General features: G+C 65.0%; 113 protein-coding genes, 2 tRNA genes and 3 pseudogenes (1 of these 118 running past the window's edge). 54 read left to right on the plus strand and 64 right to left on the minus strand.

Going from position 1 to position 109079, the window contains the following annotated elements; all coding sequences use genetic code 11:
• Window positions 1-184 precede the first annotated feature (184 nt).
• The 4 genes from JQ572_RS30370 to mgtE all read right to left on the minus strand — a co-directional run bounded on the left by JQ572_RS30370 (window position 185) and on the right by mgtE (window position 4051).
• Window positions 185-1108, minus strand: coding sequence for a hypothetical protein (locus JQ572_RS30370; RefSeq protein WP_211386511.1), 924 nt, complete (start codon window positions 1106-1108; stop codon window positions 185-187).
• A 49-nt stretch (window positions 1109-1157) separates the two neighbouring features.
• Window positions 1158-1976: an aldo/keto reductase gene (locus tag JQ572_RS30375; protein ID WP_211386512.1), complete on the minus strand. Its 819-nt coding sequence runs from the start codon at window positions 1974-1976 to the stop codon at window positions 1158-1160.
• Between the two features lie 133 nt (window positions 1977-2109).
• Window positions 2110-2442 carry a helix-turn-helix domain-containing protein gene (locus JQ572_RS30380; RefSeq protein WP_211386513.1) on the minus strand — a complete coding sequence of 111 codons (333 nt, stop codon included), beginning with the start codon at window positions 2440-2442 and terminating at the stop codon, window positions 2110-2112.
• A 187-nt stretch (window positions 2443-2629) separates the two neighbouring features.
• Window positions 2630-4051 (minus strand): magnesium transporter, encoded by a 1422-nt coding sequence (gene mgtE / locus JQ572_RS30385; RefSeq protein WP_211386514.1) that lies wholly within the window; start codon window positions 4049-4051, stop codon window positions 2630-2632.
• A gap of 82 nt (window positions 4052-4133) precedes the next feature.
• Between mgtE and JQ572_RS30390 the strand changes: the two genes are divergently transcribed.
• Window positions 4134-4940: a polysaccharide deacetylase family protein gene (locus JQ572_RS30390; protein WP_433996208.1), complete on the plus strand. Its 807-nt coding sequence runs from the start codon at window positions 4134-4136 to the stop codon at window positions 4938-4940.
• A 192-nt stretch (window positions 4941-5132) separates the two neighbouring features.
• Complete coding sequence (locus JQ572_RS30395) at window positions 5133-6458, plus strand: polysaccharide deacetylase family protein (protein ID WP_211386515.1); 1326 nt, start codon at window positions 5133-5135, stop codon at window positions 6456-6458.
• Between the two features lie 7 nt (window positions 6459-6465).
• Here the strand turns inward: JQ572_RS30395 and JQ572_RS30400 are convergent, their stop codons facing one another.
• On the minus strand, window positions 6466-6840 hold the full coding sequence (locus tag JQ572_RS30400) for a hypothetical protein (RefSeq protein WP_151649753.1): 375 nt from the start codon (window positions 6838-6840) through the stop codon (window positions 6466-6468).
• Between the two features lie 282 nt (window positions 6841-7122).
• Between JQ572_RS30400 and JQ572_RS30405 the strand changes: the two genes are divergently transcribed.
• Entirely contained in the window at window positions 7123-7380 is a 258-nt protein-coding gene (locus tag JQ572_RS30405) for a hypothetical protein (RefSeq protein ID WP_211386516.1), read from the plus strand.
• A 241-nt stretch (window positions 7381-7621) separates the two neighbouring features.
• Here the strand turns inward: JQ572_RS30405 and JQ572_RS30410 are convergent, their stop codons facing one another.
• Complete coding sequence (locus JQ572_RS30410; RefSeq protein WP_211386517.1) at window positions 7622-8368, minus strand: Crp/Fnr family transcriptional regulator; 747 nt, start codon at window positions 8366-8368, stop codon at window positions 7622-7624.
• A gap of 207 nt (window positions 8369-8575) precedes the next feature.
• Between JQ572_RS30410 and JQ572_RS35170 the strand changes: the two are divergent.
• Window positions 8576-8753 (plus strand): annotated as a pseudogene (locus tag JQ572_RS35170) (formate dehydrogenase accessory sulfurtransferase FdhD); the annotation flags it as partial.
• A gap of 159 nt (window positions 8754-8912) precedes the next feature.
• On the opposite strand, the gene JQ572_RS30420 reads toward JQ572_RS35170, so the two are convergent.
• Window positions 8913-8997, minus strand: a tRNA-Leu gene (locus tag JQ572_RS30420).
• 176 nt (window positions 8998-9173) lie between these two features.
• Window positions 9174-9416, minus strand: a complete 243-nt coding sequence (locus tag JQ572_RS30425; protein WP_011088012.1) for a FliM/FliN family flagellar motor switch protein — start codon at window positions 9414-9416, stop codon at window positions 9174-9176.
• 74 nt (window positions 9417-9490) lie between these two features.
• Here JQ572_RS30425 and lipB point away from each other — a divergent pair, with 74 nt between their 5' ends.
• Both lipB and JQ572_RS30435 read left to right on the plus strand, forming a co-directional pair.
• On the plus strand, window positions 9491-10228 hold the full coding sequence (lipB, locus tag JQ572_RS30430; RefSeq protein WP_211386519.1) for a lipoyl(octanoyl) transferase LipB: 738 nt from the start codon (window positions 9491-9493) through the stop codon (window positions 10226-10228).
• Between the two features lie 198 nt (window positions 10229-10426).
• Window positions 10427-11140: a DNA helicase gene (locus tag JQ572_RS30435; RefSeq protein ID WP_211386520.1), complete on the plus strand. Its 714-nt coding sequence runs from the start codon at window positions 10427-10429 to the stop codon at window positions 11138-11140.
• Between the two features lie 41 nt (window positions 11141-11181).
• On the opposite strand, the gene JQ572_RS30440 is transcribed toward JQ572_RS30435, so the two are convergent.
• Window positions 11182-11604 carry a tautomerase family protein gene (locus JQ572_RS30440; protein ID WP_211386521.1) on the minus strand — a complete coding sequence of 141 codons (423 nt, stop codon included), beginning with the start codon at window positions 11602-11604 and terminating at the stop codon, window positions 11182-11184.
• 113 nt (window positions 11605-11717) lie between these two features.
• On the opposite strand from JQ572_RS30440, the gene JQ572_RS30445 reads away from it, so the two are divergent.
• Both JQ572_RS30445 and JQ572_RS30450 read left to right on the plus strand, forming a co-directional pair.
• Complete coding sequence (locus tag JQ572_RS30445) at window positions 11718-12569, plus strand: LysR family transcriptional regulator (protein WP_211386522.1); 852 nt, start codon at window positions 11718-11720, stop codon at window positions 12567-12569.
• Between the two features lie 126 nt (window positions 12570-12695).
• Window positions 12696-14216: a PAS domain-containing sensor histidine kinase gene (locus JQ572_RS30450; RefSeq protein ID WP_211386523.1), complete on the plus strand. Its 1521-nt coding sequence runs from the start codon at window positions 12696-12698 to the stop codon at window positions 14214-14216.
• A 39-nt stretch (window positions 14217-14255) separates the two neighbouring features.
• On the opposite strand, the gene JQ572_RS30455 is transcribed toward JQ572_RS30450, so the two are convergent.
• The 4 genes from JQ572_RS30455 to JQ572_RS30470 all read right to left on the minus strand — a co-directional run bounded on the left by JQ572_RS30455 (window position 14256) and on the right by JQ572_RS30470 (window position 18861).
• A complete protein-coding gene (locus JQ572_RS30455) occupies window positions 14256-14555 on the minus strand; it encodes an acylphosphatase (RefSeq protein ID WP_211386524.1) in 300 nt (99 codons plus the stop codon).
• Window positions 14552-15418 (minus strand): isocitrate lyase/PEP mutase family protein, encoded by an 867-nt coding sequence (locus tag JQ572_RS30460; RefSeq protein WP_211386525.1) that lies wholly within the window; start codon window positions 15416-15418, stop codon window positions 14552-14554. Before JQ572_RS30460 ends, JQ572_RS30455 begins: the two co-directional genes overlap by 4 nt.
• Window positions 15419-15583: 165 nt before the next feature.
• Window positions 15584-17599, minus strand: coding sequence for an acetyl-CoA carboxylase biotin carboxylase subunit (locus JQ572_RS30465; RefSeq protein WP_211386526.1), 2016 nt, complete (start codon window positions 17597-17599; stop codon window positions 15584-15586).
• 191 nt (window positions 17600-17790) lie between these two features.
• Window positions 17791-18861, minus strand: a complete 1071-nt coding sequence (locus JQ572_RS30470; RefSeq protein ID WP_211386527.1) for a zinc-binding metallopeptidase family protein — start codon at window positions 18859-18861, stop codon at window positions 17791-17793.
• 214 nt (window positions 18862-19075) lie between these two features.
• On the opposite strand from JQ572_RS30470, the gene JQ572_RS30475 reads away from it, so the two are divergent.
• The 5 genes from JQ572_RS30475 (at window position 19076) to JQ572_RS30495 (ending at window position 24966) form a co-directional block, all read left to right on the plus strand.
• Window positions 19076-21553, plus strand: coding sequence for a PAS domain-containing hybrid sensor histidine kinase/response regulator (locus JQ572_RS30475; protein WP_211386528.1), 2478 nt, complete (start codon window positions 19076-19078; stop codon window positions 21551-21553).
• 11 nt (window positions 21554-21564) lie between these two features.
• Complete coding sequence (locus tag JQ572_RS30480; protein WP_211386529.1) at window positions 21565-22005, plus strand: EamA family transporter; 441 nt, start codon at window positions 21565-21567, stop codon at window positions 22003-22005.
• 64 nt (window positions 22006-22069) lie between these two features.
• A complete protein-coding gene (locus JQ572_RS30485) occupies window positions 22070-23356 on the plus strand; it encodes an MFS transporter (RefSeq protein ID WP_211386530.1) in 1287 nt (428 codons plus the stop codon).
• 24 nt (window positions 23357-23380) lie between these two features.
• On the plus strand, window positions 23381-24631 hold the full coding sequence (locus JQ572_RS30490; protein WP_211386531.1) for an arsenic transporter: 1251 nt from the start codon (window positions 23381-23383) through the stop codon (window positions 24629-24631).
• Window positions 24632-24729: 98 nt separating this feature from the next.
• Window positions 24730-24966 carry a hypothetical protein gene (locus JQ572_RS30495; RefSeq protein WP_211386532.1) on the plus strand — a complete coding sequence of 79 codons (237 nt, stop codon included), beginning with the start codon at window positions 24730-24732 and terminating at the stop codon, window positions 24964-24966.
• Window positions 24967-25034: 68 nt separating this feature from the next.
• Here the strand turns inward: JQ572_RS30495 and JQ572_RS30500 are convergent, their stop codons facing one another.
• Together JQ572_RS30500 and JQ572_RS30505 are read right to left on the minus strand one after the other, a co-directional pair.
• Window positions 25035-26399, minus strand: a complete 1365-nt coding sequence (locus tag JQ572_RS30500) for an MFS transporter (RefSeq protein ID WP_211386533.1) — start codon at window positions 26397-26399, stop codon at window positions 25035-25037.
• Between the two features lie 25 nt (window positions 26400-26424).
• A complete protein-coding gene (locus JQ572_RS30505; RefSeq protein ID WP_211386534.1) occupies window positions 26425-27189 on the minus strand; it encodes a GntR family transcriptional regulator in 765 nt (254 codons plus the stop codon).
• 177 nt (window positions 27190-27366) lie between these two features.
• Between JQ572_RS30505 and JQ572_RS30510 the strand changes: the two genes are divergently transcribed.
• The 3 genes from JQ572_RS30510 to JQ572_RS30520 are packed head-to-tail and all read left to right on the plus strand — an operon-like array spanning window position 27367 to window position 30405.
• A complete protein-coding gene (locus tag JQ572_RS30510) occupies window positions 27367-28566 on the plus strand; it encodes a mandelate racemase/muconate lactonizing enzyme family protein (RefSeq protein WP_211386535.1) in 1200 nt (399 codons plus the stop codon).
• Window positions 28567-28579: 13 nt separating this feature from the next.
• The gene (locus tag JQ572_RS30515) at window positions 28580-29347 is read left to right on the plus strand and encodes an SDR family oxidoreductase (RefSeq protein WP_211386536.1); all 768 of its coding nucleotides are present in this window, start codon (window positions 28580-28582) and stop codon (window positions 29345-29347) included.
• Between the two features lie 26 nt (window positions 29348-29373).
• Window positions 29374-30405, plus strand: a complete 1032-nt coding sequence (locus JQ572_RS30520; RefSeq protein ID WP_211386537.1) for an L-idonate 5-dehydrogenase — start codon at window positions 29374-29376, stop codon at window positions 30403-30405.
• A gap of 2 nt (window positions 30406-30407) precedes the next feature.
• Here the strand turns inward: JQ572_RS30520 and JQ572_RS30525 are convergent, their stop codons facing one another.
• Entirely contained in the window at window positions 30408-31274 is an 867-nt protein-coding gene (locus JQ572_RS30525; RefSeq protein ID WP_211386538.1) for a DUF3280 domain-containing protein, read from the minus strand.
• 190 nt (window positions 31275-31464) lie between these two features.
• On the opposite strand from JQ572_RS30525, the gene JQ572_RS30530 reads away from it, so the two are divergent.
• Complete coding sequence (locus JQ572_RS30530) at window positions 31465-32850, plus strand: sensor histidine kinase (RefSeq protein ID WP_211386539.1); 1386 nt, start codon at window positions 31465-31467, stop codon at window positions 32848-32850.
• Window positions 32847-33509: a response regulator gene (locus JQ572_RS30535; protein ID WP_211386540.1), complete on the plus strand. Its 663-nt coding sequence runs from the start codon at window positions 32847-32849 to the stop codon at window positions 33507-33509. Before JQ572_RS30530 ends, JQ572_RS30535 begins: the two co-directional genes overlap by 4 nt.
• A 32-nt stretch (window positions 33510-33541) precedes the next feature.
• Here the strand turns inward: JQ572_RS30535 and JQ572_RS30540 are convergent, their stop codons facing one another.
• Window positions 33542-34525 carry a VOC family protein gene (locus JQ572_RS30540; RefSeq protein ID WP_211386541.1) on the minus strand — a complete coding sequence of 328 codons (984 nt, stop codon included), beginning with the start codon at window positions 34523-34525 and terminating at the stop codon, window positions 33542-33544.
• 146 nt (window positions 34526-34671) lie between these two features.
• On the opposite strand from JQ572_RS30540, the gene JQ572_RS30545 reads away from it, so the two are divergent.
• The 4 genes from JQ572_RS30545 (at window position 34672) to JQ572_RS30560 (ending at window position 39179) form a co-directional block, all read left to right on the plus strand.
• Window positions 34672-35463 (plus strand): DNA-binding transcriptional regulator, encoded by a 792-nt coding sequence (locus tag JQ572_RS30545; RefSeq protein ID WP_211386542.1) that lies wholly within the window; start codon window positions 34672-34674, stop codon window positions 35461-35463.
• A 74-nt stretch (window positions 35464-35537) separates the two neighbouring features.
• Window positions 35538-37046, plus strand: a complete 1509-nt coding sequence (gene mhpA / locus JQ572_RS30550) for a bifunctional 3-(3-hydroxy-phenyl)propionate/3-hydroxycinnamic acid hydroxylase MhpA (RefSeq protein ID WP_211386543.1) — start codon at window positions 35538-35540, stop codon at window positions 37044-37046.
• Between the two features lie 23 nt (window positions 37047-37069).
• Window positions 37070-37921 carry a fumarylacetoacetate hydrolase family protein gene (locus JQ572_RS30555; RefSeq protein WP_211386544.1) on the plus strand — a complete coding sequence of 284 codons (852 nt, stop codon included), beginning with the start codon at window positions 37070-37072 and terminating at the stop codon, window positions 37919-37921.
• 46 nt (window positions 37922-37967) lie between these two features.
• Window positions 37968-39179: an ABC transporter substrate-binding protein gene (locus tag JQ572_RS30560; protein ID WP_211386545.1), complete on the plus strand. Its 1212-nt coding sequence runs from the start codon at window positions 37968-37970 to the stop codon at window positions 39177-39179.
• A gap of 4 nt (window positions 39180-39183) precedes the next feature.
• On the opposite strand, the gene JQ572_RS30565 is transcribed toward JQ572_RS30560, so the two are convergent.
• Window positions 39184-40026, minus strand: a complete 843-nt coding sequence (locus tag JQ572_RS30565) for a hypothetical protein (RefSeq protein ID WP_211386546.1) — start codon at window positions 40024-40026, stop codon at window positions 39184-39186.
• A gap of 212 nt (window positions 40027-40238) precedes the next feature.
• Between JQ572_RS30565 and JQ572_RS30570 the strand changes: the two genes are divergently transcribed.
• The 3 genes from JQ572_RS30570 to JQ572_RS30580 are packed head-to-tail and all read left to right on the plus strand — an operon-like array spanning window position 40239 to window position 43373.
• Window positions 40239-41123, plus strand: a complete 885-nt coding sequence (locus tag JQ572_RS30570) for an IclR family transcriptional regulator (protein WP_211386547.1) — start codon at window positions 40239-40241, stop codon at window positions 41121-41123.
• A 36-nt stretch (window positions 41124-41159) separates the two neighbouring features.
• A complete protein-coding gene (locus tag JQ572_RS30575; RefSeq protein WP_211386548.1) occupies window positions 41160-42134 on the plus strand; it encodes a Bug family tripartite tricarboxylate transporter substrate binding protein in 975 nt (324 codons plus the stop codon).
• 18 nt (window positions 42135-42152) lie between these two features.
• Window positions 42153-43373, plus strand: a complete 1221-nt coding sequence (locus tag JQ572_RS30580) for an ABC transporter substrate-binding protein (protein ID WP_211386549.1) — start codon at window positions 42153-42155, stop codon at window positions 43371-43373.
• Window positions 43374-43475: 102 nt separating this feature from the next.
• On the opposite strand, the gene JQ572_RS30585 is transcribed toward JQ572_RS30580, so the two are convergent.
• The 4 genes from JQ572_RS30585 to JQ572_RS30600 form a co-directional block, all read right to left on the minus strand.
• On the minus strand, window positions 43476-43967 hold the full coding sequence (locus JQ572_RS30585; RefSeq protein WP_211386550.1) for an SRPBCC family protein: 492 nt from the start codon (window positions 43965-43967) through the stop codon (window positions 43476-43478).
• 2 nt (window positions 43968-43969) lie between these two features.
• A complete protein-coding gene (locus tag JQ572_RS30590; RefSeq protein ID WP_211386714.1) occupies window positions 43970-44356 on the minus strand; it encodes an ArsR/SmtB family transcription factor in 387 nt (128 codons plus the stop codon).
• 361 nt (window positions 44357-44717) lie between these two features.
• A complete protein-coding gene (locus JQ572_RS30595; RefSeq protein ID WP_211386551.1) occupies window positions 44718-45551 on the minus strand; it encodes an outer membrane protein in 834 nt (277 codons plus the stop codon).
• Window positions 45552-45823: 272 nt separating this feature from the next.
• Window positions 45824-46528 carry an SDR family oxidoreductase gene (locus tag JQ572_RS30600; protein WP_211386552.1) on the minus strand — a complete coding sequence of 235 codons (705 nt, stop codon included), beginning with the start codon at window positions 46526-46528 and terminating at the stop codon, window positions 45824-45826.
• Window positions 46529-46635: 107 nt separating this feature from the next.
• On the opposite strand from JQ572_RS30600, the gene JQ572_RS30605 reads away from it, so the two are divergent.
• On the plus strand, window positions 46636-47478 hold the full coding sequence (locus tag JQ572_RS30605; protein ID WP_211386553.1) for a GNAT family N-acetyltransferase: 843 nt from the start codon (window positions 46636-46638) through the stop codon (window positions 47476-47478).
• A gap of 6 nt (window positions 47479-47484) precedes the next feature.
• On the opposite strand, the gene JQ572_RS30610 is transcribed toward JQ572_RS30605, so the two are convergent.
• The 7 genes from JQ572_RS30610 to JQ572_RS30640 all read right to left on the minus strand — a co-directional run bounded on the left by JQ572_RS30610 (window position 47485) and on the right by JQ572_RS30640 (window position 51275).
• Window positions 47485-47946, minus strand: coding sequence for a hypothetical protein (locus tag JQ572_RS30610; RefSeq protein WP_211386554.1), 462 nt, complete (start codon window positions 47944-47946; stop codon window positions 47485-47487).
• A 343-nt stretch (window positions 47947-48289) separates the two neighbouring features.
• Window positions 48290-48580, minus strand: coding sequence for a hypothetical protein (locus JQ572_RS30615; RefSeq protein ID WP_211386555.1), 291 nt, complete (start codon window positions 48578-48580; stop codon window positions 48290-48292).
• A 20-nt stretch (window positions 48581-48600) separates the two neighbouring features.
• Window positions 48601-49023, minus strand: coding sequence for a curlin (locus JQ572_RS30620; RefSeq protein WP_262048930.1), 423 nt, complete (start codon window positions 49021-49023; stop codon window positions 48601-48603).
• Between the two features lie 72 nt (window positions 49024-49095).
• On the minus strand, window positions 49096-49506 hold the full coding sequence (locus tag JQ572_RS30625; protein WP_211386715.1) for a curlin: 411 nt from the start codon (window positions 49504-49506) through the stop codon (window positions 49096-49098).
• A 32-nt stretch (window positions 49507-49538) separates the two neighbouring features.
• On the minus strand, window positions 49539-49931 hold the full coding sequence (locus JQ572_RS30630) for a curlin (protein ID WP_211386557.1): 393 nt from the start codon (window positions 49929-49931) through the stop codon (window positions 49539-49541).
• Between the two features lie 122 nt (window positions 49932-50053).
• Window positions 50054-50455: a curlin subunit CsgB gene (locus JQ572_RS30635; RefSeq protein ID WP_211386559.1), complete on the minus strand. Its 402-nt coding sequence runs from the start codon at window positions 50453-50455 to the stop codon at window positions 50054-50056.
• Window positions 50456-50621: 166 nt separating this feature from the next.
• The gene (locus JQ572_RS30640) at window positions 50622-51275 is read right to left on the minus strand and encodes a response regulator transcription factor (protein WP_211386560.1); all 654 of its coding nucleotides are present in this window, start codon (window positions 51273-51275) and stop codon (window positions 50622-50624) included.
• A gap of 600 nt (window positions 51276-51875) precedes the next feature.
• Between JQ572_RS30640 and JQ572_RS30645 the strand changes: the two genes are divergently transcribed.
• The 5 genes from JQ572_RS30645 (at window position 51876) to JQ572_RS30665 (ending at window position 57623) form a co-directional block, all read left to right on the plus strand.
• Window positions 51876-53306 carry an efflux RND transporter periplasmic adaptor subunit gene (locus JQ572_RS30645; RefSeq protein WP_211386561.1) on the plus strand — a complete coding sequence of 477 codons (1431 nt, stop codon included), beginning with the start codon at window positions 51876-51878 and terminating at the stop codon, window positions 53304-53306.
• Window positions 53303-54028: an ABC transporter ATP-binding protein gene (locus JQ572_RS30650; RefSeq protein ID WP_211386562.1), complete on the plus strand. Its 726-nt coding sequence runs from the start codon at window positions 53303-53305 to the stop codon at window positions 54026-54028. Before JQ572_RS30645 ends, JQ572_RS30650 begins: the two co-directional genes overlap by 4 nt.
• On the plus strand, window positions 54025-55248 hold the full coding sequence (locus tag JQ572_RS30655) for an ABC transporter permease (RefSeq protein WP_211386563.1): 1224 nt from the start codon (window positions 54025-54027) through the stop codon (window positions 55246-55248). The genes JQ572_RS30650 and JQ572_RS30655 overlap by 4 nt, the downstream gene beginning before the upstream one ends.
• 50 nt (window positions 55249-55298) lie before the next feature.
• Window positions 55299-55616, plus strand: coding sequence for a response regulator transcription factor (locus JQ572_RS30660; protein WP_211386571.1), 318 nt, complete (start codon window positions 55299-55301; stop codon window positions 55614-55616).
• A 141-nt stretch (window positions 55617-55757) separates the two neighbouring features.
• Window positions 55758-57623, plus strand: a complete 1866-nt coding sequence (locus JQ572_RS30665; protein WP_211386573.1) for an alkaline phosphatase family protein — start codon at window positions 55758-55760, stop codon at window positions 57621-57623.
• Window positions 57624-57663: 40 nt separating this feature from the next.
• Here the strand turns inward: JQ572_RS30665 and JQ572_RS30670 are convergent, their stop codons facing one another.
• On the minus strand, window positions 57664-58230 hold the full coding sequence (locus tag JQ572_RS30670) for a hypothetical protein (RefSeq protein ID WP_211386575.1): 567 nt from the start codon (window positions 58228-58230) through the stop codon (window positions 57664-57666).
• 379 nt (window positions 58231-58609) lie between these two features.
• Between JQ572_RS30670 and JQ572_RS30675 the strand changes: the two genes are divergently transcribed.
• Entirely contained in the window at window positions 58610-59269 is a 660-nt protein-coding gene (locus tag JQ572_RS30675) for a peroxiredoxin (RefSeq protein ID WP_194482323.1), read from the plus strand.
• 45 nt (window positions 59270-59314) lie between these two features.
• On the opposite strand, the gene JQ572_RS30680 is transcribed toward JQ572_RS30675, so the two are convergent.
• Complete coding sequence (locus JQ572_RS30680; RefSeq protein ID WP_211386576.1) at window positions 59315-61045, minus strand: methyl-accepting chemotaxis protein; 1731 nt, start codon at window positions 61043-61045, stop codon at window positions 59315-59317.
• Between the two features lie 169 nt (window positions 61046-61214).
• Between JQ572_RS30680 and JQ572_RS30685 the strand changes: the two genes are divergently transcribed.
• Entirely contained in the window at window positions 61215-62606 is a 1392-nt protein-coding gene (locus JQ572_RS30685) for a cryptochrome/photolyase family protein (protein ID WP_249129565.1), read from the plus strand.
• A 66-nt stretch (window positions 62607-62672) separates the two neighbouring features.
• Window positions 62673-62975 carry a histone gene (locus JQ572_RS30690; RefSeq protein ID WP_211386583.1) on the plus strand — a complete coding sequence of 101 codons (303 nt, stop codon included), beginning with the start codon at window positions 62673-62675 and terminating at the stop codon, window positions 62973-62975.
• A 226-nt stretch (window positions 62976-63201) separates the two neighbouring features.
• On the opposite strand, the gene JQ572_RS30695 is transcribed toward JQ572_RS30690, so the two are convergent.
• Together JQ572_RS30695 and JQ572_RS30700 are read right to left on the minus strand one after the other, a co-directional pair.
• The gene (locus tag JQ572_RS30695) at window positions 63202-64074 is read right to left on the minus strand and encodes a DMT family transporter (protein WP_211386585.1); all 873 of its coding nucleotides are present in this window, start codon (window positions 64072-64074) and stop codon (window positions 63202-63204) included.
• A gap of 103 nt (window positions 64075-64177) precedes the next feature.
• Window positions 64178-64624 carry a hypothetical protein gene (locus JQ572_RS30700; RefSeq protein ID WP_211386587.1) on the minus strand — a complete coding sequence of 149 codons (447 nt, stop codon included), beginning with the start codon at window positions 64622-64624 and terminating at the stop codon, window positions 64178-64180.
• A gap of 292 nt (window positions 64625-64916) precedes the next feature.
• Between JQ572_RS30700 and JQ572_RS30705 the strand changes: the two genes are divergently transcribed.
• Window positions 64917-65180 (plus strand): hypothetical protein, encoded by a 264-nt coding sequence (locus JQ572_RS30705; protein ID WP_211386589.1) that lies wholly within the window; start codon window positions 64917-64919, stop codon window positions 65178-65180.
• 30 nt (window positions 65181-65210) lie between these two features.
• On the opposite strand, the gene JQ572_RS30710 is transcribed toward JQ572_RS30705, so the two are convergent.
• Complete coding sequence (locus JQ572_RS30710) at window positions 65211-65672, minus strand: host attachment protein (RefSeq protein WP_211386591.1); 462 nt, start codon at window positions 65670-65672, stop codon at window positions 65211-65213.
• A gap of 295 nt (window positions 65673-65967) precedes the next feature.
• Here JQ572_RS30710 and JQ572_RS30715 point away from each other — a divergent pair, with 295 nt between their 5' ends.
• The 3 genes from JQ572_RS30715 to JQ572_RS30720 all read left to right on the plus strand — a co-directional run bounded on the left by JQ572_RS30715 (window position 65968) and on the right by JQ572_RS30720 (window position 67666).
• On the plus strand, window positions 65968-66255 hold the full coding sequence (locus tag JQ572_RS30715; protein ID WP_211386593.1) for a hypothetical protein: 288 nt from the start codon (window positions 65968-65970) through the stop codon (window positions 66253-66255).
• A gap of 168 nt (window positions 66256-66423) precedes the next feature.
• Window positions 66424-66558 carry a hypothetical protein gene (locus JQ572_RS35360; protein ID WP_256808406.1) on the plus strand — a complete coding sequence of 45 codons (135 nt, stop codon included), beginning with the start codon at window positions 66424-66426 and terminating at the stop codon, window positions 66556-66558.
• A 145-nt stretch (window positions 66559-66703) separates the two neighbouring features.
• Window positions 66704-67666, plus strand: coding sequence for an AraC family transcriptional regulator (locus tag JQ572_RS30720; protein ID WP_211386599.1), 963 nt, complete (start codon window positions 66704-66706; stop codon window positions 67664-67666).
• 60 nt (window positions 67667-67726) lie between these two features.
• Here the strand turns inward: JQ572_RS30720 and JQ572_RS30725 are convergent.
• The 3 genes from JQ572_RS30725 to JQ572_RS30735 all read right to left on the minus strand — a co-directional run bounded on the left by JQ572_RS30725 (window position 67727) and on the right by JQ572_RS30735 (window position 69229).
• Window positions 67727-67803: transfer RNA gene (locus JQ572_RS30725), tRNA-Arg, on the minus strand.
• Window positions 67804-67952: 149 nt separating this feature from the next.
• Window positions 67953-68486: a hypothetical protein gene (locus JQ572_RS30730; RefSeq protein WP_211386600.1), complete on the minus strand. Its 534-nt coding sequence runs from the start codon at window positions 68484-68486 to the stop codon at window positions 67953-67955.
• A gap of 170 nt (window positions 68487-68656) precedes the next feature.
• Window positions 68657-69229: a hypothetical protein gene (locus tag JQ572_RS30735; RefSeq protein WP_211386601.1), complete on the minus strand. Its 573-nt coding sequence runs from the start codon at window positions 69227-69229 to the stop codon at window positions 68657-68659.
• 180 nt (window positions 69230-69409) lie between these two features.
• Between JQ572_RS30735 and JQ572_RS30740 the strand changes: the two genes are divergently transcribed.
• Complete coding sequence (locus JQ572_RS30740; protein WP_211386602.1) at window positions 69410-69793, plus strand: VOC family protein; 384 nt, start codon at window positions 69410-69412, stop codon at window positions 69791-69793.
• A gap of 52 nt (window positions 69794-69845) precedes the next feature.
• Here the strand turns inward: JQ572_RS30740 and JQ572_RS30745 are convergent, their stop codons facing one another.
• Entirely contained in the window at window positions 69846-70343 is a 498-nt protein-coding gene (locus JQ572_RS30745; protein ID WP_211386603.1) for a hypothetical protein, read from the minus strand.
• Window positions 70344-70601: 258 nt separating this feature from the next.
• Here JQ572_RS30745 and JQ572_RS30750 point away from each other — a divergent pair, with 258 nt between their 5' ends.
• Complete coding sequence (locus JQ572_RS30750; protein ID WP_211386604.1) at window positions 70602-70955, plus strand: GrlR family regulatory protein; 354 nt, start codon at window positions 70602-70604, stop codon at window positions 70953-70955.
• Window positions 70956-70966: 11 nt separating this feature from the next.
• On the opposite strand, the gene JQ572_RS30755 is transcribed toward JQ572_RS30750, so the two are convergent.
• The 10 genes from JQ572_RS30755 to JQ572_RS30800 all read right to left on the minus strand — a co-directional run bounded on the left by JQ572_RS30755 (window position 70967) and on the right by JQ572_RS30800 (window position 84174).
• Complete coding sequence (locus tag JQ572_RS30755) at window positions 70967-73654, minus strand: PAS domain S-box protein (RefSeq protein WP_211386605.1); 2688 nt, start codon at window positions 73652-73654, stop codon at window positions 70967-70969.
• A 117-nt stretch (window positions 73655-73771) separates the two neighbouring features.
• The gene (locus JQ572_RS30760; RefSeq protein ID WP_211386606.1) at window positions 73772-74686 is read right to left on the minus strand and encodes a DMT family transporter; all 915 of its coding nucleotides are present in this window, start codon (window positions 74684-74686) and stop codon (window positions 73772-73774) included.
• Between the two features lie 78 nt (window positions 74687-74764).
• Window positions 74765-75559, minus strand: coding sequence for an NUDIX hydrolase (locus JQ572_RS30765; protein WP_211386607.1), 795 nt, complete (start codon window positions 75557-75559; stop codon window positions 74765-74767).
• A gap of 4 nt (window positions 75560-75563) precedes the next feature.
• Window positions 75564-76517: a dihydrodipicolinate synthase family protein gene (locus tag JQ572_RS30770; protein WP_211386608.1), complete on the minus strand. Its 954-nt coding sequence runs from the start codon at window positions 76515-76517 to the stop codon at window positions 75564-75566.
• Window positions 76518-76647: 130 nt separating this feature from the next.
• Window positions 76648-77526 carry an SDR family oxidoreductase gene (locus tag JQ572_RS30775; RefSeq protein ID WP_211386609.1) on the minus strand — a complete coding sequence of 293 codons (879 nt, stop codon included), beginning with the start codon at window positions 77524-77526 and terminating at the stop codon, window positions 76648-76650.
• 85 nt (window positions 77527-77611) lie between these two features.
• Entirely contained in the window at window positions 77612-78472 is an 861-nt protein-coding gene (locus tag JQ572_RS30780; protein WP_211386610.1) for a MaoC family dehydratase, read from the minus strand.
• Between the two features lie 199 nt (window positions 78473-78671).
• Window positions 78672-79061, minus strand: a complete 390-nt coding sequence (locus tag JQ572_RS30785) for a Zn-ribbon domain-containing OB-fold protein (RefSeq protein ID WP_211386611.1) — start codon at window positions 79059-79061, stop codon at window positions 78672-78674.
• A complete protein-coding gene (locus tag JQ572_RS30790) occupies window positions 79061-80218 on the minus strand; it encodes a thiolase domain-containing protein (RefSeq protein WP_211386612.1) in 1158 nt (385 codons plus the stop codon). Before JQ572_RS30790 ends, JQ572_RS30785 begins: the two co-directional genes overlap by 1 nt.
• 150 nt (window positions 80219-80368) lie before the next feature.
• On the minus strand, window positions 80369-80668 hold the full coding sequence (locus JQ572_RS30795; RefSeq protein WP_211386613.1) for a hypothetical protein: 300 nt from the start codon (window positions 80666-80668) through the stop codon (window positions 80369-80371).
• Window positions 80669-80682: 14 nt separating this feature from the next.
• Window positions 80683-84174 (minus strand): indolepyruvate ferredoxin oxidoreductase family protein, encoded by a 3492-nt coding sequence (locus JQ572_RS30800; RefSeq protein ID WP_211386614.1) that lies wholly within the window; start codon window positions 84172-84174, stop codon window positions 80683-80685.
• Between the two features lie 280 nt (window positions 84175-84454).
• Between JQ572_RS30800 and JQ572_RS30805 the strand changes: the two genes are divergently transcribed.
• Window positions 84455-85666 (plus strand): c-type cytochrome, encoded by a 1212-nt coding sequence (locus JQ572_RS30805; RefSeq protein ID WP_211386615.1) that lies wholly within the window; start codon window positions 84455-84457, stop codon window positions 85664-85666.
• Here JQ572_RS30805 and JQ572_RS30810 read toward each other — a convergent pair whose 3' ends face one another.
• A complete protein-coding gene (locus JQ572_RS30810; protein WP_211386616.1) occupies window positions 85667-86317 on the minus strand; it encodes a trimeric intracellular cation channel family protein in 651 nt (216 codons plus the stop codon).
• A 165-nt stretch (window positions 86318-86482) separates the two neighbouring features.
• On the opposite strand from JQ572_RS30810, the gene JQ572_RS30815 reads away from it, so the two are divergent.
• Window positions 86483-86875, plus strand: a complete 393-nt coding sequence (locus tag JQ572_RS30815) for a hypothetical protein (protein WP_211386617.1) — start codon at window positions 86483-86485, stop codon at window positions 86873-86875.
• 127 nt (window positions 86876-87002) lie between these two features.
• On the opposite strand, the gene JQ572_RS30820 is transcribed toward JQ572_RS30815, so the two are convergent.
• From JQ572_RS30820 to JQ572_RS30830, 3 genes are read right to left on the minus strand one after another with little or no spacing between them, the layout of a single operon-like run.
• Window positions 87003-87812 carry an isocitrate lyase/PEP mutase family protein gene (locus JQ572_RS30820; protein WP_211386618.1) on the minus strand — a complete coding sequence of 270 codons (810 nt, stop codon included), beginning with the start codon at window positions 87810-87812 and terminating at the stop codon, window positions 87003-87005.
• Window positions 87813-87863: 51 nt separating this feature from the next.
• Window positions 87864-88214 carry an antibiotic biosynthesis monooxygenase family protein gene (locus JQ572_RS30825; protein WP_211386619.1) on the minus strand — a complete coding sequence of 117 codons (351 nt, stop codon included), beginning with the start codon at window positions 88212-88214 and terminating at the stop codon, window positions 87864-87866.
• 36 nt (window positions 88215-88250) lie between these two features.
• A complete protein-coding gene (locus JQ572_RS30830) occupies window positions 88251-88559 on the minus strand; it encodes an NIPSNAP family protein (RefSeq protein ID WP_211386620.1) in 309 nt (102 codons plus the stop codon).
• A gap of 149 nt (window positions 88560-88708) precedes the next feature.
• Here JQ572_RS30830 and JQ572_RS30835 point away from each other — a divergent pair, with 149 nt between their 5' ends.
• From JQ572_RS30835 to JQ572_RS30845, 3 genes and pseudogenes are all read left to right on the plus strand, one after another.
• Window positions 88709-89407 (plus strand): winged helix-turn-helix domain-containing protein, encoded by a 699-nt coding sequence (locus JQ572_RS30835; RefSeq protein WP_211386621.1) that lies wholly within the window; start codon window positions 88709-88711, stop codon window positions 89405-89407.
• A 22-nt stretch (window positions 89408-89429) separates the two neighbouring features.
• Window positions 89430-89820: pseudogene (locus JQ572_RS30840) on the plus strand (alpha/beta fold hydrolase); the annotation flags it as partial.
• Window positions 89821-90024: 204 nt separating this feature from the next.
• The gene (locus JQ572_RS30845) at window positions 90025-90267 is read left to right on the plus strand and encodes a GCG_CRPN prefix-to-repeats domain-containing protein (protein WP_211386622.1); all 243 of its coding nucleotides are present in this window, start codon (window positions 90025-90027) and stop codon (window positions 90265-90267) included.
• Between the two features lie 146 nt (window positions 90268-90413).
• Here JQ572_RS30845 and JQ572_RS30850 read toward each other — a convergent pair whose 3' ends face one another.
• Complete coding sequence (locus JQ572_RS30850; RefSeq protein WP_211386623.1) at window positions 90414-90692, minus strand: twin-arginine translocation signal domain-containing protein; 279 nt, start codon at window positions 90690-90692, stop codon at window positions 90414-90416.
• Window positions 90693-90807: 115 nt separating this feature from the next.
• The gene (locus JQ572_RS30855; protein WP_211386624.1) at window positions 90808-91122 is read right to left on the minus strand and encodes a hypothetical protein; all 315 of its coding nucleotides are present in this window, start codon (window positions 91120-91122) and stop codon (window positions 90808-90810) included.
• A 107-nt stretch (window positions 91123-91229) separates the two neighbouring features.
• Here JQ572_RS30855 and JQ572_RS30860 point away from each other — a divergent pair, with 107 nt between their 5' ends.
• The 3 genes from JQ572_RS30860 to JQ572_RS30870 all read left to right on the plus strand — a co-directional run bounded on the left by JQ572_RS30860 (window position 91230) and on the right by JQ572_RS30870 (window position 94188).
• Window positions 91230-93188 (plus strand): alpha/beta hydrolase domain-containing protein, encoded by a 1959-nt coding sequence (locus tag JQ572_RS30860; protein WP_211386625.1) that lies wholly within the window; start codon window positions 91230-91232, stop codon window positions 93186-93188.
• Between the two features lie 103 nt (window positions 93189-93291).
• Window positions 93292-93939: a glutathione S-transferase family protein gene (locus JQ572_RS30865; protein ID WP_211386626.1), complete on the plus strand. Its 648-nt coding sequence runs from the start codon at window positions 93292-93294 to the stop codon at window positions 93937-93939.
• A 96-nt stretch (window positions 93940-94035) separates the two neighbouring features.
• Complete coding sequence (locus JQ572_RS30870) at window positions 94036-94188, plus strand: hypothetical protein (RefSeq protein ID WP_211386627.1); 153 nt, start codon at window positions 94036-94038, stop codon at window positions 94186-94188.
• A gap of 24 nt (window positions 94189-94212) precedes the next feature.
• Here JQ572_RS30870 and JQ572_RS30875 read toward each other — a convergent pair whose 3' ends face one another.
• The gene (locus tag JQ572_RS30875) at window positions 94213-94560 is read right to left on the minus strand and encodes a hypothetical protein (protein WP_211386628.1); all 348 of its coding nucleotides are present in this window, start codon (window positions 94558-94560) and stop codon (window positions 94213-94215) included.
• Window positions 94561-94684: 124 nt separating this feature from the next.
• The gene (locus JQ572_RS30880) at window positions 94685-96217 is read right to left on the minus strand and encodes an acyl-CoA carboxylase subunit beta (RefSeq protein WP_211386629.1); all 1533 of its coding nucleotides are present in this window, start codon (window positions 96215-96217) and stop codon (window positions 94685-94687) included.
• Between the two features lie 149 nt (window positions 96218-96366).
• Between JQ572_RS30880 and JQ572_RS30885 the strand changes: the two genes are divergently transcribed.
• The 3 genes and pseudogenes from JQ572_RS30885 to JQ572_RS30895 all read left to right on the plus strand — a co-directional run.
• Window positions 96367-96771 carry a DUF4260 domain-containing protein gene (locus JQ572_RS30885; RefSeq protein WP_211386630.1) on the plus strand — a complete coding sequence of 135 codons (405 nt, stop codon included), beginning with the start codon at window positions 96367-96369 and terminating at the stop codon, window positions 96769-96771.
• A gap of 141 nt (window positions 96772-96912) precedes the next feature.
• On the plus strand, window positions 96913-97506 hold the full coding sequence (locus tag JQ572_RS30890; protein WP_211386631.1) for a hypothetical protein: 594 nt from the start codon (window positions 96913-96915) through the stop codon (window positions 97504-97506).
• 14 nt (window positions 97507-97520) lie between these two features.
• Window positions 97521-97673, plus strand: a pseudogene (locus JQ572_RS30895) (dienelactone hydrolase family protein); the annotation flags it as partial.
• A gap of 276 nt (window positions 97674-97949) precedes the next feature.
• Here JQ572_RS30895 and JQ572_RS30900 read toward each other — a convergent pair.
• From JQ572_RS30900 to JQ572_RS30915, 4 genes are all read right to left on the minus strand, one after another.
• Entirely contained in the window at window positions 97950-98768 is an 819-nt protein-coding gene (locus tag JQ572_RS30900; RefSeq protein ID WP_211386632.1) for a class D beta-lactamase, read from the minus strand.
• 147 nt (window positions 98769-98915) lie between these two features.
• Window positions 98916-99179, minus strand: a complete 264-nt coding sequence (locus tag JQ572_RS30905) for an EscU/YscU/HrcU family type III secretion system export apparatus switch protein (RefSeq protein ID WP_028151179.1) — start codon at window positions 99177-99179, stop codon at window positions 98916-98918.
• Complete coding sequence (gene fliK, locus JQ572_RS30910; protein ID WP_211386633.1) at window positions 99176-100789, minus strand: flagellar hook-length control protein FliK; 1614 nt, start codon at window positions 100787-100789, stop codon at window positions 99176-99178. Before fliK ends, JQ572_RS30905 begins: the two co-directional genes overlap by 4 nt.
• A 53-nt stretch (window positions 100790-100842) precedes the next feature.
• Complete coding sequence (locus JQ572_RS30915) at window positions 100843-101637, minus strand: ATP12 family chaperone protein (protein WP_211386717.1); 795 nt, start codon at window positions 101635-101637, stop codon at window positions 100843-100845.
• 76 nt (window positions 101638-101713) lie between these two features.
• Here JQ572_RS30915 and JQ572_RS30920 point away from each other — a divergent pair, with 76 nt between their 5' ends.
• A complete protein-coding gene (locus tag JQ572_RS30920) occupies window positions 101714-102160 on the plus strand; it encodes a hypothetical protein (RefSeq protein ID WP_211386634.1) in 447 nt (148 codons plus the stop codon).
• 115 nt (window positions 102161-102275) lie between these two features.
• Here the strand turns inward: JQ572_RS30920 and JQ572_RS30925 are convergent, their stop codons facing one another.
• Genes JQ572_RS30925 through JQ572_RS30935 form a run of 3 tightly spaced genes read right to left on the minus strand, consistent with a single transcriptional unit; the run spans window position 102276 to window position 106280 of the window.
• A complete protein-coding gene (locus JQ572_RS30925) occupies window positions 102276-103490 on the minus strand; it encodes an RluA family pseudouridine synthase (RefSeq protein ID WP_211386635.1) in 1215 nt (404 codons plus the stop codon).
• A gap of 49 nt (window positions 103491-103539) precedes the next feature.
• Window positions 103540-104877, minus strand: a complete 1338-nt coding sequence (locus JQ572_RS30930) for a replication-associated recombination protein A (RefSeq protein ID WP_211386636.1) — start codon at window positions 104875-104877, stop codon at window positions 103540-103542.
• Window positions 104874-106280 carry a DegQ family serine endoprotease gene (locus JQ572_RS30935; RefSeq protein WP_211386637.1) on the minus strand — a complete coding sequence of 469 codons (1407 nt, stop codon included), beginning with the start codon at window positions 106278-106280 and terminating at the stop codon, window positions 104874-104876. The genes JQ572_RS30930 and JQ572_RS30935 overlap by 4 nt, the downstream gene beginning before the upstream one ends.
• A gap of 312 nt (window positions 106281-106592) precedes the next feature.
• Here JQ572_RS30935 and JQ572_RS30940 point away from each other — a divergent pair, with 312 nt between their 5' ends.
• Window positions 106593-108206 carry an OprO/OprP family phosphate-selective porin gene (locus tag JQ572_RS30940; RefSeq protein ID WP_211386638.1) on the plus strand — a complete coding sequence of 538 codons (1614 nt, stop codon included), beginning with the start codon at window positions 106593-106595 and terminating at the stop codon, window positions 108204-108206.
• 41 nt (window positions 108207-108247) lie between these two features.
• Here the strand turns inward: JQ572_RS30940 and JQ572_RS30945 are convergent, their stop codons facing one another.
• Entirely contained in the window at window positions 108248-108625 is a 378-nt protein-coding gene (locus JQ572_RS30945) for a winged helix-turn-helix transcriptional regulator (protein ID WP_211386639.1), read from the minus strand.
• A 134-nt stretch (window positions 108626-108759) separates the two neighbouring features.
• Here JQ572_RS30945 and JQ572_RS30950 point away from each other — a divergent pair, with 134 nt between their 5' ends.
• On the plus strand, window positions 108760-109079 hold the beginning of the coding sequence (locus tag JQ572_RS30950; RefSeq protein WP_211386640.1) for a zinc-binding alcohol dehydrogenase family protein. 694 nt of this gene lie beyond the right edge of the window; the window shows 320 of its 1014 coding nt (coding positions 1-320); the start codon lies at window positions 108760-108762; its stop codon lies off the right edge, out of view.

The following is a 109079-nucleotide window of genomic DNA, read 5'->3' on the forward strand; positions in this document are numbered from 1 at the left end:
CCGACGCTGCCGCGTCCACCGCAAGCCCGGCTCGCGAACATGACGACCACAAGATCGCCCCTCAAGGATGAGCCGGGATGGGCAACACATACGCCAAAACCGAATTTCGGCAAAGCGGCATATTTTGGTGCGGGCGGATTGACAGACGTGCGACACAGCAAGGGTCCCCTAGCCGACGCGAGAGTTAGCCGCCGAAATCCCGCGGGCTGAACGGCAGGTCTATCACCTTCCATTCCTCGTACATGTCGGCCGGCAGCATCTTGTAAGGCTGGCAAGACTCGAGCGCGCTCGTTGCGGACTTCACCAGGGCCACGCCCTTTGCGGACGGCGGGGCTTCGATCAGGATCGGGGGGCGCGTCAGCGTGCCGTCGGTGGCGAGCACCGCGCGCAGCTTGATGCGCACGCTGTCGGTCGACGACACCCCGGCCGGAAGTTTTGCGCAACTCCTCAAGTGCCGGCGCAACTCGGCGATGACCTCGGTCGGCAGTTTGGATGCAACCGAATCCTTGGCGTCGCCGCCATCGTCCTTGGGAGCGTCTTTCGGCAGCTCCGTCGGCAACCCCGGCGGCAGGCCCAGCACGACCCCGTATTTGATGGTGACGTCAGGCTCCGGAGCCCGATAGGCCGGCGACGGCGCGGCCTGTGGCTGCGGCTGTGGCTGTGTCTGTTGAGGCTGCGGTTGTTGAGGTTGCGTCTGCGCGTTTGCCTCGCGCTGCTGCGGCGTCTGCGAAGGCTGTGGCTGCGGCTGTTTCTGCTGCGGTGGTTCCGGCGATGCCTGCTGCTTCGAGGACGGTGCAGCGCCCTGCTGCTTCGCCTCGGGCTTCGGCGCTTCTGCCGCCTTGTCCTTGTCGGTGAAATCCAGCTTCGGCAGCTTCAGGTCGGGCAGCGGCTCCGGCGGCTTCTCCTTCGCTTCCTCCCTGGCCTTCTCCTCGGCTTTGGCCTCTTCCTGCTTCACCTGCTCCGGCGTGACGATGTCGACCGTGACGGTCTCGGGCGCGGCCGCGTGAAACGGATGGACCTCGCTGATCACGATGATCAGCGCCACCAGCGTCAGATGCGCGACCGCCGACGCTGCAATGTCCGTCCGTATAATCTTCCGCTGTTCCATCGACCGATCTTGGGTTGCCACGCAGGTCGTAGCATACCCGAACGGCCCCTCAATCCCATTTTGGCGCGAAGCCGAAATCGGTCAGGCGGCCCCTGGGATTGGCCAGCGCGGCGATTGCCGCCATCTCGTCGTCCGAAAGCTCGAAATCGAAGATCTCGATGTTCTCCGACAGACGTTCGACGCGCGAGGTGCGCGGGATCGCAGCGACATTCTGCTGCACCAGCCAGCGCAGGCAGACCTGCGCAGGCGTCTTGCGATGGGCGCGCCCTATCTCCGCAAGCGTCTGGTCGGTCTTGATACGTCCCTTGGCGATCGGGCTGTAGGCGACGAGTGCAAGGCCATGCTGGTCGCAGGCCGCCCTCACCTTCGCCTGGTCCAGATAAGGGTGATATTCGACCTGGTTGCAGACGAGCGGCTCGCTCGACAACGCCACCGCCTGCTCGATCAGCGCCACCGTGAAATTGGAAACGCCGATGTGGCGGGTCAGGCCCATGCGCTTGGCATGCGACAGCGCCCCCAACGTCTCCTCCAGCGGCACATGCGAATTGGGCCAGTGCAGGAGCAGGAGATCGACGGACGGGAGCCGCATCCGCGCCAGGCTCTCCTTGACCGAGCGTTCGAGATCGTGGGGCGCGAAATGGTTGGTCCAGACCTTTGTCGTGAGAAAGATGTCGTCGCGGCGCACGCCGGAGGCCCGCATGCCTTCGCCGACCTCGCGCTCATTGTCGTAGACCTGCGCGGTATCGATGTGGCGATAGCCGAGCCGCAGCGCCTGCTCGACCACGCGCGCAGCGAGCCGCCCGCTCAGCTCCCAGGTCCCGAGCCCGATCGCCGGTATCCTTGCGCCACTGGCCTCGACGAACAGCATGAGGAATCCTCTCTGTGCGGCAGCCCCTGACGGCAGTATGGACCTCGCTGGTCATCGTGCCAACGGAAGCCGCCGGCAGCCGGGCCGGATATTCAGCGCAATGCTAACGGGAGGTTCGCGCGGGGCCTTGAGGTCAGGCTTTGGCGAGCGCCTGGAACACCGTGTCCGGCGCATGCGCGATCACGGCGAGCAGTGCGCGGGCGGGTCCCCGGGGGGCGCGCTTGCCCTGCTCCCAGTTGCGGATGGTCTCGACGGGAACGCCGAGTTTTGCGGCGAACTCCATCTGGGTCAGGCAGGCGCGGCGGCGCAAATCACGCACGGCGAGCGAGCTGGCGTCGGCCTGCGCGGCATTGGCCGCAGGCTGGACCGGAAACGGCTGGACAGGGAACGGCTGGACAGGAAACTCTTGCCCGTCCCGCAACTCAACGACTCGCCCGTCCGCCTTCAGCCGCAACCGCATGTCCATTCCCCCAAGCGGAGCAATGATGTGGCAGGTCGCTTAAGTTCGGATTAAAGTGATGGTGCGTGTAGGGTCTCGTGCCCCGGACACGGCGCTGCGCTTCTTCAGCGATGCGCTGCAGAGCCGGGGTCCCGGTTCTGCGCAGCAACGCTAACGGCGTTGCAGCGCGCCCGGGGCACTAGAGTGCGCAGCCCTACCTCAACCCGAACCACAAGGTCGCGATGCCGAGGAAGGAGAAGAAGCCGACGACGTCGGTGACCGTTGTCACGAACGTGCCGGAGGCAACGGCAGGATCGGCCCTGACCCGTTCGAGCGCCATCGGGATCAGGATGCCGCCGAGCGCCCCGGCGACCAGGTTGCAGATGATCGCAAGCCCGATGACGATGCCGAGGCCTGGGATCCTGAACCAGGCCACGGCGGCAATGCCCGTGATCACGGCGAAGGCGAGGCCGTTGACGAGACCGACCAGGCCTTCGCGCATCACCACGCGCCAGGCGTTGGAGGAGCCGAGCTCGCGCGTCGCCAGCGCCCGCACCGCGACCGTCATGGTCTGGGTCGCTGCATTGCCGCCCTGGCTCGCCACGATCGGCGCCAGCACGGCGAGCGCTACCATCTTCTCGAGCTGGCCCTCGAACAGGCCGAGCACGGACGATGCGAGAAAGGCGGTCGCGAGATTGACCAGCAGCCAGTTGAACCGCGCCCGTGCAATGGTGAACACGGTGTCGGAGAGCTCTTCGTCGCTGTTGACGCCGCCGAGCGCCTTGAGGTCCTCGTCCGCCTCCTCCTCGATCACGTCGACGACGTCGTCGACCGTGATGACGCCGACGAGGCGATCCTGGGTGTCGAGCACCGGGGCCGCGACGAGATTGTACTTGCCGAACATGCGCGCCACCGCCTCCTGGTCCTCCAGGACGGAAACGCGGCGGCGATCCTCGTCGGTCAGCTCGGCAAGCGCCACCGGGCGGCGCGCGCGCAGCAGCACGTCGAGCGAGACCGCGCCCTGCCAGTGCTGATCTTTATCGACGACGTAGATCTCGTAGAAGCGGTCGGGCAGGTCCGGCGTCTCGCGCATGTAGTCGATCGCCTGGCCCACGGTGAAATCCTGGGGCACCGCGATGAACTCGGTCTGCATCCGCCGGCCGGCGGAATTTTCCGGATACAGCAGGCTGCGCTCGAGCGCGACGCGCTCCTGCAAAGGCAGCTTCTCGAGGATCTCCTCCTGCTCTTCCTGGTCGAGGGTTTCCAGCAGCTCGACCGCGTCGTCGGATTCGAGCTCGCGGACGCCCTCCGCGACCGTCTCCGGCGGCAGCTCCTCGAGGATCTCCTCGCGCACGCCCTCGTCGAGTTCGTTGAGTGCCGAGAAGTCGAAGTCGCGCCCGGTCAACTCGACCAGGCGGACGCGGTCGTCGGGCTCGAGAGCTCCGATCAGATCGCCGAGATCGGCCTCGTGGAGCTCGGCGACGCAGGCCCGCAGCGCGGCGCTGTCGCCGGCCTCGATCGCATGGGCAATTTCCGCGACGAATTCGTGACGAATTTCGCCGTCTTCATTGCGCATCGGCACGTGGTCGAGTACCGAATCCGCGGCGGATCGGGCAACGTCCATATGTTCATCCATGGGCGCCTCGCCGTTTGACAGGTTGGATCGGGTGGTCTGAGCTGACGGCTCAGGCAATACCCACAAGGCAATCGCGAGCGCAATGACAAAGATGCTTCGACTGAGGTGGACCTCGATGTCGGCAGGCGCGGCGCTGGCCGCTCTCACCGGCATCGCCTCGACCGAAGCCGCCGAATGCCCGCGCAAGGACGCGCTCGGCACCTCGCGCCTTCTGAGCGTCGATGCCAGGACCACGCCGCGCGTCGGCTTGAAGAGCTTTCCGCAGACGCTCCCCCTCGCCGATCACGAGGTCGTGCTGACCTTCGACGACGGCCCGAACCCGCCGACGACTTCGAAAGTTCTGGCGGCGCTGGCGCAGGAATGCGTGCGCGCGACCTTCTTCCTGATCGGCCTGCACGCCTCCCGATATCCCGACATGGTCAAGCGCATTGCCCGCGAGGGCCACACCATCGGCCACCACACCTTCTCGCATCCGTTCATGGCGCGGATCCCGCTCGACAAGGCAAAGGGCGAGATCGACCGCGGCATCACCGCCGACGAGATGGCGCTGCACGGCACCTCAACGACGACGCCTTCGACGCCGTTCTTCCGCTTCCCCTATTTCGAGGCCACGCAAGCCGAGCTCGACCTGCTCCAGTCCCGCGGCATCGTCGTGTTCGGGGCGGACCTGTGGGCCAGCGACTGGAACGAAATGACGCCGGAGCAGGAATTGAAGCTCGTCACCGAGCGCCTGGCCGCCGCCGGCAAGGGCATCGTCCTCTTCCACGATCCCAAGGCGCGCACCGCCGCGATCATGCCGGCTTTCCTGCGGTATCTGAGGGAGAACGGCTATCGGGTGGTTCACGTCGTGCCGGCGGGCCCATCACAGAAGAACGCCGACGCGCGTTGATGCCGGAATGTCACGCCGGCGCAAAATGGGGTGATCTGGGCGCTATTAACAGTCTGTTCATGCTAGGCCATGCAAGTATTGAGGGGATTTGCCAAGGGGATTTGCAGCGGGAAGGGTTTCTTGCGCCTGAACCGTTTCCCGATGTCTCCGACCTACTATGGCGGCAACCGCATATGAGGGCAGACGGGGTTCATGATCGGAAGTAGCGTTGTTGTCCGGACGCGATCGTGGATCGTCCTCTGCCTTGGCGGATTCCTCGGATTTCTGTCCGTCGGATCGCCGGCGGCGCTTGCGGCGGACTGCCCCGGCCATCCGGATGCGCTGGGGACATCCCGCACCCTCGTGGTCGATCCGCGCGAGCATCCGCGCATCGGCACCATGCAGTACCGCGAGACGCTGCCGCTGAAGGACCATGAAGTCGTCCTGACCTTCGACGACGGTCCGCTGCCGAAATATTCCAACCAGGTGCTCCAGATCCTCGCCGACGAGTGCATCAAGGCGACCTTCTTCATCATCGGTCAGCAGGCCAAGGCGAACCCCGAAGGCGTGCGCAAGCTGGTCGCAGCGGGCCACACCGTCGGCACGCACAGCATGAGCCATCCGCTGACGTTCAACCGGATGCCGATCGAAAAATTCGCGCCCGAGATCAACGGCGGCATCGAGTGGACCTCGGCCGCGATGACCGACCCGTCCAAGCTGGCGCCGTTTTTCCGCATTCCCGGCCTGATGCGCGCCGAAGGCGTCGAGAATTACCTGATCTCGCGCGGCATCCAGGTCTGGAGCGCCGACTTTCCCGCCGACGACTGGCGGCATGTCTCGTCAGACCGCGTCTATCAGCTCGCGATCCAGCGGCTGGAGGCCAAGGGCAAGGGCATCCTTCTGCTGCACGACATCCAGGCCCGCACGGTGGCGGCGCTGCCGAAGATCATCCGCGATCTGAAGGCGCGCGGCTATCGCATCGTGCACGTGGTGCCCGCAACCGCCGATCAGCCGGCGACACCGACCACGCCGGTGGAGTGGCTGCTGCATCCGCCGACCGAGACGACGCCGATCGCGCATTGGCCGCCGGTGCCGAATTTCGTTTTCGCGCAGACCAGGACCCTTCCTGCGCCCGCGCTCGCCGATCTCAATGCCCAGACCGGACATCCGTCGCTGCTGCCGCGCCCGACCAAGGCGCAGGTGGATGTCGCATCCACCCTGCCCGTACCCGGCCGCGGCCTGTTTGCGATCCCCGAGGGCTCGGTCGAGGTGCTGCTGTCGACGACCTTGTCGCGGCGCGCCGCGACCCGGCTCGCCATGGCGGCCGAGACGCCTCATGCGGCCAAAGCCAAGGCCGGCAAGGCGCGCGGACATCGGACCGCACACTCCGCCACGCCATCCGCACCGAAGCATGCCTCGCAGACCGATGGCACTGCGCCCAAGAGCGCAGCATCCAAGAGCACTGCAGCCAGGAGCACTGCATCCAGGAGCTCTGCGCCGCGCCCAACCCGCGTCGCCAGCCTGAAGAAGCGCGCGTAGTAGAGCCCTATTGCCGCATGATGTTGGCGACGCAGAGCAGCACGATCAGCGCCAGGAAGAACAGGTCCATATAGGACTTGAGCTCGCCGTCGCGCCGCAGCCGCGCGACGTCGGCCACGACCTGCTTGCGCGCGTTCGTTCCGCCCGAACCGTCATTGATCGGGCCCTGCAGCCGCTTGGTCTCGGCTTCCAGCTTCTCGATCTTCTGGAAGAAGTAGAACGCGCGCAGCGTCGAGGCCGCGCGCATGCCGGCATAGACCAGCACCAGAATCGCGATGATCGCCCGGTTCTGGTATTTCTCCATGAAGTTCAGGCTGAAATAGACCATCGCCATGAAGGCGAAGTTGGTCACGAAGCGATAGACGAAGCTTAGAAAGACCATGCGGGCTTGAGCCTTGCGGGAGAGCAACCGGACGCGTGTTGCGAATTCGGGATCAGGAAACCCAGACCGGAACAGCCGGCCGGGACGCGGCGCAGGCCCGTCTACGCCAACTTCGTTTCAGGAAAGATACGATCCCCACGCAATTGCCGCCTTTTAGCCACGCGAAGCCACAATGCAAGCGCGCATACGCTAGCAGCTTGTTCCGTACCCGGTCGCCGCGGCGCGATGGCGATTCCGCGGAAGCTACGGTAGACTGCTGGCCGCCACTGGTGGGGTCTGCCGATGCCGAAGAAGGGAATCACGGGCCACGACGACTGGGTTCTGACCGAGGCGCTGGCGACTGCGCTGGTCGCCCTGGAGCAGCTCGAGCCGAAGCACCAGCCCAACGCGCATATGGACGACATCCGCAAGATGCTGTCGAGCGGCAAGGAGCCGGCGGCGGTGAGCCTGCACCTCGCCCAGGCCAAATGCCGCCTGTTTCCCGACCTCGACCCGCTGGAGATCTACCGGGAATACGGCATCGGCGAGGAATATGGCTGAGGACGCCGTGACCGGGCGACGTTAGGTCCGACGGTGACCGATCCAGCGATCATCATGACCAGCGCGGCAAGGTCGATCTTGCCGATGACGGTCAGCTCTTCCGAGCCTTTCGCATCCTTCGCGCCCTGGACCTTGAGCGATTGCGGCCGGTCGGCGGCCTGTCGTGGACCAGCACGAGCGAGGCGCTTCGCGCTGTTCGAACGGCGGCTCACGTGAATCGGGTTGATCTTCAGTTCGCTCGTCAGCCGCGCCGATAGATCTCCAGATAGCTCGGCGAATACAGCGCGGCGCTCTTGAGCGCGTCGAGGTCCGGGATCGTCAGGGTTCGCTCGCGGAGCACGATCAGCCCGGATGCCCGCAATTCCTGGATGGTGCGATTGAGATGGACCACCGAGAGGCCGGTCGCGTCCGCGAGGTCCATCTGGGTGACCGGCGGCGCGCAGGAATTTCCGTCGACCAGGCCAACGGGGCGAAGCCGCTCGTGGATCTCGCAGAACAGATGAGCCACGCGCTCCAGCGCGACGCGGCGTCCAAGATTGATCACCCATTCGCGCTGGATCGCGTTGTTCAGCAGGGTCTCGCACATGAAAGCTTCCGCCAGCGTCCGGTCGCTCGCGAGCAGTTTTTCGAAGGGCGCCCGCCTGATCTCGGCGTAGACGACCGACGTCACGGCCGAGATCGTATGATCCAGGGCGGACAGCAGATAGACATGCGCGTCGCAGGTCTCGCCGGGGAAAATGAAATTGACGATCTGCCGCCTTCCGTCCTCGAGCGTCTTGTGGCGGAACGCCCAGCCCGACAGCACAATCCGGACGCTGTCGAGAGGTTCGCCCTCGGCGATCAGGTCCTCGCCCGGCCCCGCTCGCAACAAGCCTTCCAGTACGGCCTGTTCGAGCGCGGCGACGGCTTCCACGGACAATTGCCGCAAGGCGCTGAGGCGCCGAACGACCGTTTGCGCATGATCTCCATAGATGCCCAGCGAGCGCATCAGCCCTCCATCGAAGGCGTGTGAAACGCGCGCTTGCTCAGAGGAATGGCGAGGACGCAGGTCAGCCCGGCCGGGTTGAAGGACCATTCGAACAGGAGTTGCGAAGGCTGCTCGGCTTCGTCGATGCGCCAGGAAATTCCAGATCGAGGCTGCCATCCGGATCGCGCGCGACCAGGGCCCGGGTCCGCGCGAAGGCATTGAGCCGGCCGTCGATCGGTGGAGATGGTGCAAAAGACCGCCGCCATCGGCGCCAGTGTCGCCGTTGCCATGTCCGCACCGACCGCGCCGAACGGCCGAAGCCAGCGGGATCACGCTTGTCGGCATCGCGCGCGGCAGCGCATTCGAGATCTTCAGCCATCCGGCGCAGGTGTCCATGCCGGAAGCAATTCAGATCGAGCTTCCGAGTTTCCCAAGCCGAGGCGAATCGAGGTCCACCCAGCGTCAGGGGAAGGAATCAGCGCGCCGCCGACATGGCGCGAGACCAGCGGGCAGCACGCGATCTCGCATCAAAAAACTGAAGGATTTCAATGCCAACGTGGCTAGATGGTGCGCTCGGAGGGACTCGAACCCCCACGATTTTACTCACTGCCACCTCAAGGCAGCGCGTCTACCAATTCCGCCACGAGCGCTTTGGGGATGCCGGCTTGAGGCCTGAAGGCCAGCCGGATCAACGGCGCCGATCTAACAAATCCGTCAGAGGGGTACAAGCCTCCAAAGGCCCTGAATTCCACAAGCTTGTCAGGAAAGTTCCGGCTCGTTGCGCCGGGATCGGCCTATCCCCGGCTGCTATCGCGTGCCCGGGCCGCTACCGCGTGCCGGGGGTGCGCGGCAGCATCTGCTTGACCTCGACCGCGATCCGGTTGCGGTCGACCAGCACCACGCCGGAGGCCACCGGCAAATTATTGGCCAAAACCTTGACCTCGTCGGCCTCGGTTGCGTCCAGCTCGATGATGGCGCCGCGGGAAAGACGTAATACTTGATGAATCGGCATGGTGGTCGTCCCGAGGACGACCATGAGATCCACGGTGACTTTGTCGAGTGTAGGCACGTCAGCACCACCGCAACTTGGGACTAAGGACTTGGCATTTGCCCCTGCGATCATCACCCGGTTATGGTTAGCCAATGGTTAATTCGCCTCAAAACCCTCGCCAAGACCTCGATTTGACGTCGTTTTCCGCCTCCCGCGGCACGCCCGTGGAATGGCAAATCTCCGACGTGCCGGTGCCCTATCCGGACGCGGTTGCCGCCATGGAGGCGCGTGTTGCGGCGATCGCGGCGGGCGAGGCGCCGGAGCTGGTCTGGCTGCTCGAACACCCCCCGCTCTACACGTCCGGCACCTCGGGCAAGGAATCCGACCTGCTAGATGCCCGATTCCCGACCTTTGCCACCGGGCGCGGCGGCCAGCTCACCTATCACGGGCCCGGCCAGCGCGTGGCCTATATCATGCTCGACCTCAAGCGACGCCGGCCGGACGTCCGGGCCTATGTCGCGAGCCTGGAGGAGCTGATTCTGCGCACCCTCGCCGCCTTCAACGTCCGCGGCGAGCGGCGCGAGGACCGGGTCGGCGTCTGGGTGAAGCGGCCCGACAAGGGACCCGAGCACGAGGACAAGATCGCGGCGATCGGCGTCCGGCTGAAGCGTTGGGTCTCGTTCCACGGCATCGCAATCAATGTCGAGCCGGAGCTGTCTCATTTCGCCGGCATCGTGCCCTGCGGCGTCGCCGATCCCCGCTACGGCGTCACCTCGCTCATCGACCTCGGCCAGCTCGTGACCATGGCCGATGTCGACGTCGCACTTCGGCAGGCGTTTGAGGAGCTGTTCGGGCCGACGCGGGCGCTGCTGCCAGAGGCGGCCGTCTAACATTTTTCTGTTTGAGCCGACCGCGCCTGTTCTCCGCCCATCGCGGAATCGGTTACGCTTGGGTCCGGTGCCGCCCACGCCTCCCCCCTCCGCCGGGAAAGCAGAATTCATGTCGGGCGACTAAACCATCGGACCGACTGTTCGAGCGCCAGGCATAAGGAGGGATTGCGCTTCTGCTCGCAATAGGAGGTTTTGACGATGAAGTTGTCTGCACCAATCCATCATCTTAAACGCAAAGCGAAGCGCCTGTCGCGCGAGCAAGGCATTCCGCTGCACGCCGCGCTCGATCGCATCGCCGCGACGGAAGGCTTTTCCGCCTGGAGCATGCTCGCGGCGAAAGCCGCAGCACTGACGCCGGCGAGCAGGCTGTTTCCGCAATTCAAGCCCGGCGATTTGGTGCTGGTCGGGGCACGCCCTGGCCAGGGCAAGACGCTGATGAGCCTCGAACTCGCCGTGGAGGCCATGCGCTCGGGCCATCGCGCCGCGTTCTTCTCGCTCGAATACACCGAGAGAAATGTGCTCGATCGCTTCAGGGCGATCGGCGCCGACCCCGCGCAGTTCGAAGAACTGTTCGAGGTCGATTGCTCCGACGCGATCAGCGCCGACTACGTCGTCAAGCAGATGGCCACCGCGCCCCGCGGCACGGTCGTGGTGATCGACTATCTGCAACTGCTCGACCAGCGGCGGGAAAATCCCGACCTGACCGTCCAGGTGCGCGCGCTGAAATCGTTCGCGCGCGACAAGGGGCTGATCGTCGTCTTCATCTCGCAGATCGACCGGTCCTATGATCCCGCGATCAAGCCCTGCCCAGACCTTGGCGATGTCAGGCTGCCGAACCCGCTGGACCTGAAGCTGTTCGACAAGACGTGCTTCCTGAACAAGGACGAAGTTCAGTTCCGCGCCGCGAGCTGACGACCAGGCCGCGGGTGAGTTGGCTCGCCCGCGGCTTTGCTTCACGCCGCAGCCAGCGGCACCTCGAGCTTGCCGGCGATGTAGCGGCGCTCCTGGGTCAGGCCACCAAAGCCGTAGGCATCGCCCTTGACCTCGTCGACATGCAGATAGGTTTCGGGATGCAGCGGTCCCAAAATCTCGGCCATGCGCTTGAACATGGCGGCGAGGTAGGCCGCCTTCTCGTCCTTGGTGTTGGTGCCCTCGCTGACGTGGATGTCGATCCAGTAGCTGGCAAGCTTCTGCTCGGCCAGCGACTTGCCGCCGGCGAACCAGTCGCTCGCGTCCACAGGCTTCACGATGATGGCGGTGACCTTGGGATCCTTGTGGAGGATTTTTGCGGTGAGCTCGGACACCGCGCTGGCGATGTCGGCCTTCAGCGACGGCGACTGGCGGGAGCTGGTGTAGGACACGGTGATCAGGGGCATGGTCGTTCTCCTCAAATTGCCGCGCTGGTGTTGTGCGGCGTTGATGAGAAGCTAGACCCTCGTCCATCATTTTGGTATCTTATCTCTTTTGATACCAGTGATAACGATTCATAATGATAGCAACGCTCGACATCACCACCGTCCAGGCCTTCCTGCTGGTCGCCGACCTCCAGAGCTTTACCCGTGCCGCCGAAGCGCTTGGCACCACGCAGGCGGCGGTCAGCTTAAAACTGCAACGACTGGAGACACTGCTCGGCAAGCGCCTCGTCGAGCGCTCGCCGCGCGCGGTCCGGCTCACCGCCGATGGCGCGGCGTTCCTCGACCGCGCCCGCGTGCTTATGCAGGCGCATGACCGCGCGCTGTCGGGCGAGACCTCGGCCGCACAGTCGCTGTCACTCGGCATCTCCGACCATGCCGCGGGGCCGGAGCTGGTGCCGCTCCTCGAACGCCTGCACGCGATGTCTTCAAACCTCACCCTCGCCGTCACCATCGGCTTCTCCCGCGAGATGCAGGATTCCTATGACGCGGGCGAGCTGGACGCGGTGATCGTCCGGCAGGAAGGCAGCCGCCGCGGCGGCGAAAAACTGGCCGAGGACGAATTCAGCTGGTTCGCCTCACGCCGCTTTGCCCTGCCCAAGGGTGAGCCGCTGCCGCTCGCCACGCTCGCCCCGCCGTGCGGCGTCCGCGCCATTGCCGTGCGCGCACTCGATAAGGCCGGCGTCGCCTGGCGCGAACGCTTTGTCGGCGGCGGCGTCACCGCGGTGGTCGCTGCGGCCCTCGCCGGACTTGCGATCGCGCCGCTGGCGCGGCGGATCGCGCCGGCCGGGCTCGTCGACATCGGGCCGGCACACAAGCTGCCAAAACTCGGCAGCTCGAAGGTGATGCTGCATTCGAAGGTCAGCGATCCCGCAAAGCTTGCGGCGCTGCGGGTGGTCGCTGCGACGTTCAAGAGCGCCGCGGCTTGACGCCGCAAACGCTCACCAGATCGCCTCGGGACTGCATACCCATCGCCGAATTTGCCTAAAAACTTCCCAGAGAGGGGGAACCAAACCGCCCCTTGAGCGTTTGCCCCCGTTGAGGTGGGGTCCGGAATGACTAAAAAGTCCAGTCAGCAGAGAGACTTGTTCGAAAGCGAACGCAGTTTCCGGCTGTTGGTGGAGGGAGTTGCAGATTACGCGCTCTACATGCTCGATCCCAGCGGGATCATCACGAGCTGGAACATCGGCGGCGAGCGCATCAAGGGCTACCTGCCCCAAGAGATCCTCGGCCAGCATTTCTCCCGCTTCTACACCGAGACCGACCGTGCCAACGGCAAGCCCGCTCGCGCGCTCGCCACCGCGCGCGACCAGGGCCGCTACGAGGAGGAAGGCTGGCGTGTCCGCAAGGACGGCACCTTCTTCTGGGCGAGCGTCATCATCGATCCCATCTACGAGGACGCGACCCTCGTCGGCTTTGCCAAGATCACCCGTGACATCACCGAGCGGCGCAATGCGCAGCTCAAGCTCGAGGCGATGCAGACACAGCTCGCCGAGTCGCAGAAATTCGATGCGCTGGGGCAGCTCACCGGCGGCGTCGCGCACGACTTCAACAACCTCCTGATGATCATCAGCGGCAGCCTTCACATCCTGAAGAGGGGCGATGTCGACGACGCCAAGCTTCAGCGCGCGGTCTCTGCGATCGAGGCCGCAACCAAGCGCGGGGCCGCGCTGACCAGCCAGCTCCTGACCTTTGCCCGGCGGCAGAGCGTCAATCCGCAGGCGATCGAGCTTGCGGCGCGCATCGCGGCAATCCGAGAGGTTCTCGAAGCAGGCGTCGGCAGCTCCGTGCGTCTCGCCTTCGACGTCGAGCGCAACGTATGGCCGGTCAAGGCCGATGTCTCCGAGTTCGAGACGGGGTTGCTCAATCTCGTCATCAACGCCCGCGACGCCATGCCCGACGGCGGCACGGTGACGATCGGCGCACACAACGTCGTCCTTGACGATCCGCTCCACAGCGGCGAATTCGTCGCCATCACCGTGGCCGATACCGGGCTTGGCATTCCCTCCGACGTCGTCGACAAGATCTTCGAGCCGTTCTTCACGACCAAGCCGGTCGGCAAAGGCACCGGTCTTGGCCTGTCGCAGGTTCACGGCTTTGCACATCAGGCGGGCGGCACCATCAAGGTCGCAAGCGAGCTCGGCAAGGGCACCACCTTCACCATCTTGCTGCCGCGGGAAACCGCGACCATACCGAGCGAGCCGCCTGAAACAGCTCCGGTCCTCGGCACCGGCACCGTGCTGCTGGTCGAGGACAATCCCGACGTTGCCCTCGTCAGCATCGGTCTTCTCGAGCAGCTCGGTTACCAGGTGTGCCGGGTCCCCGATGCCGAAGCCGCACTGCTTGAGATCGAGAAGAATGGCGTCGACTTCGTATTCTCCGATATCGTCATGCCCGGCAAGATGGACGGGCTCAGCCTCGCCCATCATCTGCGCCAGACCCGCCCCGACCTGCCGGTCCTGCTCGCCACCGGCTACAGCGACGTCGCGGCCGGCGTGCGCGGTGATTTTCCGATCCTGCGCAAGCCCTACGAGATCCACGAATTGAGCGAGGCGATCGCCAAGCTGCCGCGATGATGCTTCACCGCGCGCCGCTTGCGCCGAGAGGCTTGGCTCTCAGATCGTCGGCAACACCGAAAACGCCTCCCCTGCCCGGCGCAGGTTCAGTTCATCGGCACCGGCGGTCTCGCTGGTGACGCTGTCCACGCGCGAGGACGGTGGGCCGTGGCGGCACAGGGCGACCATGTCGGCGACATGGTTCGGCGCACCCGCGAACAGCGCTTCCACGCTGCCGTCGCGACGGTTGCGAACCCAGCCTTCCAGCCCGCAGGCAACCGCCTGGGACTCGAGCCAGGCCCGGTAGCCGACGCCCTGCACGCGGCCGCGGATCACGACCTGGAGGATCGCCCGGCTCATGTCTTCAACCCCAGGACATCGGCAATGCGCGCCTTCGTCTCGGCCTCGCGCATGACGCGGGCGGTCAGGTCCGATGATGCGAGGCCTTTCAGATTTTTCGGCGCGGTACCCTCGCGGAGCGACTTGAGCGTATCGTACACGGCCTGCGTCGCAGCTGCGATCGGGGCATGCCCCTGGAGCGCGATGCGCACGCGCTGGGCGGCGAGATAGTCCGGCGCGCTCAGCTCCTCCGGCGCGCCGCCAAGCACGATCGGCAGGCGAGTGGCAGATGCGATGGCCTCGAGCTCGGTGCGCGACTTGATGCCGGTGAAGAACAGCGCATCGACACCGGCAGCTTCATAGGCTTTGGCGCGGCGGATCGCATCCTCGATCGAGGTGATCGAGGCAGCCCCAGTACGGCCCATAACGACGAGCGAGGGATCGCTGCGGCCGCCAAGCGCAGCTTTCATCTTGCCGACGCCCTCCTCCAGCGAGATCAGCTGCGTCTTTGCTTCGCCAAAGGCGGCCGGCAGCAGCGTGTCCTCGATGGTGAGGCCGGCGGCGCCCGCCGTCTCCAGCTCCTGCACCGTGCGGCGCACGTTGAGCGCGTTGCCGTAGCCGTGATCGGCATCGACCAGCACGGCAAGCGTCGCCGCGCGCGACATCCGTCGCATCTGCTCGGCAAGCTCGGTCAGCGTGATCAGCGTGACATCGGGGTCGCCGAGCACCGCGAGCGAAGCCACCGAGCCTCCGAACATGCCGAGCGGAAAACCGAAATCCTCGGCGATACGGATCGAGATGGCGTCGTAGACCGAGCCGGGATGAACACAGGCCGAGCCCGACAGGATCGATCGCAGTTTTTCGCGGCGGGAACGAAAGGCCATGGTGCTGTCTCGGTTAGGTCACGGAGGCCGCAGCATACTCCGTCATTGCGAGCGAAGCGAAGCAATCCAGAAATGCTCTGCGGAGACAGACTGGATTGCTTCGTCGCCAGGCTCCTCGCAATGACGGTGCTCAGGGGGAGACAGACCGCCCTCCCCACTCACACCTTACGCAAACTCCAAAATCAGCGCGTCCACCGCGAGCGTCGCACCGGCGCTGGCGTGGACCTTCTTGACAGTGCCGTCCTGCTCTGCGCGCAGCACGTTCTGCATCTTCATGGCTTCGACCACCGCGAGCGTCTCGCCGGCCTTGACCTCCTGCCCTTCGGTCACCGCGATCGAGACCACGAGACCCGGCATCGGGCAGAGCAGCTTCTTGCCGGTGTCGGACGCCGTCGTCACCGGCATCAGCCGCGCGGAAGCGGCTTCCGCTTCGGTCCAGACATAGACCGGCACCTCGACGCCCTGATGCGCAAGGCGGATGCCGTTGGCGATCGGACGCGTCTGCACCGCGACGAGGTGGCCGTCGATGGTGCCCTGCCAGACCGGATCGCCGGGCTTCCACGGCGACTGCAACAGATGCGCATTGCCGGTCTTGCCCTCGGCGTCGACGAATCGAATTGCGATCGCCTCGCCCTCGCGCGCGACCTCGAGCGATATTTCCTGGCGGTCGAGCCAGACCGCGCGGCGCCGCTCGCGCTGCACGATGCGGCCGCCCATCTGGCCGGAGATCTGCCGCTTGCGCTCACCCAGCACGTGATCGATGGCGGCGCCGACCGCGGCGATCCGCCGTGCGACCTCGCCTTCCGGCATGCGGACCGCAAATCCTTTGGGGAATTCCTCGGCGATGAAGCCGGTCGAGAGCCGGCCCTCGCGCCAGCGCGGATGATGCATCAGCGCCGACAGGAACGGGATATTGTGCCTGATGCCGTCGACATAGAACGAATCCAGCGCCGTGGCCTGTGCCTCGATCGCGGCCGCGCGCGAGGGCGCATGGGTGACGAGCTTGGCGATCATCGGATCGTAATGGATAGAGATCTCGCCGCCCTCCTGCACGCCGGTGTCGTTGCGGATCGTGATGCCGTCCTGGCTCGCTTCAGCCGGCGGGCGGTATTTCACCAGACGTCCGATCGACGGCAGGAAGTTGCGGAACGGGTCTTCGGCGTAGAGACGGGACTCCACCGCCCAGCCGGTGAGCGTGACGTCCTTCTGGCTGATCGCGAGCTTCTCGCCGGCGGCGACGCGGAGCATCTGCTCGACGAGGTCGACACCGGTGACGAGCTCGGTGACGGGATGCTCGACCTGGAGGCGCGTGTTCATCTCCAGGAAGTAGAAGCTCTTGTCCTGCCCCGCGACGAATTCGACGGTGCCGGCGGAATCGTAGTTCACGGCCTTGGCCAGCGCGACCGCCTGCTCACCCATCTTGCGGCGGGTGGCCTCGTCGAGCAGCGGCGACGGCGCCTCCTCGATGACCTTCTGGTTACGGCGCTGGATCGAGCACTCGCGCTCGCCGAGATAGATCACGTTGCCATGCTTGTCGCCCAGCACCTGGATTTCGATGTGGCGGGGATCGACGATGAACTTCTCGACGAAGACGCGGTCGTCGCCGAACGAAGCTTTCGCCTCGGCCTTGGCGAGGTTGAAGCCCTCGGCGACCTCGGCGGTCGAATGGGCGATGCGCATGCCCTTGCCGCCGCCACCGGCCGAGGCCTTGATCATCACGGGATAGCCGATCTCGTCAGCGATCTTGACCGCGTGTTTGGCGTCCTCGATCACGCCGAGATAGCCGGGCACGGTCGAGACCTTGGCCTTTGCGGCGGCCTTCTTGGATTCGATCTTGTCGCCCATCGCCGCGATCGCGCCCGGGTTGGGGCCGATGAAGACGATGCCGGCCGCTTCCAGCGCCCGCGGAAATGCCTCGCGCTCGGAGAGGAAGCCGTAGCCGGGATGTACGGCCTCGGCGCCCGTCTTGCGGCAGGCCTCCACGATCTTCTCGATCACCAGATAGCTCTCGGCCGCGGCGGGCGGGCCTATCAGCACGGCCTCGTCAGCCATCTCGACATGAAGGGCATCGCGATCGGCCTCGGAATAGACCGCGACCGTCTGAATTCCCATGCGGCGAGCGGTCTTGATGACCCGGCAGGCGATTTCGCCGCGATTGGCGATCAGAATGCGTTTGAACATGCTTTTCTTGAGTCTCGACCTTGGGCGGGACCCTTCCCTGGCCGTTGGGGCCTATGGGACGGGCCGTGTGGCTCCCGTGGTACATCAAAATCCGCAGGAGGCAACGGTCTAAATCCGGGCCTTCTGGCGTACCAGCACAAGACCGAAATGGCCTTTCCGAGCCTCCAGGACGCCTGCGCCTGCGCCCGCACCTACGCCTTTTTGGCCTTGGCGACGTCCCGGACCAGGCCCTGGATGAAGCCGAGTTTGGCGACGACGGCCGGCGACAGGATGAAGGGATAGAGGTCGCGCAGCCCCATGGCGCGGTTGACGCTGTTCATGGCGAACGTGAAGGGCAGCCATGCGTTGACCAGCGCCTCGACGTCCCTGGCCTCGTAAGGGTTGAAACGGATACGGGTCGTCAACTCCCCGTCGCGGTCGACCTTGGGGCGGACCTCCATGCCAAACTCGGAGGCCATCTCCAGGGTGTCGACGATGTGCAGATAGTGCGCCCAGGTCTCGGCGAAGTCCTCCCAGGGGTGCGTGGTCGCATAGGCCGAGACGTAGTTCTGCTGCCAGTCGGGCGGCGCCCCCTCGGCGTAGTGGCGCTGCAGGGCCTGGCCGTAATCGACGGAATCGTCGCCGAACACCGCGCGGCATTCTTCCAGCTTGCCGCCCTCGCTCACCAGCACGTCCCAGAAATAGTGCCCGACCTCGTGGCGGAAGTGCCCGAGCAGCGTCCGGTACGGCTCGCCCATCTCCAGCCTGCGCCGCTCGCGCTCGATGCCGTCGGCCTCGGTCAGCGCGATCGTGATCAGGCCGTTGTCGTGGCCGGTCAGGACCTTCTGCCCGCTGTTCGGGTCGTCGGCGAGGAAGTTGAAGATCAGGCCATGCTCGGGATCGTCCTTCCGGGTCTGCAGCGGCAGCTTCCAGCGGATCAGGGAATAGAACAGGCGTTGTTTTGCCACCTCCAGCTCGCGCCAGCCGGCGAGTTGCGCCGGGTCGGACAGATCCGGCACGATGCCGTTATGGCGGCAGGCGCGGCAATAACCGGTGGCGTCGCCCACATCCGTCAGCCAGTTGCAGGCATCGTACTCGGCGTTGCGGCACAGCACGCGGCTTGCGCCCTTGTCGGCCAGCGTCTTCCAGGCCTCACCGTCGGGCTCGATTGCCGACATCGTCTCCTTCTCCGGCAGGAAGGCGATCCGGTGGCCGCAGCGTTCGCAGGCACGGTTCTCGAAATAGAGGACATTGCCGCAGGCCTGGCAGACAAAAAGCTTCAAGATTTAGCCTCATCCGAAGGGGAGTTTTATCAATGCGCGTCGTCGCGCCTGGCAGATACGCGCCCGCAGATGCCATCGTTCCAATCTTCGGAACAAATAGCCAGAGCCGGCGTTCGTTCATACCACCACGCTGCGTCCGGTGGCGGCTTTCCCTGCAATGTCCGCTCTAAACAATGGCTATCACGCTTTGTCTGTGTGAATATCGGCCCGGCACGTGCGCTCACGCATCACAACGGCCGACACCTTGAACGATCCTTTGCCCGAGACCGCCGCAGCCGAGAGGCTGCGCCAGCACCTCGAAGAAATCGCGCGCGAGCGCGACAACGCCTATCGCGCACTCCAGGAGCGCGAGGCGGAGCTGGCGCGCATCCAGCGCATCGGCAAGGTCGGCGGCCTCGAAGTCGATTTCCGCGAGGGTTTCAAGAACCGCCGCTCGCCGGAATATCTGATCCTCCACGGCCTGCCGCCGGAAGCCGCCGACGAGTCCCACGAGGACTGGATCAATCGCATCCATCCCGACGACCGCGACGCTGCGGTGAAGCATTTCCTCGCTGCGCTGTCCGGCACCAGCGAGGACTACACGGCCGAATACCGCATCATCCGTCCCAGCGACGGCGAGACCCGCTGGATCCGCGTAGTCGCCAAGCTGGAGCGCGACCGTGACGGCCGCGCGATCCGGCTCGTGGGCGCCCATATCGACGTGACCGCCCAGGCGCTCGCGCGCGAGACCCTGCGCGAGAGCGAGGAGCGTTTCCGGCTGATTGCCGACAGCGCCCCGGTGCCGATCTGGGTCACGAAACTCGACCGCACACGCTCCTTCGCCAACCAGGCCTATGTCGACTTCGTCGGCCTGCCCTACGACCAGGCCATCGTCTTCGACTGGCGCAAGGTGCTGCATCCGGACGACCTTCCGCATGTGCTGCAGCAGTCGGTCCAGGGTGAAGCTTCGCTCAAGCCCTTCGTGCTGGAAGCCCGCTACAAGAACGCCGACGGCGAATGGCGCTGGCTGCGCTCGGAATCGCAGCCGCGCTGGGACCCGACCGGCAGGCATATCGGCTTCATCGGCGTTGCCCACGACATCACGGTGGCCAAGCAGGCCGAGATCGAGCTCCGCCAGCTCAACGAGACGCTGGAAGAACGCATCGTCGAGCGCACCGCGGAACTCGAATCCAACGAGGCCCGGCTGCGCGCGATCCTGGAGACCAGCAACCAGTATCAAGGCCTCGTCAATCTCAGGGGCGAAGTGCTTTACGCCAACAAGACAGCGCTGGACGGCATCAAGGCAAGCTCGTCGGACGTGATCGGACAGCCGTTGTGGCAGACCCCCTGGTTCAGCGCGACGGAGGGCATGAGCGCGCTGGTGCGCGAGGCCTTCGATACCGTGCTCAAAGGCGAAGCGGTGCGGCTGGAGATGCGCCTGCGCCTTCCCATCGGCGAGCGCGACTTCGAGTTCGGCATGCGCCCCGTGCTCGACCGTCACGGCAACATCACCGGCGCGGTGCCGGAGGCCGTCGACATCACGGACCGCCGCCGCGGCGAGGAAGCGCTGCGGCAGTCGCAGAAGATGGAGGCGATCGGCCAGCTCACCGGCGGCGTCGCGCACGACTTCAACAATCTGCTCACCATCATCCGCTCGGCCACCGATTTCCTGCGCCGCCGCGAGCTTCCGGAGGAGCGCCGCCGCCGCTATGTCGACGCCATCTCCGACACCGTCGAGCGCGCCTCCAAGCTGACCGCACAGCTGCTGGCGTTTGCACGCCGGCAGCCGCTGAAACCGCAGATCTTCAACGTCGGCACCCAGGTCGAGGGCGTGGCGCAACTGGTTCGGCCGCTGGTCGGCGGCCGCATCGAGATCGCGGTGGAGGTTCACGATGCCGACTGCTTCACCGTCGCCGACGTCGCCCAGTTCGAGACCGCGCTGATCAACCTTGCCATCAACGCCCGCGACGCCATGGACGGCGAAGGCCGCCTCACCATCGCCGTGCGCAAGGTCGTCGGGATTCCGAGCCTGCGCGCGCAATCGGCGCGCGGCGGCGATTATGTCGCGATCTCGGTCGCCGACACCGGCAGCGGCATCGCGCCCGAGAACATCGAGGCCATCTTCGAGCCGTTCTTCACCACCAAGGAGGTCGGCAAGGGAACGGGCCTCGGCCTCAGCCAGGCCTTCGGCTTCGCAAAGCAGTCCGAGGGCGACATCACCGTGACGAGCACGCAAGGTGAAGGCGCGACCTTCACCATCTATCTGCCGCAGGCGCAAAGCCCCGCCACGGACAAGGAAGCTGCGGCGCTGACCTATGAGGCCGCGGCCACAGGGCGCGGCTATCGCGTGCTCGTGGTGGAGGACGACGACGAGGTCGGCCGCTTCTCCACCGAGCTCCTGGAAGACCTCGGCTACGTCGTCCGCCGCGTCGCCAACGCCAACGCGGCGCTGGCGATCCTGGGCGAGAACGAATTCGCCGTCGATCTCGTGTTCTCCGACGTCATCATGCCCGGCATGAACGGCGTCGAGCTCGCCGGTATAATCCGCGAGCGCTATCCGGGCCTGCCCGTCGTGCTCACCTCCGGCTACAGCAACGTGCTCGCCGAGAACGCCCATCGCGGCTTCGAGCTAATCCAGAAGCCCTATTCGGTCGAGTCGTTGTCGCGCATTTTGCGCAAGGCGATCGCCGAGAAGCTGTCGGTGACGCGCTAAGAGATATCCTCATGAAACCCGCTCTCCTCTCCGCCTGGCAGACCTGGGCGCTGCTGTCCGCCTGCTTCGCCGCGCTGACTGCGATCTTCGCCAAGGTCGGCGTCGAGAACATCAATCCGGATCTGGCGACCTTCATCCGCACCATCGTCGTGCTGCTCGCCTTCTCGATTCTGCTGTTCTTCACCGGACAATTCGCGGTGCCGTCGGCGGTCTCATCGAAAACGTGGCTGTTCCTGGTGCTGTCGGGGCTCGCGACCGGCGCGTCGTGGCTGTGCTATTTCCGCGCGCTGAAGCTCGGGCCCGCGACGCTGGTGGCGCCGATCGACAAGCTCAGCGTCGTGCTGGTCGCTCTCTTCGCCTTCGCCTTTCTCGGCGAGCGTCCGTCCGCCCAAGGCTGGGTCGGCATCGCCATGATCGGCGCCGGCGCGGTGTTGCTGGCTGTAAAGTTTTAAGGCGGAACAAAGCGGCTGCGAGAGCGGTTTCTGCCGGGACCCTTCCAGCCTCGATCGAGGACCGATGTCGAGCTCAAACCCCGATCAGGCAAGGCGTGCCGGCTGCGCACTGGATGCGGCCAACTTCTTCCTCGCCGACGTCCGCGACGGGCTTGGGCCGTATCTCGCCGTCTATCTGCTCACCGAGCAGCACTGGGACGAGGCCCGCATCGGGCTCGTGATGTCGATCGCGACCATCGCCGGAATCTTGGCGCAGACCCCGGCCGGCGCGCTGATCGATGCGACGCGCGCCAAGCGGCTGGTGATGGTCATCGCCGCCGTCATGGTGACGCTCGCCTCGCTGTCGCTGCCGATATTTCCGGCCTTTCTACCCGTTGCATTGTCGCAAGGGATCGCGCAGGCCGCCGCCGTGATCTTTCCGCCGTCGATTGCGGCCGTCTCGCTCGGCATCTTCGGCCCCGCCGCCTTCACCCGGCGGATCGGCCGCAACGAGACGTTCAATCACGCCGGCAATGCGGTCGCGGCGGGGCTTGCCGGGCTCTCCGCCTACTGGTTCGGCCCGACCGTCGTGTTCTACCTTCTCGGCGCCATGGCGATCGCGAGCCTTTTGAGCATTCTGGCGATCCCCGAACGCGCCATCGACCACGACCTTGCGCGCGGGCTCCACGATGCCGATGCTGACGACAGCCGGCCCGACCGACCCTCGGGCTTCGCGGTGCTCCTGACCTGTCGCCCCCTGCTCGTCTTCGCGATCTGCGTCCTGCTCTTCCATCTGTCCAACGCGGCCATGCTGCCGCTGGTCGGACAAAAACTCGCGCTCCAGGACAAGAACATGGGCACCAGCCTGATGTCGGCCTGCATCGTCGCCGCACAATTGGTGATGGTGCCGTTCGCGATGCTGGTCGGAGCCCGGGCCGATCGCTGGGGCCACAAGCGTTTCTTCCTCGCCGCGCTGTTGATCCTGCCGCTTCGTGGAGTGCTCTACACGCTCTCGGACAATCCGTTCTGGCTGGTCGGCGTGCAGCTTCTCGATGGCGTCGGCGCCGGCATCTTCGGCGCGATCTTCCCCGTGATCGTCGCCGACCTCATGCGCGACACCGGCCGCTTCAACGTCGCGCAAGGTGCTGTGATCACCGCCCAGAGCATCGGCGCTGCGCTGTCGACGACGCTGGCCGGTCTCGTCGTGGTCGGCGCGGGTTATGGCGCGGCGTTCCTCACGCTCGGCGCGGTCGCCGCGATCGGCGCCGTCGTCTGCTTTGTCGTCCTGCCCGAGACGCGGCAAATCGCAGATGGTGGTGCGCGTCCGAAAGGGAAGACAGCGGCGACGGCTTCCGCTATCGCTGCCGAGTGAGACATCCCATTTCGAGGACTGAACGTGCCGTCTGACGCCATCTGGGCCTGGAGCATCATCGTCGCTGCGACCGCAGGCGTCATCATCCGGCCTTTTCGCCTGCCGGAGGCGGTCTGGGCCGTCATCGGCGCTGGCGCCCTCGTGCTGCTCGGCTTGCTGCCGTGGCAGGATGCGGTGATCGGCATCGAGAAGGGCGTCGACGTCTATCTCTTCCTGATCGGCATGATGCTGATCGCCGAGTTGGCCCGGCTCGAGGGCCTGTTCGATTATCTTGCAGCGCTTGCGGTCGAATATGCGGCCGGCTCTCCACGGCGCCTGTTCCTGCTGATCTATCTCGTCGGCACGCTCGTCACCGTGCTGCTGTCCAACGATGCCACCGCGATCGTGCTGACGCCCGCCGTGTATGCAGCGACGCGCGCGGCCGGGGCAAAGCCGCTGCCTTATCTGTTCGTCTGCGCCTTCATCGCCAATGCAGCGAGCTTCGTGCTGCCGATCTCCAATCCGGCCAATCTCGTCGTGTTCGGCGCGCGCATGCCTGCGCTCACCGAATGGCTGCGCCTGTTCGCCCTGCCCTCCGCGGCCTCCATCGTGCTGACCTATGTCGTGCTGCGCCTGACCCAGCACCGCGCGCTGAAGGAAGAGACCATCGCGCGCAGCGTGCCGCATCCAAAGCTCGGCCGCGGCGGCAAGCTGACCGCAGTCGGCATCGTTGCGATCGGCGTCGTGCTGGTCACGGCCTCCGCGCTCGACAGGCAACTGGGCCTGCCGACCTTCATCTGCGGCGTGGCGACGGCAGCGATCGTGCTGCTGATCAGCCGGCAATCGCCGCTGCCCGTGCTGCGCGGCGTTTCGTGGAGCGTGCTGCCGCTGGTCGGCGGGCTCTTCGTGATGGTAGAAGCGCTGATCAAGACCGGCGTGATCGGGCAGCTCAGTTCGCTGCTGCATCAGGCAGTCGGTCAATCCGTGACGCAAGCAGCCTGGAGCGTTGGCATCGCCACCGCGATTGCCGACAACATCGCCAACAATCTTCCCGTCGGTCTCGTTGCAGGCTCAGTGGCCGCCAGCGACCACCTGCCCGCGCCTGTCGTCAGCGCGATCCTGATTGGCGTCGATCTCGGGCCGAACCTGTCCGTTACAGGATCGCTCGCCACCATCCTGTGGCTGGTCGCGCTGCGGCGGGAGAAGATCGAGGTCGGCGCCTGGCCGTTTCTCAAGCTCGGCCTGCTGGTGACGCCGCCGGCCCTGATCGCGGCGCTCGCTGTTGCGATCCGGTAATCGCGCACAATTTGCGGCGCATCAATGTCGCCGGTAGCGGCGGACTTATGCTTCAGCTTGCCGCGCAGACACGATATGGCGCGGTAAGGAGGTCCATCATGCAGATTCAGTCGAAGACATTGCTGCAAAGTTTTTCCCTGCGCCGCTCGTTTCAGAGCTTCACCGCACCTGACCGAGGCCGGGCGGAGACATCCCACCCGCTGTTGATCTTCTCCGCGGCGGTGCTGCTGGCCCTGTTCGCGATCGTGGAAATCGACCTTCACAGCGCCCAGCTTCAGGCGATCGGCTTGCTCAGTCTTGGGACCTGGATCGATCCCATCTTCCTGAGCCCATAGCTGTTCGCGCGGCTCTCCGAGGCAACGCCCGATCGCGGCCGTGACAGCCGCGACCGGGTCGCCGATCCTCAGTCGTTCTCGTAGCCGTAGACTTCCGGCAGGATGAAGATCGCCGCGAGCAATCCGATCAGCGGGAAGATCGCGACGAACAGCGTGGCGTTGGCCTGCCCGATCGCCGCGAACAGCGACGGGAACAGGAAGATCGCCAGGAACGACGGCAGCTTCACGAACATGTAGGCGAAGCCGCTGGCGGTGCCGCGATATTGCGGCTTGGCGACCATGGTCGGGATCGTCATGCAGTTCGAGGCGTCCCAATAATGGCCCCACAGCATGGCGGCCGCCGCGAACGGCAGCAGGATCTTGTTGTCGGTGTAGAGCGCGAAGGCCGCGACCAGCAGCGAGACCAGCACGATCGAGAAGCCCGCGATCGAGATGCCGCGGTGGCCGATCTTCGGCGTCAGCAGCGGACCGACCCAGCCCGACACGGCGGCGAAGGAGAATAGCGCCATCGTCACCAGATTGATGCCGAGCACGCTCGACACGCCGACCATGACGAAGAGCACCGGCAGATAGAACGCGAAGGTCGAGAACTCGCTGGCTTGCGCGAAGCAGGCGATCCAGCCGTAGATCGTGGCACGCCAGCGGATCGGATCCTTCTTGAGGTCGGCGAGGAACGCGCGGGTGGAGACCTTGGGCACCTCGACGTCATGGTCCGGCAGCATGGCGAGATCGTCATTGAACATCTCGCGCGCGACCTGCTTGGCCTCGCGGTAGCGTCCCTTCTGCACCAGCCACACCGCCGTCTCCGGCACGTCGTGCCGCATGATCAGGATGATCAGCGCCGGCAGCGCGCCGAGGCCGAGCGTCACCCGCCACAGCGTCTCGTGGTGGATGTCGAGCAGCAGGAAGATGACGATGACGCCGATGGTGAGGACTTCACCGACGGCGAACATGAACTGCCAGCGATTGCCCATGACCTCGCGCTCGCCCTTGGCCATGGATTCCATGATGTAAGTGTAGCCGGTCGAGATATCCGAGCCGAGCGGAACGCCGAGCAGGAACCGGATCACGATGAGCCAGGTGACGTTCGGCACGAAGGCCTGCGCCAGCGCCAGCACGATGAACATCACCATCGTCACCAGGAACATGACGCGGCGGCCGATCTTGTCGGACAGCCAGCCGCCGAGCAGCGCACCGATCATGGCGCCTCCCTGCGTACCGGCGGCGGCAAGGCCCAGCATCAGCGGATCCGGATTGTACTGTTCCTTGATGAAGATCAGCACGAAGGCGATCGAATACAGGTCCCAGGCTTCGACCAGGATCGAGGCCATCATCAGCCAGCCGACCTTGTTGCCCTTGGGACTGTAGTTCGTGATGAGGTAGCGGACCGCGGCTTCGCTCGCGGTCGGTTGTGGCATCGCCATCGTCGACATGTCTGGTCCTTTCTTCAAAACTCTTTTACGTGCCGAGCAGCGGCTCGATGCTGCAATCGAGCAGGCGTGGGTCGATTCCCGCCTCCATGCCGTTGAACATCTCGCCCATGTAGTCGATCAGGGCATCGCTCGCCTTAACCGCATCCTCGACGCGGCGGCTGGCGACCGCGGCGAGAATGGCGAGATGGTGATCGATCGTGCCTGACAGTTCGGCCTGTCCCGGCATGAAACGGTGGTGGATGTAGCCGATGCGCCGGTACAGCGTGTGCAGCGGCCGCAGCGTATGGACCAGAAACGGCTCGCCCGCCGCCTCCAGCACCAGCGCGTCGATGCGGCGGTCGATATTGTTGAATTCGTCGAGGGTCAGGGTGGAGCGGCGCTCGCGCAGGAGACGCTCGATGTGCAGTGCCTGATTGCGGTGAGAGAGGCTGGCGCGATCGGCCGCAAGCCGGATCACGAAGCGCTCCATGTCGCGGCGCAAGGCCAGCAGCATGCGCTCACGCGCCAGATCGATCGGCGCGATGTGCAGGCCGTGTCGCGGACGGATGATGATCAATGTATCGGCGGAGAGACGATTGACGGCGTGATGCACCGGGGTACGACCGAAGCCGGTGATATGCTGCAATTCCAGCATCGTCATGAATTGTCCGGGCTTGAGCTCGCAGTGAACGAGCAGCTCTTCGATCTTCTGATAGGCCAGCTCGAAGAAGTTGAGCCGATTGCGCCGCGAGGGCTTGCCCTCGCCATCGTCGTTCTTCACCACCTCGAGTGCGCGCTTGCGCCGTGCCATGTCGTTCTCTCCCGTCAACCCGCGCTCTCGTTGCTGGATGGCGCCTTGTTTCTCGGACCCTTAAAACATGTTGTGATATATTACAAGCAGGCGTAAGACTTCCGCGCGATCTGCGGCATGCTGCAGTGCGAAATGAGACGACGGGCGCGAGGCGCCTGTGATGGGAGGACAATTGCCGTGAAGATCACGTCGATCGAGACGCTGCGTACCGAGGAATTCTCCAACGTCATCTGGGTGCGCGTCCATACCGACACGGGCGTGATCGGTCTCGGCGAAACCTTCTATGGTGCAGGCGCGGTCGAAGCGCAGATCCACGACACCTTTGCCGGTCGCCTGCTCGGCCGCAATCCGCTTCACATCGAAGCCATCCACCGCGACATGCTGAACCTGCCGATGGCGCAGTCCTCGACCGGCGTCGAATATCGCGCGGCCTCCGCGATCGACATCGCGCTGTGGGATCTGTTCGGCAAGGTTTGCAATCAGCCGGTACACCAGATGCTCGGCGGCCTCTGCCGCGACAAGCAGCGCATCTACAACACTTGTGCCGGCACACAATATGTCCGCTCCACCAATATCAGCCCGGTCGCGAATTGGAATCTCGGCGCGTCCAAAGGTCCCTATGAGGATCTCGACGGCTTCATGCACCACGCCGGCGCGCTCGCCGAAAACCTTCTGGAGAGCGGCATCTCCGCGATGAAGATCTGGCCGTTCGATCCGGCGGCCCAGGAGAACAAGGGTCTCTACATTACCGCCGCGCAGATGAAGCAGGCGATCGAACCGTTCGAGAAGATCCGAAAAGCGGTCGGCGACAAGATGGAGATCATGGTCGAGCTCCATTCGCTCTGGAACCTGCCGACCGCCAAGCAGATCGCGCGAGCGCTCGAGCCCTACAAGCCGACCTGGTACGAAGATCCGATCCGCATGAACTCGCCACAGGCGCTGGCCGAATATGCCCGCTCCACTGACGTCTGGGTCTGCGCCAGCGAGACTCTGGGCTCGCGCTTCCCCTACAAGGACATGCTCGACCGCGATGCCATGCATGTGGTGATGGCGGATCTGTGCTGGACCGGCGGCCTCACCGAAGGCCGCAAGATCGCGGCGATGGCCGAAACCTATCACCGGCCCTTCGCGCCGCACGATTGCATCGGCCCGATCGGCTTCATCGCCGCCATCCACATGTCGTTCAGCCAGCCCAACACGCTGATCCAGGAATCGGTGCGCGCCTTCTACAAGGGCTGGTATAATGAGCTCGTCACCACCATGCCCACGATCAAGGATGGATTTGTTTATCCGATGGAAGGACCGGGCCTCGGCGTCGACCTTCTGCCCGCCGTATTCGACCGCTCCGATTTGACCGTGCGCCGTTCCAACGTCTGAGGATTTTCTTGAGATGAGCACCGCCCTCTTCGATCTTACCGGCCGTACCGCGCTCGTGACCGGCTCCTCCCGCGGCCTCGGCCGCGCCATTGCCGAAGGCATGGCCAAGGCCGGCGCCAAGGTCATCGTCAATGGCGTCGATCCCATGCGCGTCGAGCAGGCCGTCGCCGAGTTTCGTGCCGCCGGCCACCAGGCCGAAGGCGCCGCGTTCAACGTCACCGATGAGCCCGCGATCGTCGCGGCGTTCGACAATTTCGACAAAAAGGGCATTGCGGTCGACATCCTCGTCAACAATGCCGGCATCCAGCATCGCAAGCCGCTGGTGGAATTCACCACCGACGAATGGCGCAAGGTGATCGAGACCAACCTCACCAGCGCCTTCGTGATCGGCCGCGAAGCCGCCAAGCGCATGATCCCGCGCAAGCACGGCAAGATCATCAATATCGGCTCGCTCGGCAGCGAGCTCGCGCGCCCGACGATTGCGCCCTACACCGCGGCCAAGGGCGGCATCAAGAACCTCACCCGCTCGATGGCGGTGGAATGGGCCCAGCACGGCATCACAGCCAATGCGATCGGACCCGGCTACATGCTGACCGACATGAACGAGGCACTGGTCAACAACACCGACTTCAACAATTGGCTGATGGGTCGCATTCCCTCCAAGCGCTGGGGCAAGCCGGACGAACTGGTGGGCGCCGCGATCTTCCTCGCGTCGGACGCCTCGACCTATGTCAACGGCCAGATCATCTATGTCGATGGCGGCATGATCGCCGCGATGTGACCCGCGAACCGCTAAAGGAACGAGCCATGCGCGCCGTCGTCATTCACGCACCGAAGGATCTGCGGATCGACAGCTACCCCGATCCCGCCCCCGGGCCGAGAGAAGTCCGCGTCAAGATCGCCAATGGCGGCATCTGCGGCTCCGACCTGCATTACTATCACCACGGCGGCTTCGGCGTCGTGCGCATCCAGCAGCCGATGGCGCTGGGCCACGAGATCGCGGGCGTGGTCGCGGCGGTCGGCGACGATGTCACTGCACTGAAGCCGGGTACCCGGGTCGCGGTCAATCCGAGCAAACCGTGTGGCCAGTGCCTGCATTGCCAGGAAGGCATGCGCAACCAGTGCCTCGACATGCGGTTCCTCGGCAGCGCGATGCGCTTTCCCCACGTGCAAGGCGGCTTTCGTGAGTTCATCACGGTCGATGCCACGCAGGCCGTGCCGATCGCGGACAAGCTCTCACTGGCGGAGGCGGCCGTGGCCGAGCCGCTCGCGGTGTGCCTGCATGCCGGCAAGCAGGCCGGTCCCCTGCTCGGCAAGCGCGTGCTCATCACCGGCTGCGGCCCGATCGGTGCGCTGATGATCCTGGTGTCGCGGTTCGGCGGCGCCGCCGAGATCGTTGTGACCGATGTCGCCGATGCGCCGCTCGCGGTCGCAAGGAAGCTCGGCGCCACGCACGCCATCAATGTCGCGACCAATGCCACCGCGCTCGATCCCTGGCGCGCCGGCAAGGGGGTATTCGACACGCTGTTCGAGGCTTCCGGCAACCAGGCGGCGCTCCGCACCGCACTCGACGTGCTCAGGCCCGGCGCCACCCTCGTGCAGCTCGGCCTCGGCGGCGAGATGACGCTGCCGATCAACTCCATCGTCGCCAAGGAATTGCAGCTCCGCGGTACTTTCCGCTTCGACCCCGAGTTCGAGCTTGCGGTGCGGCTGATGGGCGAAGGCCTGATCGACGTGAAGCCGCTGATCACGGCGACCATGCCGTTCGAGAACGCAGTCGCTGCGTTCGAGCTCGCCAGCGACAGGTCGCAGTCGATGAAGGTGCAGTTGACGTTCTAGAGCTACCGGCTCTCGATCAACCGGTCGCTGACCAACCTCACGGCGCCCCGTTTCCAGGAATAATCCGCGCCCAGGCGCAGGCCGCTGTCGCCGCGTGCCAGCACCGCACCGGTTCTGGCATCGCGGACCTGGAAGCCGAGCGTGTATTCGGTGCGGCTGACCCGCCGTACCACCCCGATCAGCGACTGATCCGCGCCAAGCTTTCGTGCGATCGCGGCCTCGCAGCCGCCACAGTCGCGCAAGGCACGCGCCTTCACTGCCTCGCCGCTGACGTCGACGATGCGGTAGCGACCGGATTGACCAAGGGCGTCACGGACACTGCCGGTGACTTCGGCCAGGTATGACGTATCCGACGTGGCCGACGCGCCCGCCGAAGCAGCGGTTGTGTCCTCGAGCTCGAATTCGAACACGGCCAGCGCGACCGGCGCGGGCGTGGCAAGTGCGGCCATGACCTCGCGAGACACGAACATCCCGGCGCGCTCCCATGATTCATCGTTGTCGCCGCGGAAGGTGTAGAGCTTGTCCATCACGACCTTCCTGGCGCCGACGTCGATCACGGCGACCTTGGCCCACTGCACCAGCGTGCTCGTCTTCTGGATGCCGCCGATGACCTTGAATGCCGCACCGTCCTGCGCCGACGGCACTGGCCGGTAGCGGCCGTCTGCGCCGATATCCCGCCTGAGCGCGGCCATGAAGGCTGACAGCCTTCGCTCGTGGGCGGCGGTCTGGTTCGCCGGCTCGGCCGACGTATCGGTATAGCTGAAGTCGTCCATTGCAACGCCGATGGCGTCCCCGGCGTCGGCCGCCGAATACGCCGTGGGGAGGACGTAGATGAGGAAAGCAGAGAGGATCAACCGGCAGCGGTACATGAGCGGGCCTCGTGCGACGGAGTGGCCGCAATCTGGACGGCAGAATCAGGCCCTGCAGCGGCGCAGGTCCCGGCCAGCACCGGGAAATTTTCACGACGGTGCACCGCGGTAGCGCCTGGCGGCTTTCCGCCGGTTGCGTTCTGCCGTCTAATGCGGAAGCGACAAACCCGTTCGCGCCAGGTGCCCGCCAATGTGGAACCGTCCGAGGTTCGATCTCAAGGTCCGTCTGACGTTGCGCGTGGCCGCCATATCGGCCGCCTGCTTCGCCGCGATCTCCGCCTATTTCCTGATTACCGCCGATCGTGCGGCCCATGCCCGCATCGACGATATCGCCGCCATCGTGGCGAAGTCGCTGGAGCTGCAACAAGGCAAAATCCAATGGGTGGCCAGCCCACGCTCGGACTTTCCCAATCTTGATCCCGTTTCGGCCTATGTGATGACGCCCGGCCTGTGTCTGGCATTCCGTGGCGCAAGCGGCGATATCCTCCAGCGCTTCTGTAGCGGTGCGCCGATTCCGGCGAGGCTGCCGCCGCAAGTCTTCGCGGCCTTCTATCGCAGCCTGTTCGACCCCGGCCGCGCGGCGGTACGGCCCGTGATCGTGCGCGGAACGAAGCTCGGCGAGACTGTGGTCTCGGTCGATCCGGCCGTGCAGACGGCCGAGGCCTGGCACGAGGCCGGCCGCCTGATGCTCGCGCTTGCGATCGCACTGCCGTTGTTGTGCACGCTGGTTTATGCCGCCCTTGCCCGTGCGCTGCGTCCGACCCGCATGATACGCACCGGCCTCGAGCGGATTGCCGACGGCGACCTCGCCGCGCGGCTGCCGCCGTTCGACCTTGCCGAGCTCTCCGCGATCAGAGACGTCTTCAACCATCTCGCCGAAAGCCTCGACATCGCGCTTGCCGAACGCAGCGAGCTGACGCGCAAGCTGATCGCGCTCCAGGATGAGGAACGCCGCCATCTCGCGCGCGAGCTGCATGACGAGTTCGGCCAGTCGCTCGCCGCAATCCGCGCGCTCGCCGCATCCGCCCGCCAGACCGCCGCGCAGGACTGCCCGTCCCTGCTCGGCGAATGCGACGGCATCGCGCGGACCGCAACCGGCATGATGGAGACGCTGCGCGGTGCGCTGTTCCGGCTGCGCCCGCCGGACGTCGAGGAGCTCGGGCTTGTCGCCAGCCTCGAAGGCCTGGTCGCGGGATGGAACGGACGCAGCCGCGGAGAAACGCGCTTCACCATCCGTTTCCACGGGGCGTTCGACACGCTGCCGGTCACGATCAGCGCCAGCCTCTACCGGATCGTGCAGGAGGCGCTCACCAATGCCGCCAAGCATGCCAGCGCCACGAAGGTGAGCCTGGAATTGACCATGCGCACCCGCGAGATCGCACTTGCGATCGACGATGACGGACGGTCGACCGATCCCGTCGCAAAATCAGGAATGGGCCTGCTCGGCATGCGCGAGCGCGTCGCGGCCCTGCGCGGCCAGTTGAGCTTCGAGACCGCGCCGAACGGTGGCTCCGCATTGCGCGTGGTCATTCCGCTCGCCGCCGCCGATCGGATTCCGCTGGAGGACGCCGCATGAGCGCGGCCGGCGCGACCATTTTGCTGGTGGACGACCATTCCGTCGTCCGCGAGGGCTATCGCTCCGTGCTTCAGAAGCAGCCGGGGCTTCGGGTCATCGCCGAAGCCGCCGACGGCGCGGAGGCCTACCGTCTGTACAAATCCGAGACGCCAGATCTCGTTATCATGGATCTGAGCATGCCCGGCATCGGCGGTATCGAGGCCATCAGACGCATCAGGCAATGGGACAAGAGCGCGAGAATCCTGGTTTTCACCATGCACGAAAATGCCGGCTTTGCCGTGCAGGCGATCCGCGCCGGCGCCAGAGGCTATGTCACCAAGACCAGCCCGCCGGAGACGCTGGTCCGTGCCGTGATGGATGTGCTCGCCGGCAAGATCGCCATCAGCCCCGACATCGACCACGAGCTCGCGCTCAGCCGGATCAGTGGCGAGAACTCGGCCGCCGACGTCCTCACGCCGCGCGAGTTCGAGGTGCTGCGGCTGCTGCTCGCCGAGAACACGACGGAGGAGATCGCCGAGACGCTCCATGTCAGTCCGAAGACGGTGGCGAACCTTCATTCCATGATCAAGGACAAGCTCGGCGTCGGGTCCGACATCGAGCTGGTCCGGCTGGCGCTGCGCCAGGGCATATTGACAGAGGTCGATCTCGGCGAGGCTTGATCGCCGTCTGCACTATCATTCTTGGCGGCGGATCATTCGCGCGCGACCACCGAATCCAGCCACGCGCAGTTCAGGGGCGGCACGCGCGGGTCGGCGACGCGCACGCCACGGGATGCCGCGTCGAGCCGCATGTCACGCAGCCGCTTGCGTTGCTCTTCCGGCATGGTCAGCCGCTCGTGGCCCCACAGCGACGGGCCGTCAAAAGTCTCGTGCGGCTGCCAGGTCTCGGGATCGATGATCCGCCCGCCCCAGCCATATTCGATGAAGAAACCGGACGGCGTGTTCACGTAGAACGAGGTCATGTGGTCGTTGGTATGCCGTCCGAGCGTGTAGGCGACGCGGCCGTCGTCCATCTGCGCGAGGTCGTAGCCCTGCCCGACATCGTCGAGGCTGCCAAGCTCGACCATGAAATGGTGCAGCGCTTTCCGCCCCGAGCCAACCATCGCAAAGGAGTGGTGGCGGCCGTTGACGTGGAAGAAATAGAGCCCGTAGGGCTTGAGGCCGAAATCGGAAACGTGAAAGCCTAGTACGTCACGATAGAACGGCAGCAACGGCTCGACGTCTTCCACGTTCATCACGACGTGACCCATGCCGAGGGCTCCGGTACGAAAACCCGAGATCGGCCGGCCCGGCTTGAACGGCTCGGTCGCAAGCTCGGGCTTGCAGAAGGCCTCAAGCCGGTTGCCGGCAGGGTCCGCGAACGTGATCAGCTCGGCGACATGACGTTCGTCGGCGAGCGCGCGCGAGCCGCGCGTCACCTTCACGCTATGGCTTTCCAGCCGCGCGGCCAGCTGATCGAGCTCGGCGGTCGACGGAACTTCCCAGCCCATCACCGCCAGCCCGGCATCGCTGCTGCCATCGACGATCAGCCGCTGCTTCCGATCGTCCATGCGGAATGCGCGCATCCTGCCGCCGCGATCGATCTGCTGCATACCGAGCAGCCCGGTCGCCATCCGGCCCCATTGGTCGAGCTGGGATGAATTGATCCCGATATAGCCGAGCGCGGTGATTTCCATCGAATTCCTCCCGAGGCATCGCGTCCGCCGCACTGCGGCGAACTTGATACCGGCCGCGCGCGACCCTACGGTGGCATCCCGCAATCGCCTCGCGTTCGCAAAGACGATAATCGCGAGGCCGCAGGCTACAAGGGAGGAAATGCGAAGTGTCCAAGGAGCGGACGCCGAACGGTCAGCCGCGGCAGTCTGAGGGCGTCCGCGCGTTCAAGCGTGGGCTGGACGTGCTGCACGAAGTCAACCGCTCCGGCGGCATCCGCGCCGGCGATGTCGCCCGCGCGCTCGACCTGCCTCGCCCGACCGTCTACCGCCTGCTCGAGACGCTCGAGGAACTCGGCTATGTCGCACGCAGCGCCAGCGACGACCGTTTTCGTGTGACCCGGCGTGCGCTCAGCCTTGGCGACGGGTACGATCCCGGCGTGGTGATCTGCCAGGCGGCGGCACCTTATCTGGCCGAACTGAGCAAGACCCTGGTCTGGCCGGTCGATCTCTCGACTTACGAAAACGCCGCGATGGTGGTGCAGGAGACCACGCATTCGCGCAGCCCGCTCTCGATCGACCGCGGCATGATCGGCAAGCGCCTGCCGATGCTGCGGACGTCCGCGGGCCGCGCCTATCTCGCCGCCAGCCCCGCGCGCGAGCGCGACCTGATCGTCAATCATCTCCGCCGGATCGACGAGGCCGAAGATCGCCCCTTTCTCGACGAAGCCCGCCTCGACCGCATGATCGCCGAGACGCAGGCGCGTGGCTACGCGATCCGCAGCGAGGGCGAATACAATCCCAAGACCGCCTCGATCGCCGTGCCCATCGTGCGCAACGGCGCGGTGTTCGGCTGCATCTCCATCATCTGGATCCGCTCGGCCCTCAAGATTGAGGAAGCCGTGGCGCAGTTTGCGGCGCAGCTTCAGGAGACGGCGTCGGCCATTCCCGTCGAGATCTAGGCGAGCCGTCCGCTGGGCGGACACTTGGCGCGGCGGCGTTGATGCGGTGGCATCGCCTGGGGAAGAGATACCCCATGCAAGATAAATCCGTCCCTGAAGATTATGACGTCGTGATCGTCGGCCGCGGCCCGGTCGGCGCCACGTTCGCAAACTTGCTCGGCCTGTGCGGCGTTCGCACGCTGGTGCTGGAGCGCGAGGCGCGGACCTATCATTTGCCGCGTGCCGTGCATTTCGACGATGAGTGCATGCGCGTGTTCCAGACCATCGGTCTCGCCGAGGCGATCCTGCCGCAGACAATCCTCAGCCCCGGCATGCTGTTTCTGGATGCCGACGGCAAGATGCTGCTGGACTGGTCGCGGCCGCAAACCCCTACGCAGATGGGCTGGAATCTCAGCTATCGCTTCCACCAGCCCGACCTGGAGGACGTGCTGATCGCCGGCCTGTCACGCTGGCCGCACGTCACCTTGCGCAATCGCTGCGACGTGTTCGCGCTGGATCAGGACGACACCGGCGTGCGCGTCCGCTACGAGGACGTCTCCAGCGGGAGGCTGAGCGAAGTCCGCGTCCGCTACGTCATCGGTTGCGACGGTGCCCGCTCGCTGGTGCGCCGCTTCATCGGCTCCGGCATGGACGACCTCGGCTTCCACGAGCGCTGGCTGGTGATCGACGTGCTGCTCAAGCGCGACCGCGACGATCTCGGCGACTACAGCATCCAGCATTGCGATCCACGCCGACCGGCGACCTATGTCCGGGGCACGGGCACGCGGCGACGCTGGGAGATCACCGTGCTTCCGGACGAGGACTCCCAGGAGGTGACCCAGCCGGCAAATGTCTGGAAGCTGCTGTCGCGCTGGATCACGCCCGAGGATGCCGAACTCGAGCGCGCCGCGGTCTACACCTTTCATTCCGTCATCGCGCAGCAATGGCGCAGCGGTCGTCTGCTGCTCGCGGGCGATTCCGCACACCAGACCCCGCCCTTCCTCGGCCAGGGCATGTGCGCCGGCATCCGCGATGCCGCCAACCTCGCCTGGAAACTCGCCAGCGTCATCCGTGACCGCGCCACGCCTGATATGCTCGACACCTATCAGAGCGAGCGCCAACCGCATGTGCGCGAGTTCATCGAGCTCGCTATCCGCCTCGGCGGCATCATCAACACCAAGGCGATCGAAGCGGGCCTTGCCGCCGGCGAGGCGCGCGCGAATGCACCGGTCAGGCTCGAGGTGAAGAAGCCCCTGCTCGGCCCCGGACTCGTGCTCGGCGATCTGCCTCTCGCCGGACATCTCGTGCCGCAGTTCGAGCTGAACGACGGTCGCCGCAGCGACGACCGGACCGGCTACAGCCATGTGCTGCTGGTCGAGACCGCGGCCGCGCCGCCATCGCGTCTCGCTCTTTCGCAAGCTGGAATCGAAATCCTGACCAGCGACGACGCCGAAGGTGTCGGATCATGGTTGCGCGAGCACGGCATCATCGCCGCACTGGTTCGCCCCGACCGCTACGTCCGCGGTAGCGCCCGCAACGGTACCGAGCTCGACCGGCTGATTGCCGCCATCACGCCTCCAACCCACGTGCCGTCCGCGGCCTGACCGACTTCGCTCAAGGACACCTCATGAAGCTTCTCTCTTTCATCGCCGACGGCCATGCCTCCTTCGGGGCCGTCAAGGACAACGGCGTCGTCGATCTCGGGGCACGCATGACAGGCTGCTCGACGCTGCGGCAGCTGCTCGAAGCTGGTCGCGTTGCCGAGGCGGCAAAGCTCGTCGCGTCCACGGCGCCCGATCATTCCCTCGACAAGATCAGCTTCGCGCCCGTCATCCCCGATCCCGGCAAGATCATCTGCGTCGGCCTGAACTATCGCGACCACGTCGCCGAGACCGGGCGCACCGTCACCGAGAAGCCGGCGCTGTTCGTGCGCTTTCCGTGCAGCCAGGTCGGCCATCTCCAGCCGATCGTGAAGCCGAAGGTCAGCGACGATTTCGACTATGAGGGCGAGCTTGCGCTCGTCATCGGCAAGGAAGGACGGCACATCCCCGCGAACCGCGCGCTCGACCACATCGCCGGCTATTCCTGCTACAACGAGGGCAGCATCCGAGACTGGCAGCGCCACACCAGCCAGTTCCTCTCCGGCAAGACCTTTTCGGAGAGCGGCAGTTTTGGTCCGTGGCTGGTGACGGCCGACGAGATCGCCGATCCGTCGAAGCTTACCTTGCGGACGCGCCTGAACGGCACCGTGGTACAGGACACCACCACCGATCTCCTGATCACCGGCATCCCCGAGCTGATCGCCTACATCGCGACGATCTGCCCCCTTGTCCCCGGCGATGTCATTGTCACGGGCACGCCCGGCGGCGTCGGCGCAAAGCGCACGCCGCCGCTGTGGATGCGCCCCGGCGACACCGTCGAGGTCGAGATCTCCGGCATCGGAACCTTGCGCAACAAGGTCATCGCCGAACCGGCCTGACCGCCAACGCCAAGATCAATCAACGACAACAAAATCAGGAAACGCCATGAGCACGCTTCGCACGACATCGACCGCCATCCTGCTGATCACGCTGACGCTCGCAGGCACCATCGCCCACGCGGAAATCAAGGGCGAGGCCGTCCGCATCGGTGTCCTCACCGACATGAACGGCATCTTCGCGACCGCGATGGGCCCGGGCTCGGTCGAGGCGGCGCGGATGGCGGCGGAGGAGTTCGGCGGCAAGATCAACGGCAAGCCGATCGAGATCCTACAGGCCGACCACCAGAACAAGCCGGACCTTGCGGCCTCGCTCGCCCGCAAATGGTTCAGCGACGGCGTGCAGGCGATCGCGGACGGCGGCAGTTCCGGTGCCGCGCTCGCGGTGCAGGAACTGGTGCGCGGCAACGGAAAAATCTTCCTCGTCTCCGGCGCTGGCGCCAACCAGCTCACCGACGGAGCCTGTGCACCGAGTAGCGTGCAGTGGACCCAGGACGCCTATTCGACCGCGACCGCAGTGGTCTCCGGCATCATGCAGACCAGCAAGGAGCCGTGGTTCTTCATCACCGGCGACTACGCCTTCGGCCATTCGATCGAGGCAACCGCGCGCGCCCGCATCACCGAGCTCGGCGGCAAGGTCGCCGGCAGCGTCAAGGCGCAGCTCGGCACGCCCGACTACAGCTCGTTCCTGCTTCAGGCGCAGTCCTCGAGCGCAAAGATTCTCGCGATCAACCTCGCCGGCGACAACGCCACGGCGATCAAGCAGGCGGAAGAATTCGGTCTTGCCGACCAGGGCATCAAGATCGTGCCGATGTCGTTCCAGAACGTCGATATCGAGGCCGTCGGGTTGAAGGCGACGCGCGGCGATCTCATCGTCACCTCGTTCTTCGAGGACATCTCGCCGGCAGCCCGGAGATTCTCCGATGCGTTCTTCGCTCGCCGCAAAGCGATGCCCTCGCAGATCCAGGCCGGAGTCTATTCCGCCGTGCGCCACTATCTCCAAGCCGTGAAGGATACCGACTCGGACGACAGCGCGGCCGTGATGGCGAAGATGAAGGCGACGCCCATCTCCGACGCTTACACGCCCAATGGTCGCATCCGCGAGGACCAGCGCATGGTGCACGATCTCTATTTGGTGCAGGTCAAGACGCCGGAGGAATCGAAAGGACCCTGGGACTTCGTCAAGCTGGTCGCAACCATCCCGCCCGACCAGGCCTTCCGCCCGCTTGAACGCAGCAAGTGCGGCCTGGTCGGCAAGTAAGCCGTCAGGCGAGGTAGCGCGTGAGATAGCCTTCCATGGCGTAAAGCGCGCAGAGCGCGAGGCTCGACCACACCGCCGCGGTGAAATACAGGAACATCCAGGTCAGCTCGCCCTTCCAGTGCGCGATGTCGTGGGTCACGACCCATCGCGTCGAGACGTCGTGCAGGCCTTCGAGGAGGCCGAGGAATCTGTTGCCCTCTTCATGCCCGGCCCGCCAGCGGCTGAGATACATCGGGACGTCGACGGTGACGAGGAAGGCGAGGAAACAGGCGATGCCGACGATGCCGGCAATCAACGCCCAGCGCACCGGTCCCCGGAATTCAGGCATCAGCCGGCACAGCGCGATGCCCGCGAGGAAGAACGTCACCGCCCACAGCGAGTTCTCGATCGCGTTGTAGAGGAAGTTGGTGGTCACGACCGCGTACCAGGAGAAGCACTCCGCGATGATGATGATCGGCACGATGACCCACGCGATATTCACGACGGTCTCGGCGCCAGTCATGGTGCCGAGCTGGTGCAGGATAACCGCCCATTGCGCGGCGAAGCAGACTTCCGCCACGGTCGCCACCGTGCGGCCGACGAAGACGCTGGAGAGCCAGGTGTCGAAAAGGCAGATGCGTTGCACGTCGGCGCGCGGCAGGAACGAGCGGAAGGCGCAGCCGAACACATAGCCTGCGCAGAGCAGGAACATCAGTCCGATATCCGAGCCGCCGCCGACACTGCCGGCAACCGTTGGATAGAACTCGCGGTAGAGCATGAACCAGACGAGGATGTTGGCACTGCTGACGAGCGTCAGGGACCCCCACCACCACGCGAGGGGATTTGACCGCGCCTGCCACTGCAACATGAATCGCTCCGCTGTAATCGATGTGACACGTCTTCGTAATAATCCTGTCACGGAACGCCGTGGAATCACGACAAAAATCTGTGCGCGGCTTCGCTCGCGCGGGTCTTTTTTGCCGGCAGTGACCGCGCCGATTTCGTCCACATATTGGACGGAGAAGGCGAGATTCTCGAATTTATTGGACAAGCGAACGCAGCAGGTCCATTAAACTCGGCATGGCTCAACGCGTCCGGACCAAACCGCCTCCCGCCTCCTCATCCGCGGCCGCAGTGCTGGCCTCGAGTGGCGATGACGCCGCGTTCGCGACGACGCTGGCAAAGGGCCTCGTGGTGCTCGAAGCCTTCAAGGCCGGAACGACACTTCTCGGCAACATGGAGCTCTCGACCCTGACGGGGATTCCGCGCCCGACGGTGGCGCGGCTGACGCATACGCTCGCCGAGCTCGGCTACCTCCGCTACGACGCCGAACGCGCCAAATATCGCGTCGGAGCACGGGCTTTGCGGATGGCGCATCCGCTGCTGGCCGACATGCAGTTCCGCCAGGTCGCACGTCCCATGATGCAGGAACTGGCGCAGAGCGTGCGCGGCACGGTCTCGATCGGTCTGCTCGACGGCACGTCGATGATCTATATCGAAACCGCGCGCTCCGGCGATGTCGGCCCGCACGTCCCCGACATCGGCATGCCCATTCCCGTGGTGATGACGGCAATGGGCCGCGCCGCGGCGGCAACGTTGCCGCCTGCCGATGCAGCGCTTCTCGAAGAGCGGATCGCAAGCGAGGATGCCGAGCTGTGGTCGGCCTTTCGCGACAGATATCGCGCCGGCCTCACGCAATGCGCCAGCCGCGGCTTCTGCACCTGCTGGGGCGAATACATGGCGTCGATCCACGCCGTCGCCGCCCCGCTGTTTCATGCCGATGAGACGAAGCGGTCGTTCTCCATCAATTGCGGCATCCCCGCGTTCCGGCTCCAGCCCGGCCAATTGGAGGGCGAGATCGGCCCGCGCATTGCCGCCCTCGCCGACAGCATCCGCGCCATCATCGGCGCGGCGGGGCCGGCGGCCGAGACACAAAAGCAAAACAAGAAGAGGGCCAGGAAATGAACAGGAATACTGGCGCTCCACCACCGGGAGGCCATCATGACCGTCACGCGCCGAACATTGTTGGGCACTCTCGCCCTTTCCCTGTCCGGGCTTCCATTCTCCGTACGCGCTGAGGACGCCTGGCCGTCGCGCCTGGTGCGGCTGATCTCGCCCTACGGGCCCGGCGGCTCCAACGACATCTCGCTGCGGCTGCTCGCCGAAGAGTTCGGCCGCAGCCTGCACCAGCAATTCATCGTCGAGAACAAGCCGGGCGCCGGCACGCGCATCGCCAACGATACGGTCGCGCATGCGCCGGGCGACGGCTACACCATTCTTTACGTCGCCGCACCCTACGCCACCGCCGAGGCGCTGTTCGGCAAACTGACCTACGAGCGCAAGGATCTGCAGCCGGTCGCGATGGCGGTGATCGCACCGCTATTCCTGATCATCAGCGCGGACGCGCCGTTCAAGACGCTCCCCGAATTAATCGCCTACGGCAAATCGAAGCCGGATGGCCTGACCTTCGCCTCGCCCGGCGCCGGCTCGCAGCCGCATCTCGCCGGCGAACTTCTGTTCAGGGACGCTGGCGTCAAGGGTCTCAACATTCCTTTCCGCGGCGATGCGGCGTCCTACACGGAGCTGCTCGCCGGCCGCGTCGATGCCACGCTGACGGCCCTGCCGACCGCTCTGCCCTATATCCAGAGCGGCAAGTTCATCGTGCTCGGCGTCGCCTCACCCGAGCGCAGCGCGCTCTACCCGCACGCGCCGACCTTGCGCGAGCAGGGCTTTCCCAACGTCGCGGCCGCCGGCTGGTACGGCTTCATGGCGCCATCGATCACGCCGCGCGCAATCGTCGACAAGCTGCAGGCCGAAGTCTTGCGGGCGCTCGCCGAACCCGCGATCAAGGACAAGCTGACCGCCCAGGGCCTCGAGGTGCGCGCCGGCACCGCCGCCGAGTTCGGCCAGTTCATCGACAACGAGACGAAAAAGTGGACCGGACTGATCCGCGAGGCCGGTCTCAAGGGCGAATGACGATCACAGGGAATGGAAATGACGAACGCTCTTCTCAAGCTCGCCGCAGCCTCGGGGCTGGTTGTCGCGCTGTCGATCCAGGTCGCGCAGGCGCAGAAGAAATACGATCCCGGCGCCTCCGACACCGAGATCAAGGTCGGCCAGACCGTGCCGCTCAGCGGCCCGGCCTCCGCCTATGCCGTGATCGGCAAGACCCAGGCCGCCTACATGACGATGATCAACGATCAGGGCGGCGTAAACGGGCGCAAGATCAGTCTGATCCAGTATGACGACGCCTATTCGCCGCCGAAGACGGTGGAGCAGATCCGCAGGCTGGTCGAGAGCGACGAGGTGCTGCTGACCTTCCAGATCATCGGCACCGCACCGAACGTCGCCGTGCAGAAATATCTCAACGCCAAAAAGGTTCCGCAGATCTTCGCGGCAACGGGCGCGGCGCGCTTCACCGATCCGAAGAACTTCCCCTGGACCATGGGCTTCAACCCTTCCTACCTCGTGGAGGGGCGGATCTATGCGCAATATCTTCTGAAGAACTATCCGAACGCCAGGATCGGCGTGCTCTACCAGAACGACGATCTCGGCAAGGACTACCTCGCCGGCTTCAAAGCAGGTCTCGGTGACAAGGCGAAGATGATCGTGGCGGAGACATCCTACGAGATCACTGAGCCGACCATCGACTCCCAGATCCTGCGGCTGAAGGATGCCGGCGCCGACGTGCTGTTCAGCGCCACGACGCCGAAACAGGCCGCACAGGCGATCAAGAAGGTTGCCGAGATCGGCTGGAAGCCGCTGCACATCATCGACATCAACGCTTCCTCGGTCAGCGCGGTGCTGAAGCCCGCCGGGCTCGACAATGCCAAGGGCGTCGTCAGCGTCGGCTATGTCAAGGATTCCGCCGATCCCGAGTGGAAGGACGATCCCGGCATGAAGCGCTATCTCGCCTTCATGGCGAAATACTACCCGGACGGCGACAGGGATTCGAACCTGAACGTCTACGGCTACATCACCGCGCAGCTCCTGGTGCAGGTGCTGAAGCAATGCGGCGATGACCTCACCCGCGAGAACGTGATGCGCCAGGCCGCCAGCCTCAAGAACGTCGTGCTTGACCTGACGTTGCCGGGCATCTCGGTGACGACGACGCCGACCGACTACCGCGTCAACAAGCAGTTCCAGATGGTGCAGTTCGACGGCCAGCGCTGGCAGAATCTCGGTGACATCGTCGCGGACGAAGCGAAGGAGTGAAGCCATCCAGCGAGACGGCCCTATTTCCTCCTCTCGTCATGCCCGGGTCAAGCCCAGGCATGACGACTGAGCGCGTGGCAGGCGAACCGCGAAGGCTGCGCCTCACCGCTTCATCCCGCCCACATAGGCCGCGAGCTTGTCCAGCGTCTGGTAGCCGTATTCGACGGCACCGAAGCCGATCATGCCGTCGCGCTGCTCCGTGCTCGAGGCCAGTTGCCGCATCATCAGCACGGTCTTGCCGTTGCTTTGCTCGGCGAAGGTGACGGTAAAGCGGAACATGCCGGGATCATCGTCCTGGTCGGTACCGTGATCCATCTCCATCAGAGACGGCCGCTCGATGCGGCGGAAGCGCATCCGGTTCGGATAGACCGTGCCGTCGGGGCCGATCATGTTGAAACGCCAGACCCCGCCGACGCGCACGTCGATCTCGAAGGTCTCGACCTCGAAGCCCTTCGGCCCGAACCATTGCGGCAGGTGCTTTGGGTCGGACCACGCCTCGAACACCAGATCGCGCGGCGCATCGATCACGCGGGACATCACGATCTCGCGGTCGAGCGACCATTGCGACAAGGCGGGATTGGCAGAATTGGTCATCGTCAGGCACCTTTCCGTTTGGTTGTTCGGGACGGTCGCTTTGCGGCCGCCCTCTCCTTCTCTTTCTTCAGTTGCATCACGTAAGCTTCGAACCGATCGAGCCGCGCTTCCCAGATCGCGCGCTGCTGCTGGAACCAGTCCTCAGCGCCGAGGAGTGCGTCCGGGCTGAGGCGGCAGGTGCGCACGCGGCCGGATTTCTCCGTCAGAACGAGCCCACTCGTCTCCAGCACGTGGATGTGTTTCATCAAGCTCGGCAGCGCCATCTCGAAGGGATCGGCGAGTTCGCCGACCGACGCCTCGCCGGCGCACAGCCGCATCACGATCGCCCGCCGTGTCGGGTCGGCAAGCGCTGCGAAGATCTGATCCAATCGGGACAATTGGTTAGCCATGTAGCTAACTATAGACTCGCCGCGAACCCACGTCAAGGATTGTTAGCCAACAAGCTAAGTTAATCCAGCGGCGTGGCCGCGCGCTTCGCGACGATCCCGGCTTCCCGCCCATGGGACTCAATCAACCGTGCGCAACGACGTCATTCGCGTCGGCGTGAATTACAAGCTCGGCGCGGTTAGAGGGTCCGCTGCGGAACTTCCAACGCGCAATTGTGAATTGAGGCGGGACGCGGTTTGCAGGCACGAATGGCGCTGGGGGCGTCGGCAACCTGCTCATCAAGCGCGTGTCCTTGTCACCTCGAAAACAGAAAGCCCCGGGCGAGCCGGGGCTTTCCAAGCCAGATTCGGAACGGGATGAAGCTCAGTATCTGGCGACGACAGGTCCGCCGAACTTGTAGTTCACGCCGACGCGCACGATGTTCGACTTGATGTCCACCGAGTGGGTGTAGACGTTGCTCGGGAATGGCACCGTGCCAGCAAATCCAATCAGGTTGGTGCTGGTCGCCGTTGTGCGGCCGAGGTCAACATAGAGGTATTCGGCCTTGAGCGACCAGCCGCCGCCGAACGCGTATTCGGTGCCAACACCTGCGGTCCAGCCGAGGCGCGTGTCGCGGATCGCCGCCGACTCCGTCGCCGCGGAGAATGTGTCGGTGAAGTTGAAATTACCCTTCACCTCGGAGATTGCAGCGCCACCGGTGGCGTAGAGCAGCCAGGTCGGAGCAGCCAGGAAGCCGATACGGCCCCGGACGGTGGCGAGCCAGTCGGCCGAGACCTGCGAGGACACGGTGAAGCCGGTCGGGGCGCAGCAGGGATAGAGCGCCGACCCGGACGCACTGCCCTTGAAGCCGAAATAGTTGATGTCGCCTTCGAGACCGAGCACGGCGTTGTTGACCTGCCAGTTGTAGCCGGCGGCAAAACCGCCAGTGACACTCGAGCTGTTGACGCGCTGGGCGCCGACAGCTGCAATCGCAGGAACACTGGAGCTCGCGAAATAGCCGGCGGGATCGAACACGGTCGAGGTGCCCGGATCGGCGCTACCCCATTGTCCGCCGACGTTGGCGCCGACATAGAAGCCGGTCCAGTTGTAGGCCGGCGCCATCACGGGCGCCTTGGTGTAGTGAGCCGCGAGATCCGCAGCGGACACGGACGCGGTGCCCAGGACAACCGATGCGACCACCAGCAAAAACTTCTTCATTCCAGTCTCCTTGCCCCACGCGAGCCAAGCTCGTGTTTTCGAATGTGCGCGGTGGAAGCAGCCGGCGCAGATTGTGCATAGGGAGTGGACCGCTCGCCGTCTTGGGCTGCCGCGAAGTTCATAGGGACTGTGACGTAGTGTGCGCCCCCCACCGTACAAACGAATGACGGGTGTGACTCAGGGGCCACGCATCACCCTTCGACAGCGGCGGGCCACGCACATCAATGTCGCATCGCGACAACGCCGCTGGAAGCGATTCGGATCCGTCTGGCTCAAACCGAGCGCGTCAGTCCGCCGTCGACGCGGATGTTCTGGCCGGTGATGTAGGCCGCGCCGTCGGACGCCAGGAAGGCGACCGTCGCAGCGACCTCCTCGACCTTGCCGTAGCGCTTCATCGGCACGCTGTCGCGGCGTGCATCCAGCTGCGGCAGGCTGTCGATCCAGCCGGGCAGCACGTTGTTCATGCGGATGTTATCGCCCGCATGAGTGTCGGCGAATATCTTGGTGAAGGCGGCAAGGCCTGCCCGGAACACCGCCGAGGTCGGAAACATCGCGCTCGGCTCGAACGCCCAGGCGGTCGAGATGTTGATGATGGCGCCTGCCTTCTGTGCCGCCATCACCGGCGTCACCAGCCGGGTCGGACGGATGACGTTGAGCAGATAGGTGTCGAGGCCGGTGTGCCACTGCTCGTCGGTGATCTCCGTGATCGGCGCGCGCGGGCCGTGGCCGGCGCTGTTGACGAGCACGTCGATGCGTCCCCATTTCGCCATCGCGCCATCGACGAGGCGCTTCAGATCGTCGTTCGACTTGTTCGAGCCGGTCACACCGAGCCCGCCGAGCTCGGCTGCCAGCGCCTCGCCCTTGCCGGAGGACGACAGTATGGCGACGCGAAAGCCGTCGGCCGCGAGCCGCCGCGCAGCCCCTGCCCCCATGCCGCTTCCGCCGGCGGTAACGAGTGCGACCTTCTCTGCTGCCATGACCAATGATCCTCTGTGATATCGTTGAGGCGAGCCGCAGGCCCGGCCTATCATGCGGCTTTCTACCGCCTGACCCGCCGGCAGGTCCACCGCCGAAGGTATCCATCATGAGCGATTTGCATATCCGCAGTTTGCGCCCCGAGGAGATCGCCATCGCCGCCGACTGGGCCGCGGTCGAGGGCTGGAATCCGGGCCTTGGCGATGCCGCATGTTTCGCGATCCCGGACGCGAAAGGCTTCTTCGTCGGCGAGGTCGACGGCGAGCCGGTGGCGACAGTCTCATGCGTCAATTACGATGACCGCTTCGCCTTCCTCGGCTTCTACATCGTGCGCTCGGGCTTTCGCGGCGCGGGCCACGGCCTGCGCATCTGGAATGCAGCGATCGCGCATGCAGGGGCCCGTGTGATCGGCCTCGACGGCGTCGTGGCGCAGCAGGACAATTACAGAAAGTCCGGCTTCCAGCTGGCTTACGCAAATATCCGCTATGGCGGTGACGTCGCCGCCCCGCAGAGACCGCCGGCCGATGTCGTTGCGCTGGGCGCGATCCCGTTCGCGCTCGTCGAAGCCGACGACGCGACCGTCTTTCCGGCTCCGCGCAGCGCCTTCCTGCGTGCATGGACCAACACGCACGGCCATATCGGCCGTGCTCTTGTGCGCGATGGCAAGCTGGCCGCATGGGGCGTGATTCGGCCTTGCCGGACGGGCCGCAAGATCGGCCCGCTCGTCGCCGACGATCGCGCGGCAGCGCAGACGCTGCTGCACGGCCTGCTGGCAAGCGCGGGCGGCGGCGAAATCTTCCTCGACCTCCCCGCCGTCAATCGCGAAGCGATTGCGCTCGCGGAGTCGCTCGGCCTCAAGCCGGTGTTCGAGACGGCGCGGATGTATACCGGACCGGTCCCGCCACTGCGGATCGACCGCGTTTTCGGCGTGACCAGTTTTGAGCTGGGCTAGCGCCGATCAGTAGCAGCGCATGATGTTGACGGTGTGCTCGCCGCCACCGCGGCCGGGCACGGTCACCTGTTCCGTCGGACAGCTCGGCACATAGGGCCGGTCGGACGGCACGACGTTCGGCGGGAAGCGATGCGTCCAGTCCCAGGGAACGTCATACGTGTAGGTGTAGCGCACGTCGTTGGGGACCGGCTGCCCGGCATCGGCGAACGGGTGGCTGTAGCCTGCATTGTCGTAGAAGAACCCGCCGCCGCCCGGCCAGTAGACCCAGGGCGTGTTGCGTCCGCGGAACCGGGCGCCCGGCGAAATCGCGGCACGCGCTGCCGCCGGTGGCGCGGCAGCGGTCACGACGCCATGCGGCGCAGCGCCGCCAGGTCGTGCAAAACTGTCGCCGGGGGCAAGGAGCAGCGCGGCTGCGCTGAGCGAGGCGAGCAACGCCCCAAGTGATTTGCCATCTGATCTGGACATCATGATACGCACCAACTGGTTTGGCTTCGCGGATAGCGGCTCCCCACCGCACGCTAGGCCGGGCCGTCACCCAGCCGCAAACGTATAATTAATTATTGGTTAAGGCACGGGATTAACGGGGAACGGGGTGCGGCAGAACGCCCAAATTCCAGGCCTGTTTCAAGCACTTCGCTCCGTGGAACGCGAACCTCATAACCAGTTGATCGGAGTTGATCGCGTCAGGCGAACGCAGCCGGAACGCCGCCCCATTGCAACAACAACGGCACGCTGACCAGCCTCTATCGCAACTGACAGACCGGGCGTCTCGCAAGGCCCGTCGTCCGCACGGGCGATGGGCCTTCGCGCATCAGCGGCCCTGATGCTTGTGCAGCCAATCCAGCATGTCCTGGGCATTCCCGGTGCCTTGCGATACGACCGCGGTGTTGCCGCCGCTGCGGCGATAGACCGTTGTCCGGCCCGGTTCCTTGTCGATCCTGACTTCTGCCTGAGCCGGATCGCCGCTTTGCGTGATCACCGCTGTCCCGTTCTCGTCCTGGACCACGGTGGTATGGCCGTCGCCGGACTCGCCGGCCCCGGCCGGCGCCATCGCAATTGCAGTCATCAGGCCCATTCCGGATGCGAGCAGGAGAAACTTCATGTCACACCTCTTCGTCTCGATCATCGTCCGAACTGAAATATGGCCAGCCAGTTGAAACGTCCAAACTGGCTGACAGCTCCGGTGTTCATGTCGCCCACCTGAAGCAGGAGCGCATTGGTCGAATTGCCGATCTGAGTGATCTCGGCGGTGTTGCTCGTGCCGGACTGGCCGATCAGCGCGTTGGTCGTGCCGCCCATTTGGATCACATTGGCATAGTTGCGTGTCCCGTTCTGGACAATGGTCGCATCGACCGTCCCGGTCCCGCCAATCTCGATGACCCGTGCGATATTAATGCGGCTGCTCTGCTCGATCGTGACCGGCTGCACATTGTTGCCGAACTCCACGACCGTCTCGATGCTGACGTTCCTGTTGGTCACGCTGCGCTGTACCGACCCAGCGGATGCTTCGGTCACCGCGCCCATGGTCGCGAATGCAGCGATCATCGCCAAAGCTTGCCTGCCGCATCTCATCGCCGTTCCCCGTTCACATCAGGTGCCGGTGCGCTCGCGCACGTCTCAGGGGCTGTTTTGAACGATGATCGACGAGTTGACCGCGCCAAATTGCGCGATCGCCCCTGTGTTCATGGTGCCGAGCTGAGACACGAGGCTCGTCGCCGATTGGCCGGTCTGGCCGACAAAGGCGAAATTGTTCACGCCCGCCTGCCCGACCGAAGCCGAATTTGTTCCTCCAAATTGCAGGATCCCGGTGGCGTTGTTGGTGCCGTTCTGGACCACGGTCGCGCTGGTGCTGCCGCCGATCATGAACACGCCTGCCATGTTGAGCTGGCTATTCTGGTTGACCATAACGGGAGGTCCGCCGACCGACACGATGGTCTTGATGTCTGCGGTCTGCGCGACGGCGGGTCCGATGGGTATGAAAAAAAGGCCGACAAAGGCACCGCACGCGACGCCTGAAAATGTCCTCATGACATGCCTCGCAACTGAAAATGGATACGGGATCATGGCGCCTGCTGAAGAATCGTCGAGCCGTTCAGGATTCCGAGTTGGGCCACTCCGGCGGCGTTGTTCGCACCGATCTGGCCGATCAGGCTTGAATTGGAGCCGCCGACCTGGCCAGCCAGCGCGGTGTTGGATGCAGTCGCGGTGGTGCCGCCCTGCCCGATCACCAGCGTGTTGACGGTCGCCAATGATCCCGTCTGTACGGTCGTCGCCTGGTTGGTCGCGCCGAACTGCAGCGTGGTGGCGCTGTTGTTCGTCGAACCGCTCTGGGAAATGAAGGAGTTGTTGGTCGTGCCAAATTGCAGCACGCTGGCCGTGTTGCCGGCCTGGGCATCGGCAGCAGTCAGCATGCTGAGCGTGACGGTCGCCGCGACGAGAAATCTGGTCTGCATTGTCATTTCCTCCGCGAAGGTCGGCCTGCGATTCCTGACGTGGTCCACCGGCCTGATTGCGGTGTTTGCGAGAATGGCCCGGACGCGTCGCAATGTGACGCGCCCGGCCAAACAGGGCTGGCTTAGTGCGCCGTCTGCGAGACGGTGCTCGAGTTGACCCCGAAACCACTGAGCTGACCGACGGCAGCTGAGTTGTTCTGGAGCGCAGCGGGCCCGAACGAATTCTGGGTGATGCCGCTGGTGTTGTTGCCGAAGGCTACCTGGCCGGTGGCCGCCGAGTTCTGCACGCCGATCTGGTTCACGGAGCTCGCGTTGTTGAGCGAGGGCGAGCTCGTGCCCTGCATGGTGCTCGCGCTGTTCAGGATGCCGAGCTGGGTGGTCGACGAGCTGTCGTTTGTGAGGCCGTTCTGCGTGACGCTCGAGCCGTTGACGACGCCGACCTGCACCGTGGTCGAGGTGTTGGCGGCCTGGGCTGCGGAGGACAGAGCGAACAGGGCAACGGAAGCAAAAATAAACTTGCGCATGGAATATCCCTTTCTAACCAAGTTGTCTGACTGGTGTGAGATGCCGGTCCTGGAGGAGGTCGACATCGTGGGATCACTCTGAACCGGTCTTACGGCGCGCGACAGACTGCAGTTCATGCTAGGCGGTACGGACTAGACGATGTGCGGCACGTCGGCACACGCGAGCCTAGGCTTGCGACTGGTTCGCACCGCTCCGCGCCGTCTCATGCGCCATGCTGTCGATCAGCCGCGCCACTTCGATCGGTGAACGCAGTTCGAGCTTTCGCATCATCCTGGCGCGATGCACCTTGACCGTCACTTCGCTGAGCTGGAGCTTTGCTGCAATCTGCTTGGCGACCAGCCCCTCCGCCATCAGCAGCATGATCTCCCGCTCCCGCGCCGTCAGAGTCTCGATGCGCTGGCGAGCCTCCCGCACCGCATCTTCCCGCTCCATGCGCCTGCGATCGCGCTCGATGCCGTGCCTGATCGCATCGAGGATCTCCTGTTCGCGGAAGGGCTTTGGTAGAAATTCGACCGCGCCGCGCTTCATGGCCTCGACGGAGACGCGCACGTCCGAATGGCCGCTGATGAAGACGATCGGTATCGCCACACCCGATTCAGCGAGCCTGCGCTGAAGCTCGAGCCCGGTCGGCGACGTGCCGGGAAAGCGAACGTCGAGCACGAGGCATGAAGGACCGTCCGAAAGACTCTCGGTGAGGAATTCATCCGTCGAGGCAAACAGCCTCACCTGATGTCCGGTCTCTTCGCAAAGGCTGCCAATTGCGCTTCGTATCTGGATTTCGTCGTCAACGACATAAACTGTGGCCTGATTTGAACTCATTGCGAAAGACTCCGGACCTGGCGCTCGCTGATTTAGCAACGAGCCATCCATTGTTCTTGCAAGCGACACAAGGTGCTTGAGGGCAGCGGCGCGAATCGGCCGAGTCGTGTCGGCTCGCCGGCTCCACGTCTTACGACCAACATCCGGCCGACGCGAGTGAAGGCGTTCACATATCGAGCTTCGTGATCGGAGGGTTTCGACGTCGCCATCTGCGGTGCCACGGCGAAGCGCCGTAACGACAATGCGGCAAGCAGGCGTTCCGGCCGCGATATCGGCAGCTGCATCATGGCGTCGCCACTCATGCGCCGACTGGCAGCCGCTTCCGGCAGTCCAGACGGGACGTTCAGTCAGCTTATCGAGTTCGATACCGCGCGCACCTTTTCGATACGCTCGGTATACGTTTCGCGCAAATCACGAAAAGGCGCACGCGCGGACTTTACTTCTGGATCATGGAGCGCACCCGTCCGTCGCACTAAGAACGACGACATATTGTCGAGACGCTGGATATTGCCCCTGGCGATATACAACCACAGCGCGATACAACCATAGTGCGATATTCGGTTTTCCGCCCCCAATCATTTCAAGAGGCGGGTTTTTGATATGCGATTTGTGACAGTCATTCTCTTGCTCGGAACCACAACCGGTCTCGCCGCCATCTGCGGCATCCAACCGGCGATCATCGCAGGAGCCACGGCGAGTACGGCGGACGCGGCGGTTCGCGCGTACCAGTCGGCAAAGCGGCTCCTTGTGCCGTCCGGGCACGAAGCCCCCACGTTCGGAGTGGACGCGCCGGTGTTCCGCTACGCCGCGATCCAGCGCGGCAGCATCGAGCAGACCGTCACCGTCACGGGTGCCCTGCAACCGGTCAAGACGATCGAGGTCGGCTCACAATTGTCAGGCCAGCTCGCGCGGGTCTACGTCGATTTCAACGATACCGTCGCCAAGGACCAGCCGCTCGCCCTGATCGATCCCCGCAGCTTCGCGGCCAAGGTCGACGAGGCCAAGGCGGCGGTGGAGGTGGCCAACTCCTTCGTCGACCTGGAGCGGGCCAAGCTCGACCGCGCCAGGATCGATCTGCAGAACGCGAGGGGGAGCCGGGAGGTCCTGGCGGCCAAGCTCGAAAGCGCACAGGCACTCAAGGCCTCGGCGCAGAAGACGTTGCAGCGCAAACTCGCGCTTCAGTCGCAGAATGTGGTTGCAGTCACGGCGGTCGACGACGCCCAGACGGAATTCACCGCGCGGCTGGCCCAGGAGCGAGAGGCCGATGTCCTGATGTCCCTGAACGCCTACTCGGTGGACGGCGCGCAGGCCGACGTGCGCCGGATCGAGGCCGAGCTGGAACAGGCCAGAATGGCCGTCCCGGAGAAAGCAGCCGTGCTTGCGGCCGCCCAGGCCGATCTTGATCGCACCGTGATCCGCTCGCCGATCGATGGCGTCGTGGTCGGCAGGTTCGTCAACGAAGGTCAGACGCTGGCGGTCGGCCTCGAATCGCGAACGACCTTCGTGGTCGCCCACCGCCTCGAGGACATGGAGATCCACGCACAGGTCGACGAAGCTGATATCGGACGTATCGCGTCCGGCCAGCGCGCTCATTTCACGGTAGATGCCTATCCCGACCGTCGCTTCGAAGCGACGGTCCGGCAGGTGCGCAAGGCACCGCAGAACCAGCAGCATGTGGTGACCTATACCGTCGTCCTGGCAACCTCAAATCTCGACGGCGCGCTGCTTCCCGGCATGACGGCCCTCGTGAAGATCGTGATCGAACGGCAGGACGACGTGCTGCGAGTGCCGCTCGCCGCCCTGCGCTTCCAGCCGTCGGGCACGCGCCCGGACACGGCTTCGGCACGCAGCGGCGTGTGGGTGCGCACCGCCAGCGGCTCGCTTCGGCGCATCCCTGTGACCGTAGGCACTTCGGGCGCGGAACAGGTCGCGCTCAAGAGCGGTGAGCTCACCGAAGGCAGCCAGGTCGTGGTCGGACAGGCCATCCGGCCGGCGGGCATCGAATTCTTTGGAATCAGGTTTGGATCATGACAGGCCTCCTGCCCCTCATCAGCCTGCGATCGGTGTGCAGAACCTATCGCGCGGACGGGATCGCGGTGACCGCAGTCCGCAACGTCAGCTTCGACATCGACCCGGGCGAGATCCTTGCCGTGATGGGACCATCCGGCTCCGGCAAGTCGACCCTCATGAACATGATCGGCCTGCTCGACCTGCCGAGCGAGGGCGCGATCTATCTCGAGGGAGCAAATGTCGCCGAGCTCTCGGAGGACCGCAGGTCGTCGCTGCGGGCTCGCAGCATCGGCTTCGTATTCCAGTCCTACAACCTTCTCGCGCGCCACAATGCCATCGAGAATGTCGCGCTTCCGCTCGTCTATTGCGGCGTGGGTCGCAAGGAGCGCCTGACGCGCGCCGAGCAGAGCCTGGAAGCGGTTGGCATGCTGCACCGGGCAAGTCATTTTCCACGCCAGCTCTCGGGCGGCGAGCAGCAACGCGTAGCGATCGCCCGCGCGTTGATCGCCTCGCCCCTGATCGTGCTTGCCGACGAGCCGACCGGGGCGCTCGACAGCCGCACCGGTGCCGAGATCCTGGCGCTATTAGCCGCACTCAACCGGTCCGGCCAGACCATCGTGATGATCACGCACGATCCCGGCATCGCAACGCAGTGCAGGCGCACGATCCGCCTCCATGACGGCGAGCTCGTCAGCGACGAAACGCCAGCCTTGGTGCCGGCGAAACGGAGCGTTGCGCCATGACGATGCTTCAAGGCTTCCAGATCGCACTGCACGCGCTGCGCCTCAACCCGCTGCGCAGTTTCCTCACCATGCTCGGCATCGTGATCGGCGTCGCGTCGATCGTGACGGTCTTCGCGATCGGCGCCGGCGCACAACTTCGTCTCCAGGAACAGATCCGCTCGATCGGCGCCAACGTGCTGATGATCACGCCGGGCGCGGTCTACCAGGGCGGCGTGCGCCTCAAGGAAGGCAGCAAGCTGACGATGACGGAAAGCGACGTGCAGGCCATCCTCGAGCAGATCCCGGAGATCCAGGCCGCCGCCGGCTCGATCGCCGGAACCGCGCAGGTCATCCACGAGAGCAAGAACTGGAATACGACGATCAACGGCACGACCACCGGGCACTTCATGGTGCGCGACTGGCAGCTTGCGTCCGGACGCTATTTCTCCGCCACCGAGGAGGCCGGCGCCGGAAAGGTCGTTGTGCTCGGAAGCACGGTCGCACGTGAGCTGTTCGCGCCTGGCGCCGACCCGATCGGCGCGCAGGTCAGGATCATGAAGGTCCCGCTCGAAGTGGTCGGCGTTCTCGATCGCAAGGGACCCGCCCAGGATGACGTCGCCTTCGTGCCCCTGACCACGGCCAAGCTGCGCTTTCTCGGCAGCGCGAGCAACATCAACCGGGATTCGGTCGCCTACATCATCGCGAAGGTGACCGCCGACAGTCAGATGGCGGGGGCGCGATCCGAGATCGAGAACCTGCTGCGGCAGCGGCATCGGATTCTCGCCGGCCAGGAGGACGACTTCAAGGTCCAGGATCCGGCCGCGGCCATGGAGGCGCAGCAGGGAGCAATCCGCACCGTCGCGCTCCTGCTCGTCGCCATCGCCTCGGTCTCGCTGCTGGTCGGCGGCATCAGCATCATGAATGTCATGATCGTGTCGGTCACCGAGCGCACCCGCGAAATCGGCATCCGCCGCGCGCTTGGCGGGCGGATGCGCGACATCCGCCTCCAGTTTCTCTGCGAGGCGCTCGTCCTCTGCCTTCTCGGCGGCATCATCGGCGTCGCCGGTGGCGTCACGCTCTCGATGACGGTCGCACGCATGGCCGGCTGGATCACCTCGATCGACGGCGAAGCGATTGGCCTCGCCCTGGTCTTCTCGATCGCGACCGGCCTCACCTTCGGTTTCTATCCCGCGCACAAGGCGTCCAAGCTCAGTCCGATCGAGGCACTGAAGACGGAGTGAGAACATGCTGGGGTGTTCGCATCAACCAAAAGGCCACGGAGGAGCTAGTCATGAGCCCGGATCCAAAAGATTCGATCACACCAACTCCACGCGAGCGCGAGCTGATGATGCTGATCGCGCGGGGGATGCAGAACAAGAACATCGCCTACGAGCTCAAGATCTCGGAAAACACGGTGCGGGCCCATATCGGCAACATCATGCGCAAGTACCGCCTCCATAACCGGACCCAGATCGCGATCATTTTTGCGCTGCAGGCAGCGCCGCCATCGCTGTGGCTCGATCCGGGCAGCACAGAAGGCTACCCGCCGGCGGCGAAACCTGCGCAGGTGCTCGCACAAAATCCCCGGGTGCTGACGGCGCCGGAGTGACGGCCGGCTCATCCCACCCTCTCTGTCCCTCTTGCATGCGTCGCCGCTCTTGTAACAAAACTGTCATGCAGCAAAACTAAACGATGGCGGGGGGCCGCGGTCGGCCGCCAAGCCGCCTCATCGCAGGCAGGGAGAAATTTGATGCGCCGCTCACTGGTGTTGCTGTCCGCCGGACTGACAGTGCTGTCCACCGGACTTTCAAGTGGACCTGCCTCCGCCCAGAACAACACGCCCCGTAACCTGATCCTGTTCATCCCCGACGGCCTGCGCGCGCTGAAGGTCACGCCCGAGACCGCACCGGCAATGGCCGAGGTCCGCGACAAGGGCGTCAATTTCAAGAACCCGCACTCGCTCTTCCCGACCTTCACCATGGCCAACGGCTCGGCTATGTCGACCGGCCATTATCTCGGCGATACCGGCGTGTTCTCCAACACGATCTGGACGAATTACACCTCCGTGCCTGCCGGCGACACCGTAGTACCCTTCATCGAGAACGATGCCGTGCTCGGCGACATCGACGAGCATTTCAAGGGCGACTATCTCAACGAAGAGACCATTCTGAAGATGGCCCGCGACAAGGGCCTCAGCACGGCGGCGATCGGCAAGGTCGGTCCGACCTACCAGTTCGACCACACGGACAAGCCCGAAAAGGCCGGCCTGCATTCGGTCGTGTTCGACGATTCCACCGGCGGCAAGAACGGTGTGGCGCTGTCGGACGAGGTGAAGGACGCGCTGACCAAGGCGGGCCTGCCCCTCGCCACCCCGCCGCGCGGCGACAACAGCAAGGCCGGCGACGCCAAGACGCCCGGCACCACAGTGGCCAACGTCGCGCAGCAGGCCTATTTCGCCGACGTCGCCGCCAAGGTGGTGCTGCCGATGTTCAAGGCGCGCAACAAGCCGTTCGTGCTGGTGTTCTGGTCGCGCGACCCTGATGGCAGCCAGCACAACACCGGCGACAGCCTCAACCAGATCAAGCCCGGCATCAACGGCCCGACCTCGATGGCCGGCATCAGGAACGCCGACAACAACCTCGCCCAGATCCGCAAGGCGCTGGACGAGCTCGGGCTCGCCGCCAACACCAACATCATGGTCCAGGCCGACCATGGCTTTTCGACCATCTCCAAGGAAAGCAAGACCAGCCCCTCGGCCAAGCTCAGCTACGACGACACGCCGAAGGACTTCTTGCCGATGGGCTTCCTGGCGCTCGACCTCGCCAAGGCGCTCGAGCTGCCGCTGTTCGACCCCAACGACAAGAACGCAAAGATCGAGGGCAACAAGCATCCGAAGGCCGGCAACGGCGTGCTCGGAAAGGATCCGACCAAGCCCGACCTCGTCGTTGCCACCAATGGCGGCTCCGACCTGATCTATCTGCCGAACAAGGACAAGAAGCTCGCGGCAAAGACCGTCAAGGCGCTGCTCGAGCAGGACTACGTCTCCGGCCTGTTCGTCGACGATTCGCTCGGCCGCATCCCCGGCACGCTGCCGCTGTCGAGCATCAATCTGCGCGGCAAGTCGGCGACGCCGACACCCGCGATCGTTGTCAACTTCCGCTCCTATGCCAGCGATTGCGGCGAGGCGCCGACCAACTGCTCGGTGCAGGTCGCCGACACCGTCTTGCGACAGGGCCAGGGCATGCATGGCAGCTTCAGCCGCGGCGACACCATGAACTTCATGGCCGCCATCGGCCCGGACTTCAAAGCCGGCTATGTCAGCGCGATCCCGGTCAGTAATGCCGATGTCGGCATGACGGCCGCCCGGCTGATGGGGCTGCGCGCCTCGGAGAAGGGAGACCTGGTCGGCCGCGTGATATCGGAGGCCATGCCCAACGGCACCGTGCCGAAAGCCTATGCCGGCACGATGAAATCCAAGCCCGCCGAGGGCGGCCTGACCACCGTGCTGAATTTCCAGCGCGTCGGCAGCCAGCGCTATTTCGACGCCGCCGGCTTCCCGGGCCGCACACTCGGGCTCGAGGCGGATGCCGGCAAACAAAAAACGGCGGGGAAATAACCCCGCCGCTCAAAATGCTCCTCGCGAGAGGCGCAGAATCTCACATGCCGATGTCGAACACGTTCGGCAATTGGCCCGCCAAAGGCAGCGCGGTGGCGCCGAGGAAGGTCGCCACCATCGCCATCAGGCGACGGTTGTTCTGGCGCTTGCCGCGCATCTGGCCGGCGATCCACTCCAGCATCTCGCTGTTGACCTTGGAGGCGTAGGTCGGCGCCCAGCTCTCGATGTCGGCCGACAGCGCGACGCTGCGCGGCGGCACCTTCAGCCCCGAGGCGCTTGCGGCGTAGTGAGCGACGGCCTTGGCGAGCAGGTCGTCGAACCGGCCGCCATCGGAGCGCTCGGTTGCGGCTTCATTGATCTCGAACAGCGCTTCGGCTTCGGCGCGGCTGATCGGCTGGTCGTTGACGGCCGTGGCGGTCAGGATACGCGTGCACCAGGCGGTGTCATCGGCATCGAGCGAGCGGGAAAAGTGGACCCGCCCCCTGGTGGTCGGGCCTTCGCCCGTGATCACACCATCGCGCACGATGGTCAGGGCATGGGCCGCGGTATCGCGGCAGGACGGTTCGAGGGACGGCGACTCAACGGACTTCGGCACTGCGGCAGACATAGTTCACTTCCAGATTTCTTCTGATCGACCAGCATTTTCATGCGGACGTAAAGGGGTGGTTAACGATTCGATACGGGGATCGCGACTTTTCTCAATGGTTGCCAATTGGTCGCTGTCAGGTCCGCTTTGGTTTTATCGAACGTCGGGCGAGCGTGATGCGGGTCATAAAAGGCTTTATCGGGGCAATCGAGACCGTGCGGCTCCGGTGGAGGTGTTCGCCGCAGGCGCCGCTGTAACAGAAAGGTGCTAGGAAATGGGCCCTTCAGGGAATGAATTCACATTTTACTTGAAGCGGTTCACTTGAGCGCGACGACCCCCTATACTGCCCGTGACGGAAAAGGTTAATTCCCAAGTAAATTCAATGCGATGAGGTAGAACCATGACACTTCCGATTGGCGCCACCGCGCCCGACTTCGAAGCCGAAACCACCGAGGGGAAGATCAAGTTCCACGACTGGATCGGCAACAGCTGGGCCCTGCTGTTCTCGCACCCCAAGGACTTCACGCCGGTTTGTACGACCGAGCTCGGCGCTCTCGCCAAGCTGAAGCCGGAATTCGACAAGCGCGGAGTCAAGCTGATGGGCCTCTCGGTCGACCCAGTCGACCGCCATTCCAAATGGTCCGAAGACATCAAGGAGACGCAAGGCGCGGCTCCGAACTATCCGATGATCGGCGACACCGACTTCAACGTCTCGAAGCTGTACGGCATGCTGCCGGCTTCGACCTCGGGCGATCCCCTCACCCGCACGCCGGCCGACAACCAGACCGTCCGCAACGTCTTCATCATCGGACCGGACAAGAAAATCAAGCTGGTGCTGGTCTACCCGATGACGACCGGCCGGAATTTTCAGGAGATCCTGCGCGTCATCGACTCGCTCCAGCTCACCGCCAAGCATCGCGTCGCGACGCCGGCCGACTGGTCGCAGGGTGACGACGTCATCATCGCGGGCTCGGTCTCCAACGACGAGGCCAAGACGATCTACCCGCAGGGCTGGAAGGAACCCAAGCCCTACATCCGGATCGTGCCGCAGCCGAAATAACCCACGATCATTTCGGGGCGGTGCATCGGCATCGCCCCGATAAGCTTACGCCGCGTGCACGCGCTCGAGGAAACCCTCGACCTCGGCCTTCAGGTGCAGGCTCTCGCCCGACAGTGCCTGGGCGGAGGCAAACATCCGGCTGGAAGTCTCGCCCGTCTCGTTCGCGCCCTCGGCGGCGTGACGGACGTTGACGGCGACATCGGCGGTGCCCGATACGGCCGCACGAACGCTGGCCACGATGTTGTGGGTCGCGCTCTTCTGCTGTTCCACCGCAGCCGAGATCGAGCCGGCGATGCCGCTGATGCGCTCGATGGTCTGGCTGATCGCCCTGATGGCGGCGACAGACTCCTCGGTCGCAAGCTGCATGCTGGCGATCTGGTTCGAGATCTCGTCGGTCGCCTTGGCGGTCTGGCCGGCGAGCGTCTTGACCTCCTGTGCCACCACCGCAAAACCGCGGCCCGCATCGCCCGCGCGCGCGGCCTCGATGGTGGCGTTCAGCGCCAGGAGATTGGTCTGCTCGGCGATCGAGGTGATCAGCTTGACGACGTCGCCGATGCGCGCCCCGGCCTCGGAAAGCTGCGCGATACGCTGATCGGTCGCCTCGGCCTGCCGCACCGCCTCGGCGGAAATCTCGTTCGATTCCTGCACCCGGCGGGTGATCTCGGAGATGGATTGAGACAGCTCGTCGGAGGCCGACGCCGCCGAACGCACGTGCCCGGAGGCAGTTTCGGAAGCTCCGGCCGACCGCGCCGACAGATCGGCGGTGGAGCGTGCGGTGTCGGTGAGTTGCCGAGCCGTCCGTTCGAATTCGCCTGACGATGTCAGCACCTTGTCGAGGATGCCGCCGACGCTGCCGCGGAACTGCTCGACGAAATTGCGCAGGTCGGATTTGCGCTGCTCGATTGCTGCAGCCGAAGCCGCCGCGTGCTCGCTGCGCAAGCGCGACCGCTCCAGCGAATTGCTCTTGAACACCGCGACCGTGCGCGCGATCTCGCCGATCTCGTCGGCGCGATCCTCGCAATCAATCGTGACGTCGCTCTGGCCTTCGGCGAGCGCCGTCAGCGACCGCGTGACCGAGATGAGCGGCTTGGTGACACGGCGGACGACCAGCAAGGTGAGGATCAGCACCAGCAGCGCGGCGAGCCCGGCGGCGATCGCCATGCTCTCGATCGCCTGGGTCAGCATGCTCTCGAACTGGGCCATCGGGATGCCGACGTAGAGAATGCCGACGACCTTGCCGGTCGCATCTGCGACCGGGAAATAGGCGGTCATGAAGGATTTGCCGAACAGCGTGGCCGGGCCCTTGTAGGCCTCCCCACGGCGCAGGACGGCTTGCGCCGGATGGTCGGCGGCAAGCTGGGTGCCGACGGCGCGGTCGCCGTTTTCCTTCTTCACGTTGGTCGAACGGCGGACGAACTGCCCGCTCGCATCGTCATAAACGAACAGGGTGGCGTTGCCTCCGACATAGGACACCGCGCGATCGACGATGGCGTGATCCCTGAACTCGGGCATCTTGGCAATCTCGGCGCGCGCGACCGCGCCATCCCGCATCGTGATCTTGGCGTCGGGAACGACCTCGGCAAAGGCCAGCGCCAGCGTGCGCAAACTCACCTCGATGTCGCGGAGCGCACGATCGTTGACAGCGGAGGTGAGCGACCAATAGCCGGCGCCGACCACGAGCGCTGTATTCACAGCGATCAGCAACGCGGCGCATAGGACCGCTTTGGTGCCAAGCTTGAATTGCGGCAAGAACTTCGCCGTCGGACGGTTTGACATGAATGGAACTACCCCTGGAATTCCTGCATATTGATGCAATCGGCTTACGGCCGCATTAACGGCGGTTCACACCGCCCCGCGCGGAATGCTTTCCAGATTGTAAACGAGGTCGCCCCTGACCACCCCAAGCCCGCCGCCCATCATCGTCTGGTTCCGCGATGATCTCCGCCTGTCCGACCACCCCGCCCTCCACGCCGCCGCCAACACCGGCGCGCCGGTCATTTGCCTTTGTGTGCTGGATGACGCCGCCGGTCGCGCACCGGGCGGCGCGGCACGCTGGTGGCTGGCGCAGTCGCTGCGGGCACTTGGCGCCGATATCGGCGCGCGCGGCGGATCGCTGATCCTGCGCAAGGGGCCGGCGGCCAGGGTGATCATGGAGGTGGTCCGCGAGAGCGGAGCCGGCGCCGTCTACTGGAACGGGATCGCGCAGAGGCCGCATCAGGCCATCGAGAAACAGCTCGAAGCGACGCTGGCAAAGCTCGGCCTGGACTCGCAAAGTTTCCCCGGCGACTTGCTCGTCCCGCCCGCGGCGATCCGCAACAATGAAGGCCGCGGCCTTCGCGTATTCACGCCGTTCTGGCGGCGCGTGCTGTCGCTCGGCGACCCGCCAAAACCCCTGCCGGCACCGAAGGCGCTTCGCGCGGCGCCCAAGCTCGCCAGCGACGCACTGGAGAGCTGGAAGCTCGAGCCGACCGAGCCCGACTGGTCCGGCGGCCTGCGCGAGACCTGGACCCCGGGCGAAGCCTCCGCCCGCGCCCGCCTGCGCGACTTCCTCAAGCGCACCGCAGTCGGCTATATCGGCGATCGCGACCGCCCGGATCGCGAAGGCACCTCGAGCCTGTCGCCGCATCTGAGGTTCGGCGAGCTCAGCCCGCGCCAAGTCTGGCACGCCGCGCGCTTCGCCGCCGCGGAAAATCCTGCCATCGGATCCGGCGTCGACAAGTTCCTGAGCGAGCTCGGCTGGCGCGAATTCTGCCGCCACCTGCTTCACGATCACCCCGACCTTGCGACCGAAAACCTGCAATCGAACTTCGACGGCTTCCCATGGAAAGGCGACAAGAAGGCGCTCGCGGCCTGGCAGCACGGGCGCACCGGCTATCCCATCGTCGACGCCGGCCTGCGCCAGCTCTGGCACACCGGGGTGATGCACAACCGGGTTCGGATGGTGGTCGCCTCGTTGCTGGTCAAGCACCTCCTGATCGACTGGCGCGACGGCGAGAGCTGGTTCTGGGACACGCTTGTCGATGCGGATGCCGGCAGCAATCCCGCCAACTGGCAGTGGGTCGCCGGCTGCGGCGCGGATGCGGCACCCTATTTCCGCGTCTTCAACCCAACGCTCCAGGGCGAGAAGTTCGACCCTGACGGAACCTACGTTCGGCGCTGGGTGCCGGAGCTGAAAGACGTTCCGGCCAAGCTGATCCACCAGCCCTGGCAGGCAACGCCGATCGAGCTGGCAAGCGTCGGCGTCACGCTCGGCAAGACCTATCCGCAACCGATCGTCGATCATGCCAAGGGACGCGAGCGCGCGCTCGCCGCCTACGCAAAGATCCGCAAAGGTTGAGCGTTGCTTTGACACAATTTTGAAACCCGCTATCGTCGTCGCTCCATACAAACCGTGGGGGACGATATGGACGACGAGAAGCCGATCACCGAACAGGCGATGGAGACGATCACCACCGCCGTGGAAGCGACCAAGGAAGCCGCAGTCACCGCCGTCAAGAAGGTCAGGAAAGCCGCCAAGAAGGTCGCGAAGAAAGTAGTGCCGAAGAAGGCCGCCAAGAATACGTCGAAGAAGGCGGCAAAGAAGTCGTCGAAGAAAGCGGCCAAGAAAACCGCGAGGAAAACCACGAAGAAGGCCGCCAAGAAGGCTCCGAAGAAGGCTCCAAAGAAAGCCGCCAAGAAGAAAAAGGCCAAGAAGGCCAAGCGCTGATCCCGGCCCAGGGTTAGGCCAAGGAAAGGTCGAGGATAGGTCAAGGATAGACCAGAGCAAGCCTCCGGGTGCGGGCGCGCCCGGAGGCTTTGCGGCAAAGCGCCCTGCCCTCGCCGCCCCGATGCGCGCCTGCCCGGATGGCGGGCGTCTTGGGGATCGCAAAATTCGCTGCGACTGCTTGGGCGCGGCACGTCGGGGATGTGTTCCAGCGCTCCGGCCTTTCGGCCTAAAAGCGCCGATTGACCACGAACACCGCCGCCGCGCACATCGCCATGCCGGCAATCGCGAGCGCATCGAGCTTCTCGCCGAACAGAAGATAGGCCATCAGCGCCGTGACGGCTGGTACCAGGTAGAACAGGCTCGCAACCGAGGTCGCCGCGGCATGCCGGATCAGCCAGTACAATAGCCCGATCGATCCGATCGAGAGCGCGACGGCGAGCCAGGCGAGCGCGAGCACGAACTCCCGGGTCCAGTGCACTACGCGATCCTCGAACAGGAAGGCGCCGATCGCGAAGAAGATCGTGACGGACACGTACTGCACGAGATTGCCGGCGCGCCAGTCGATGTGGTTGCAGTAGCGGCGCTGATAGAGCGTGCCGAGCGTGATGCTGATCAGCGCGACAACCGAGGCAAGCCATCCGAGCCCGGCTTCGCCGGTCATGGGACGGCCGTGCAGGATCAGCATCACGCCGCCGAGGCCAAGCACGAGACCCGCCCATTGCACCGGCGTCACCTTCTCGCCGAGCCAGCGGTTGGCGATGGTCGAGGTCAGGATCGGCTGAAGGCCTGGAATCAGCGCGGAGAGCCCGGCCGGAATCGAGTGCGCGATCGCGATTGCGGTGCCGCCGAGATAGAAGCCATGGACGAGGATGCCGGCAACCGCGCTGTGCGCGATTCCGATCCGGTCCGGCCATTTCGGACGCGCGATCGCTGCGATGATCGCCATCAGACCGACCACGATCGCCATGCGGATGGCGAGATAGGTCAAGGGATCGGCGTTGTTGATGACGTATTTGGTGCCGATGAATCCGGTGCTCCAGAGCAGGACGAACAGGATCGGCGCGGCGCGGGCGGTCAGTGCTTCTTGATTATGGTTCATTACCGCCCTCATTGCCCCATGGGCGGTCTATGCGGCAATGCGAATTTCGGCGAATCTCGTCCGGATGATGCTGCGCTGCGACGCACGGGGACGGCTCAGCCGCTCACCATTCTTCCGGACAGGGGTCGATGATCTTCCAGAGATCGACACCGTTCTTGATCTTCTTCATGTCGGTGGTGAGCCCGCCATTGCGGCGGATCCAGTCCTTCACCGTGTCGGGGTAGTAGGACATCAGATCGGAGGTGCCTTCGGCGCTGGTGACCTTGATGCCGAAGGTGAAGGCCTTGTCGTAGTAGGCCTGGTGGAAGCCAAGGCTGGCGCGCGGCGTGACGCAGATCTTGTTCATCGGCACGATGCCGAGCACCAGTGTACAGGCCGAGTTGCAGATGCCGTCGATGATGACGCGCTCGCCCTTCTCGCGGACGTGCTTGTACTTGGCCTTGTACTCATCGACATAGCCGCCGTGGTCGCGGGTGATGTGCAGCACGGCGCGCGCCGGCGTGGCGGCAGCGAGGCAGAGCAACAGCAGGCTCAGAAGCGTGATGCGCATGGCGAGGTGACGACGAAAGCCTTCAGGAATGGGACCGGCCTCGAAGGACCCCCAAAGGGCCGGCGACAGGATTCTTAGCTGAATTCTCTTTGGTCATACTTGTGTGGGGAATTCGTTAAGCATCCCGAAAAGGCCAAAAATGGGCAGCCTGAACCGCTTGTCCGGCAATTCTGTCACACCCACCCGGGAATCTGCGGGACCGGCCTCGATTTCCGGGCGTCCGACGGGTGTTCTGGCCGGCCGAAATGGCTATAAACAGCTGACCTATTCGCGCGGGTTCCGGAGAATCGAGATGAGCAAGTTGACGCTTGTAGCCGCAGTTGCTGCCCTTTCGGCCGCAATCCTTGCCCCTGGCCTCGCGGAGGCGCGCGGACATCACCGGTACCACCGCTACTACGCGAACCCGCTGCCCTACCCGATCAGCTATCTGCACAATTACGGGCCCGGCATCACCCCGGGGACCTTTGCCTTTTACGACGGCCCATCGACCAACCATTGCTACCAGAGCGCGGCCGCCTATGTCGGCCAGGACCGCCGCCGGCACCCCTGCTACTGAGGAACGCTGGCGCATCCTCTGCGGGTGCCGCTATTTGGCGGCGCCCGACAGCAGCAATTGCTTCTCGATCTCGTGGACCGGCAGCTTGACGAGGTCCTTGCCGATCTCCCTCTGGAGCGCTTTGCGCACGACATCCGAATAATCGGCGCGAATCATCCCGAGCGCACGCGGCGAGGCCACCATGGTCAGGGCCGATGTCTCGCCCGAACTGACGGCGGCGTCGAGCCGGCCGGCCAGGCCCCGCAGGAAGGCGCGCTCGGCCTCATCGTGCCAATCCGTCTGCTCCACCGAGCTGCGCGCCCCGCCGGCCGCGCCATGCAGCCTGCCCGGCGCGTCGGTCCCTTGCGCGCTGGTCGAGGGATTGGGCTGCTCGTGCACCTCCCTGGTGTGGAGATTCGGAAACATCTCGTCGCCGAGGTTCTCCAATATGAGCGCCTTGCGTCCGTCGCACACGACCAGCCAGTCACCGTTGTCCAGTCTCATCTTGTCCATTGCCCAGCTCCAAGCAGTCTCGCGACCACTGCCCTTCGAATTCCTCGAAGGACTGGCCGCGACGACAAGCCTAGGAAGGAAGCCGCACCGATGAATTGCGCGGGATCAAGGATGCCGGTGAACCCAGGCACGGCGTTGGTCAGGGACCCGAACCTGGGATAGGCTGGCGGAGCCCAAAGGTCAGGCCTGCGGCGGACTGGCTGAAGATTTGTTCATCAGCATTACATTTCGGTTCCGCCACAATTTGATCAGAACAACTTCGATATCCTGTATTGCGTAAGCGGAGGAAGACATCATGAAGCTTAAGATTGGCCTCGTCGCCGCGTCCCTTTTCGGTGCCATCCTGGCATCACCGGCGGCGTTCGCCATGCCCATCGCGCCTGCTCCTGCGACCCCGCAGGTCTCGAACGTCGAGCAGGTTCGCATGGTCTGTGACGCCTGGGGACGCTGTTTCTGGCGCCCGAACTACTATGGATACTACGCGCCGCAGCCGTATTACGGCCCCAGGTATTATGCGCCGCGCTATTATGCCCCGCGTTACTATGGACCGCGTTACTATGGACCGCGCTATCGCCGCTGGTGATCTCTAAGGGGGCCTCCGGGCCCCTTCGTTTTTGCGCGATCGTGGATTGCGCGATCGCGGCCGGTCTGGAGCCATCCCAAAACTGATCCAGATCAAAGATAAAACCCGCCACGCCGTCATTCTGCGGTGATGGCCGATTTGATCGTTTTTCGATGCCCCCAGACGGGCATGAATGTGCAGACGCATCTCGAGAAGCAGCAGAGGCAGGAGGGACGGAACGTTGCTTCCTTCACCTGTCCCGCCTGCACGCGGCTGCATTTCATCGACCTCGCCACCGGCCAGCCGATGAGCCGGGACCGTTGACCACGACATCGATCCGAGGCCTTGATGGCATGATGTCCGCAATACTACGGCCCTGAATCCGGTTTACTGGGGGGCGATGTTTCGCCATTGATGGCGATGTACTGACGTTCATTTGATTGTCACATTGCAGAAGCCGGCTAGACGCATGTTGTTCAACGCCCTCGCCCCTTCCTCCGCGCTTCAACTGATCGGCTTTGCCGACGTCGATGCGTTTCGGCCGATCGAGTCGATGGAGGATGCGAGAAGCATTCCGCTCGACGTCCCGAACTTCGCGGCGGCCCGCGCCGTGGTCTCCCTGCCGGCATGCCGCATCATCATGATGCGCTCGTTCGCGCGCATCCTCGACACCGCCTATCGCATGCCCGGCGGGATGGTGATCCTGCCCATGACGGACGACCTTCGGGTCAATTCCAAGGGAATGGATCTCGACGCGCGCTTCTTCGTTGCGCTTCGCGGCAACGATGAAGGCCATTTCGTCGAGCCTCAGACCAATCATCATGCGATGATCGTCTTCTCGCCCAATCTGAGGGACCGGGGCTGGTTCGATCAGGCCGACGACCTGAGGGCCTGCGTCGCGAACAGGCCCGCCCTGCTCCATACACGGCAACTCCTGCTCGACATACTGCGAACCGCATCGGTGCAGCCGCTTTTGTTCGAAGCCACCGAGGTCGCCGCCCATCTGCAGGAAGGCCTGCTGCTCGCGCTCGACGATCTGTTCCAAATCGATCCGCTTTCGGACCGGAGCGCCTCGGTCCATGGCGAACGGTCGGCCAAGCTCGTGCAGCGGATCGACGATTACGTCGCAACTCATCCGACTGCTTCGATCTACACAGCCGATCTCGCCGACGAGTTTGGCGTCTCGATCCGGACGCTCGGCGGCGCAGTCAGCAAGGTGCGCGGCATGAGCCTGCACCAATACATTCGCCTGAAAAAATTGTGGGCGACCCGGGCTCGCCTCCTCAAAGGCGGCACCACCGTCGCCACATGCGCGCGCGCTCAGGGTTTCCATCATCTCGGCGAGTTTGCCGCAGCCTACCGCGCGACATTCCGCGAAACGCCCTCGGACACGCTGGCACGGGGCCGGCAAGCCAGTCCAGCGGCAGGCTGACTGCGCGGACCGTTGCGGCGGTTATGAGATACCAGCATCGCTTCGGAACATATCCGGAACTGGCGCGCTCGGAAGGATTCGAACCTCCGACCCTCGGAATCGAAATCCGATGCTCTATCCAGCTGAGCTACGAGCGCCCTGGCCCAGGCAGTGGGCCACAACCGAGATGCACCGGACCGCAGCTGGCGGACCAGCCGGCCGGATGACGTTCGGACGGGTTCGAATTAGCAGAGAGGCCGGCCAATAAAAAGCCCTTCCCGCCTCGATCGAGGCACCAAAGGCTCTCTCACCAGGTGGTGTCGAAAAGGCCAAAATGCGGCTGCTGTGCCACCAGCATCATCGGCCGTCCCGGCTGCGGCGCCGGATGGGTCCTGGCGACCTTGCGCTTGGACTGAACGGGTGCCTGAGGCAGCTGGGTCTGCGCCTGAACCTGCGGCTGAACCTGCGCCTTGGCTTCGGTCTTCTTGACCGCGGCGGTATCGGCTTTCCCAGCGGGTGTGAATTGGGCGAACGTTTCGCGGACCCGCGCCTTCGCCGACATCTCGGCCAAGGCCGGCGACACGCCGCTGTCCTGCGCCGTGGGCACGGGAGCTGCGACAGCGGCGACCTTCAATGCAGGCGCGGTTATCGTCGGCTGGCTGGTGTCGAGCACGACGCGGTCCGGCAGGTGCCGATCGGACCTGATCCGGATCAGCGGCTGTTCGTTGCTTGCGGTTGCGACAGCCTGCGTCACAGGCGAAGCCGGCAGAACATAGTTCGCCGCGAACAGCACTGCGAGCAAAGCTCCACCGACAAAGACGAAATACCGAAAGATGGGCATTGGCCGCACTCCGCCCCCCGCATCCCCGCGTGGGCACTTCGCCTCAACAGGCGATTACTCAATTGGTTCCCGGCCCAGCCATTCGGTTCAAATGGCAACGCCAAAGTTTTTGGCCAGGACTTTGGGAGGTTTGGGAAGAGTAACTTTTCCGCTACCGGAGAGTGCCGCCTTCACGCCCGGCGTGCCGCAACCAGCGAACACTTCGCCTGATCGGCATTCACGTTGACGAAGCCGACCGGAATGCGCGCAAAAGTCTTGCGGCTCTTCATGCTGACCGGGTCCGCAAGCACGCGGCTGCGGTCGGTGAGATGACTGCCGTCGCGCCGCGCAAAAGCGCAGACGATCTCGAGATCCTTTACGGCATAGTCATTGTCGTTTCGCAGCGTGAACGTCACCAGCGCTTTCGAACCAAGCCCGCCGCGGCGCCAGGTCTGCGATGAAATCCTGAGGCGACCGAGTTCTGCCATTGCCGGAGCCTGAGCTTCGGACACCGGCGACACCGCAGCTGCCGCATTGCCCGAAGGGGTCGGCTCGACAGCCGCCACGCCAGACGCCGCCGGCTCGGCACCATTGCCCCTGGACAGCGGCAGCAGCATCCAGACGCCGCAGCCGACGATGATGGCCGCCAGCAGCCACAGCAGGCTTCGGCCGAACGAGACGCTCGCGATCGTCACGGTCCGTGCCAGCCGCTCGCCGCTTTCGGCAAAACGTCCCAACCGGATCCGGTCAAACCTGACGTTCATGGGTATGTCACCGAGGATGGCCGTAGCGCCTTCAACGACGGACTGGGCCACTGCTTACCTCAATCCGGAAGACGAACTAAGGTTCCCGCGCAGTTGCGAATCGGCATGGGCGGTGGCGGTCTCCGGCCGGGGCCGCTAACATGCGCTGCAACATCGAAAGACCCGTCGGGAGAACATGAAATGCCAGTCGTCACTTGGGATCACGTCCATCTGCGCAGCCCCGATCCGGAGGCCACGGCGGCCTGGCTGCGGGACATCCTCGGTGGCGAGATCGTACACGCACCGGGACGGATCGATGTAAGTCTTGGCGGCGCGAAAATCTTCATCGCGCCGCTCGAGGGCGACAACGCGGTGAGCCCGCCGCCGCCGCACCCGCATCAGGGGCTCGACCATTTCGGTCTGACGGTGAAGGACATCGACGCCGTCGCGGCCGAGATCAAGGCAAAGGGCGTGACCTTCACGCGCGAACCGACCACGATCCGCCCCGGCGTGCGCATCTGCTTCATCCGCGGTCCCGAGGGCATCTCCATCGAGCTGCTCGAGCGCGACAAGAAGTATACCTGACACGGCGCGCCGCATCGGCTTCAGCCAGACCAGGCGAAGCCGCCTGGCCTGCCTAAGTCATGCTCCCGGGCATGAAGCATCGGATCGCGACGCCCATGTAGCCGTAGATCGGCCAGACCATGGTGCGCCCCACCCGGTTCGGCTCGGAGATCACGGCCTCCTCGGGGACGTCGACCCAGACGAGTTCCTGCAGCTGGCCTTCGCGCACGAAGCCGTAGCGCGGGACGCGGACCCGGTAATGCCCGTCCTTGCTGTCCCAGTCGGCGTCCGACAGCGCCGAGCCGTCGGCATCGGAACAGCAAGGCCCCTTGCCGCTTCGCAGGCCGTCGAACCAGGCCTTCAGGTCGGCATTGGTGTTGACGAACTGGCCGCGGTCGCGCGCGTGCCCGAATGGGGCAGCGAGTGCGATCAGAGCCAGAGCGCAAGCGAGGCTCGCCACGCTTCGCCAGCGTGCCGTGTCGCCGTTCCGTCGCTGCTGTGTTTCGCAAATCGTGGGACGCACACTGTACTGACGCGGCTCATCGCCGCCGGAATCGATCCAGTTGCTCACGTTTGTCTTGCTCCAGCACCCCGCGGCCAGTGCAACAATGGTTATGCATTTCGCGGGCCAACTTGATTCGCAACGGCTGGCCTCGCGTCATGATCAGACCGTCATGAGGTCGTCACACGCAAGTCGGGACAACTACGGCTCGCAGCGGCCGGCTGCCGCGGCGGCCGGCAAACTGCCGCGTTGCGCGAGGGGACGCGCTTTGGCATAAAAGCCCTACCGGTTACGCCATTGGGCGATGGCGGCCGGCCTCGGGACGTTATGAAGAACGGCCTCTATTCGATTCACGTGAGCCTGCTCGATGGTCGGGCCGGCAAGGGCAGCGGCGTGATTCTTTTTCGCGACGGCAAGATCCTTGGCGGCGATGCCTACCTTTATTATACGGGCAGCTACGTGGTGAAGGACGACCACACCTTCAAAGGTGAGGTGCTGGTGCAACGGCACACCTCGCCGCGGGGCGATGACAATCCTCTGTTCGGTGGCCCGGCCCCGGTCGGCATCGGCGTCAGCGGCACCTACACGGACACCCGCGCAGAGATGACGGGCACAGCGCTCGTCGGCAAGGCGAGCCTGATTTTCAGCGCCACCCTGCACAAGCTCGCAGAAGCCGACTAACCAGGCGCGAACTATTCCGCGGCCTGCTCGAGCGGCGCCACGCGCGGCAGGATGATCTGGATGCGCGTACCGCTGCCCGGTTCGGAATCGAGGTCGAGCCGTCCGCCGAGCCGGTTGGTGACGATGCTGTAGACGATGTGCAGCCCGAGACCGGTGCCGCCCTGGTCGCGCCGCGTCGTGAAGAACGGATCGAAGGCGCGGCGGCGAACGTCGAGCGACATGCCGCAACCATTGTCGGAGAAGATGATCTCGACATTGTCCTTGCCCGACTCGCGCACCTGGATGTCGATGCTCCCCGGTCGGCCGTCCGGGAAGGCGTGCGCCACCGAATTGAGAAACAGATTGGTCAGCACCTGGCCGTACGGCCCGGGATAGCTGTTCATGGTCAGATCCGGCTGGCACTCGACATTGAGCGTCAGATTGTGCTTGCGCAGGCCCGGCCGCAAGCTCATCACCACCTGCTCGGTGAGGTCGCCGAGATCGAAGCTGCGCTGGTCGGAATAGTTGCGGTCGGCGGCGACCTGCTTGAACGACTGGATCAACTCGGCGGCGCGATTGAGGTTGGAGACGAGCTGCGAGGACGCGTCGCGGCTGGTGTTGAGGAAGTCGTTGAGCGCGGAGCGCCGGAGCTCGCCGCGCTCGACCTCGGCGGTGAACATCGCGGCCTTGCGCTCCAGCGCGGAGGCGACCGTGAGGCTGATGCCGACGGGATTGTTGACCTCATGCGCGACGCCGGCCACGAGCCGCCCGAGCGCGGCGAGCTTCTCCGCCTCGATCAGCGAAGCCTGGGTCTCGCGCAGATTGCGTAGCGCGGTCTCGGCGGATTCCTTGGCTTTGCGCATCTCCTGTTCGCCGCGCTTGCGCTCGCCGATGTCGAGCGCCACGGTGACGATCCGCTCGATCTCACCCTCGGCATCGAGCAGCGGCAGCTTGTTGACCAGCCATTGCCGCATGTTGCCGGAGGAATCCTTGTACTCCTCCTCGTAGAAGCCGAGTCCCCTGCGCAGATCCAGCACGCGCTTGTCGTTCTCGTCGGTCTTGGCCGCGCCGTAGCGCGACATCAGGTCGGCGGTGGTGCGGCCGAGCGCGTCACCGGGCTCAATGCCGAAGATGCCGGCCATGTAGCGGTTCATCAGCACGTAGCGCAGATCGCGGTCCTTGACGTTGATTACCGCCGGCACGGTGTCGATGACCTGCTGGAGCAGGCGCCGGCCTTCGGCGATGGCGTCTTCCGCCCGCTTCTGGTCGGTGATGTCGCGCAGCGTGCCCTCGTAGCGGACGATGGTGCCCGCCTCGTCCCGGACGCCGGTGGCGCTGTCGGACAGCCACAGGATGTTGCCGCTGCGCTGGCGCACCTGGTACTCGAATTCGCGCACCATGCCGTCGCGCGCCATCAGCCGCTGATACTCGACGCGTGCCTCGGGGTGGACGTAGATGGTGTGGGCGATATCGTTGATGCTTTCGATCAGGTCCTGCGGGCTGTCGTAGCCCATCATCCGCGCCAGCGCAGGATTGGCGTTGAGGAGGTCGCCGGCCGGCGTCGTCACATAGATGCCGTCGACCGAACCCTCGAACAGTTTCCGGTAGCTCTCTTCGGCGAGGCGCTGTTCAGTCAGCGCGCGCACCGCCGCCTCGCGCGCGGTGTCCGCTTCCTCCAGCGCGCGGCGGAACACTTCGGCTGCGCGCGCGATATCGCCGATCTCGTTGTCGAGATCGGCCGACGGGATCGACGTGTCTTTCTCGCCAGCCGCGAGCGCGCGGATCGATCTTGCGATCTTCGCAAGCGGCCGGACGGTCCGCCGCACCACGAAGGCGGCCGCGACCATGCCGATCAGCACGCCGATGGTGCCGAGCACGATGCTCTGCCACCGTGCCTCCGTCAGGGTGCGGGCAAAGTCGCGCGACAGCACGTGGCCGCGCCGGGCCGAGACCTCGCGCAGCAATTCGGTGACGCGGCCGATCAACCGGCCTTCGGTTCCCAGCACCTCGCGGTCGATGTCGGCGATCTGACGTTCACGCACGGCGACCGCGATAATCGCCTCGGCGTAATCGTTGACGGCCGATCTCAGCCTGGTATCCGCGATGCCCATTGCCCGCATGCTCTGCGCCGCCTGCTCGGCCGCAGACGGGTTGCGCGCGAGCAGTCCGAGGGCGATCCGGCTCTGCGCCTCGGACAGGCGGGATGCCAGCTCGCGGTCCGCGGTGCCGGAGACGGCCACGTCGAACTGGTCACGAAGCGGCGGCAGACCGGCGAGCAGCTGGGCACGGCGGTCGATCAGGGTCGAGATCCGCTCCAGGCCGCTGCGATAGGTCGCAAGCCGCTCGGTGACCCCGTCGATCATGTCCTGCTGCTCGGGCGCGAGCTCGATGCGGGTCTTCTTGAGGATGTCGCTGAGCGTCGAGGCCGCCTCGCCCACCTGCTTGAACTGGACGCCCGCACCGGGATCGGTGACGAAGTCGCGCGCGGCAAGGCGCAGCTCGTTCATGCGGCGGTCGATGTCCTCGGCGAGATCGCCGACGCTCTGGAGCCTCTGCAGCTCGGCGAAGGTGGTGTCGATGTGCCGGATCGCGATCACGCTCGCGGCCGAGGTGACGATGATCACGGCCAGCACCAGAAGGAAGCTGCCGAAGGTGAGCTGGCCGATGGAGAGCGAGAATGTTCGCTTTTTCTCAGGGGTCGGCGTCAATTCGGCGGACATTGGTGATTTGAGGACCGGGCTGCTGGGCCTCCCAATATACGACGTATTGCGCCCCCGGGGGAACACGCCTCTGGCCGCCGAATATCCTTAATATCGGGAGCCTGCCGCCCCTTCGGATTATGACGCTTCGACGCTGGCCGGCCGCCGGGCCGGGATGGTCATGGCGGCGACGCCGAGAACGACGCAGGCGAGCCCGATCCAGGCGGTCCGGCTCAGGGTCTCGCCGAGGAAGGCGACGCTGATGGCAACCCCGATCGGCACGCGCAGGTAGGCCTGCGCGGTGGTGCCGACCGAGCCCAGGGTCTGGATCAGGCGGAAGTAGATCGCGAAGGCCGCGGCCGTCGAGAAGGTCGCCAGCGCGAGCAGCGCCAGTACGGAACTCAGCGAGGGCGACAGCGTCCAGGGCTGCTCGACGATCAGCGAGGCCGGGATCAGCGCCGCCGCGCCCGCCAGCAGCGAGCCCGCCGCGGGCGCCATGGGATCGAGGCCCTTGAAGCTGCGGCCGAAGATTGCGGCACAGGCGTAGCAGATCGTGGCAGCGACGATTGCCGCCTCGGCGAGCAGGCCGCTGCCGAGGTCATGAAAGGCATCGACGCCGACGATCAGCAGGATGCCGGCCATGCCGGCGACCACGCCGAACAGCTTTCGCGGCGTCGTCGTCTCGTGGCGGGTGACCACCGCCGTGAGCAGGAAGGTGAAGATCGGGCCGGCCGAATTGAGGATGGTGGCGAGCGCAGCATCGACATGATGTTCGCCCCAGGCGATCAGCGTCCAGGGGATGACGCTGTTGAGCACGGCCTGGAACGCGAAGCGCTGCCAGGTCGCACGGTCCGTCGGCATCCTGATGCCCCGCGCCCACATGACGACGAGCAGCAGGAGGCCCGCAATGGTGGTGCGCGCCGCAATCAGCGTGATCGGCGGAATGGTGGCGACGCCGAGCTTGATGAAGGTATAGGAGCCGCCCCAGAGCGTTGCGAGCACGACCAGCAGCGCGAGCTCGACGGCGATGTTGGTGTCCTGCCGATTGTCCATGTCGCGCTCCGTCCCGTTGTCACGAACGGAACCTAGCGCGCCTGCGGTCGTCAATACTTCGCTTTGTGTCGAAGTGTCCTAGCCGACCGCCCCGACCTCGAACACCTCGCCGTCATAGCCGGCTTCGCGGGGGATGCGGAGCTGGCGGCCGGTTTCGGTCTTGGTCATGACCGGCATCACCGTGACGATGGACATGCCGCGCGCATGCTCCAGCGCGGCGCCCACGCTGCCCTGCTTGGCGAGCCGGATCAAATTGCGCGTGGTCGGGAACGGCAGCTTGAAGCGGCCGCTTTCCCCGCCCTCCAGCGCCTCGCGCGGCGACACCCAGATCGAGTCCGTCGACTCCCTGCCATCATGGGCGCCGAGCTGATCGGGCGGCGCCGCGGCAAGAAAGAACCAGGTGTCGAAACGCTTCGGCATGCCCTCCGGCGTGATCCAGTGCGCGTAGGGTACGAGCGTGTCGAGCGCGAGCCGGAGGCCGTTGTCGGCGAGGATATCGAGGAAGCTGATCTTGTGCTCGTTGAGCGCGACGCGATGCGCATCGGCGATCTCGCCGGCGCGCCTGGCATCGATCGGCGCTCCCGAGTCCTTCGAGCGCGCCAGCAGGATGCCGCTCTCCTCGAAGGTCTCGCGGATCGCGGCGATCCGGAAGCCCCGGTCGGATTCGCTGAGGCCCTCGCCGCCCGAATAGAGGTCGGACCGGGCGACAATCTCCTGGTCGCCGGCATCGACGCTGCCGCCGGGAAACACCAAGGCGCCCGAGTTGAACTCGATCTGATGATGGCGAACCATCATGAAGACCTCGACTTCCTTCCCGCCGTCACGCAGCAGAAGGATCGTCGACGCCGGGCGTGATGCTGATGTCTCGGCCATCCACCTAACCTGCGGCGCTGGATTGCGGGCCAAGATTGGCCCGCTTGTCGAACCGGGCGACGCGGGACAGCAGATACTCGACCTCCGCCTTCGCCGCCGCCGTGATGGTCGCGCCCGGCTTGCGCTGCGCGCTCGAGGCGATGATGCCGCGCTTCTGGAGCACGTATTTGCGCACGGCGAGGCCCGCGCCCGGCTGCTGCTCGTAGCGGATCAGCGGCAGATGCGCGTCGAACAGGTCATGCGCGGCGTCGCGCTTGCCGGCCTTGGAGAGGTTCACGACATCGATCAGCAACTCGGGGAAAGCATAACCGGTCATGGCACCGTCGGCGCCGCGCTCCATCTCGAAATCGAGGAACGTGCCGCCGTTGCCGCAGAGGATCGAGAGCGGACGGAGCGAGCCGTCCTTCTGGAAGCCGCGCAGGGTCGTGATCTTCTCGAGGCCCGGCCAATCCTCGTGCTTGAGCATCACGCAATTCGGATTGTCCATGACGATCTTGCGGATCACGGCAGGGGTGAACACCACCTGCAAGGTCAGCGGATAATCCTGGAGCACCCAGGGCACGTCGGGCCCGATGGCCTCGGCCGCCTGCTTGAAATAGCCGACGATCTGGTCGTCGGTGCGCAAGCTCGGCGGCGGCGCGATCATCACGCCGGCCGCGCCCGCATCCATCGAGGCCTTCGCCAGCGAGCGCATGGTGGCAAAGCCCGGCGCGGAGACGCCGACGATCACCTGCATCTTCTTGGCGCGCTTGACGAAACGCACCGCGACCTGCTCGGCCTCTGCGGCGTCCAGCTTAGGCGCCTCGCCAAGGATGCCCAGCACCGTGACGCCATCACAGCCGACCTTCTCGTAGAAATCGGTCAGGCGGTCGATCGAGCGCTCGTCGATCCGGCCGTCATCGTGGAACGGCGTCGGCGCGATTGCGAAGGTGCCCTTGGCGTCGGCGGTCAGTTTCATCTAGTTCCTCATCTCTCTCTATTCGTCATTCCGGGATGGCCCGAAGGGACAGGCCCGGAATCCATAACCACACGCCGGGGTTATGGATTCCGGGCTCGCGACTTCGTCGCGCCCCGGAATGACAGTGTGGCTAAAACCGCCGCGCTCCCATCTTGATCTGCTCCTCGGAGAAGAAGATCTCCCCGGCATGATCGGCGATGTCCTGGGCCTTCCAGCCCGTGTGCGGCGGTTTCCAGCCTTCCATTTCCATCATCCGCATTTCGCGCACGCCGCGGGGCCCGGATACGCCCAGCACCTTGCCGGTCTGGTCGCCCGACAAGTCGCTGACCATGTATAGCACGGCCGGCGCGATGCCGTCCGGCCCAAGCGCCGCACCGGGGTTCTCCTTATAGCGGGGCAGGTCTGCGGTCATGCGGGTCAGCGCGCCCGGGGCCAGCGTCCAGATCCGGATGTTGTACTTGCGGCCCTCGATCGCCAGCACGTTGGACAGGCCCCAGATGCCGCCCTTGGCCGCGCCGTAATTGGTCTGGCCGAAATTGCCGATCAGGCCTGAGGTCGAGGAGGTGTTGACGATGACGCCGCCGCCGTTTTCCCGCATCCAGCGAAACACCGGCATGGTGCAACAAAAGGTGCCCTTCAGATGCACCTTGATGACCTTGTCCCAGTCGGACTCGGTCGCCTTGGCAAAGGTCTGGTCGCGCAGGATGCCGGCATTGTTGACGAGGATGTCGGCGCGGCCGAAATGCTTGATGGCGTCGTCGAACACCGACTGGCCGCCCTCCATGGTGGAGATGTCGGCGCCGTTGGCGACGGCCTTGCCGCCCTCGGCCGTGATGGCGTCCACCACGAGCTGCGCCATCGACTTGTCGGCGCCGGAGCCGTCACGAGGCCCGCCGAGGTCATTGACGACGACCGAGGCCCCTTCCCGCGCGAACAACTTTGCGTAGGCCTCACCGAGCCCCCCGCCCGCGCCGGTGATCAGCGCAACCTTGCCGTCGAGTAGTCCCATGGTGGCTTCTCCCTGGTTATTTTTGTTCTCTCGTGTCCGGGACGCGATGCAGCGTGAAACGCTGCGTCCGGGGCACGAGACCTTCCTAACCCAGCACCGTCTTGCCGTTCTTGATCACGGTGACGCCGCGCGACTTCACCTTGGCTTCGAACGAGATCGTGTTGCCGTCCTTCCAGAGATCCATGGTCACGGTCTCGCCGGGATAGACCGGCGAGGAGAACCGCGCGACGTGCTGCCGGAAGGCGGAGGCGTCGTAGTCGGCATAGGTCTGGAGCACGCCGCGGCAGGTGATGCCGTAGGTGCACATGCCGTGCAGGATCGGACGCGGGAAGCCGGCCTTCTTCGCAAACTCCGGATCGCTGTGGAGCGGGTTGCGGTCGCCGCAGAGCCGGTACACCAGCGCCTGGTCGGGACGCGTGACGATATCGACGGTCTTGTCGGGCGAGCGCGATGGGATCTTGTGCGGATCGGACTGGGTCAGGTTCGGCCCGCCAAAACCGCCGTCGCCGCGGGCGAAGCGCGAGGCGACCAGCGTTGCCAGCTTCTCGCCCTTCTCGTTCTTCAGCACCGTCTGATGAGCGATGACCACGCCCTTGTCCTTGCCCTTGTCGTACACCTCGACGACAGAGGAGTCGGCGGTGATGTGTGCGGCGACCGGGAGCGGCTGATGGAAAGTGATGTCGCGCTCACCGTCGACCACCATCACGCGGTTGAGGTTCATTTCGCCGGGCCCCGAGCCCCAGGCCGCGACGGAGGCGAAGGTCGGAACCACCTTGAGCGGCCGCGGCGTCAGCGTACCCTCGTTGACGAAGGCGAGCTCGTTCTCGTCCATGGGATCGGCGCCGAGGCCGATGCCGTAAGCGTAGAGCATCACTTCACGGTCGCCATAGGCGTATTTCTGGCCGAGGTTTTTGAGGGCTTTGAGCTCTTCGTATCTGGCGGACATTTTTCTGATTTCCTCCCGAATGTCTTCGACACCGCCAGTTAGAGTGCCCTCTCCCCTTGTGGGAGAGGGCAGCGAGGACAGTGCGACAAATTCAATTGGGTGAGGGGTTGTCTCCACACAAATAGTCTTTCCGCGGAGAGATACCCCTCATCCGGCGCTTCGCGCCACCTTCCCCCACAAGGGGGGAGGAAGAAAGCAATCAGGCCGGCGTGAAGAACGGCAATGGAGCGCCATCCGTCGGCTTGAACACCACCTTCACCTTCTGGCCGATCTTGAGCTTCTCGAGATCGCAGTCGACGATGTTGGTCTGCACCGACGGCCCTTCCTTCAGCGTGACGTAGCCGATCGCGTAAGGGCCGGTCGGCGACTTCCGCATCAGGCTCCAGGTGTAGATCGTGCCCTCGCCCGAGGCTTCCTCCCACACCGTCTTGTCGGAGTAGCAGAACGGGCAGATCGAGCGCGGGAAGTAATGGGCTTCGCCGCAGGCGGTGCAGCGCTTGATCATGAACTTGCCCTGTTTCGCGGCGTCCCAGAACGCGGCGGTTTCGGGGTTCGTCACGGGAGCCGGATATTTCTTTGCATCTACCATCACACGCGCTCCAGAATGGCAGTCGAGGCAGCGTGGCGAACACCCAAGAGGCCGCCGGTGCCGTGGGCGATGGCGAGATCGCAGTTCTTGACCTGCACCTTCGGATGCGCCTCGCCGCGCAGCTGCCGCACGGCCTCGATGATCTTGGTCATGCCGCCCCGATTGACGGGGTGGTTGCTGCAGAGGCCGCCGCCATCGGTGTTGAACGGCAGCTTGCCGACACCCGAGATCAGATTGCCGTCGGCGACGAACTTGCCGCCCTCGCCCTTCTTGCAGAAGCCGAGGTCTTCGAGCTGCATCAGCACCGTGATGGTGAAGCTGTCGTAGATCGAGGCGTACTTGATGTCCTTCGGCGTGATGCTGGCTTCCTCGAACGCGCGCGGACCGGACCAGATGCCGGCGGAATATGTGAGATCGAGATCCTTGCCGCCGCGCGGGCCCTTCATCGCCTCGCCATGGCCGATCAGCTTGACCAGCGGCTTCTTCAGGCTTCTGGCGATCTCGGGCGTGGTCACGATCAGCGCGCCGCCGCCGTCGGAGACGACGCAGCAATCCATGCGATGCAGGGGATCGGAGATCATCGGCGAGTTCAGGACATCCTCGACTGTGACGACGTCCTTGAGCATCGCATGCGGATTGTATTGCGCGTGATGCGAGGCCGCGACCTTGATCCAGGCGAGCTGCTCGCTGGTGGTGCCGTAGTCGTGCATATGACGCATGGCACACATGCCGTAGGCATTGTGCGTGGTCGCGCCATAAGCGGACTCGAAATCGGCTTCCGCGCCGGCCGCGCGCGGCGGCATCGCGCCGGTGCGCGGCTTGCCGGCCAGCGTGATCAGCGCGATCGAGCACTTGCCCGCTGCGATCGCTTCGGCGGCATGGCCGAGATGGATGATGTAGGAACAGCCGCCGGTCTCGGTGGAATCGACATGGCGGAGCTTTTTGGTGTTCAGGCCGAGATAGTCGACCATCGGCCAGGCGCCGCCGGGAGCGTCGCCCGCGCAGAAATAGCCGTCGACATCGTCCTTGGAGAGCCCGGCGTCCTCGATCGCGCCTTTGGCGACCTCGGCGTGAAGCTGGGCGGTGGATTTGTCCGGCGCATGCCGGGTCGGGTGTTCGTAGATCCCGGCAATGTAGGCCTTGCCCTTGATGGTCAAAACTTCAGGTCTCCGCTGGCGTTTCTTCTTGCTCCGTTTTTCTGAACCCCCGCTGCAGCATTGGCAAGCGCGGAAATATTCCGTCGGGCGAGAGGGGGAGCGGTTTGGCGCAAGTGGCGACGGTCATGGAGCGCCCGCCTGCCTCCGCAGTCATTGCGAGCGTAGCGAAGCAATCCAGGAATCTTTCGGCGGATGCATTTCTGGATTGCTTCGCTCCGCTCGCAATGACGGGACCGACGGGCAAAATCCTAAAGGTGTTTTGCCCGACGGCACAAGCGATTTTCGATTTTTCGAAAACAACACTTCGATCTCGCGAAACAACCCCATGCACAGTAGAGCAGTGGTTGATTTCAAAGAGGAATTTTTAGGCTGGGCAAAGCGTAGCTTGCCCGCCTCTTGGGGCTCAATCGCGGTGAGATGGTGGGCACGGCGCTTTGCGCCTGCGCCCACCCTACGAGACCTTCCTACTCCGCCGCGATCTGCCTTGGTGCGGGCGGCGGGTTCGCGAGATCGGCGGCGAGCTGGGCGTAGCGGGCCTTGGCGTCCGCGACCGCCTTCTCTTTCACCGGGCCGTAGCCACGGATGCGGTCCGGCAGCGACAGCAGCTCGACCGCGGTGTCGATTGTGAGCGGCGACAACAGGCCGAGCACGGTTGAGACGTCCTTCTCGTAGCCGGTAATCAGATCGCGTTCGAGCTTGCGGTCGGCGCTTCGGCCGAAGATGTCGAACGGCGTGCCGCGCAGGAACTTGAATTTTGCCAGCACGCGGAAGACGCTCAGCATCCACGGACCGAAAGCGCGCTTCTTCGGACGGCCGAGCGCGTCGACGCCGCTGCTGAGGATCGGCGGCGCGAGGTTGAAGTTGAACTTGAAGTCGCCCTCGAACTGGTCGCGGAGCTGTTTTTCGAAGGCGCCGTCGGTGAAGAGCCGCGCGACCTCGTATTCGTCCTTGTAGGCGAGTAGCTTGGCATAGTTGATTGCGACCGCACGCGTCAGCGCCTCGTCATAGCCGCCCTTCACCACGGCGTCGCTGACCTGATCGACCAGCCTGCGGTAGCGTTTGGCGAGCCGGCCGTTCTGATAGGCGGTGAGATGCCTGGCGCGATGGGCGATGAGATCGTCGAGCGTCATCGCGTCCAGGGTCTTGGGCGCCACGACCTCGTCCGTTCCCTTCAGCATGCCGGCGAGACGCGCGGGGTCCGCGACCGCGAGGCGGCCGAGGCGGAACGCTTCCTTGTTCATCTTGATCGAGACGCCGTTGACCTCGATCGCCTGCTCGATCGCTTCAGCCGACAGCGGGAACAGCCCCTTCTGATAGGCGTAGCCCATCATCATCATGTTAGTGGCGATGCTGTCGCCGAGCAGCTGCTCGGCCGGCTTGGTGAAATCGAAGAACACGGAGTCCTTGTGCAGCGCGGTCTCCAGCAATCCGTTCAGCTTGCGGGTCTGGAAGTTGAAGTCGCGGTTGAGGACGAAGTCGGCGGTGGGAATGACGTGGCTGTTGATGATGCCGCGGGTGCGGCTGGTGTCGCAGAGCGAGATCGTGTCCTTCGCGACGGCGACCACCTCGTCGGCGGCCAGCACGAGATCGGCCGTGCCGGTAACGATGCGCGAGCAGGTCACTTCCGCCGGATGATCCGACAGGCGGACATGGCTCAGCACCGCGCCGCCCTTCTGCGCGAGACCCGACATGTCGAGGATCATCGAGGCCTTGCCCTCGATGTGGGCGGCCATGCCGAGCAGCGCGCCGATCGTGAGCACGCCGGTGCCGCCGACGCCGCCGACGGCGATGTTGTAGGGCTTGTCCAGCGTCGGGCGCGAGGCCGGCTCCGGCAGCGCGCCGATGTCACCGAGATCGGCCGGCGCGCGGTGGCGCGGCTTGCCGCCGTCGACGGTGACGAAGGACGGGCAAAAACCCTTCACGCAGGAATAGTCCTTGTTGCAGGACGACTGGTTGATGGCGCGCTTGCGGCCGAACTCGGTCTCCAGCGGCTCGACCGAGATGCAGTTCGACTGCACCGAGCAGTCGCCGCAGCCCTCGCAGACGGCCGGATTGATCATGACGCGGCGCGCCGGATCTTCCATCAGGCCGCGCTTGCGGCGGCGGCGCTTCTCGGCGGCGCAGGTCTGCACGAACACGATGGCCGAGGTACCCTTGTGCTCGCGGCACATCTTCATGACGCTGTCGAGCTCGTCGCGGTGATACAGCTTCACGCCGGGCGCGATGGTGTCGGCCGGATAGGAATCGGGCGCTTCGGAGACCAGATAGATCTCGCGAATGCCCTCGGCATGGAGCTGGAAGGTGATCTGCTGCGGCGAGAGATCGCCGTCATGGCGCTGGCCACCGGTCATGGCCACCGCGTCGTTGTAGAGGATCTTGTAGGTGATGTTGGTCTTGGAGGCGACCGCCTGACGGATTGCGAGCAGGCCGGAGTGGAAATAGGTGCCGTCGCCGAGATTCGCGAAGATGTGGTTCTCGTTGGTGAAGGGCGCGATGCCGACCCACGGCACGCCCTCGCCGCCCATATGCGTAAACGTTTCGGTCGAGCGGTCCATCCACAGCGCCATGAAATGGCAGCCGATGCCGGCGAGCGCGCGGCTGCCTTCGGGGACTTTTGTCGAGGTGTTGTGGGGGCAACCGGAGCAGAAGTAGGGAGTGCGGGAGACGGGTGCGACCGCCTGCATCTGGGTCGCCTGGCGGCCGTTGAACCAGTCGGCCTTGACGCGGAGCATCTCCGCAATCTCGGGGTTCAGATTAAGTCGAAGCAGACGTTCGGTGAGCGAGGTGGCGAGCGAGGCGACGCTGAGTTCGGCGGAGAAGGTCAGGAAGCGCTTGTCGTGCTCGTCCATCTTGCCGACGATGCGCGGGCGAACGTCGTCGCGCCAGTTGAACAGCTCCTGCTTGACCTGGTTCTCGACGATCTCGCGCCGTTCCTCGATGATGAAGATCTCCTCCAGCCCGACCGCGAACTGGCGTACGCCTTCCGGCTCCAAGGGCCAGGGCATGCCGATCTTGTAGAGGCGCAGCCCGATTTTCGCGGCGACCTCCTCGGTGATCCCGAGCTCGCGCAATGCCTGGCGAACGTCCTCATAGCTCTTGCCGGACGCCATGATGCCGAAGCGCGCATTCGGCGAATCCATGGTGATGCGGTTGACCTTGTTGGCGCGAGCAAAGGCGATCGCGGCAAAGCCCTTGTAATCCTGCAGGCGGCGGTCCTGCTCGAAGCGGTCGTCGGGCCAGCGCAGATTGAGGCCGCCGGGCGGCAGCTCGAAATCCGGGGGGATGATGAAAGGCTTCATCTCGTCGGTGAGGTCGATCTCGGCGGTGGTCTCCACCGTCTCGGTGATCACCTTCATGCCGACCCAGCAGCCCGAGTAGCGCGACATCGCGATGCCGAGCAGGCCCATCTCGATCATCTCGTGGATGCTGGACGGGTAGAGATAGGGCATCAGCGCCGACATGAAGGCATGGTCGGACTGATGCGGGACGGTCGAGGATTTCGCGCCGTGGTCGTCGCCGGCCAGACACAAGACGCCGCCGTTCTTGGCGGAGCCGGCTGCATTGCCGTGGCGGAACACATCGCCGCAGCGGTCGACGCCGGGGCCCTTGCCGTACCAGATGCCGACGACGCCGTCGTACTTGGCGCCGGGCGAGAGGTTGAGCTGCTGCGAGCCCCAGACCGCGGTCGCCGCCAGGTCCTCGTTCACGCCAGGCTGGAACTTGATGTTGTACTGCTCGAGATGTTTTCGCGCGGCGAAGAGCTGCTGGTCGTAGCCGCCGAGCGGCGAGCCGCGGTAGCCGGAGATGAAGCCCGCGGTGTTGAGGCCGTTGGCGCGGTCGCGCCGGATCTGGGCCATCGGCAACCGAACCAGGGCCTGGATGCCCGTGGTGAAGACGTGACCGGTGTCCTGGGTGTATTTCTGGTCGAGACTGATCGGACCCTGGTTGATGCCCATTTTGTCCTCTTCCGCCCTTTTGGGCGTTTGGCCACTTAAGCCGTTGCCTGCCCGTTGTTTTTAGCTAGGGCGCGCCGACCGTCTCCGCCACTCTATGTCGGATATTTCACGCTCCGCATCACAAATCTGGACCAAAGGAGGCGCCGGGTAAAAATCGCAATTTCGTGGCTGCAAAGACATCGGGCATTTTCAATTTGTGTCACCATACCCCCGCCGTCGCGAAATGAATCGACGCCCTATCAAGCGGGACGACGTCGATTGGTCGCAGGAGAGGCGTTCGATGCGGACGATTCTGGTTGGTCTTGCGTTGTGCAGTGCGGTTGCGAATGCGGCCATCGCCGCCGAGCCGTCGCCGGAGCTGGTCGCCTACGGCAAGGCGCTGGTCGAAGCCGGCGGGTGCGCGGGCTGCCACACCGCCGATCCGGCGAAACCGTTCGCCGGTGGAAAGCGCATCGACACGCCCTTCGGCGCGATCTATGCGCCGAACCTGACGCCGGACCGCACCACCGGCATCGGCGGCTGGAGTGACGCCGATTTCACGCGCGCGGTGCGCACCGGCGTCGCGCCTGACGGCTCGAACTATTACCCGGCCTTCCCCTACCCCTATTTCACGCGGATGACGAAGGACGACACGCTGGCGATCCGGGCCTATCTCGGAACGCTGGCGCCCGTCGTGAACCGCAACAAGCCGCCGGAACTGCGCTGGCCGTTCGGTTATCGCGGCCTGATGCGGATCTGGAACTCCCTGTTCTTCAAGCCCGGCCTGTTCGAGCCGGACCAGAGCCAGAGCGCGGCGTGGAATCGTGGCGGTTATCTCGTCACCGGGCTCGGCCATTGCGGCGCCTGCCACACACCGAAGAACTATTTTGGCGCGGACAAGCAGACACAGGCGCTGGCAGGCGGCGAGGTCAGCGGCTGGTTCGCGCCGCGGCTCGACGGCGCTGCCCGCACCGGGCTGAAGTCGTGGAGCGCCGAGGACATCACCGAATATCTTCAGAGCGGGCGCAACGCCAAGAGTCATGCCGGCGGGCTGATGGCGGAGGTCGTCGTCAACTCGACCTCGAAGATGAGCGATGCCGATGTCCGCGCGATCGCGGTCTATCTGAAGAGCCTGCCGCCGGCGCGGCGCGAGACCATCGTGACGCCGCCTGACGATGCCGAAATGAAGGCCGGACAGGCCGTCTACGCCAAGCTCTGCATCGCCTGCCATGAGGCGGACGGCTCCGGAGCGCCGCGCATCTATCCGCCGCTACCCGGCAACGCCCTGCTGCAATCTGTCAATCCGTCCTCGACCTTGCGCATCATCCTCGACGGCGCCCACACCGTGACCACGCCGCGCGCGCCCAACGCCGGCGAGATGCCCGGTTATAGCAAGCAATTGTCCGACGAGCAGATCGCGGCGGTGACGAACTACATCCGCAATTCCTGGGGCAATGCGGCGCCGCTGGTGACGCCGGCGCAGGTGGCGAAGGCGCGAACGCAGGAGCCGTAGTCAGGGCTTTCGTTCCTCGTCTTCCGTGAAGACGAATTTGGGCATCTCCCATTTGTAGCGAACCGCCAGCAGGCGGAAGCTGATGCCGAGGACGAAGGTCAAAATGGTCCAGAGCTCGGCGTTGAGCTTGAGACCGAAGGCGGTCGCATAGAACAGGCCGGTGACGACCGAGACGCTGGCGTAGAGCTCGGAGCGGAACAGCAGCGGCACGTCGTTGCAAAGCACGTCGCGCAATACGCCGCCGGCACATCCGGTCACCATGCCCGAGACGATGACGATTGGCAGCGTGGCATCCATCTGCCAGGCGATGTCGCAGCCGGTCATGGTGAAGACGACGAGGCCGATGGCATCGAGCACGATGAAGGCCACCTTCAGCCGGTGCACCAGGCGCGCGGTCAGGATGGTGAGGAAGGCGGCGCCGCCGGCCAGCGCGAGGTAGATGGGGTTTTGCACCCAGGCGAGCGGATAATGCCCGAGGAAGAGGTCGCGCAGGGTGCCGCCGCCGAGCGCCGTGATGCAGCCGAGGAAGCAGACGCCGAGCCAGTCCATGCTGCGGCGGCCGGCCGCGAGCGCGGCGGTCATGCCTTGCGCTGCGACCGCGACCAGCGACAGCAGGTGCAGCACGGTATCGCCCGGCGGCAAGCTCCACATCGTCTTGTTCCCTTCCCACCGGCGGAACTTACGCTTCGGGTTCCCTCGCGAACAGGTTCCCGATTCCCGGGGCGGGCGCAACATGCGACGAAAGCATTAGGGAGGGCGGAACAGAATCTAGCATCTGAGGGTTGTCCAGCCGCAATAATCGAGGAGACCCAATCGATGGCTGACGACCGTTTTCCCAACGATCCGTATCGCCCGAATCTCGCCGATGATGAGTATGTCCGTGCGGCGCGACGGGATGCCGAGCTTCAGGTCGATCCCGAGCTTGGCGAAGGCCCCGCCTCCAGTGGCAAGGTAGCGCTGTTCGCCGTTGCCATTGCGCTGGTGCTTGGTGCCGTGTTCTACGGCCTGAACAACACGACCACCGGCAACCAGGCGAGCAACACGCCGACGACGCAGACCGCGCAGCAGGCGCCGCCTGCCAATCCGGCCGCACCTCCCGGCATGCGCGACGTGACGCCGCGCAGCAACACCGCGCCGGGTGTGACCACGGGCGCCGCGCCGAGCAAGCCGGCCCCGGATACGCAGAAGCCGTCTGACGGCGCGAAGTAACGATTTGCAACATTATGCGACAGCGGCGGGACCTCACATCCCGCCGCTTTCGTTTGGCTAAAGCGCGATGAGATTGGTCATCGCGCTTCAGGTTCTTGTTTGAGCATGATCCTTTCGGAAAACCGCCCTAGCCGAACATCTTGTTGAGCTCGCCGCCGGGATAGCCGCCGCCGAGCTCCGTAAAGGTCCCCTTCTCCGCCATCTCCTTCGCCGCGCGCATGAAACCGCCCCAGGCCGCACGCGCGAGCGAGCCGCCGACACTGATCCGGCGCACGCCGAGATCCTCCGCCTCCTGCCGCGACAGGCCGGAGCCGCCGATCAGCAGGTTGAACGGCTTTGGATGCACCGCTTTCACCACCGCCGCGATATCCTCGCGGCTCTTCAGGCCCGGCGCATACAGGCAATCGGCGCCGGCATCCGCGTAAGCGGTGAGCCGGTCGATGACGAGCTTAAGGTCGGTCACGCCCCAGAGGAACGCCTCGCAGCGCCCGACCAGCAGGGTGCCGCTGTCGCCGATCGCCTTGCGTGAGGCTTTGATGCACTCGACCGCGAGCGCGCGCTCGTAGATCGGCTTGTCCTTGTCGCCGGTGGAATCCTCGATCGACAGTCCGGCCACGCCGGTCCGTACGCACCGCTCGACATTGTCCGCGACCTTGTCCGGCTCGACCGCGAAGCCGCCCTCGAAATCGGCGTTCACGGGGATGTCGACCGCCGAGCTCAATGCTGCCAGATGCTGACAGACGTCCTCGACAGACACGCGGTTGTCGGCCTTGCCGATGGTCCAGGCAAAGCCTGCGCTCGACGAGGCCAGCGCCTTGAAACCGAGATGCTGCAACGCTTTCGCGCTGCCGACGTCGACCGGATTGGGCAGGATGAAGCAGCCGCTCTCGTGCATCTTCCTGAAGGTCGCGCGCTTGTCAGCAGTCGTCACATGCATGTTTCTCTCCCTTGTTGGCCGCGCAGAGATGGGGTCGACCCGCCGCATGCGCTAGTGCGTATCGTGCACCGCGCGGCTGTCCTTCGGCGCCTGTTCGCGATCGTTCATGCCGTAGTCACGGATGACGCTGGCGATACGCAAATGATAATCGGCGAAGATCTTTGCGCGGCCCTTCGCTTGCGTGCGGCGATGCTCCATCGTGTTGCGCCAGGCCTGCACCGCGGCCTCATCCCGCCAGAACGACAGCGACAGGATCTTGCCCTTTTCGGTCAGGCTTTCGAAACGCTCGACCGAGATGAAGCCGTCGATGGTCTGCAGCAGCGGCTTCAGGTCGGCCGCAAGATCGAAATAATCCTGGCGGTGTTCCGGCTTGGGCCAGACCTCGAAGATCACGGCGATCATGGGCGTCTCCTCATCGTTGGTGCCCTACAATACCACTTACAGCACCACTTGGCGCAGGAAGGTGCGCTCTTCGGCGAGGATGAATTTGTGTTCCTCGGCGAAGTGGAAGTTCGCCATGCCTTCGGAATCCTGGCGCAGGCGGGCCCGATAGGCCTCGTAGGCCGCGAGGCTCTCGAAGCCGATCAGCGCGAAGGCGATGTTGTTGGTGCCCTCATGCGGCATGAAATAGCCGATCAGGTCGCCGCCGCATTTCGGGATGATGCTGAGCCAGCGCTTCGAATACTCCTCGAACTGCGCCCGCTTGAAGGGATCGAGCTGGTAGCGGATGAAGACAGTGACGGACATGACGGGCTCCTGTGAGTTCGCCGTCATTGCGAAGGGCGCAAGCGACACCGTCGCCGCGGAAGCAGTCTGGATTGCTCGCTCGCAATGACGAGTTTGTGGCGACAACCTACGCGCTTGCCCGACCGCGATGCTTCGGCTACCATCGAAGCATGAAATCAGGTCCCGACATCGCCATGGTCGCCTCGCTGGTCGGCGATCCCGCCCGCGCCAACATGCTCACGGCGCTGATGAACGGCCGCGCGCTGACCGCGAGCGAGCTGGCGCAGGAAGCCGGCATCACGCCGCAGACCGCGAGCTCGCATCTTTCGAAGCTCGAGGCCGGCGGACTGGTCGAGCCGGAGAAGCAGGGCCGGCACCGCTACTATCGCCTCACCGACGACGACGTCGCCGGCGTGCTCGAAGGGCTTGCGGGCCTCGCCGCGCGCACCGGCCATATGCGCGTGCGCACCGGGCCGAAGGATCCGGCACTGCGGCGCGCGCGGATCTGCTACGACCACCTTGCCGGCGATCTCGGCGTGCAGATGCTCGACAGCCTGCGCGAGCGGAATCTGGTCAGGCAGAAGAAGCAGGACATCGAGCTGACCGCCGAGGGCGAGCGCTTCCTTGCCAGGCATCTGCAGATCTCGCCCGCGATGCTCTCCCATCCACGCCGTCCGGTCTGCAAGGCCTGCCTCGACTGGAGCGAGCGGCGCCACCACCTCGCCGGCACGCTGGGCGCCGCCATGATGCAGCGTTTTGCCGAGCTGAAATGGGCCGCGCGCGACGCCACGCCCGGCAGCCGCGTGGTGAATTTTACGCGCACCGGCGAGAAGCAGTTTGCGGCGCTGTTCGGCAACGAGCAGACTTGATCACGCAAGTCGTGTGAGATTGACCAATTACGCGATCAAGCTGCCGCCGGATGCGATCACGCCGTTCATCGACGCCCGCTTCAACAAGGGCAGTCCGGACTACCCGCGCTGGCTGCGCGCCTTCGTCAGCTCCGGCCAGATGATCTACCGCGAGCCGGTGGCACACGAAATCCCGCTCATCACCGAGCCCACGCTGTTCATCATGGGCGCCGACGACCACAACGCGCCGGGCCGGCCGAATGCGCCCGAGGCACTGCGCCCGAAAATGGGGCAGAACGCCGAACTGGCCAAGGCGCTCGCCGCGAAGATGCCGAATGCGCGGGCCGAAGTGATCCCGGACACCGGCCACCTCGTCTTCCCTGGAGTCGCCGGAGAAGTACAAGGAGCTGGTGCTGGGCTTTCTTGGCCGGTAACGCCATTGCTGTCGCGTGAGGCAGGATGAGGGGAACGTTCATGCCGCATTCAGGTCATGATTGGCAGGTTTGGATCGCGACGTGTCGGCACGTTTCTCCCCAGATTTAACGTGTCGAATCGTGTCTTTTGATTCATTGTGCGCCGCAAGCGCCAGTCCTCTAAGACTCTGCCCCCAAAACCTGCCCCAAGGACGAGGAAGAAAAATGAAATATCTGTTCGCCGCCGTGATGCTCGCCAGCGCGGTCGTTGGTTTCAGCGAGGCGGCCAGTGCCGCCGAGGGTTGCGGCCCGGGCTTCTATCGCGGTCGCTATGGCCACTGCCGCCCGATGGCCGGACGCGGACCGGTCGTGGTCGTGGCGCCCCGCCCCGCACCCGTCGTCGTGGTGCGTCCGCGCGTCTGTCCGTATGGCTTCCACTGGTACGCCGGCCGCTGCCGCCCGTTCTGATCTCGTTTTTCGCATGTGAAATGGCCGCGCGGCATCAGCCTGCGCGGCCATTTTTTTGAGAGCCTGACGTCGTGTGGGCCGAACGACTTCGAATCAAAACGGGGACCGCAATCGCGGTCCCCGTTCGAGCCTGGCTTGCGCGAAGCTTACCAATGGCGGCGGTGCCAGCGCCGGCGATGCCAGCCCCAGTGGCGACGGCGCCAGCCCCAATGGCGGTGGTGGCCGTGCCAGTGCACCTCCTCGGGCTTGAGCTGCGCGGCCTCTTCGCTGCTGGCGACGGCGGGATGAGCGTCCGGATTGCCTTGCGGCATGCGGGGATCGCCGAGCGGCTGCGGCGCCAGCGGCGCAGCCTGTGCGGCGGTCGTGAACGCGGCGGCTCCGGCCGCGACACCGATTGCAAGTTTCAAAAAGTTCCGGCGCTCCATGACATGTCCCTCTGGGCTATCGAGCAAGTGATGCAGAGGAAGTGTCGCGGTCGGGACATGAACCAAAGCTGAATCGCGCATTCAGGTTCATTGCCACGGCGGCAGGGACGCGCACCTACTTCACGAGCTCCTGCGCCAGCACCAGCGTCTCGCGCGAGCGCTTCACATCGGGCCAGTCGCGGTTGAAATCGGAGACAAGCTGGCTCAACGCATCGCCCTTCAGCATCGCCGCGAGCCCCGCCTCGTCGTCGAACTGGTACATGGCCTGATGCAGCGAGGGATCGTCGAGGCTCCAGAACCGCCAGGCCTTGGTCACACCGAACGCCTTCACCGCGTCGGGCAGATGTTCCGTCTCGTACCATCTGTCGAAGGCGGCACGCTCGCTGGCATCGGCGACGATCGCGCGGACGACGAAGAAGGCGGCGGGCATTCTGGTTTCCTCCTGTTGTTTGGCGCCAGTCTAGCCGGTTATAGTGCCGGCAACAAAAAGCCCGCGCGACGGATTTTGCCGCAGCGCCGATAAGGGAAGGAACGGCCATGCGCAGGATCGTCACCGGCCTCATTGCAATGACCTGGCTGTGGCCCACAGCCTCGCTCGCCGAAATCATCCGTTTCGACATCATGGAGCGCGTGCCGGCTTTCGCCGGACGCAGCTTCGGCACGATCGGCACCTATGAGCGCATCACGGCGCGCGCGACCTTCGCGCTCCACCCGGCCGACGACCGCAACGCCGTCATCACCGATCTCGCGCTCGCGCCGCGCAACAGCGAAGGCAAGGTCGAAGCCACCGCTGATGTCGTGATCCTCCGGCCGAGCGATCCCACGCACGGCAACGGCACGCTGCTGCTGGACGTGCCCAACCGCGGCCGCAAGCTCGCGCCGCAACTGTTCGACGACTCATCGCAGCCCGGCGCCAACACTGCGGACAAGGCCGAGGATGCCGGCATCGGCTTCCTGCACCGCCAGGGTTTTACGATGGTCTGGGTCGGCTGGCAGGGCAACATCCCCTCCAAGCCGGGACAGCTCGCGCTGACCGCGCCTGTGCTCGGAAGCGTCACCGGACCGGCGCGCGAAGAGGTGATCTTCGACAACACAGCGAACCCCGCGCGCGCGACACTGACCTGGCCGGCGGCTGATGCCGCCGACCTCAAGGTCACCGTGCGCGCCGCCTGGGCCGATGCGCGGCAGACGCCTCCCGGTCTCTCGGCAAAACTCGTCGACCCGGTGACGGTGGAGATCAGCCGCCCCGACGGTTTTGACGCCGGCGCACTTTATGAGGTCACCTACACCGCGCGCGATCCTGTCATTCTCGGCATGGGCTATGCCGCCGTGCGCGACGTCGTCAGTTTCCTCCGCCACGACGAGACGCAAGCGAACCCGCTGCTGAACGGCCTGCATCCGTCGGTCAGCCGCGCCATCGGCTTCGGCGTCTCGCAATCCGGCCGCTTCCTGCGCGACTTCCTCTATCTCGGCTTCAACGAGGACCTTGCCGGCCGCATGGTGTTCGACGGATTGATGCCGCATGTCGCCGGCACGCGGCGGATGGCGACCAATGTCCGCTTCGGCCAGCCCGGCCGCAACCCGCGCCATCCGCAGGATCCGGCGTGGCAGGCCGATCTGTTCCCCTTCACCTATGCGAGCCTCAGCGATCCCTACTCCGGCAAGACCGACGGCCTGCTCCGCCGCTGTTCGCTCTCGGCCACCTGCCCCAAGGTGATGCAGACCGACAGCGAGCACGAATGGTGGGCCTCGCACGCCTCGCTGCTGGTGACTGATTTGGCCGGCAACCACCTCGACCTGCCCGACAACGTCCGCGCCTACATGATCGCGGGCACGCCGCATTTCGCGGAAGTTGCCGACATGATGCGCAAGGGCGTGCCCGCGATGTCGCTGCCGCAAAACCCTGTTCATGCGGGCATGCCGATGCGCGCGCTGCTGACCGACCTCAACACCTGGATCAGCGACGGCATCAAACCGCCCGCCAGCCGCGTTCCCATGCGCGCCCACGGCACGCTCGTGTCGGCGCAAGGCGCGGTGCCGACGGACATCCCCGGCCTGCCCTATGCCGGCATCCACACGCTCGCCGCCTTCTCCGACCAGAGCGTGCTGCCGCCCAAGGAGATCGGCCGCTATCCCGTGCTCGTGCCGAAGGCGGATGATGACGGCATGGCGATCGCGGGTGTCCGACAGCTTGCGCTCGCCGTCCCGCGCGCGACCTACACCGCCTGGAATCCGCGCGCGCAGGGTTTTGGGCCGACGGCGCTCTATCCGCTGCAAGGCGCGGTGGTGCCGTTCGCGCCGACCGAGGCCGCGCGGAAGGAAGTGCATGATCCCCGGCCGTCGATCGCGGAGCGTTATGCGGATGACGGGGCGTATGTGGCCGCGGTGCGCCGCGAGGCGACACGGCAGGTCGCGGAGCGGTTGCTGCTGCCGGAGGATGCGGAGCGTGCGGTCGAGGCGGCCAAGCAAGGCAGGCTGGCGAAGCTCGGGCAGTGAGGGCGCAATCGCCGCATTCTCGCCGTGGCGAAAAAAACTTCCCCCCGCTGTCGGAACGCGCGCGCCTCATCCGTCCTCTGCCCAGACAGCACGGAGACACCGCATGGCCGACCTCACCCTGACCACGTTCAATTGGGTTCCCGAACTGCCGCGCGGCTTCGTCCGCGACCTTCGCGTGCGCTGGGCCCTCGAGGAGGCCAGCTTGCCCTACCGCGTCGCCAGCGTGCCGTTCGACGACCGCGGCGCCGCGCATCTGGCGCACCAGCCGTTCGGCCAGGTGCCATGGCTGACCGACGGCGGCATTTCCATTTTCGAGAGCGGCGCGATCCTGCTGCATCTCGGCGAACTCAGCGACAAGCTGATGCCATCAGATCCGCGCGGCCGCAATGAAGCGACGGAATGGGTATTCTCCGCACTCAACTCCGTGGAGATGGCGAGCCTGCCCTGGGCGCTTTTCAGGTTCACCGGGACGAACGACGGATCACCAGCCGTGAAGTTTTTCGACGACTTCCTCAAGCTCCGCCTCAAGCACATGGAGCCGGTGCTTGCGATGCGCGAATGGCTGGCGGGCTCCTTCTCCGTCGCCGACATCCTGATGTCGGACGTGCTGCGCCTCGTCGATCATTTCGACGGGCTCACGGAGCATCCGGCCTGCCGCGCCTACGTCGCGCGCGCCACCGCCCGCCCGGCCTTCGCCAAGGCCCACGCCGACCAGATGGCGCATTTCGCCGCGGCGGATGCCGCCCGCTAGCGCGGCGTCCGCGCGGGATGTGACGTGCCTCACATAATGAATCGGGTTTCGGCCGTAGGCTCACCGCCATCAAATGACCCCTGCGGAAGGTGACACATGGCCCGCATCGCATATCTCAGAGAGCAGCTTGCCCGCGCCGAAAGGCTGGCAAAGGCGATCCTCGACCGGCAAACCGCGGAACGACTCCAAGCGTTCGCAGCCGAATGCCGCGAGGAGCTGCATAACCTGACGCACAGGGCCGCAGCGTGACGTTCGCGCCCGCCAAGCGCCGCGTCACACCAGCTTCATCGGCGTATCGGCGACCACGCGAAGGTCGATCCGGCCGATCAACGCCGAGCGCCGCGCCTCGGCGGCACTGATCGCATCATCCGTCTGCCGCAGCGTGCTGATGTTCGAACCGAGCGAGACGATGCCGCCCAGCACCAGAGCGATCGAGCCAAGCGCGGCGGTCTGACCGAAGGCAAACAGTCCAAGGATTGTGATCAACAACAGTGCGGCCCCGCCCCCGATGGCGATCTTGGACGCCAGAATGTACTTCCGGCATCGCTCGGCGATCTCGGCGAGCCGCTCGATCCGATCTTCGATGTCTGAAATTTCGTCGGTCGGATCGTCTTCGGTCATTGAAAGATCAAACTTGCGCGGCGCGACAGGTTCTAGCTCTGGCCGGTAGCCCGCATGAGCGCAGCAACATGCGGAACCTTTGCTGAAACCCGGATGTCGCTACGCTCATCCGGGCTAGTGATCCTCACAACGGCAAATTGTCGTGCTTCTTCGCCGGCGTTTCCACTTTCTTGTCCTTCAGCATCGACAGTGCCCGCGCGATGCGCTTGCGGGTCGAGTGCGGCATGATGACGTCGTCGATGTAGCCGCGCTCGGCGGCGATGAAGGGGGACAGGAAGCGGTCTTCGTATTCCTTGGTTCTTGCCGCGATCTTGTCGGGGTCGCCGATGTCAGAGCGGAAGATGATCTCGACCGCGCCCTTGGCGCCCATCACGGCGATCTGGGCGGTCGGCCACGCGTAGTTCATGTCGGCGCCGATTTCCTTGGAGGCCATGACGTCGAAGGCGCCGCCATAGGCCTTGCGGGTGATGATGGTGACCAACGGCACGGTGCATTGCGAGTAGGCGAACAGGAGCTTTGCGCCGTGCTTGATCAGGCCGCCATATTCCTGCGCGGTACCCGGCAGAAAGCCCGGCACGTCGACGAAGGTGACGATCGGGATGTTGAAGGCGTCGCAGAAGCGCACGAAGCGCGCAGCCTTGCGCGAGGCGTCGCTGTCGAGCACGCCGGCCAGCACCATCGGCTGGTTGGCGACGAAGCCGACGGTGCGGCCGGCGATGCGGCCGAAGCCGGTGACGATGTTCTTGGCAAACAAATCCGCGATCTCGAAGAAGTCGCCCTCGTCCACGACCTTCAGGATCAGCTCCTTCATGTCGTAGGGCTTGTTCGGATTGTCGGGGATCAGCGTGTCGAGCGACATGTCGACGCGGCCGATGTCGTCGAAGCTCGGCCATTCCGGCACGCCGTCGGTGTTGTTCGACGGCAGGAAGTCGATCAGGCGGCGCATTTGCAGAAGCGTCTCGACGTCGTTCTCGAAGGCGCCGTCGGCGATCGAGGAGCGCGTGGCGTGCACCGAGGCGCCGCCGAGCTCTTCGGCGGTGACGACCTCGTTGGTGACGGTCTTCACCACGTCGGGGCCGGTGACGAACATGTAGCTGGTGTTCTTCACCATGAAGATGAAGTCGGTCATCGCCGGCGAATAGACGTCGCCGCCGGCGCAGGGGCCCATGATGACGGAGATCTGCGGGATCACGCCGGAGGCGAGCACGTTGCGGCGGAAAACATAGGAATAGCCGGCGAGCGCGGCGACACCCTCCTGGATGCGGGCGCCGCCCGCGTCATAGAGGCCGATGATGGGCGCCCTCGCCTTCATCGCCATGTCCTGAAGCTTGGTGATCTTCAGGGCGTGGGTCTCGGACAGCGAGCCGCCGAACACGGTGAAATCCTTCGCGAACACGAAGGTCTTGCGGCCGTTGACGGTGCCCCAGCCGGTGACGACGCCGTCGCCGGGAATCTTGTTCTTCTCCATGCCGAACTCGGTGGAGCGGTGCTCGACGAACATGTCGAACTCCTCGAACGATCCCTTGTCGAGCAAGAGCTCGATGCGCTCGCGCGCGGTCAGCTTGCCGCGGGCGTGCTGCGCCTCGATGCGCTTCTCCCCGCCGCCGAGCTTTGCGCCGGCACGACGGTCTTCAAGGGCGTCCAGGATATTCTTCATTTGCTCCCGCCAGTTCTTAGCCTAAATGCGATTGCCGGGGGTTCTAACACGGCATTTTGCGGGCCGGGAAGCCGCTTTCGGCGTCGCAGGGCTGCGTTGCCGCAGCGCCAAAGCGCAAGGAATTACAAAGTTTTGCCTGGGAGGCGACGATGGACGAGCGAGTGGCCGAGACCGGCTCTGCAACCGGCGGCGTCAACATCCTGCTGCGGCTGGAGGGCCTGACGCTGTTCGCCGGCATGGTGATGCTCTATGCGGCCTGGGATGGGTCATGGCTGGTGTTCGCCCTGCTCTTCTTCGTCCCCGATCTGAGCTTCCTGGCCTACCTCTCGGACGCCCGGTTCGGCGCGCTGGTCTACAATGCCGCCCACAGCTACATGGCGCCGGTCGCGCTCCTGACGCTCGGCTTCGGCCTCGCCTCGCCGCTCACTCTGTCCATCGCCTTGATCTGGCTCGCCCATATCGGCATCGACCGGGCCCTGGGCTATGGCCTGAAATATGCGGCCGGGTTCGGCTTCACCCATCTGGGGCGGATCGGCCGGCAGAAGAACCCCTGACGCAGCCGCAAATCTGGCGCAGCCCGGTTGACCCGGCCGGGCGATTCAGGCTTGCTCGGAGCCCAGCGATCAGGCGCCGAATGTTGCGTGAGCCCAGTCGGTACGGCGGCGGTCATCATTTCTGGCTGCAAGCATCACCTCATGTCCGCGACGGTCGTCCCGCTGCCGCCGAGTTCATCGTCCGAAACCACCGACTTCCTGCGGCGCATGGCCAGCATGGTGTCGGGTAGGAACGGCGAGATGCTGCTGCGCGCGGCCGCGCTGATCGAGTCGCTGGCGCAGCGGGCGATGTCGGCCGAGCGGCTCTATCACCGGGAGCACGAAGAGAACACGCGCAACACCGAGCTGCGGGTGGCTGGTGAGATGGCCTCCGATGCCATGGCCAAGCAAATTGACGGATTGCGCGCCCAGCTGGCCGAACTGTCCACGGCTGCAGCGGCCGAGCGCGCGGCGTTCGATGCCGAGCGCGGCAAGCTGCTCGGCTTGATGCAGCATGCGGAGAGCCATATCGGCAAGCTCACGGGCGAGCTGGATACGCTTCGCGCCTCGGTCGACGCCTTCAACGAGACCGTGGTCTCCGTGCCGATCGAGGTGCTGCGGCTGGCGCGCACGCAGTTCGATTTCCTCTCCGACGACTTTGCCCGCAAGGGCGACGTGATCTCGCAGGCGATGAGCGAAATCGGCGGCTTTGCGATCGACCAGGCGCTGACGGTGAAGAAGACGGACACCGCCTGAGGCGAGCCGCCGCGCGAGTGCTCATGAACGGCACTACCGAAGCGCCCTTCACCTACAAGGACGCCTATGTCGAGCTCAACCCGCATGTCGGCGGCAATCCCACCACCGCTGCGGAGTCGCGCAAAGCCGTGGAGGAGTTCTTGCAGGCGCTGTTCAAGCTGGGCTGAGACTGCCCGGTCCGATGCCGTAGAGTGGGCAAAGCGAAGCGTGCCCACCATTTGCAGATCACGATATGGAGAGATGGTGGGCACGGCGCTGCGCACCTTTGCCCACCCAACTGCGGCTCACCATGGGATGCACATGGAGCCTGCGTTGGCGCGACATCCTCCGTCATTGCGAGCGGAGCGAAGCAATCCAGGCTGCCTCAAAGGAAAGACTCTGGATTGCTTCGTCGCAAGTGACTCCTCGCAATGACGTTGGAGAGCGACGTTGGCGCGGCAGCGCTAGATTGCGCCGATCTCGGCAAGGCAGGCTTGCGTCAGCGGCATGCGCTCGCCGACCAGACGCGGCTCCTTGCAATCCATGTTGAGCGCGAACACGGTGTGGGCCTCGCCCTTCTCGGCCCAGCCCACCATCCAGCCGAGCGAGGGCTCGCCGCGCTCGGCGCCCAGGAGGCCGGACTTGGCGCGGATGACGCTGTCGCCGACCTTGGTCACTGGCAGGATGTCGGCGACGAGATCCTGGCTGCGCTTGCTGATCGGCAGCGCGCGGCGGCGCAGCCGGTCGACGAAATCGACCTGCTCGACCGGATCGATGCGCAAATTCCCCGTGAGCCAGAACTGGTCGATGCCGCCGCCGATGTCGCGATTGCCGTAGTCGAACAGATCGACGTACTTTTGCATGCGCTCCTGACCAATGCGCCGCGCGATCTCCTGATAGACCGGCACCGCGCTCACGAGAATCGCACTGCGCAGTGTGTGATCCTTGTTCCACGCTTCAATCGGCCGCTTCACGCCATCCCACGGGAACACGTCCTTGTCGGGGTCAGTGACCACGCCGGTCTCGATAGCGATCAGCGAGTTCGGGATCTTGTAGGTCGAGGCCGGCAGCTTTGCTTCGCCCGAGCGTTCCTTGTCGCTGGCGACGACCAGATAGTCCTCGACCTTGTAGCCGACGAAGGTGCCCGATGTGCCAAGGTCGGTGAAGCGTTTTGCCAGGCTGTCGCGGATCTCGTTGCGCGGCGGTGCGACATGGGCGAACGTACGCGATGGCACGATTGCAGTTGCGGCGAGGAGGCCGAGGGTGGAACGGCGGGTGATCAAGAGAGATGTCCGTGAACCATGAAAGTGGCCACGACCATGCAGCCGCCATCGTGGTAAAACGATGACAGGTTATTTCTTGAGCATGATCTGTTCGGAAAACCGCTGCACACTTCGCGCTAACGCTGCCCTTCGAGTCCGGATCATGCTCTACCGCCCGCGGCCCGACAGCCGCAGCACGAACACCAGCACTTCGGCGACCGCCTTGTAGAGGTCGGGCGGGATCTCCTCGCCGAGTTCGACCTTGGACAGCGCGCCGGCCAGAATCTCGTTCTCCTCGATCGGGATGTCGTTGGCCTTGGCGATCTCGACGATCTTTTCACCGATCGTACCCTTGCCCTTGGCGACGACGACCGGCGCGTTGCTGCCCTTCTCGTAATGCAGCGCGATCGCAAGCTTGGACGGATCGCTCATGTGGCCCGGTCCAGGAAGTGGCCGGCGCGGGCCGGTGCGGGCTGCGGCGGGGTGCCGTCGCGCACCAAGATATCGCCGGGTTTGAGCTCGGCCCTCGTCAGGGCCAGGTTCAGCTCCCCGATGCCGGCGCGAAGCTGCTGCGCGGTCGCCGGCCGCTCCGCCCACATCCGCACGAAGGTCTTGTCGCCGTTCAGGGTAATCAGCGCGTGCACCGGGCCGGCCGGCTCGACATTGAGCGTGAAGCGCGCGCGCCAGGCGCGCTTGGCGGGATCGGCGGTTTCATTGCCGCCATCGCGCGAGATCTCGAACTGCGCCATCGCCGTGCCCTGCGGAGTTGCGAAGGGAATCTCGAAATTCCACTGCGGCACGGTCGGATCGATGCGGTGGCCGCCGGCGTCGGTCCGGTCAGGAAGCGAGGCGACCTGCAGCAAGGTCTGCCGCGCGATCGCCGCATCGGTGTCGTCGAGCAGGCGATGCACGGTCGCAGCGAGCGGCGTATCGGGCGCAAGCGACGGCGAGGCGATCGCCTGCGGTGCCGGCAGCGCGCCGCGAACCGGCGGTGGCGTCGCGCGCGCGGCGGCTTCGAAGATGTGGCCGTCGGGCACGGCCTTGTTCGAGCCGGGCAAATTGCCGGTCAGGCTCGGCAGGTTTTGCGCGACCTCCTGCAGAAGGCTCGCGGCAAGGCCGGCGGACATGGTTCGCGGCATCGCGGCCTGCGCGGCATTGCCGGCAACGTCGACCAGCACCGCGGCCGCGGGATTGGCGCTGCGCGGCATTTGCGGCGGCTGTGCGATCTCGGATTCGGTTGACGGCAATGCGGCCTGCACGGCCTGACCTGCTGCAGCAGCCGACGCGGCGGCGGCCTGCGGTGTCCCCGTGGCGCTCAAAGGAATTGCGGCCCCCTGCGGCGCGGCAGTTTCCAGCGTGGCCAAGGTCTGCCGCAGCACCAGCAGTGCGGCCTTCAGGTCCGGCACCGTGCCGGAGGACGGTGTCGTGCCCGCGGCCAGCGAGGCCTCGAGGAACAGGCCGGACTTCTGGAAGGCGGATTCGATATCGCCGCCATCGAGCCGAGGGTTGAGCGGCGTCTGCTGCGCCAGCACGGCCAGCACCGCCTGCTTCAGCCCCGCCGGCAGATCGCTGCCGGTGACGACGGAGGCTAGATTGGCGAACAGCGGTGCCTGGCTGCCCTGTTTGGTCACGGCCTCGGCCGAAGCGGCGGTGACGGCGACCTGTTCCAATGGCGTCAGGGTGCTGCGCGCCGCGCTCGCTGACGGTGCAAGCGGCGGGCTCTCGACGAGCGAGGCCGCGCGCGCTGTCAGCGTGACCTGATCGGCGGCAGCTTCCCCTGCCCCGCTCATGACGGCGAGCCGGATGGTGCCGTCGTTCTGCGACACCGCGAGCTGGAGATTTTGCCCTGGCGTCAGCGACACCTCCGACATCACGTCCATCGAAAGATTTGCGATCGCGATCCGCACCAGATTGTCGGCGAGCACGCTGACCACTCTGGCGTCGACGACGCTGCCGGCCTGAAGAACGAGATCGGGCGTCGCCGCATCAGCCACGGGGCTGGCAGCACTGACGGGAAGGATCGAGCTTATCGGCGTCGGCATCTCAGGGGTCCCGGAGCACGGGCCACCCTAACGCCGGCGTCGTAAACCTCTCGTTAAGGACCTTTGGCCGCGGGCGGCTTTACCGCCTCCAGGACCGCGACCGCAGCCTTGAAATCCCTCAGCCGGGCGGCGCGGCGGGCGGCCGCTTCTTCGTCGACCCCCCACTTCTCGGCGTTCCAGTCCTCATCGACATAGGCAGCCACCCAGACCTGGTCGGCGTCGCGCACCCCGTGGGCCAGCGCCAGCGCCAGCAGGGCCGAGCCTGTGAGGGACGTGACCACGTGGAGCGCCGCGATCGACCAGGGATCCCCGGGCAGCGCGGCGCGCGCGGCCTGGACCGCCTCATCGGGCTGCTTCACATGCATGACGCCCTCGGACAGGATGAAATGCGCGCCCAAGGTCTCCGCGGCCCAGAACAGTACGGGATCCCAATGCGCGGCCTCGCGGGCCACCAGCCCCTCCGGGTGACCGGCGCGATAGAACACCAGGTCGGACTGGAAGTATCTTGCGAGGTCGTCGGCCACGAGTTCGACGCGGTCGACCACGCCCTCGACCACGCTGTTGGCAATCCGCGTCAGCGGCATGGTCATGGGATTGATCGTCTCTTTCTGATCCGTCCATTCCGCGGCCACCGCATCGGCAAGGTCTTGCGAGGGGGTCACCACCTGGCGCCCGGAGGGCGTCCGGATCGGCTTGCCGTCGAGCGTGATGGCGAAACCGCCCTCGGCCTCAGCCACCCCCACCTCCTTGTAGAAGCGCTTGCGCAACGGCACGCGCGAGGCCTGGCGGACCGCCTCCTGCGGATCGAGCGGGGACTGCCCCGCGGCCTCATCAAACAATTCGCGCATCTTGAATTTCTGGTCTCCGCCGCTGAATGCTAGGCTTTTAAGATAGAACCGGCGGCCGATAAAGCGAGCAGCAGGCATGAAGGAACTTGCGGGCATTGTGGCCCTGCTCGCCGGGCTCTGGCTGGCCGCGGCGGACGCCGGTTTCCGCACCCCGGAATCGCTGGTGCGTAACGTCTACGCCCATTACGGCCAGGGCGTGCCGGAGCTGTCCAAAGGGCTGCCCCGCGACGCTGCCACCACCAGGCAATTCTTCGACCCCAGCCTGCGCAAGATGTGGTCCGCGCCGCGGGTCGAGCCTTACGATTTCCTGGTGCAGAGCCCGAGTTGGAAGCTCGGTCCGGTCGCGATCGCGGTCGTCCGCAGGCAATACGACAAGACCTATGTCGCGGCGAATTTCGACAATCGCGGCCGGCAGGTCACGCTGAACTTCATCCTCGTCAACGGGCCCGAGGGCTGGCTGATCACTGACATCGAGAGCCCGCATGACAGTCTGCGGATGTTTCTGGAGCAATTTCGGAATTGAGGGAGCTTCCGTCATTGCGAGCGCGGCGAAGCAATCCAGAAAAGCATCCGCGGCAACAGCCTGGATTGCTTCGTCGCTTTGCTCCTCGCAATGACGCGCGTGGTACCTCGACCAGCTACTCCTCAGGCGCGTTCTCGATCGGATCAAATCGGCTCGCATCGAGCCCGAGCAAATTCCACGACTGCTGCATGTGCTGCGGCAACGGCGCGGTGGCATCGATGAAGCCGCCGCGTGGATGCGGAATGACGATGCGGCGCGCGAGCAGATGCAGCCGGTTTTGCAGGCCGCCCGGCAACTGCCAGTTCTCGATGTTGAAATATTTGGGATCGCCCACGATGGGATGGCCGATATGCTCCATGTGGGCGCGGAGCTGGTGGGTGCGGCCCGTCACCGGCTTCAGTGACACCCAGGTCAGCTTGTTGCCGGCGGTCTCGACCACCGCATAATACGTCACCGCGTGGCTCGCGCCCTCATCGCCATGCTGGGCGATGCGCATGATGGTGTCGTCCTCGCTCTCCTCCTTCGCAAGGAAAGTCGAGATGCGGCCCTGCTTCGGCTTCGGCAGGCCCGGCACCAGCGCCCAATAGGTTTTCCGCGCCGACCGCGAGCGGAATGCACCGGTCAGATGCGAGGCGGCAAAGCGCGTCTTCGCGATGAGCAGGCAGCCGGACGTATCCTTGTCGATCCGATGCACAAGCCGCGGCTTCTGCCCTTTGGAGTCGCGCATCACGTCCAGCATCTGATCGATGTGTCGCGTCGTGCCAGAGCCGCCCTGCACCGCAAGCCCGAACGGCTTGTTCAGCACGAGGACGTCGTCGTCCTCGTAGATCGTCATCTCCTTCAGCGCGGCAAGCGTCTTTTGCGCGGCCTCGGACAGCGGGCTCGCCGCCTTCGGCGTGTCGAGCTTCAGAGGCGGTATGCGGACGCTCTGTCCTTCCTCCAGCCGGTCCTTGCTGTCGACGCGCTTGCCGTCGACGCGCAGCTCGCCTTTGCGCACGACGCGCTGGATGTGGGAGAACGACAGGCCGGGAAACCGCGCCTCCAGAAAGCGGTCGACCCGCATGTTGTTCTCGTCCGCCGTGACCTTGACGGTCTGCACCTTGGTCGGCAGCAGCGCCTCGACGGGCTTTTCCGGCGCGGGCGTTTCCGGCAGGGATTTGGGTGCGCGCCGCTCGACACGCTCGGCCGCAAAGCGCGGCGGCTTGCCACCCGGCTTGGCCCCGGGACGCGGCCCGGCCTTCTTGGCGCTGCGCGCCTTGAAGGGGCGCGCCTCCTTGCGCTCATCGCGCTCGCGGGGCTTCGGATTCATTCTCTTGATGCGGCGGCTCATGATGCCTGCCTAGCTCAAAAGTGCCCTTTCGTCACGACGAAACGGCAATTTAGGCTCCGCCGCCCCGTTCCTTCCGCAGCTTGGCCCAGTAATCCAGCCGCTTGCGGATTTCGCGCTCAAAACCGCGCTCCGGGGGGTCGTAGAAGGTCTGGCGGCCTAGGGCTTCCGGAAAGTAGTCCTGGCCGGAAAAGGCGTCGGGGGCGTCGTGGTCGTATTCGTAGGACGCGCCGTAGCCTTCCGACTTCATCAGCTTGGTCGGGGAATTGAGAATGTGCTTGGGCGGCAGCAGCGAGCCGGCCTGTTTCGCGACCTGCATCGCTGCGCCGAAGGCGGTGTAGACGGCATTCGATTTCGGCGCGGTAGCCAGATAGACCACGGCCTGCGCGATGGCGAGCTCGCCTTCGGGATGGCCGAGAAAGTCGAAAGCATCCTTGGCGGCATTGGCGATCATGAGCGCCTGCGGATCGGCAAGGCCGATGTCCTCGACCGCCATGCGCACCACGCGGCGGGCCAGGAACAGCGGGTCCTCGCCGGCATCGAGCATGCGCGCGAGATAATACAGCGCGGCATCGGGATCGGAGCCGCGCACCGACTTATGCAGCGCCGAGATCAGGTTGTAGTGACCGTCGGCCGATTTGTCGTAGATCGGGGCGCGGCGCTGCAAAATCTCCTGCAACTGCGCGGCATCGAAAATCTCGTCCTTGCGCGCGGCGCGCCAGACTTCCTCGACCAGCGTCAGCGAGGCCCGCCCGTCCCCGTCGGCCATGCGCACCAGCACGGCGCGTGCCTCGGCATCGAGCGGCAGCTTGCGGCCCTCAACCTCCTCGGCATGCGCAAACAGCTTTTCGATCGCGGCCGCGTCGAGCGAGCGAAACACCAGCACGCGCGCCCGGGACAGAAGCGCCGCGTTGAGCTCGAAGGACGGGTTTTCGGTGGTGGCCCCTACCATCACCACGGTGCCATCTTCCATCACGGGCAGAAACGAATCCTGCTGGGCGCGGTTGAAACGATGCACCTCGTCGACGAACAGCAGCGTGCCCTTGCCCATCTCGCGGCGGGCACGAGCGGCCTCGAAGGCCTTCTTCAAATCGGCAACGCCGGAGAACACGGCCGATATTTGCTCGAAGTGCAGATCCGTCGCATCCGCCAGCAGCCGCGCCACCGTGGTCTTGCCGGTGCCGGGCGGCCCCCAGAACACCAGCGAGCCAAGCGTGCGCGTCTCCAGCATCCGCGTCAGCGCGCCGTCGGGACCCAGGATATGATCCTGCCCGACGACCTCCGAGAGCGCGCGCGGCCGCAGCCTGTCCGGCAGCGGATGCGGAGCCTCGTGGTCGAGCCCCGCCGCGGCGAAGAGAGTTGGCGTCTCCTGCGATCGCTTCGGACTCATCCGCCCAGCGTGACGTTGATCTGCTGGCCACCGCGCACCAGCGTGATGCGCCAGATCCGCGGGCGCTCGCCTGCGGCCTTTTCGAGGTCGCCGCTCTTGCCGATCTTCTGGTTGTTGACGGCCAGGATGATGTCGCCCTTCTGGAAGCCGACATTTGCAGCCGCGCTGTCGCTGCCGAGATCGGTGATCACGACGCCTTCGGTGTCGGCGTCCAGATGCAGTTCGTCAGCAAGCGCCGGCGTGATGGTCGAGACCTTCGCGCCCTGGAACGGCGAGCGCGCGGTGACGACGAGTTCGTTGCGACCGACGTCGGGCGCCGTCTCCAGCGCGACCGTCAGCTTGACCGGCTTGCCGGCCCGCTGCACGTCGATCTGCGCCGTGCCGCCGAGCGGGCGCGTTGCGAAGCGATAGTCGAAAGCGTTGGGGTCATCCACGGTCTGGCCGTCGATGCCGGTGATGAGATCGGAGGATTTCAAGCCGGCCTTCGCCGCCGGGCCGTTCGACACCACGCTGGCGACCAGCGCACCGGTCGGCGAGCGCAGGCCGAGGCTCTCGGCGATCTCGGGCGTCACCGCCTGCAATTTCGCCCCTAACCAGGGCCGCTTCACCGCCTTGCCGCCGCTCCTGGCGGAGGCGACGACGACGCGCACCATATTGGCGGGGATCGCGAAGCCGATGCCTTGCGAGCCGCCGGAACGCGAATAGATCGCGGTGTTGATGCCGGCGAGCTTGCCGCTCATGTCCACCAGCGCGCCACCGGAATTGCCGGGATTGATCGCCGCATCCGTCTGGATGAAGAACTGGTAGTCGGTGATGCCGACCTGCGTGCGTGCCAGCGCCGAGATGATGCCGTGGGTCACGGTCTGGCCGACGCCGAAGGGATTGCCGATCGCGAGCACGACGTCACCGACCAGCAACTCGTCGGAATTGGTGAAGTCGAGGGTCGGGAATTTCTCCTTGGTGTCCTTCAGGCGCAGCACTGCGAGATCGGTGCGCGTGTCCTTCAGCAGGATCTCGGCCTCGAACTCGCGCTTGTCCGAAAGCGACACTTTCACCTGATCGGCGCCTTCGATGACATGGACGTTGGTGACGACGAGGCCCGAGGCATCGACGATGACGCCGGAGCCGAGCGAGCGCTGCATCTGCTCGGGCTGCTGGCCCGGCACGCCGAAGAAGCGGCGGAAGATCGGGTCGTCGAGCAGCGGATTCCGGTTCTGCACCATCTTGGCGGCATAGACGTTGACGACCGCCGGCTGCACCCGCTGTACGATCGGCGCATAGGACAGCCGCAGTTCGGCCGGCGATGACGGGACCCGGCGGTCCTGCGCCGCGGCCGGATCGAAGCTGGCCGAAAAAGCTATGCACAATGCGGTGATGACGGCGGCGCGGATCGAACGAAACATTCCTACCTCTCGGAAAAGACGCCGGAATATAGGCGCGTTCGCCCCCCAATAGAAGGGCGCCGGACGGCAATATTCAGTCCCTTCCGGTGTCGCCCAAATGCAAGCCCGGCGTGCGAAATGGCAATTCGCCTGGGCGCCGGATTGGCATGATGCGCGTCATCTTGCATTCTGGCCGACGGTGGATTCGGTTGCAGCGAATTTGCATCATTGGGAACCGCGCAACCGGGCCGCGCCGTCGCGGGGCAGTCATCGATCGATCCTAGGCTCTCCGCCAGTGACTTGGGGAAGTTCATCAAACGATGGAGTCATGACGTGAGCAGGACAAGAATTGCAGCCACGGCGATTGGTCTCGCCGGCGCGCTGGCGGCCTCGCAGGCCCACGCCCAATCGACAAGCAGCAGCGATCAGGAGATCGCGCTTCTGAAGCAGCAGTTGAAGATGCTGGAGCAGAAGCTCGACAAGCTCCAGAGCCAGACCGCCGCGAACACCGCGGCCACGGCGAAGGCCAGGGTTGAAGCGAAGGCGGAGGCAAAAGCCGAAGCTCGATCCGAAGCGAAGGCCGTCGTCGCCAATGCCAACGCGGCGATCTCGCTCAAGGGACCGGCGCCAGCCTCGGGCGTCGTCGTGACGATGCCGAACAACCGTCCGACTATCTGCACCGCCGACCAGGCGAACTGCGTCGCGATCACCAGCCGCGTGCACTGGGATGTCGGCGGCTACGACTATCGTCCCAACACGGCGGCGACCGTTCCGCAAAAGCTCGACAGTGGCGAGAACGTCCGCCGCGCGCGCATCGGACTTACCGGCAAGTTCTTCAACGACTGGAACTTCGCACTGGTCTACGACTTCGGGGGCACTTCCGACGGATTCGGCGGCGCAGCGCCTGGCTCGCTGCCCGGCGGCGGCGTCTCCGGCGTCGAGAACGCCTATCTCAGCTACACCGGCCTGAAGCCGTTCGGTGGACGGATGGCGATCGAGGCCGGCGTCATGGACTTGCCATACACCATGGACGAGGCCACGAGCTCCAACGACATCATGTTCATGGAGCGCGCCTCGCCCGGCGTCATCGCGACCAACATCGCCGCCGGCGACTTCCGCTCGGCGGTCGGCACGCGCTGGTTCAACGACCAGCTGTGGATCGGCGGCTATGTCACGGGGCCCTCAACAGGTGCGATTCACTCCGCCTCGAGCGCGGCTCCGGCGGGCACGAGCGAGCAATACGGCGCGGTGGCGCGTATTGCCGGCAACCCGGTCAGCGGCAAGGACTACTCGGTGCATATCGGCGCCGATGCGCAATGGCTGATTCAGCCGCCGCGCAATCTGATCGCCAACACCCAGACGGTCACGCTGAGCGATCGTCCGGAATTGCGTCTCGATCCGACCACGCTGATCTCGACCGGCGCCATCGCCAATGCCTCGGGCGCGCAGGTCTATAGCGTCGAGGCAGCAGCGACCTATGGTCCCTTCATCGTTCAAGGCGAGTATTTCTGGTACAATGTGGACCGAACAGCCCACACCGGCGTGCCGCTGGTCGGTGCGCCGAGCCTGAAATTCCAGGGCGGTTACGCGCAGGCCGGCTACGTGCTGACCGGCGAAGGCCGGAGCTACAACGCGGCCAACGCGGCCTACAACGGCGTCAAGCCGGCACATCCGTTCTCGCTCGACGGCGGCGGCTGGGGCGCCTGGGAAATCGCGGGACGCTTCTCGACGATCGACCTCAACAACCAGTTGGGAACGGCGACCGGCATCGCCGGCGGCCGGCAGACCGTCTACACGGCGGCGCTGAACTGGTACGTCAACGGCAACGTCCGCTTCATGCTCGACTATCTGCACGGCACGGTGTCGCGGCAGGCCTCGCCGGTCTCGACCGCCGATGTCGGCTCGAAGTTCGACGCGGTCGCGATGCGCACGCAGTTCGCGTTCTGAAGCGAGATCTTCCGGGAGCGGCACGGTCCGCTCCCGGATACCTATGCGGCGCGCTTCGGCTTCTTCACGACCACCGGCGGCGGCGCGCAGGACAGCCGCTGCTGATGGCTCTCGCCCCACGCCTTCAATATGTCGATCACCGGCCGCAGGCTCTCACCGAGCTCGGAGAGGCAATACTCAACGCGCGGCGGCACCTCGGCATAGACCTTGCGAATGACGAGCTTGTCCTCCTCCAGCGCGCGAAGCTGCTTGGTCAGCATGCGCTGGGTGATGCCCGGCATCCGGCGGCGCAGTTCGCCGAAGCGCTGGGTGCCGTCCTGGAGGTGGTAGAGGATCACGCCCTTCCACTTGCCGTCGATCAGATCCAGCGTCGCCTCGACCGAGCAGCCGGGACGCCGGGCAAAATCCCGCCGTTTCATGCGTGTTTCCCTATAGTATCCAAACAGGGACTATATCCCCGAATTTACAGTACTTGCCAAATCGGAGCCAGAGCGACAGTTAGCAAGCCAGGCGCACACCTCACAAGCTCTGCGCCATCTGATGGAGACAAGCCATGAAGGCCGTCGGCTACAAGAAATCGCTTCCGATCGAGGATCAGGACGCGCTGTTCGATTTCGAGACCACAAAGACCGAGCCCAAGGGCCGCGATATCCGCGTCGCCGTAAAGGCGATCTCGGCCAATCCGGTCGACTACAAGGTTCGCAAGCGCGCAGCTCCACCCGAGGGCGAGACCAAGATTCTGGGCTATGACGCGGCCGGCGTGGTCGATGCCGTCGGGCCCGAGGTGACGCTGTTCAGGCCGGGCGACGAGGTGTTTTACGCCGGCTCGATCCTGCGCCAGGGCACCAATTCCGAATTCCATCTGGTCGACGA

The sequence above is a fragment of the Bradyrhizobium sp. SZCCT0153 genome (assembly GCF_018129995.1).
GTDB classification, from domain to species: domain Bacteria; phylum Pseudomonadota; class Alphaproteobacteria; order Rhizobiales; family Xanthobacteraceae; genus Bradyrhizobium; species Bradyrhizobium japonicum_G.

What these genes read in the sequence shown, in the direction of transcription:
- JQ572_RS30370 (WP_211386511.1), bottom strand. Translation starts at nt 1,108, where the DNA reads ATGGAACAGCGGAAGATTATACGGACGGACATTGCAGCGTCGGCGGTC.
- JQ572_RS30375 (WP_211386512.1), bottom strand. Translation starts at nt 1,976, where the DNA reads ATGCTGTTCGTCGAGGCCAGTGGCGCAAGGATACCGGCGATCGGGCTC.
- JQ572_RS30380 (WP_211386513.1), bottom strand. Translation starts at nt 2,442, where the DNA reads ATGGACATGCGGTTGCGGCTGAAGGCGGACGGGCGAGTCGTTGAGTTG.
- mgtE (WP_211386514.1), bottom strand. Translation starts at nt 4,051, where the DNA reads ATGGATGAACATATGGACGTTGCCCGATCCGCCGCGGATTCGGTACTC.
- JQ572_RS30390 (WP_433996208.1), top strand. Translation starts at nt 4,134, where the DNA reads ATGACAAAGATGCTTCGACTGAGGTGGACCTCGATGTCGGCAGGCGCG.
- JQ572_RS30395 (WP_211386515.1), top strand. Translation starts at nt 5,133, where the DNA reads ATGATCGGAAGTAGCGTTGTTGTCCGGACGCGATCGTGGATCGTCCTC.
- JQ572_RS30400 (WP_151649753.1), bottom strand. Translation starts at nt 6,840, where the DNA reads ATGGTCTTTCTAAGCTTCGTCTATCGCTTCGTGACCAACTTCGCCTTC.
- JQ572_RS30405 (WP_211386516.1), top strand. Translation starts at nt 7,123, where the DNA reads ATGCCGAAGAAGGGAATCACGGGCCACGACGACTGGGTTCTGACCGAG.
- JQ572_RS30410 (WP_211386517.1), bottom strand. Translation starts at nt 8,368, where the DNA reads ATGCGCTCGCTGGGCATCTATGGAGATCATGCGCAAACGGTCGTTCGG.
- lipB (WP_211386519.1), top strand. Translation starts at nt 9,491, where the DNA reads ATGGTTAATTCGCCTCAAAACCCTCGCCAAGACCTCGATTTGACGTCG.
- JQ572_RS30435 (WP_211386520.1), top strand. Translation starts at nt 10,427, where the DNA reads ATGAAGTTGTCTGCACCAATCCATCATCTTAAACGCAAAGCGAAGCGC.
- JQ572_RS30440 (WP_211386521.1), bottom strand. Translation starts at nt 11,604, where the DNA reads ATGCCCCTGATCACCGTGTCCTACACCAGCTCCCGCCAGTCGCCGTCG.
- JQ572_RS30445 (WP_211386522.1), top strand. Translation starts at nt 11,718, where the DNA reads ATGATAGCAACGCTCGACATCACCACCGTCCAGGCCTTCCTGCTGGTC.
- JQ572_RS30450 (WP_211386523.1), top strand. Translation starts at nt 12,696, where the DNA reads ATGACTAAAAAGTCCAGTCAGCAGAGAGACTTGTTCGAAAGCGAACGC.
- JQ572_RS30455 (WP_211386524.1), bottom strand. Translation starts at nt 14,555, where the DNA reads ATGAGCCGGGCGATCCTCCAGGTCGTGATCCGCGGCCGCGTGCAGGGC.
- JQ572_RS30460 (WP_211386525.1), bottom strand. Translation starts at nt 15,418, where the DNA reads ATGGCCTTTCGTTCCCGCCGCGAAAAACTGCGATCGATCCTGTCGGGC.
- JQ572_RS30465 (WP_211386526.1), bottom strand. Translation starts at nt 17,599, where the DNA reads ATGTTCAAACGCATTCTGATCGCCAATCGCGGCGAAATCGCCTGCCGG.
- JQ572_RS30480 (WP_211386529.1), top strand. Translation starts at nt 21,565, where the DNA reads ATGAAACCCGCTCTCCTCTCCGCCTGGCAGACCTGGGCGCTGCTGTCC.
- JQ572_RS30485 (WP_211386530.1), top strand. Translation starts at nt 22,070, where the DNA reads ATGTCGAGCTCAAACCCCGATCAGGCAAGGCGTGCCGGCTGCGCACTG.
- JQ572_RS30495 (WP_211386532.1), top strand. Translation starts at nt 24,730, where the DNA reads ATGCAGATTCAGTCGAAGACATTGCTGCAAAGTTTTTCCCTGCGCCGC.
- JQ572_RS30500 (WP_211386533.1), bottom strand. Translation starts at nt 26,399, where the DNA reads ATGTCGACGATGGCGATGCCACAACCGACCGCGAGCGAAGCCGCGGTC.
- JQ572_RS30505 (WP_211386534.1), bottom strand. Translation starts at nt 27,189, where the DNA reads ATGGCACGGCGCAAGCGCGCACTCGAGGTGGTGAAGAACGACGATGGC.
- JQ572_RS30515 (WP_211386536.1), top strand. Translation starts at nt 28,580, where the DNA reads ATGAGCACCGCCCTCTTCGATCTTACCGGCCGTACCGCGCTCGTGACC.
- JQ572_RS30520 (WP_211386537.1), top strand. Translation starts at nt 29,374, where the DNA reads ATGCGCGCCGTCGTCATTCACGCACCGAAGGATCTGCGGATCGACAGC.
- JQ572_RS30525 (WP_211386538.1), bottom strand. Translation starts at nt 31,274, where the DNA reads ATGTACCGCTGCCGGTTGATCCTCTCTGCTTTCCTCATCTACGTCCTC.
- JQ572_RS30530 (WP_211386539.1), top strand. Translation starts at nt 31,465, where the DNA reads ATGTGGAACCGTCCGAGGTTCGATCTCAAGGTCCGTCTGACGTTGCGC.
- JQ572_RS30535 (WP_211386540.1), top strand. Translation starts at nt 32,847, where the DNA reads ATGAGCGCGGCCGGCGCGACCATTTTGCTGGTGGACGACCATTCCGTC.
- JQ572_RS30540 (WP_211386541.1), bottom strand. Translation starts at nt 34,525, where the DNA reads ATGGAAATCACCGCGCTCGGCTATATCGGGATCAATTCATCCCAGCTC.
- mhpA (WP_211386543.1), top strand. Translation starts at nt 35,538, where the DNA reads ATGCAAGATAAATCCGTCCCTGAAGATTATGACGTCGTGATCGTCGGC.
- JQ572_RS30555 (WP_211386544.1), top strand. Translation starts at nt 37,070, where the DNA reads ATGAAGCTTCTCTCTTTCATCGCCGACGGCCATGCCTCCTTCGGGGCC.
- JQ572_RS30560 (WP_211386545.1), top strand. Translation starts at nt 37,968, where the DNA reads ATGAGCACGCTTCGCACGACATCGACCGCCATCCTGCTGATCACGCTG.
- JQ572_RS30565 (WP_211386546.1), bottom strand. Translation starts at nt 40,026, where the DNA reads ATGTTGCAGTGGCAGGCGCGGTCAAATCCCCTCGCGTGGTGGTGGGGG.
- JQ572_RS30570 (WP_211386547.1), top strand. Translation starts at nt 40,239, where the DNA reads ATGGCTCAACGCGTCCGGACCAAACCGCCTCCCGCCTCCTCATCCGCG.
- JQ572_RS30575 (WP_211386548.1), top strand. Translation starts at nt 41,160, where the DNA reads ATGACCGTCACGCGCCGAACATTGTTGGGCACTCTCGCCCTTTCCCTG.
- JQ572_RS30580 (WP_211386549.1), top strand. Translation starts at nt 42,153, where the DNA reads ATGACGAACGCTCTTCTCAAGCTCGCCGCAGCCTCGGGGCTGGTTGTC.
- JQ572_RS30585 (WP_211386550.1), bottom strand. Translation starts at nt 43,967, where the DNA reads ATGACCAATTCTGCCAATCCCGCCTTGTCGCAATGGTCGCTCGACCGC.
- JQ572_RS30590 (WP_211386714.1), bottom strand. Translation starts at nt 44,356, where the DNA reads ATGGCTAACCAATTGTCCCGATTGGATCAGATCTTCGCAGCGCTTGCC.
- JQ572_RS30595 (WP_211386551.1), bottom strand. Translation starts at nt 45,551, where the DNA reads ATGAAGAAGTTTTTGCTGGTGGTCGCATCGGTTGTCCTGGGCACCGCG.
- JQ572_RS30600 (WP_211386552.1), bottom strand. Translation starts at nt 46,528, where the DNA reads ATGGCAGCAGAGAAGGTCGCACTCGTTACCGCCGGCGGAAGCGGCATG.
- JQ572_RS30605 (WP_211386553.1), top strand. Translation starts at nt 46,636, where the DNA reads ATGAGCGATTTGCATATCCGCAGTTTGCGCCCCGAGGAGATCGCCATC.
- JQ572_RS30610 (WP_211386554.1), bottom strand. Translation starts at nt 47,946, where the DNA reads ATGATGTCCAGATCAGATGGCAAATCACTTGGGGCGTTGCTCGCCTCG.
- JQ572_RS30615 (WP_211386555.1), bottom strand. Translation starts at nt 48,580, where the DNA reads ATGAAGTTTCTCCTGCTCGCATCCGGAATGGGCCTGATGACTGCAATT.
- JQ572_RS30620 (WP_262048930.1), bottom strand. Translation starts at nt 49,023, where the DNA reads ATGATCGCTGCATTCGCGACCATGGGCGCGGTGACCGAAGCATCCGCT.
- JQ572_RS30625 (WP_211386715.1), bottom strand. Translation starts at nt 49,506, where the DNA reads ATGAGGACATTTTCAGGCGTCGCGTGCGGTGCCTTTGTCGGCCTTTTT.
- JQ572_RS30630 (WP_211386557.1), bottom strand. Translation starts at nt 49,931, where the DNA reads ATGCAGACCAGATTTCTCGTCGCGGCGACCGTCACGCTCAGCATGCTG.
- JQ572_RS30635 (WP_211386559.1), bottom strand. Translation starts at nt 50,455, where the DNA reads ATGCGCAAGTTTATTTTTGCTTCCGTTGCCCTGTTCGCTCTGTCCTCC.
- JQ572_RS30640 (WP_211386560.1), bottom strand. Translation starts at nt 51,275, where the DNA reads ATGAGTTCAAATCAGGCCACAGTTTATGTCGTTGACGACGAAATCCAG.
- JQ572_RS30645 (WP_211386561.1), top strand. Translation starts at nt 51,876, where the DNA reads ATGCGATTTGTGACAGTCATTCTCTTGCTCGGAACCACAACCGGTCTC.
- JQ572_RS30650 (WP_211386562.1), top strand. Translation starts at nt 53,303, where the DNA reads ATGACAGGCCTCCTGCCCCTCATCAGCCTGCGATCGGTGTGCAGAACC.
- JQ572_RS30655 (WP_211386563.1), top strand. Translation starts at nt 54,025, where the DNA reads ATGACGATGCTTCAAGGCTTCCAGATCGCACTGCACGCGCTGCGCCTC.
- JQ572_RS30660 (WP_211386571.1), top strand. Translation starts at nt 55,299, where the DNA reads ATGAGCCCGGATCCAAAAGATTCGATCACACCAACTCCACGCGAGCGC.
- JQ572_RS30665 (WP_211386573.1), top strand. Translation starts at nt 55,758, where the DNA reads ATGCGCCGCTCACTGGTGTTGCTGTCCGCCGGACTGACAGTGCTGTCC.
- JQ572_RS30670 (WP_211386575.1), bottom strand. Translation starts at nt 58,230, where the DNA reads ATGTCTGCCGCAGTGCCGAAGTCCGTTGAGTCGCCGTCCCTCGAACCG.
- JQ572_RS30675 (WP_194482323.1), top strand. Translation starts at nt 58,610, where the DNA reads ATGACACTTCCGATTGGCGCCACCGCGCCCGACTTCGAAGCCGAAACC.
- JQ572_RS30680 (WP_211386576.1), bottom strand. Translation starts at nt 61,045, where the DNA reads ATGTCAAACCGTCCGACGGCGAAGTTCTTGCCGCAATTCAAGCTTGGC.
- JQ572_RS30690 (WP_211386583.1), top strand. Translation starts at nt 62,673, where the DNA reads ATGGACGACGAGAAGCCGATCACCGAACAGGCGATGGAGACGATCACC.
- JQ572_RS30695 (WP_211386585.1), bottom strand. Translation starts at nt 64,074, where the DNA reads ATGAACCATAATCAAGAAGCACTGACCGCCCGCGCCGCGCCGATCCTG.
- JQ572_RS30700 (WP_211386587.1), bottom strand. Translation starts at nt 64,624, where the DNA reads ATGCGCATCACGCTTCTGAGCCTGCTGTTGCTCTGCCTCGCTGCCGCC.
- JQ572_RS30705 (WP_211386589.1), top strand. Translation starts at nt 64,917, where the DNA reads ATGAGCAAGTTGACGCTTGTAGCCGCAGTTGCTGCCCTTTCGGCCGCA.
- JQ572_RS30710 (WP_211386591.1), bottom strand. Translation starts at nt 65,672, where the DNA reads ATGGACAAGATGAGACTGGACAACGGTGACTGGCTGGTCGTGTGCGAC.
- JQ572_RS30715 (WP_211386593.1), top strand. Translation starts at nt 65,968, where the DNA reads ATGAAGCTTAAGATTGGCCTCGTCGCCGCGTCCCTTTTCGGTGCCATC.
- JQ572_RS35360 (WP_256808406.1), top strand. Translation starts at nt 66,424, where the DNA reads ATGAATGTGCAGACGCATCTCGAGAAGCAGCAGAGGCAGGAGGGACGG.
- JQ572_RS30720 (WP_211386599.1), top strand. Translation starts at nt 66,704, where the DNA reads ATGTTGTTCAACGCCCTCGCCCCTTCCTCCGCGCTTCAACTGATCGGC.
- JQ572_RS30730 (WP_211386600.1), bottom strand. Translation starts at nt 68,486, where the DNA reads ATGCCCATCTTTCGGTATTTCGTCTTTGTCGGTGGAGCTTTGCTCGCA.
- JQ572_RS30735 (WP_211386601.1), bottom strand. Translation starts at nt 69,229, where the DNA reads ATGAACGTCAGGTTTGACCGGATCCGGTTGGGACGTTTTGCCGAAAGC.
- JQ572_RS30740 (WP_211386602.1), top strand. Translation starts at nt 69,410, where the DNA reads ATGCCAGTCGTCACTTGGGATCACGTCCATCTGCGCAGCCCCGATCCG.
- JQ572_RS30750 (WP_211386604.1), top strand. Translation starts at nt 70,602, where the DNA reads ATGAAGAACGGCCTCTATTCGATTCACGTGAGCCTGCTCGATGGTCGG.
- JQ572_RS30755 (WP_211386605.1), bottom strand. Translation starts at nt 73,654, where the DNA reads ATGTCCGCCGAATTGACGCCGACCCCTGAGAAAAAGCGAACATTCTCG.
- JQ572_RS30760 (WP_211386606.1), bottom strand. Translation starts at nt 74,686, where the DNA reads ATGGACAATCGGCAGGACACCAACATCGCCGTCGAGCTCGCGCTGCTG.
- JQ572_RS30765 (WP_211386607.1), bottom strand. Translation starts at nt 75,559, where the DNA reads ATGGCCGAGACATCAGCATCACGCCCGGCGTCGACGATCCTTCTGCTG.
- JQ572_RS30770 (WP_211386608.1), bottom strand. Translation starts at nt 76,517, where the DNA reads ATGAAACTGACCGCCGACGCCAAGGGCACCTTCGCAATCGCGCCGACG.
- JQ572_RS30775 (WP_211386609.1), bottom strand. Translation starts at nt 77,526, where the DNA reads ATGGGACTACTCGACGGCAAGGTTGCGCTGATCACCGGCGCGGGCGGG.
- JQ572_RS30780 (WP_211386610.1), bottom strand. Translation starts at nt 78,472, where the DNA reads ATGTCCGCCAGATACGAAGAGCTCAAAGCCCTCAAAAACCTCGGCCAG.
- JQ572_RS30785 (WP_211386611.1), bottom strand. Translation starts at nt 79,061, where the DNA reads ATGGTAGATGCAAAGAAATATCCGGCTCCCGTGACGAACCCCGAAACC.
- JQ572_RS30800 (WP_211386614.1), bottom strand. Translation starts at nt 84,174, where the DNA reads ATGGGCATCAACCAGGGTCCGATCAGTCTCGACCAGAAATACACCCAG.
- JQ572_RS30805 (WP_211386615.1), top strand. Translation starts at nt 84,455, where the DNA reads ATGCGGACGATTCTGGTTGGTCTTGCGTTGTGCAGTGCGGTTGCGAAT.
- JQ572_RS30810 (WP_211386616.1), bottom strand. Translation starts at nt 86,317, where the DNA reads ATGTGGAGCTTGCCGCCGGGCGATACCGTGCTGCACCTGCTGTCGCTG.
- JQ572_RS30815 (WP_211386617.1), top strand. Translation starts at nt 86,483, where the DNA reads ATGGCTGACGACCGTTTTCCCAACGATCCGTATCGCCCGAATCTCGCC.
- JQ572_RS30820 (WP_211386618.1), bottom strand. Translation starts at nt 87,812, where the DNA reads ATGCATGTGACGACTGCTGACAAGCGCGCGACCTTCAGGAAGATGCAC.
- JQ572_RS30825 (WP_211386619.1), bottom strand. Translation starts at nt 88,214, where the DNA reads ATGATCGCCGTGATCTTCGAGGTCTGGCCCAAGCCGGAACACCGCCAG.
- JQ572_RS30830 (WP_211386620.1), bottom strand. Translation starts at nt 88,559, where the DNA reads ATGTCCGTCACTGTCTTCATCCGCTACCAGCTCGATCCCTTCAAGCGG.
- JQ572_RS30835 (WP_211386621.1), top strand. Translation starts at nt 88,709, where the DNA reads ATGAAATCAGGTCCCGACATCGCCATGGTCGCCTCGCTGGTCGGCGAT.
- JQ572_RS30845 (WP_211386622.1), top strand. Translation starts at nt 90,025, where the DNA reads ATGAAATATCTGTTCGCCGCCGTGATGCTCGCCAGCGCGGTCGTTGGT.
- JQ572_RS30850 (WP_211386623.1), bottom strand. Translation starts at nt 90,692, where the DNA reads ATGGAGCGCCGGAACTTTTTGAAACTTGCAATCGGTGTCGCGGCCGGA.
- JQ572_RS30855 (WP_211386624.1), bottom strand. Translation starts at nt 91,122, where the DNA reads ATGCCCGCCGCCTTCTTCGTCGTCCGCGCGATCGTCGCCGATGCCAGC.
- JQ572_RS30860 (WP_211386625.1), top strand. Translation starts at nt 91,230, where the DNA reads ATGCGCAGGATCGTCACCGGCCTCATTGCAATGACCTGGCTGTGGCCC.
- JQ572_RS30865 (WP_211386626.1), top strand. Translation starts at nt 93,292, where the DNA reads ATGGCCGACCTCACCCTGACCACGTTCAATTGGGTTCCCGAACTGCCG.
- JQ572_RS30870 (WP_211386627.1), top strand. Translation starts at nt 94,036, where the DNA reads ATGGCCCGCATCGCATATCTCAGAGAGCAGCTTGCCCGCGCCGAAAGG.
- JQ572_RS30875 (WP_211386628.1), bottom strand. Translation starts at nt 94,560, where the DNA reads ATGACCGAAGACGATCCGACCGACGAAATTTCAGACATCGAAGATCGG.
- JQ572_RS30880 (WP_211386629.1), bottom strand. Translation starts at nt 96,217, where the DNA reads ATGAAGAATATCCTGGACGCCCTTGAAGACCGTCGTGCCGGCGCAAAG.
- JQ572_RS30885 (WP_211386630.1), top strand. Translation starts at nt 96,367, where the DNA reads ATGGACGAGCGAGTGGCCGAGACCGGCTCTGCAACCGGCGGCGTCAAC.
- JQ572_RS30890 (WP_211386631.1), top strand. Translation starts at nt 96,913, where the DNA reads ATGTCCGCGACGGTCGTCCCGCTGCCGCCGAGTTCATCGTCCGAAACC.
- JQ572_RS30905 (WP_028151179.1), bottom strand. Translation starts at nt 99,179, where the DNA reads ATGAGCGATCCGTCCAAGCTTGCGATCGCGCTGCATTACGAGAAGGGC.
- fliK (WP_211386633.1), bottom strand. Translation starts at nt 100,789, where the DNA reads ATGCCGACGCCGATAAGCTCGATCCTTCCCGTCAGTGCTGCCAGCCCC.
- JQ572_RS30915 (WP_211386717.1), bottom strand. Translation starts at nt 101,637, where the DNA reads ATGCGCGAATTGTTTGATGAGGCCGCGGGGCAGTCCCCGCTCGATCCG.
- JQ572_RS30920 (WP_211386634.1), top strand. Translation starts at nt 101,714, where the DNA reads ATGAAGGAACTTGCGGGCATTGTGGCCCTGCTCGCCGGGCTCTGGCTG.
- JQ572_RS30925 (WP_211386635.1), bottom strand. Translation starts at nt 103,490, where the DNA reads ATGAGCCGCCGCATCAAGAGAATGAATCCGAAGCCCCGCGAGCGCGAT.
- JQ572_RS30930 (WP_211386636.1), bottom strand. Translation starts at nt 104,877, where the DNA reads ATGAGTCCGAAGCGATCGCAGGAGACGCCAACTCTCTTCGCCGCGGCG.
- JQ572_RS30935 (WP_211386637.1), bottom strand. Translation starts at nt 106,280, where the DNA reads ATGTTTCGTTCGATCCGCGCCGCCGTCATCACCGCATTGTGCATAGCT.
- JQ572_RS30945 (WP_211386639.1), bottom strand. Translation starts at nt 108,625, where the DNA reads ATGAAACGGCGGGATTTTGCCCGGCGTCCCGGCTGCTCGGTCGAGGCG.